The organism is Xanthomonas sp. NCPPB 1062 (genome assembly GCF_041481705.2).
GTDB classification, from domain to species: Bacteria; Pseudomonadota; Gammaproteobacteria; order Xanthomonadales; family Xanthomonadaceae; genus Xanthomonas; species Xanthomonas euvesicatoria.
Window position 1 is genome coordinate 2220969 of sequence record NZ_CM192987.1, and the last position, 115343, is coordinate 2336311.

At 64.7% G+C, this 115343-nt stretch carries 98 protein-coding genes, 1 pseudogene and 1 riboswitch (2 of these 100 cut by a window edge); of the genes and pseudogenes, 23 read left to right on the plus strand and 76 right to left on the minus strand.

The genetic code is table 11. The features are described 5' to 3' along the window. Both ACCQ16_RS09790 and ACCQ16_RS09795 read left to right on the plus strand, forming a co-directional pair. Positions 1 to 335, plus strand: partial view of a hypothetical protein gene (locus ACCQ16_RS09790; RefSeq protein ID WP_277573117.1) — the 3' portion only. The gene continues 625 nt to the left of window position 1, outside the view; the window shows 335 of its 960 coding nt (coding positions 626-960); its start codon lies off the left edge, out of view; the stop codon is at positions 333 to 335. Between the two features lie 71 nt (positions 336 to 406). Continuing rightward, positions 407 to 1509 (plus strand): IS3 family transposase gene (locus ACCQ16_RS09795; protein WP_506175352.1). Its coding sequence is split into 2 segments (ribosomal slippage): positions 407 to 665 and positions 665 to 1509, totalling 1104 coding nucleotides; the frame shifts between segments, so codons are not numbered across the junction. A 1179-nt stretch (positions 1510 to 2688) separates the two neighbouring features. Here the strand turns inward: ACCQ16_RS09795 and ACCQ16_RS09800 are convergent. Further along, positions 2689 to 2955, minus strand: a complete 267-nt coding sequence (locus ACCQ16_RS09800) for a transposase (RefSeq protein WP_008577942.1) — start codon at positions 2953 to 2955, stop codon at positions 2689 to 2691. 212 nt (positions 2956 to 3167) lie between these two features. Between ACCQ16_RS09800 and ACCQ16_RS09805 the strand changes: the two genes are divergently transcribed. Genes ACCQ16_RS09805 through ACCQ16_RS09815 form a run of 3 tightly spaced genes read left to right on the plus strand, consistent with a single transcriptional unit; the run spans position 3168 to position 5790 of the window. Further along, positions 3168 to 4196 carry a radical SAM/SPASM domain-containing protein gene (locus tag ACCQ16_RS09805; RefSeq protein WP_033479457.1) on the plus strand — a complete coding sequence of 343 codons (1029 nt, stop codon included), beginning with the start codon at positions 3168 to 3170 and terminating at the stop codon, positions 4194 to 4196. Then, entirely contained in the window at positions 4193 to 5257 is a 1065-nt protein-coding gene (locus tag ACCQ16_RS09810) for a hypothetical protein (protein ID WP_277573116.1), read from the plus strand. The genes ACCQ16_RS09805 and ACCQ16_RS09810 overlap by 4 nt, the downstream gene beginning before the upstream one ends. Positions 5258 to 5271: 14 nt before the next feature. Further along, the gene (locus ACCQ16_RS09815; RefSeq protein WP_127167191.1) at positions 5272 to 5790 is read left to right on the plus strand and encodes a hypothetical protein; all 519 of its coding nucleotides are present in this window, start codon (positions 5272 to 5274) and stop codon (positions 5788 to 5790) included. 597 nt (positions 5791 to 6387) lie between these two features. Here the strand turns inward: ACCQ16_RS09815 and ACCQ16_RS09820 are convergent. The 13 genes from ACCQ16_RS09820 to ACCQ16_RS09880 form a co-directional block, all read right to left on the minus strand. After that, positions 6388 to 8046: a chemotaxis protein CheA gene (locus tag ACCQ16_RS09820; protein WP_014090101.1), complete on the minus strand. Its 1659-nt coding sequence runs from the start codon at positions 8044 to 8046 to the stop codon at positions 6388 to 6390. Between the two features lie 2 nt (positions 8047 to 8048). Beyond that, the gene (locus ACCQ16_RS09825; RefSeq protein WP_005918195.1) at positions 8049 to 8675 is read right to left on the minus strand and encodes a protein phosphatase CheZ; all 627 of its coding nucleotides are present in this window, start codon (positions 8673 to 8675) and stop codon (positions 8049 to 8051) included. After that, entirely contained in the window at positions 8675 to 9067 is a 393-nt protein-coding gene (gene cheY / locus ACCQ16_RS09830; RefSeq protein WP_002813536.1) for a chemotaxis response regulator CheY, read from the minus strand. Before cheY ends, ACCQ16_RS09825 begins: the two co-directional genes overlap by 1 nt. 35 nt (positions 9068 to 9102) lie before the next feature. Further along, positions 9103 to 9870, minus strand: coding sequence for an RNA polymerase sigma factor FliA (locus tag ACCQ16_RS09835; protein WP_008576048.1), 768 nt, complete (start codon positions 9868 to 9870; stop codon positions 9103 to 9105). Beyond that, on the minus strand, positions 9867 to 10751 hold the full coding sequence (locus ACCQ16_RS09840; protein WP_005918202.1) for a MinD/ParA family protein: 885 nt from the start codon (positions 10749 to 10751) through the stop codon (positions 9867 to 9869). The genes ACCQ16_RS09835 and ACCQ16_RS09840 overlap by 4 nt, the downstream gene beginning before the upstream one ends. Beyond that, positions 10738 to 12438 (minus strand): flagellar biosynthesis GTPase FlhF, encoded by a 1701-nt coding sequence (flhF, locus tag ACCQ16_RS09845; RefSeq protein ID WP_277573114.1) that lies wholly within the window; start codon positions 12436 to 12438, stop codon positions 10738 to 10740. Before flhF ends, ACCQ16_RS09840 begins: the two co-directional genes overlap by 14 nt. A 673-nt stretch (positions 12439 to 13111) precedes the next feature. After that, entirely contained in the window at positions 13112 to 15184 is a 2073-nt protein-coding gene (gene flhA / locus ACCQ16_RS09850) for a flagellar biosynthesis protein FlhA (protein ID WP_029828960.1), read from the minus strand. A 17-nt stretch (positions 15185 to 15201) separates the two neighbouring features. After that, complete coding sequence (gene flhB / locus ACCQ16_RS09855; RefSeq protein ID WP_005917698.1) at positions 15202 to 16332, minus strand: flagellar biosynthesis protein FlhB; 1131 nt, start codon at positions 16330 to 16332, stop codon at positions 15202 to 15204. Between the two features lie 195 nt (positions 16333 to 16527). Next, positions 16528 to 18615: a putative bifunctional diguanylate cyclase/phosphodiesterase gene (locus tag ACCQ16_RS09860; RefSeq protein ID WP_209262017.1), complete on the minus strand. Its 2088-nt coding sequence runs from the start codon at positions 18613 to 18615 to the stop codon at positions 16528 to 16530. Positions 18616 to 18885: 270 nt separating this feature from the next. Next, positions 18886 to 21807, minus strand: coding sequence for a diguanylate cyclase (locus tag ACCQ16_RS09865; protein WP_277573113.1), 2922 nt, complete (start codon positions 21805 to 21807; stop codon positions 18886 to 18888). Positions 21808 to 22186: 379 nt separating this feature from the next. Beyond that, a complete protein-coding gene (locus tag ACCQ16_RS09870) occupies positions 22187 to 25138 on the minus strand; it encodes a diguanylate cyclase domain-containing protein (RefSeq protein ID WP_008572482.1) in 2952 nt (983 codons plus the stop codon). A gap of 201 nt (positions 25139 to 25339) precedes the next feature. Continuing rightward, positions 25340 to 26131, minus strand: coding sequence for a flagellar biosynthetic protein FliR (fliR, locus tag ACCQ16_RS09875; protein WP_008572484.1), 792 nt, complete (start codon positions 26129 to 26131; stop codon positions 25340 to 25342). A 13-nt stretch (positions 26132 to 26144) separates the two neighbouring features. After that, complete coding sequence (locus ACCQ16_RS09880; RefSeq protein WP_005917968.1) at positions 26145 to 26414, minus strand: flagellar biosynthetic protein FliQ; 270 nt, start codon at positions 26412 to 26414, stop codon at positions 26145 to 26147. 92 nt (positions 26415 to 26506) lie between these two features. Here ACCQ16_RS09880 and ACCQ16_RS09885 point away from each other — a divergent pair, with 92 nt between their 5' ends. Further along, on the plus strand, positions 26507 to 26668 hold the full coding sequence (locus ACCQ16_RS09885; protein WP_277573112.1) for a hypothetical protein: 162 nt from the start codon (positions 26507 to 26509) through the stop codon (positions 26666 to 26668). Positions 26669 to 27287: 619 nt separating this feature from the next. On the opposite strand, the gene fliP is transcribed toward ACCQ16_RS09885, so the two are convergent. The 45 genes and pseudogenes from fliP to ACCQ16_RS10110 form a co-directional block, all read right to left on the minus strand. Continuing rightward, complete coding sequence (fliP, locus tag ACCQ16_RS09890) at positions 27288 to 28133, minus strand: flagellar type III secretion system pore protein FliP (RefSeq protein WP_277573111.1); 846 nt, start codon at positions 28131 to 28133, stop codon at positions 27288 to 27290. Between the two features lies 1 nt (position 28134). Further along, positions 28135 to 28542, minus strand: coding sequence for a flagellar biosynthetic protein FliO (gene fliO / locus ACCQ16_RS09895; RefSeq protein ID WP_011347264.1), 408 nt, complete (start codon positions 28540 to 28542; stop codon positions 28135 to 28137). Further along, positions 28539 to 28877, minus strand: coding sequence for a flagellar motor switch protein FliN (gene fliN, locus ACCQ16_RS09900; protein WP_007969679.1), 339 nt, complete (start codon positions 28875 to 28877; stop codon positions 28539 to 28541). Before fliN ends, fliO begins: the two co-directional genes overlap by 4 nt. Then, positions 28874 to 29887 (minus strand): flagellar motor switch protein FliM, encoded by a 1014-nt coding sequence (gene fliM / locus ACCQ16_RS09905; protein ID WP_008577203.1) that lies wholly within the window; start codon positions 29885 to 29887, stop codon positions 28874 to 28876. The genes fliN and fliM overlap by 4 nt, the downstream gene beginning before the upstream one ends. A 10-nt stretch (positions 29888 to 29897) precedes the next feature. Continuing rightward, positions 29898 to 30449 carry a flagellar basal body-associated FliL family protein gene (locus ACCQ16_RS09910; RefSeq protein ID WP_008577202.1) on the minus strand — a complete coding sequence of 184 codons (552 nt, stop codon included), beginning with the start codon at positions 30447 to 30449 and terminating at the stop codon, positions 29898 to 29900. 165 nt (positions 30450 to 30614) lie between these two features. Continuing rightward, on the minus strand, positions 30615 to 31907 hold the full coding sequence (locus ACCQ16_RS09915) for a flagellar hook-length control protein FliK (RefSeq protein ID WP_277573110.1): 1293 nt from the start codon (positions 31905 to 31907) through the stop codon (positions 30615 to 30617). Then, positions 31904 to 32359, minus strand: coding sequence for a flagellar export protein FliJ (gene fliJ, locus ACCQ16_RS09920; RefSeq protein ID WP_005918178.1), 456 nt, complete (start codon positions 32357 to 32359; stop codon positions 31904 to 31906). The genes ACCQ16_RS09915 and fliJ overlap by 4 nt, the downstream gene beginning before the upstream one ends. Before the next feature lie 3 nt (positions 32360 to 32362). After that, entirely contained in the window at positions 32363 to 33739 is a 1377-nt protein-coding gene (locus ACCQ16_RS09925; RefSeq protein ID WP_005918170.1) for a FliI/YscN family ATPase, read from the minus strand. Further along, positions 33736 to 34356, minus strand: coding sequence for a FliH/SctL family protein (locus ACCQ16_RS09930; protein ID WP_011347268.1), 621 nt, complete (start codon positions 34354 to 34356; stop codon positions 33736 to 33738). Before ACCQ16_RS09930 ends, ACCQ16_RS09925 begins: the two co-directional genes overlap by 4 nt. Continuing rightward, positions 34353 to 35342 (minus strand): flagellar motor switch protein FliG, encoded by a 990-nt coding sequence (fliG, locus tag ACCQ16_RS09935; RefSeq protein WP_005918162.1) that lies wholly within the window; start codon positions 35340 to 35342, stop codon positions 34353 to 34355. Before fliG ends, ACCQ16_RS09930 begins: the two co-directional genes overlap by 4 nt. A 10-nt stretch (positions 35343 to 35352) precedes the next feature. Beyond that, positions 35353 to 37077 (minus strand): flagellar basal-body MS-ring/collar protein FliF, encoded by a 1725-nt coding sequence (gene fliF / locus ACCQ16_RS09940; RefSeq protein ID WP_011347269.1) that lies wholly within the window; start codon positions 37075 to 37077, stop codon positions 35353 to 35355. 13 nt (positions 37078 to 37090) lie between these two features. After that, on the minus strand, positions 37091 to 37462 hold the full coding sequence (gene fliE, locus ACCQ16_RS09945; RefSeq protein WP_372380331.1) for a flagellar hook-basal body complex protein FliE: 372 nt from the start codon (positions 37460 to 37462) through the stop codon (positions 37091 to 37093). A gap of 428 nt (positions 37463 to 37890) precedes the next feature. After that, complete coding sequence (locus tag ACCQ16_RS09950; RefSeq protein ID WP_372380351.1) at positions 37891 to 41388, minus strand: glycosyltransferase; 3498 nt, start codon at positions 41386 to 41388, stop codon at positions 37891 to 37893. A gap of 340 nt (positions 41389 to 41728) precedes the next feature. Further along, complete coding sequence (locus ACCQ16_RS09955) at positions 41729 to 43243, minus strand: FkbM family methyltransferase (protein WP_029819355.1); 1515 nt, start codon at positions 43241 to 43243, stop codon at positions 41729 to 41731. A gap of 200 nt (positions 43244 to 43443) precedes the next feature. Further along, on the minus strand, positions 43444 to 44385 hold the full coding sequence (locus tag ACCQ16_RS09960; protein WP_230201298.1) for a hypothetical protein: 942 nt from the start codon (positions 44383 to 44385) through the stop codon (positions 43444 to 43446). A 31-nt stretch (positions 44386 to 44416) separates the two neighbouring features. Beyond that, positions 44417 to 45040, minus strand: coding sequence for an LbetaH domain-containing protein (locus ACCQ16_RS09965; protein ID WP_109291538.1), 624 nt, complete (start codon positions 45038 to 45040; stop codon positions 44417 to 44419). After that, the gene (locus ACCQ16_RS09970) at positions 45030 to 46175 is read right to left on the minus strand and encodes an aromatic ring-hydroxylating oxygenase subunit alpha (protein WP_031422545.1); all 1146 of its coding nucleotides are present in this window, start codon (positions 46173 to 46175) and stop codon (positions 45030 to 45032) included. The genes ACCQ16_RS09965 and ACCQ16_RS09970 overlap by 11 nt, the downstream gene beginning before the upstream one ends. A 14-nt stretch (positions 46176 to 46189) precedes the next feature. Beyond that, a pseudogene (locus tag ACCQ16_RS09975) lies at positions 46190 to 46306 on the minus strand (acetyltransferase); the annotation flags it as partial. A gap of 142 nt (positions 46307 to 46448) precedes the next feature. Continuing rightward, positions 46449 to 47096 carry a NeuD/PglB/VioB family sugar acetyltransferase gene (locus ACCQ16_RS09980; protein ID WP_277573109.1) on the minus strand — a complete coding sequence of 216 codons (648 nt, stop codon included), beginning with the start codon at positions 47094 to 47096 and terminating at the stop codon, positions 46449 to 46451. Then, on the minus strand, positions 47093 to 47872 hold the full coding sequence (locus ACCQ16_RS09985) for an SDR family NAD(P)-dependent oxidoreductase (RefSeq protein WP_173644714.1): 780 nt from the start codon (positions 47870 to 47872) through the stop codon (positions 47093 to 47095). Before ACCQ16_RS09985 ends, ACCQ16_RS09980 begins: the two co-directional genes overlap by 4 nt. Next, positions 47869 to 48627, minus strand: a complete 759-nt coding sequence (locus ACCQ16_RS09990) for an SDR family NAD(P)-dependent oxidoreductase (RefSeq protein WP_109291532.1) — start codon at positions 48625 to 48627, stop codon at positions 47869 to 47871. Before ACCQ16_RS09990 ends, ACCQ16_RS09985 begins: the two co-directional genes overlap by 4 nt. 2 nt (positions 48628 to 48629) lie before the next feature. Beyond that, on the minus strand, positions 48630 to 49670 hold the full coding sequence (locus tag ACCQ16_RS09995) for a ketoacyl-ACP synthase III (RefSeq protein ID WP_031422552.1): 1041 nt from the start codon (positions 49668 to 49670) through the stop codon (positions 48630 to 48632). 5 nt (positions 49671 to 49675) lie between these two features. After that, positions 49676 to 49900: an acyl carrier protein gene (locus ACCQ16_RS10000; protein WP_011347283.1), complete on the minus strand. Its 225-nt coding sequence runs from the start codon at positions 49898 to 49900 to the stop codon at positions 49676 to 49678. Between the two features lie 64 nt (positions 49901 to 49964). Next, on the minus strand, positions 49965 to 51074 hold the full coding sequence (locus ACCQ16_RS10005; RefSeq protein WP_014090118.1) for a DegT/DnrJ/EryC1/StrS family aminotransferase: 1110 nt from the start codon (positions 51072 to 51074) through the stop codon (positions 49965 to 49967). A 117-nt stretch (positions 51075 to 51191) separates the two neighbouring features. Then, positions 51192 to 52676, minus strand: coding sequence for a sigma-54 dependent transcriptional regulator (locus tag ACCQ16_RS10010; RefSeq protein ID WP_136733658.1), 1485 nt, complete (start codon positions 52674 to 52676; stop codon positions 51192 to 51194). Continuing rightward, complete coding sequence (locus tag ACCQ16_RS10015) at positions 52669 to 53052, minus strand: response regulator (protein WP_003482992.1); 384 nt, start codon at positions 53050 to 53052, stop codon at positions 52669 to 52671. Before ACCQ16_RS10015 ends, ACCQ16_RS10010 begins: the two co-directional genes overlap by 8 nt. An 8-nt stretch (positions 53053 to 53060) precedes the next feature. Continuing rightward, positions 53061 to 54464, minus strand: coding sequence for an RNA polymerase factor sigma-54 (gene rpoN / locus ACCQ16_RS10020; protein ID WP_218560631.1), 1404 nt, complete (start codon positions 54462 to 54464; stop codon positions 53061 to 53063). Positions 54465 to 54680: 216 nt separating this feature from the next. Continuing rightward, positions 54681 to 55313 carry a response regulator transcription factor gene (locus ACCQ16_RS10025; protein ID WP_003482986.1) on the minus strand — a complete coding sequence of 211 codons (633 nt, stop codon included), beginning with the start codon at positions 55311 to 55313 and terminating at the stop codon, positions 54681 to 54683. Positions 55314 to 55381: 68 nt separating this feature from the next. Beyond that, positions 55382 to 55948 (minus strand): PilZ domain-containing protein, encoded by a 567-nt coding sequence (locus ACCQ16_RS10030; RefSeq protein WP_046935353.1) that lies wholly within the window; start codon positions 55946 to 55948, stop codon positions 55382 to 55384. Continuing rightward, positions 55948 to 56241, minus strand: a complete 294-nt coding sequence (locus ACCQ16_RS10035; RefSeq protein WP_008575949.1) for a hypothetical protein — start codon at positions 56239 to 56241, stop codon at positions 55948 to 55950. Before ACCQ16_RS10035 ends, ACCQ16_RS10030 begins: the two co-directional genes overlap by 1 nt. Positions 56242 to 56249: 8 nt before the next feature. After that, a complete protein-coding gene (gene fliS / locus ACCQ16_RS10040) occupies positions 56250 to 56663 on the minus strand; it encodes a flagellar export chaperone FliS (RefSeq protein WP_014090121.1) in 414 nt (137 codons plus the stop codon). 150 nt (positions 56664 to 56813) lie between these two features. Then, a complete protein-coding gene (fliD, locus tag ACCQ16_RS10045; protein ID WP_031422562.1) occupies positions 56814 to 58139 on the minus strand; it encodes a flagellar filament capping protein FliD in 1326 nt (441 codons plus the stop codon). 272 nt (positions 58140 to 58411) lie between these two features. Further along, the gene (locus tag ACCQ16_RS10050; RefSeq protein WP_016848727.1) at positions 58412 to 59611 is read right to left on the minus strand and encodes a flagellin; all 1200 of its coding nucleotides are present in this window, start codon (positions 59609 to 59611) and stop codon (positions 58412 to 58414) included. A gap of 318 nt (positions 59612 to 59929) precedes the next feature. Then, positions 59930 to 61135 (minus strand): flagellar hook-associated protein FlgL, encoded by a 1206-nt coding sequence (gene flgL / locus ACCQ16_RS10055; RefSeq protein ID WP_277573108.1) that lies wholly within the window; start codon positions 61133 to 61135, stop codon positions 59930 to 59932. Continuing rightward, positions 61135 to 63009, minus strand: coding sequence for a flagellar hook-associated protein FlgK (flgK, locus tag ACCQ16_RS10060; protein WP_029819367.1), 1875 nt, complete (start codon positions 63007 to 63009; stop codon positions 61135 to 61137). The genes flgL and flgK overlap by 1 nt, the downstream gene beginning before the upstream one ends. 11 nt (positions 63010 to 63020) lie before the next feature. Continuing rightward, positions 63021 to 64199, minus strand: coding sequence for a flagellar assembly peptidoglycan hydrolase FlgJ (locus ACCQ16_RS10065; RefSeq protein WP_014090126.1), 1179 nt, complete (start codon positions 64197 to 64199; stop codon positions 63021 to 63023). 1 nt (position 64200) lies between these two features. After that, the gene (locus ACCQ16_RS10070; protein ID WP_007971976.1) at positions 64201 to 65319 is read right to left on the minus strand and encodes a flagellar basal body P-ring protein FlgI; all 1119 of its coding nucleotides are present in this window, start codon (positions 65317 to 65319) and stop codon (positions 64201 to 64203) included. Between the two features lie 10 nt (positions 65320 to 65329). Continuing rightward, entirely contained in the window at positions 65330 to 66022 is a 693-nt protein-coding gene (gene flgH / locus ACCQ16_RS10075) for a flagellar basal body L-ring protein FlgH (protein WP_005914445.1), read from the minus strand. Positions 66023 to 66060: 38 nt separating this feature from the next. After that, the gene (gene flgG, locus ACCQ16_RS10080) at positions 66061 to 66846 is read right to left on the minus strand and encodes a flagellar basal-body rod protein FlgG (protein WP_003482961.1); all 786 of its coding nucleotides are present in this window, start codon (positions 66844 to 66846) and stop codon (positions 66061 to 66063) included. Positions 66847 to 67619: 773 nt separating this feature from the next. Continuing rightward, positions 67620 to 68375 carry a flagellar basal-body rod protein FlgF gene (flgF, locus tag ACCQ16_RS10085; RefSeq protein ID WP_005914448.1) on the minus strand — a complete coding sequence of 252 codons (756 nt, stop codon included), beginning with the start codon at positions 68373 to 68375 and terminating at the stop codon, positions 67620 to 67622. Between the two features lie 144 nt (positions 68376 to 68519). Beyond that, a complete protein-coding gene (gene flgE, locus ACCQ16_RS10090; RefSeq protein WP_003482957.1) occupies positions 68520 to 69743 on the minus strand; it encodes a flagellar hook protein FlgE in 1224 nt (407 codons plus the stop codon). Positions 69744 to 69774: 31 nt separating this feature from the next. After that, positions 69775 to 70440, minus strand: a complete 666-nt coding sequence (locus ACCQ16_RS10095; RefSeq protein WP_005914450.1) for a flagellar hook assembly protein FlgD — start codon at positions 70438 to 70440, stop codon at positions 69775 to 69777. A 37-nt stretch (positions 70441 to 70477) separates the two neighbouring features. After that, positions 70478 to 70885: a flagellar basal body rod protein FlgC gene (gene flgC / locus ACCQ16_RS10100; RefSeq protein ID WP_005914451.1), complete on the minus strand. Its 408-nt coding sequence runs from the start codon at positions 70883 to 70885 to the stop codon at positions 70478 to 70480. A 3-nt stretch (positions 70886 to 70888) separates the two neighbouring features. Then, positions 70889 to 71290, minus strand: a complete 402-nt coding sequence (gene flgB, locus ACCQ16_RS10105) for a flagellar basal body rod protein FlgB (protein ID WP_003482950.1) — start codon at positions 71288 to 71290, stop codon at positions 70889 to 70891. 335 nt (positions 71291 to 71625) lie between these two features. Continuing rightward, entirely contained in the window at positions 71626 to 72570 is a 945-nt protein-coding gene (locus ACCQ16_RS10110; protein WP_003482947.1) for a chemotaxis protein CheV, read from the minus strand. A gap of 350 nt (positions 72571 to 72920) precedes the next feature. On the opposite strand from ACCQ16_RS10110, the gene flgA reads away from it, so the two are divergent. The 4 genes from flgA (at position 72921) to ACCQ16_RS10130 (ending at position 75684) form a co-directional block, all read left to right on the plus strand. Beyond that, entirely contained in the window at positions 72921 to 73565 is a 645-nt protein-coding gene (flgA, locus tag ACCQ16_RS10115; protein WP_008575794.1) for a flagellar basal body P-ring formation chaperone FlgA, read from the plus strand. A gap of 66 nt (positions 73566 to 73631) precedes the next feature. Continuing rightward, positions 73632 to 73943, plus strand: coding sequence for a flagellar biosynthesis anti-sigma factor FlgM (gene flgM, locus ACCQ16_RS10120; protein ID WP_003482943.1), 312 nt, complete (start codon positions 73632 to 73634; stop codon positions 73941 to 73943). A gap of 15 nt (positions 73944 to 73958) precedes the next feature. Next, positions 73959 to 74291 carry a flagella protein gene (locus ACCQ16_RS10125; protein WP_003482942.1) on the plus strand — a complete coding sequence of 111 codons (333 nt, stop codon included), beginning with the start codon at positions 73959 to 73961 and terminating at the stop codon, positions 74289 to 74291. Between the two features lie 166 nt (positions 74292 to 74457). Beyond that, positions 74458 to 75684 carry an ATP-binding protein gene (locus tag ACCQ16_RS10130; protein ID WP_008575791.1) on the plus strand — a complete coding sequence of 409 codons (1227 nt, stop codon included), beginning with the start codon at positions 74458 to 74460 and terminating at the stop codon, positions 75682 to 75684. A gap of 127 nt (positions 75685 to 75811) precedes the next feature. Here ACCQ16_RS10130 and ACCQ16_RS10135 read toward each other — a convergent pair whose 3' ends face one another. Both ACCQ16_RS10135 and ACCQ16_RS10140 read right to left on the minus strand, forming a co-directional pair. Beyond that, the gene (locus ACCQ16_RS10135; RefSeq protein WP_008575790.1) at positions 75812 to 77533 is read right to left on the minus strand and encodes an EAL domain-containing protein; all 1722 of its coding nucleotides are present in this window, start codon (positions 77531 to 77533) and stop codon (positions 75812 to 75814) included. Between the two features lie 3 nt (positions 77534 to 77536). After that, the gene (locus tag ACCQ16_RS10140; protein ID WP_277573107.1) at positions 77537 to 79669 is read right to left on the minus strand and encodes a sensor histidine kinase; all 2133 of its coding nucleotides are present in this window, start codon (positions 79667 to 79669) and stop codon (positions 77537 to 77539) included. Between the two features lie 120 nt (positions 79670 to 79789). On the opposite strand from ACCQ16_RS10140, the gene ACCQ16_RS10145 reads away from it, so the two are divergent. Next, positions 79790 to 82576, plus strand: coding sequence for a sensor domain-containing protein (locus ACCQ16_RS10145; RefSeq protein ID WP_014090130.1), 2787 nt, complete (start codon positions 79790 to 79792; stop codon positions 82574 to 82576). A 472-nt stretch (positions 82577 to 83048) separates the two neighbouring features. Here ACCQ16_RS10145 and ACCQ16_RS10150 read toward each other — a convergent pair whose 3' ends face one another. The 6 genes from ACCQ16_RS10150 to ACCQ16_RS10175 form a co-directional block, all read right to left on the minus strand. Further along, a complete protein-coding gene (locus ACCQ16_RS10150) occupies positions 83049 to 83732 on the minus strand; it encodes a hypothetical protein (RefSeq protein WP_277573106.1) in 684 nt (227 codons plus the stop codon). 280 nt (positions 83733 to 84012) lie between these two features. Further along, on the minus strand, positions 84013 to 84297 hold the full coding sequence (locus ACCQ16_RS10155) for a hypothetical protein (protein WP_011347295.1): 285 nt from the start codon (positions 84295 to 84297) through the stop codon (positions 84013 to 84015). 86 nt (positions 84298 to 84383) lie between these two features. Further along, positions 84384 to 85661, minus strand: coding sequence for a methyl-accepting chemotaxis protein (locus ACCQ16_RS10160; protein ID WP_014090132.1), 1278 nt, complete (start codon positions 85659 to 85661; stop codon positions 84384 to 84386). A gap of 61 nt (positions 85662 to 85722) precedes the next feature. After that, positions 85723 to 86337: a high frequency lysogenization protein HflD gene (gene hflD / locus ACCQ16_RS10165; protein WP_029819372.1), complete on the minus strand. Its 615-nt coding sequence runs from the start codon at positions 86335 to 86337 to the stop codon at positions 85723 to 85725. Further along, complete coding sequence (gene mnmA, locus ACCQ16_RS10170) at positions 86337 to 87473, minus strand: tRNA 2-thiouridine(34) synthase MnmA (RefSeq protein WP_277573105.1); 1137 nt, start codon at positions 87471 to 87473, stop codon at positions 86337 to 86339. Before mnmA ends, hflD begins: the two co-directional genes overlap by 1 nt. Next, on the minus strand, positions 87470 to 87928 hold the full coding sequence (locus ACCQ16_RS10175) for an NUDIX hydrolase (RefSeq protein WP_277573104.1): 459 nt from the start codon (positions 87926 to 87928) through the stop codon (positions 87470 to 87472). The genes mnmA and ACCQ16_RS10175 overlap by 4 nt, the downstream gene beginning before the upstream one ends. Before the next feature lie 250 nt (positions 87929 to 88178). Between ACCQ16_RS10175 and clpS the strand changes: the two genes are divergently transcribed. Both clpS and clpA read left to right on the plus strand, forming a co-directional pair. After that, complete coding sequence (gene clpS, locus ACCQ16_RS10180; protein ID WP_005914463.1) at positions 88179 to 88499, plus strand: ATP-dependent Clp protease adapter ClpS; 321 nt, start codon at positions 88179 to 88181, stop codon at positions 88497 to 88499. A 142-nt stretch (positions 88500 to 88641) separates the two neighbouring features. Continuing rightward, positions 88642 to 90924 (plus strand): ATP-dependent Clp protease ATP-binding subunit ClpA, encoded by a 2283-nt coding sequence (gene clpA, locus ACCQ16_RS10185; RefSeq protein WP_008575777.1) that lies wholly within the window; start codon positions 88642 to 88644, stop codon positions 90922 to 90924. A gap of 272 nt (positions 90925 to 91196) precedes the next feature. Here the strand turns inward: clpA and infA are convergent, their stop codons facing one another. The 5 genes from infA to trxB form a co-directional block, all read right to left on the minus strand. Next, a complete protein-coding gene (infA, locus tag ACCQ16_RS10190; RefSeq protein ID WP_002813418.1) occupies positions 91197 to 91415 on the minus strand; it encodes a translation initiation factor IF-1 in 219 nt (72 codons plus the stop codon). 80 nt (positions 91416 to 91495) lie between these two features. Then, positions 91496 to 92248 carry a leucyl/phenylalanyl-tRNA--protein transferase gene (gene aat, locus ACCQ16_RS10195; protein WP_277573146.1) on the minus strand — a complete coding sequence of 251 codons (753 nt, stop codon included), beginning with the start codon at positions 92246 to 92248 and terminating at the stop codon, positions 91496 to 91498. Positions 92249 to 92378: 130 nt separating this feature from the next. After that, positions 92379 to 93422, minus strand: coding sequence for an NAD-dependent epimerase/dehydratase family protein (locus ACCQ16_RS10200; RefSeq protein ID WP_277573103.1), 1044 nt, complete (start codon positions 93420 to 93422; stop codon positions 92379 to 92381). A 253-nt stretch (positions 93423 to 93675) separates the two neighbouring features. After that, on the minus strand, positions 93676 to 94797 hold the full coding sequence (locus tag ACCQ16_RS10205) for a GNAT family N-acetyltransferase (RefSeq protein ID WP_277573102.1): 1122 nt from the start codon (positions 94795 to 94797) through the stop codon (positions 93676 to 93678). A gap of 57 nt (positions 94798 to 94854) precedes the next feature. Continuing rightward, positions 94855 to 95823, minus strand: a complete 969-nt coding sequence (gene trxB, locus ACCQ16_RS10210; RefSeq protein ID WP_014090139.1) for a thioredoxin-disulfide reductase — start codon at positions 95821 to 95823, stop codon at positions 94855 to 94857. Between the two features lie 283 nt (positions 95824 to 96106). Here trxB and ACCQ16_RS10215 point away from each other — a divergent pair, with 283 nt between their 5' ends. The 3 genes from ACCQ16_RS10215 (at position 96107) to lolA (ending at position 101279) form a co-directional block, all read left to right on the plus strand. Beyond that, a complete protein-coding gene (locus ACCQ16_RS10215; RefSeq protein WP_031422589.1) occupies positions 96107 to 98464 on the plus strand; it encodes a DNA translocase FtsK in 2358 nt (785 codons plus the stop codon). A gap of 150 nt (positions 98465 to 98614) precedes the next feature. Next, positions 98615 to 100543, plus strand: coding sequence for a DUF3857 domain-containing transglutaminase family protein (locus ACCQ16_RS10220; protein ID WP_277573101.1), 1929 nt, complete (start codon positions 98615 to 98617; stop codon positions 100541 to 100543). 64 nt (positions 100544 to 100607) lie between these two features. Beyond that, positions 100608 to 101279 (plus strand): outer membrane lipoprotein periplasmic chaperone LolA, encoded by a 672-nt coding sequence (gene lolA, locus ACCQ16_RS10225; RefSeq protein WP_008575326.1) that lies wholly within the window; start codon positions 100608 to 100610, stop codon positions 101277 to 101279. 115 nt (positions 101280 to 101394) lie between these two features. Here lolA and xopZ read toward each other — a convergent pair whose 3' ends face one another. Next, positions 101395 to 105561, minus strand: a complete 4167-nt coding sequence (gene xopZ, locus ACCQ16_RS10230; RefSeq protein ID WP_277573100.1) for a XopZ family type III secretion system effector — start codon at positions 105559 to 105561, stop codon at positions 101395 to 101397. Between xopZ and ACCQ16_RS10235 the strand changes: the two genes are divergently transcribed. From ACCQ16_RS10235 to crcB, 3 genes are all read left to right on the plus strand, one after another. Continuing rightward, positions 105490 to 105795 carry a hypothetical protein gene (locus ACCQ16_RS10235; protein ID WP_223648267.1) on the plus strand — a complete coding sequence of 102 codons (306 nt, stop codon included), beginning with the start codon at positions 105490 to 105492 and terminating at the stop codon, positions 105793 to 105795. The genes xopZ and ACCQ16_RS10235 overlap by 72 nt on opposite strands. Further along, positions 105792 to 107165 (plus strand): replication-associated recombination protein A, encoded by a 1374-nt coding sequence (locus ACCQ16_RS10240; protein WP_031422595.1) that lies wholly within the window; start codon positions 105792 to 105794, stop codon positions 107163 to 107165. The genes ACCQ16_RS10235 and ACCQ16_RS10240 overlap by 4 nt, the downstream gene beginning before the upstream one ends. Positions 107166 to 107167: 2 nt before the next feature. Then, positions 107168 to 107236, plus strand: a riboswitch (Fluoride riboswitch). Between the two features lie 108 nt (positions 107237 to 107344). Next, entirely contained in the window at positions 107345 to 107746 is a 402-nt protein-coding gene (gene crcB / locus ACCQ16_RS10245) for a fluoride efflux transporter CrcB (protein ID WP_008575332.1), read from the plus strand. 312 nt (positions 107747 to 108058) lie between these two features. Here the strand turns inward: crcB and ACCQ16_RS10250 are convergent, their stop codons facing one another. The 3 genes from ACCQ16_RS10250 to ACCQ16_RS10260 all read right to left on the minus strand — a co-directional run bounded on the left by ACCQ16_RS10250 (position 108059) and on the right by ACCQ16_RS10260 (position 112455). Continuing rightward, positions 108059 to 109264 (minus strand): acetyl-CoA C-acyltransferase, encoded by a 1206-nt coding sequence (locus ACCQ16_RS10250; RefSeq protein WP_011347309.1) that lies wholly within the window; start codon positions 109262 to 109264, stop codon positions 108059 to 108061. A 161-nt stretch (positions 109265 to 109425) separates the two neighbouring features. Beyond that, on the minus strand, positions 109426 to 111798 hold the full coding sequence (locus tag ACCQ16_RS10255) for a 3-hydroxyacyl-CoA dehydrogenase/enoyl-CoA hydratase family protein (protein WP_014090146.1): 2373 nt from the start codon (positions 111796 to 111798) through the stop codon (positions 109426 to 109428). Positions 111799 to 111822: 24 nt separating this feature from the next. After that, on the minus strand, positions 111823 to 112455 hold the full coding sequence (locus ACCQ16_RS10260; RefSeq protein WP_277573099.1) for a TetR/AcrR family transcriptional regulator: 633 nt from the start codon (positions 112453 to 112455) through the stop codon (positions 111823 to 111825). Between the two features lie 218 nt (positions 112456 to 112673). Between ACCQ16_RS10260 and ndk the strand changes: the two genes are divergently transcribed. The 4 genes in view from ndk to ACCQ16_RS10280 are tightly spaced (at most 18 nt apart) and all read left to right on the plus strand, a layout consistent with a single transcriptional unit that may run on beyond the window. Continuing rightward, the gene (gene ndk, locus ACCQ16_RS10265) at positions 112674 to 113099 is read left to right on the plus strand and encodes a nucleoside-diphosphate kinase (RefSeq protein WP_002812972.1); all 426 of its coding nucleotides are present in this window, start codon (positions 112674 to 112676) and stop codon (positions 113097 to 113099) included. An 18-nt stretch (positions 113100 to 113117) separates the two neighbouring features. Beyond that, complete coding sequence (gene rlmN / locus ACCQ16_RS10270) at positions 113118 to 114323, plus strand: dual-specificity RNA methyltransferase RlmN (RefSeq protein ID WP_029819384.1); 1206 nt, start codon at positions 113118 to 113120, stop codon at positions 114321 to 114323. 10 nt (positions 114324 to 114333) lie between these two features. Then, the gene (gene pilW / locus ACCQ16_RS10275) at positions 114334 to 115122 is read left to right on the plus strand and encodes a type IV pilus biogenesis/stability protein PilW (RefSeq protein WP_011347312.1); all 789 of its coding nucleotides are present in this window, start codon (positions 114334 to 114336) and stop codon (positions 115120 to 115122) included. Beyond that, positions 115119 to 115343 carry the 5' end (the start) of a RodZ domain-containing protein gene (locus tag ACCQ16_RS10280; RefSeq protein WP_014090149.1) on the plus strand. The gene runs 636 nt beyond the window's last position, so 225 of the gene's 861 nt are visible here — the first part of the coding sequence; the start codon lies at positions 115119 to 115121; its stop codon lies off the right edge, out of view. The genes pilW and ACCQ16_RS10280 overlap by 4 nt, the downstream gene beginning before the upstream one ends.

The following is a 115343-nucleotide window of genomic DNA, read 5'->3' on the forward strand; positions in this document are numbered from 1 at the left end:
ATGAGAAGGACAAGGCACTTGAAGCAGGCGCTCAGATATTCGGCGTCGAGTTCGACGCGAATCTTCAGTCGATCGTGTCTCATTTGTACCTAGCGCGTCACCGCTTCTTTGGCCACGCGCATCCCAAGTACCTTAAGGGGCTTCTGGACACCGACACTGCATTTGATATTGCGAAGCAGACTCTTGTGGCTCGATGGTGCGCGAGGCGCCTAATGGAGCTTGAGCTAAAACGATCATTGGTCAAGCGAGAAATGAGGCTGTACGCCGGGCCTCAACAGTCAGTAGCGTTCTATGGAGATGCCACCTATCTCAAGTCTGACTTCACTCTGCCGTGATTGCGACGCCCCCCCGATTTTGAGTAGCACCTCAGTTTGGAGTCCAATTCCCTAACTCGAGGAGATTGGACGTGAAGAAGCGTTTTTCTGAAGAACAGATCATCGGCTTCCTGCGCGAAGCTGATGCCGGTGTGGCGATCAAGGACCTGTGGCGGCGGCATGGCTTCAGCGAGGCTTCCTATTATCTGTGGCGCAGCAAGTTCGGCGGGATGAGCGTGCCCGATGCCAAGCGGCTCAAGGACCTTGAGTCCGAGAACGCGCGGCTGAAGAAGTTGCTGGCCGAGCAGCTGTTCGAGAACGACCTGATCAAGGATGCACTGCGAAAAAAGTGGTGAGCGCACCGGCGCGTCGCATGCTGGTGCGCGAGTGGATCGGGCGTGGTGCCAGCGAGCGTCGTGCGTTGGCAGTGATCGGCATGAGCGCCAGTGCGCTGCGATATTGCCCGCGCGAAGATCGCAACGTCGAACTGCGCGAACGCATCTGTGCGTTGGCGCATCGCCATCGCCGTTATGGTGTGGGGATGATCTATCTCAAATTACGACAGGAAGGACGCATCGTGAACTACAAGCGTGTGGAGCGGTTGTACCGCGAGCAGCAGCTGCAGGTCCGGCGCCGCAAGCGCAAAAAGGTGCTGATAGGAGAGCGTCAGCCGCTGCTGCGGCCATCGCAGGCCAATCAGGTGTGGTCGATGGATTTCGTGTTCGACCGCAGCGCCGAAGGCCGAGTGATCAAGTGTCTGGTGATCGTGGACGATGCAACCCACGAAGCGATCGCCATCGAGGTGGAGCGCGCAATCTCGGGCCATGGCGTGACACGCGTGCTGGATCGGCTGGCGCACAGTCGCGGCTTGCCACAGGTGATCCGCACAGATAACGGCAAGGAGTTTTGCGGCAAAGCGATGGTGGCCTGGGCACATGCGCGTGGCGTGCAGTTACGGCTGATCCAGCCTGGCAAGCCAAACCAGAACGCCTACGTCGAATCGTTCAATGGCCGGCTGCGCGACGAATGCCTCAACGAGCACTGGTTCCCAACCCTGCTGCATGCGCGTACCGAGATCGAACGCTGGCGACGCGAATACAACGAGGAGCGACCCAAGAAGGCCATTGGCGGCATGACGCCATCTGCGTATGCCCAACAGCTGGCCAACACCGATATCATCAACCCCGGACTCTAAACCCGGCCGCTACTCAGAGCGGGGGGACGTCGATTGCGAGCAATCCGCGCGCCCGCGAGGACGGATGCATGTTCGGCAGAGAGATTAGAAATAACGGTTCCAAGAAATAACGGTTCCAGGTTCAGTTCCACGGCAGCCTGACCGTCGCCAAACCATCGCGCCGATGCCTGCGCGCATAGCGTCATAGGTCGGCAGCGATGCTGGTAGTGAAACGACAACGGCCGCGCGAGGCGGCCGTTGTCATCAAATTCAGCATAACGGTTCCAGGTTCACTTCTTTCAGCGAGTCCGACTGAGCACCGCATCGCTGGCGACGGATTCAACTCTGGATCGCAACACCAAAGGGTGTGAAGTGGTCCAGAAGACCTGACCTGAGCGACTTCACAGCCGAGTGGAGTTGCCCATGTCATCCAGCCGCCTGGACCTTTCAGCGTGCGGCAGCTGGCATCAAAGAAGAACCCAAATCCCTGCCATCTGAAATAACAGTTCCAGGTTCACTCCCAATGTAGCATGGCCGTCGCCAAACCATCGCGCCCATGCCTGCGCGCGTAGCGACATAGATCGACAGCGATGCTGTTAGTGAAACGACAACGGCCGCAGTACGCGGCCGTTGTCGTTAGATCAGGCAGCCGGGATCGTCTGATGATTCTCGATTCCCGAAATAACAGTTCCAGGTTCACTTCCACTGCAGCCTGGCCGTCGCCAGGTCATGCGCCCGACCATGATTGGGTCAGGTGCACTTATCAGGCGACGGCGCTCGGCTTGCGTGGCCCTTATGGAAGCGCCAGCGGCGCACACAGCCGCGCGAGAACCACCAGCATGTATCGACACGCCAGACCGCGTACTTGCAATCTAGGCCCAAGTAATGTCGAAACTCTTCACGTAGCGGTACCCACCTCCGTCAAGCCGGTGGGTCTTTTGTGCCTGCATCCTGCAGGTAAAGGCCGACGCAATGCTTGCATCGGGAGGCTGCGCACCAGGACGAAAATCCGCCAGAAACCATAGCGGACCCGGACGGCTGCAATCTCTTCGATCCGTCGAATCAGTGGCGCGTCATCATTATCCCGAGGCTGGTAATACCAAGTCGATCGACTCTGCTTGACGACCGCGCAGGCTCCACGAATGCCAACGCGATGCCGGTCAATCAGATGGACCACGTGCGTTTTGCGCTGCGCGGGCCTCAAAGCTTTTCTGACATCACGTCCTGCAACATCACGTTGTCCAGGCTCAGATCGGCCTCGAGCTGCTTGAGCTTGCGGTTCTCTTCCTCAAGCTGGCCTAGCCGGCGCAGTTTGGCGACGCCGAGCCCGCCGAACTTCTTGCGCCACGCATAGAACGTGGGCTTGGCTGATGCCCATCTTGCGGTAGATCTCATCGAACGTGGTGCGATCTCGGCCTGCTTCAGGGCGAACGCGATCTGCGCTTCGGTGAACTTCGACTTCTTCATGGCGACGGGCCTCCTTGGGCCTGAGTGTCGCCGAATTTTCTGGTTCGGGCCGGCCCAAATTATATGGATTAGGTCAGTCGACGTATTACCGCAACTTGCAGAAGGAAGCCGACGCGAACCTTAAAACCCTTTGACCGCTTGAGTCTGCACTGATAGTGTCGGCAAGCCACGGTTAAGCTCGCTTTTTAAGAAGCAAAACTTAAGGAGATCACATGGATTTGTGCTCAACGCTGCTACCAAAGACACTTACCTTCATCACAACGTACCGTTGCACAGCAGCCTGCACACAGTGCTGCTTCGAATCCAGCCCCAATGTTAAAGGGCGTCTCAGTCGCGACGAAATGATGCAAGCCCTTCACGATGTGAAGGACAGCTTCCCATCACTGCGCGTGGTGGTATTCACCGGGGGCGAAGCCACGCTGTTAAAGGACGACTTAATAGCCGTGATTGCAGAAGCTGCCTCGCTCGATTTGGTTACGCGAATTGTTTCCAATGGTTCTTGGGGCAAGACCAAGGCCTCTGCCACACGGATGGCCGGAAAACTGGCCGGCGCTGGGCTACGCGAACTGAACATTAGTACCGGTAAGGACCATCAAGAGTGGGTGCCGCACGAATCGGTTGTCAATGCCGCGGAAGCAGCCTTCAATGCGGGCGTGCTGACCTTATTGACGGTTGAGGCGGACACAGCAGAAAGCGATAAGTTGTCTGCTCTTGCGCGCGATCCAACTGTAAAGAGTCTCCGTGACAGGGGCCTACTGTTGCAATCGAACAGCTGGATGTCGTTCATTGCCAAGGGGGAGGAGCGCGAGCACGTTCTGCATACCGGACGCCGCGCAACGCCTTGCGAGCAAATCCACAACAATATCGCCATCACACCCTATGGAGAGGTGTCCGCCTGCTGTGGCTTGACCTTGGAGCACATCCCCGAAATGAAGTTGGGAACGATGGCCGAAGGTGTGTCCAACATCTACCTCCGTCAATATGACGACTTTATGAAGTACTGGCTGCGCATGGATGGGCCTGCGGAGATCGTGCGTAAGGTCATGGGAATAGAGCGCGCTGATCAATTGCTAGCCGGGTCGGTGCACATATGCCATGACTGTGCGGTATTGCATAAGAACCCGGAGATCCGCGAAAAGATCTCCGCCACCTATGAGCAGTTCGTACCGGAAGTGATGAGTCGCTATGCCTTGGCATCAGCGGTCGATCAAATCGTGGAAAAGCAGGGAGCGCAACGATGAAGCGACGCAAGTTCATTGAATCAAGCTTGGCAGCAGGTGCAGTCGCATCGTCCTCTGGTGGTGTCGTGGCTGCTGATCAAGCTATGCGTGTATTTGGTCAGCCTGCTAGCCTAACCGGCGGCACCGCTAACAGCGCTGCCACGAAGATGCTGCTTCCGCTCTCCCGTGGCGGTATGCCGACCGAAGGTTGGGACAGGTGGTCGAAGTTGACGGCCGCAGTAGTCGAAATGTTCTCTGATCCTTCGCAGCGAAGAGCCTTCAACAACAACCCGCATAAATTCTTGGCCAACCTTGGTTACGACAGCAGCGCGATGGAGGCACCAACCCTAGCATTGCTTGTTGCGTTGTCTGATCCGCTGGTGCAGAGCGCAGCGCTCGAAAAGGATTATATTTCGCTGCTCAATTACCTGCATGTGGCCGGCGCACTCGAAAAGCCCAAGTCGGACGTCCTGACCCAGCAAATGTCCAAGGTGCTGTCCAGCAACCTTGCGATAATCAGAGATACGTTAGGTTTAGCACCCGACGCGCCGCTTGATGCCGAGACTGTTAAGCGTTTCGTGGGTGCGTCAGCTTCAGTGCCGACCGCTGCGGATCTCGCTGCCATTGGCAATATTGCCCAGTTGGTCCGCGTGGCGCCCGGGCAGGCGGTTGCGGGCGCGATTGCTGCAGTTGTGGCTGCCGTGGAGGCGGCGGTGGGCGTGCAAGTGGTGGCTGTGCTATTCAATTACGTCACGTTCGTTACGCATACTTCAGTGACGGGAGCAACGCCATCGCCGGGACAGCCACAAACATCGCAGTCAATGTCAACTGGAATATTCACGGGGCAGATGAGTAGGCTCGACCCGGATATTTGCGACAGTTGTACCGTGGCGCAGCGTGCCGCTGCAATGCTTGGCGCGCCTGAGTTGTACTCAGAGCATGCCAAGCTGGTCATTCACAACGAGGTGGCGTCTTTTCTGCGCGCCATGCAGCAGGTTGGATTGATTGGCTTCGAGGAATCGTCATTCGAGACGATAGTGGATGCCGTGCATCAATACGGCATGCGTACCATTACAGCTTAAATAGGAAGTCAGCTATGAACTGTGACATCCCGCTGCACTTGGCCAATGGGAAAACATACTTAAGTATTTTTGGCCCATTCGTGTTCGCTCTGGCTTTCGTTGCGTTTCTCTACTTTGCTGGCAAGGCCCCGACACCGCTGAAGAAGGGGGCTCTTGTGATCGTTGTCTTGGCCAATGTAGCGATAGCCGGTTTCTTGGTCTGGCAAGCTAGGAGCGCACGCGTGAGCATCAGTGGGAATGCCCTCATGCTGCGGGCCGGGACGGATAGTGTCGTTGTGCCATTGGGCGCCTTGCGTTGGGACGAAGCAGCAGACGCTAGCGCTATGCGCTTTCCCTTCCGTAAGGCGGGGACCGGCCTTCCCGGGATGCACGTCGGTTGGTTCCGTCGAGAGGGAGGCGGCGATGCCTTCCTGCTGCGCTCTTCGGAGCCCGCTACGCTTATCCCAACCACTAAGCAATTCGATGTGGTCATTCCTACCACCGCTTACGAACAAGCGCGCAAATGCGTTTATGACCATAAAACGGCTGAATAGTTGACTCTGTTCGCCGGTGGAACGGCTCATCCCTTTGAAAAGTAGCTGGTTAGGGACGATGTGTGCCTACAGGCAAATGGTTGCGGATATAGCCAGTGATGTAGGTCATGACGACTTGCACTCCAGCTGTCGTGGTCAAGTTTTGGTGGACAGCGCGATAGGTGATTTCAGGTAGTGGCTTTCTAGTAGTCGGCGGGTGATCGGTTGCCGAGCGCGGAGTGCAGCCGGAAGGTGTTATAGGAAATAGCAGTTCCAGGTTCACTTCCACGCAGCATTGGCGTCACCAAACCATCGCGCCCATGCCTGCCACACGGCGGTATGGGCGCACGATCCGGCTCTCGGATCATCTGCATTACCTTCAGGTTGAAGGCGTTATCGACGTCTGGAGTTTTTACCCGGTGCGGGGCTCGTCGAGGAGGATCACCCCATCGAGGTGTCTACGAGCATTAGACCAGCACACCAACTTACCGGCGCGCGCAGCAATGCTGCTAGTGAAACGACAACGGCCGCAGTACGCGGCCGTTGTCGTTGGATCAGGCAGCCAGGATCGTCTTGACGATTCCCGATTCCCGATTCCCGATTCCCGAATCCCGAACCTCAATGATCGCTGGAGCGCAATCCATCCACATCCAGGATCAGCGCCATGCGGCCGTCGCCGATCAGGGTGGCGCCGGCGTAGCCGGGCAGGCCGCGCAGGGCGCGGGGGAGTGGTTTGATCACCACTTCCTCGCGGCCGCGGACCTGGTCCACCACCAGGCCGAAGCGGGTTTCGCCGGCCTGCAGCAACACCACGGTCAGCAGCGGCGGTTGTTCGGCCGGTACGCCCAGCCAGCGGCGCAGGTCGATCAGGGGCAGGGTGTGCGAGCGGCGGTCCAGCACGGCGCGGCCGTCGAACCAGCCCAGCGAGGTTTGCGGTGCATGCAGCACTTCCACCACGCGCGCCAGCGGCAATGCGTAGACCGCTTCGCCGGCCTGCACCAGCAGGGTCGGCAGAATCGCCAGCGTCAACGGCACGCGGATCATGAAGCGGCTGCCGCGGCCCAGTTCAGACTGGATCTGGATCTGCCCGCTGAGTTCGCGGATACGCGACTGCACCACGTCCATGCCCACGCCACGGCCGGAGATGTCGGTGACTTCCACCTTGGTCGAGAAGCCCGGCATGAAGATCAGATGCAAGCACTCGTCGGTGCTCAGGCGCGCGGCGGCTTCGGCGTCGATCAGGCCCTTGTTGCGGGCGATTTCGCGCAGGCGCTCCGGGTCGATGCCGGCGCCGTCGTCCTGGATTTCGATGCTGACGTAGTCGCCTTCCTGCTGCGCCGACAGGCGCACATGGCCGCTGCGCGGTTTGCCGGTGGCTTCGCGCAGGGCAGGCGATTCGATGCCGTGGTCGATTGCGTTGCGCACCAGGTGCACTAACGGGTCGGCCAGGGCTTCGACCAGATTACGATCGAGCTCGGTTTCGGCGCCGATCAGTTCCAGCTCCACTTCCTTGGACAGGGTGCGCGCGACGTCGCGGGCCACCTTGGGGAAGCGCGCGAACACCTTGCTGACCGGCTGCATGCGGGTGCGCATGACCGCGGTCTGCAGGCGTGCGGTGGCGATGTCCAGGGTGCTGACCGCGCGGTCCAGTTCTTCGTCGCGCAGGCGGGTGCGCAAGGTCTTCAGCCGGTTGCGCGAGAGCACCAGTTCGCCGATCAGGTTGACGATGGCGTCCAGGCGCTTGGTGTCCACGCGCACGGTCTGTTCGGCTTCGGCGCCGCTCTTGGCCGCGCCCTTGCCGGCCGCCTTGGGGGCGGGCGCATGCGCATCGTCGCCGTGTGCGGCGGCAACCGGCTTGGCCGCGGCCGCCTGCGGCGCGGCCTTGACCGCCGGCGGGGCGCTCTTGGCGTCGAACTGCGCGATCAACGTGGCCGGTGCGTGCGGCACGGCTTCGCCCGAGCCCATGGCATCCAGCATGGCCTGCAGATAATCCAGCGATTGTTGCGCGGCATCGAAGTGATGCGCCTGCAGCACCGCCTGGCCCGAGCGCGCCATGCCCAGGGTTTCTTCAGCGGCGTGGCACAGCTCCACCATGGGCTTGATCGCCAGAAAGCCGGCGCCGCCCTTGAGCGTGTGGAAGCCGCGGAACACCGCGTTGAGCTGGTCGGCTTCTTCTGGCGCCTGTTCCAGCGAGACCAACTGTTCGCCGAGGCGATCCAGGATTTCCTGGGCCTCGACGATGAAATCGGCAGCAATATCGTCTGGAACAGCACTCATGGTTACAGCCCCAATCCGGACAGCAGGTCGTCGGCATCGTCCTGCGACACCGCGTGACGGTCCAGGCCCTTGACTGCAGGACCGGCAAGACCGCCGTCGTCTTTCTTCGGTTCGATGTTCTTCGGCGGCAGGCCGAGCGCACCGAAGCCTTCATGCACGCGCCGCACGATACCGGCCACGCGCCGGATGATCTGGCCGCTCAGGTCCTGGTAGCTCTGCGCCAGCGACAGCTCGGTCAGGTTGTGGCGCATCTTTTCCAGCAGCGCGCCCTGGTCCTGATTGAGCCCGCCGTTGCGCAGCTGGTTGGCTAGCTCGCGGCATTCTTCGACCAGATCCAGCGTGCGATGGCTGGCCTTTTCGGTCATTTCCACCACGTGGTCCAGACGCGAACAGGCATCGTCCAGTTCGCCGGCTTCTTCGGGGATGGTGGGCAGCTCGCCCAGCGCCTGGCCGAGTTCGCGGGCGAGCCGGCTCAGGCTCTGCATCATCGGGCGCGTGCGCAGGGCGGCGAGATGATCCACCTCGCGACGCCAGGCGACCTGGTCACCGCTTTCCAGTGCATCGAGTGCGTTCTGCAGGCGCTCGATCAACGCGGCACGTTCGGCATCGGTTTCCATGGTCGCGTTCATCAGGCGGTCGCCGCCAGACGTTCGAACACCTTGCCCAACTTTTCTTCCAGCGTCTGGGCGGTAAACGGCTTGATGATGTAGCCGTTCACGCCGCACTGGGCCGCTTCGATGATCTGCTCGCGCTTGGCTTCGGCGGTCACCATCATCACCGGCAGGTGCTTGAGCTTGGCGTCGGCGCGGATGTTGCGCAGCAGGTCGATGCCGGTCATGCCGGGCATGTTCCAGTCGGTGACCACGAAATCGAACGGGCCGGCACGCAACGCCGCCAGGGCGCTGTTGCCGTCTTCGGCCTCTGCGGTGTTGGTGAAGCCGAGATCGCCCAACAGATTCTTGACGATACGTCGCATCGTCGAGAAGTCGTCCACGATCAGGATCCGCATGTTCTTGTTCACATCAAGCTCCTAACACGAAAAATTACGCGAAAAATTCAGTCGTCGACTTCGACGCCGGCATCGGCCAGTTCGAAGACTTTGAGGCGGCCACGCAAACGCACCACCGCCTGGCCATGGATCTGGCACACGCGCGATTCGCTGACGCCCAGCACGGCGCCGATTTCCTTCAGGTTCAATTCCTGTTCGTAGTACAGCGACAGCACCAGCTGCTCGCGCTCGGGCAATTGGCCGATGGCCTTGCCCAGCTCGCGGCCGAATTCGCCGCGCTCCATCATCTGCTGCGGGTTGGGGCCACCCTTGGCGGTGGTGTCCAGCTCGCCGTGATCTTCGATGCGCGATTCCAGGCTCAGCACCTGGCCACGTGCGGCATCTTCCATCAGACGCAGGTAATCGGGCAGCGGCATTTCCATCGCGGCGGCCACTTCGGTGGCGGCGGCGGCGCGGCCGGTGTTCTGTTCGATCTTGCGCACGGCGGCGGCAGCGTCGCGGGCGCGGCGGTGCACCGAACGCGGCACCCAGTCGCCCCTGCGAATCTCGTCGATCATCGAGCCGCGGATGCGGATCGAGGCATAGGTTTCGAACGAAGCGCCCTGTTCGGAGTCGTAGCTGCGCGAGGCTTCGATCAGGCCGATCATGCCGGCCTGGATCAGGTCGTCCACTTCCACGCTGGCCGGCAGGCGCGCCGCCAGATGGTGGGCGATGCGGCGGACCAGGTCGGCGTGCTGGGTCACCACGTCGTTGGCGTTGTTGCGCTGCACGGCGCGGTACTGCGCGCTGGCCGTGGTTGCGGTAGCGGTGCTCATGCGGCCACTCCCCGTTGGATGATGCGTTCGACAAAGAACTCGACGTTGCCGCGCGGCACGGTCGGGGCCTGCCAGCGCGAGGTACGGCGTGCGATTTCGGCGATGGCCTGCGCCGACGGACTGGCGGGGTAGGCCTTGATGACCGGTTGCTGGCGCTGCACCGACAGGCGCAGCCAGTCGTCCTGCGGCACATGGCCGAGATAGTTCAGCGACACATCGCCGAGGAACTTTTCGCACACGCGCGAGAGCTTGTCGTACAGCAAGCGACCTTCGTTGGGGTCGCGCACCATGTTGGCGATGATCTGCAGGCGGTCCACGCCGCGTTCGCGCGAGAGCACCTTGATCAGCGCGTAGGCGTCGGTGATCGAGGCCGGCTCGTCGCAGACCACCACCACGGTGTCCTGGGCGGCCTGGCAGAAGGTCAGCACGCTGTCGGTGATGCCGGCGGCGGTATCGATGACCATCACGTCCAGGTCGCGTTCCAGTTCGGAGAACACGTTGACCAGGCCGATGTGTTGGGCCGGGGCCAGTTCGGCCATGTGGCGGCGACCGGAGGCGGCCGGCACCACCAGCACGCCGCCGGGGCCTTCGATGATGACTTCATCGAGCGTGCAACGGCCGGCAATCAGGTCGGCCAGGGTGTACTTGGGCGCCAGGCCCAGCACCACGTCCAGGTTGGCCAGGCCGAGGTCGGCGTCCAGCAGCAGCGTGCGTTTGCCCATGTCGGCAAGCGCCACGGCCAGGTTGGCGGAGATGTTGGTTTTCCCCACGCCGCCCTTGCCACCGGTCACGGCAATGGTGCGCACCGGGCCCAAAGGCTCGGGACGGGTCGCCGACAGGGGGAAGGCGTTGGTCAGCTTGGCGTATTCACGCGACTGCATGGTTGTGCTCCGGAGTACAGGGCTTATCGGCAGCGCGCCGCAAATCTTCAAGGCGAAGAACGAGACTGGCGGCATTGGCGCGGTGCAGGTCGTCGGGGACCCGCTGTCCGTCAGTCACCCAGGTGATGGGCATCTGGTGGTCGACCACCACCGACAAGGCGCTGCCGAAGCGGCCGGTCTCGTCGAGTTTGGTCAGCACCACGCCTTGGGGCTTGGCGTGGGCGAAGCGACGTACGACCTCGTCGAGGTCGGAAAAATGGGCGTTGGCGGGCAGTACCAGCAGCGAGGTGACCTGCTGGGCGGCGCGCAGCCAGTTCAGCTGGGCGGCCAGGGCGCGGTCGCGCTGGCCCATGCCGGCGGTGTCGATCAGCACCAGCTTGTAGTCGCGCAGGCGCTCGAGCAGGTCCAGCAGGCTTTCGGCGCTGTCGGCCTCGTGCACCGCGATGCCGAGCTGGCGGCCGTAGCTGTGCAGCTGTTCGCGGCCGCCCACGCGCTGGGTGTCGGTGGTGACCAGGGCCACGTCGCGCGGGGCGTGCTGGGCGGCGAAGCGCTGGGCGAGCTTGGCGATGGTGGTGGTCTTGCCGGCGCCGGTCGGCCCGACCAGGGCGATGACGCCGCCACGTTCCAGCGGGTCGACCGGGGCCACCGGCAGCCGCTTGGACAGCAGGCCCAGCATCAGGCCGCGGCCACGGTGCAATTCGGTATCGGCCGGGATCTGCAGGGCGATATCGCGGGTCAGGCCGGCGTCGAAGCCGTAGTCGTCCATCAGTTCCAGCGCCTGGGCGCGCACCGGCGAGCCACGCAGGCGCTCGTCGGTGAGGCGGTTCATTTCGCGCTCGATCATCTGCCGCATCAGCGCCAGCTCACCGCGCAGTTGCTTGAGTTCTTCGTCGTTCTGCGGGATCGGCGCGGCCGCCACCGGCACTGCGGCCAGCGCAGCGGGGGCGGGCGGGGCGACCACGATCGGCGGCAGCGCGGCCGGCGGCAGGATCTGCGGAAGGGCGTCGTCCAGATCGAAGTCGGCTTCATCGGCGAAGGCGTCGTCGTCCTGGCCTGCGGCAGCAAACGCCGGGGCGGTGACCGTTGCCGCCGCGACCGGCGCGGACGCCTGCACCGCCGTGGCCGGGACGGCCGGGCGCTGCACCGGGGCCGTGGTCAAAAAGTCGGCGAACAACTGTTCCGGCACGGCCGACAGCGCGTGTTCCTGGCGCGGCGCGGCGGTGACGGCAACCGCGTGGGCGAGTGCCTGGGCAGCGGGCGAAGGGATGCTGGCGGTACGCACCGGCGCGGCGACCGGCGCCTGGCGCGGCACGCTGACCGGCTGGCGCAGCGCCATGGCGGCAATCATGTCGTCGGCGGCGCTGGCGACGCGCTGGCGCTGGCTTGCTTCGGTGTCGGCAGACGGCTTGAGCAGGGCGTGCACCGGTGCCGAGGGCTTGGCCGGGGCTTGCGGGGCAGGCGCCGGCTGAGCGGGAGCCTGCTGGTGCTGTGCGGGGGCCGGGGTGTCGGAGCGCGCGGTTTCCAGGGCGCGCTGCACGAGCTCTTCGTCGTAATTGCTGGCAGCGACGATCTCGATGCCTTCGGCGGTGCGACGGTTGGACAGGATCACCGCGTCCGGGCCGTGTTCTTCACGCACCATGCGGAATGCGGTGCGCATGTCCGGGGCGACAAAGCGTTTGATTTTCATACGAAGTGCCTCCAGGAACGGGACCCGCCGGACGCCGGACGGGTGTGCGATGAATGTGGGTGTGTTGCCAGCGTCATGAGTTGCCTGTCCCGTTCGTTCGTCCAGTTCCGCAGCGGTGGTGCTGGCTGTGGTCTCGGCAGAGCTAATGCATGCGGTGTGCCAAAACGCGGTGCCAGCGTTCCGGCGCGTGGCGCCGGAGCATCAGGGCGGGGTGGGTGCTGTGCGTCTGGCCCGGTTGGAAGGTGTCAAGTCACTGAATTGATTGATGTTTTTCCGGGGCGGTACGGCGCTGGCGTCTTTCTGCGGACCGCTGCACTCGCAGGCCGGACGTCCGGCCGGGCGCATCGGGAACGCCTCGCAGCAGCCAGCGCCATGCAATCGATTGGAGATCCGGGCCGGTGGCGGCTTTCCGACGCCGGGTGCGGTGGTCGGTTGCGGCAGGTATCCATCGCTGGCTGGCATGTCGGCCGGGCGCGGGAACGGCTTGGTAGGAGCGCACTTGGGCGCGACGGGCTGTCCGGTAAAGGCGGTCGCGCCCAGGTGTGCTCCTACGGCGGTGTTGGCGTGGGTGGCATGTTTCCGGATCGCCTTGGATGTCGTAGGAGCGCACCCGGGCGCGACGGGCCGTCCCGGCAAGCCCGGCGGGCGATGGGTGCGTTGTTGCTGGACGGTCTCAGCTGATCGTGCCGACCAGCTTCAAGCGCTTGTCTTCCGGCACTTCGCTGTAGGCCAGCACCGACAGGCTGGGCACGCTGTGGCGCACCAGGCGGGCCAGTGCGGCGCGCACCTGGCCGGGCACCAGCACCACCGCCGGTTCGTTGCGGGCTTCCTGCTTGCCCACGCAATCGGCCAGGCTCTGGTGCAGGCGTTCGGCCAGCCCGGGCTCTAGCGCCACGCCGTTGCCGTGGGTGGATTCCTGCAGGACGCGCTCCAGCTGCGGGGCCAGGGTGAACACCGGCAGCTCGGCCGACATGCCGGCGATTTCCTGCACGATGAAGCGGCCCAGCGAGGTACGCACCGCGGCGGTGAGGGTGGCCGGGTCCTGGCTATGCGGGGCGTGTTCGACCAGCGCTTCGACAATCTTGCGCAGTTGCCGTACCGGAATCTTCTCGATCAGCAGGTTCTGCAGCACGCGCACCACCACCGACAGCGGCAGTGCCTTCGGGGTGAGGTCTTCGACCATCTTCGGCGCGGTCTTGGCCAGCGTGGCCAGCAACTGCTGCACTTCTTCATGGCCGAGCAGTTCGGGCGCATGCTCGCGGATCAGGTGCGACAGGTGGGTGGCGACCACGGTCGCCGGGTCGACCACGGTGTAGCCCATCGATTCGGCATAGGCGCGCTGGTGCGGCTGGATCCAGGTGGCGTCCAGGCCGAATGCCGGGTCCTTGCCGGGGATGCCGTCGAGCTGGCCGAGCGCACCGCCCGGGTCCAGTGCCAGTTCGCGATCGGAATAGATTTCTGCGGTGGCCACCGGCACGCCATGCACCAGTAGCCGGTAGGCATTGGCCGACAGTTCCAGGTTGTCGCGGATATGCACCGGCGGCACCAGAAACCCGATGTCCTGGGTGAGCTTGCGGCGCACGCCCTTGATGCGCGCCATCAGTTCGCCGCCCTGGTTCTTGTCCACCAGCGGGATCAGCCGGTAGCCCACTTCCAGGCCCAGCGGGTCGATCGGGCGCAGCTCGTCCCAGCTCAGCTCGGCGCTGGCCTGGGCGGCGGTCGCCGCGGCCGCCGCCTGCGGATCGGCCGCCGGATCGCCGGACGCCGGCTTTGCGAGGCTGCGCTTGTACAGCTTCCAGGCGATCACGCCCAGGACCAGGCCCAGCGTCAAAAACGCGACGTTCGGCATGCCGGGCACCAGGCCGACCAGGCCGAGGATGGCCGCAGCCACCGCCAAGGCGCGGTGCTGGCCGAACACCTGGCTGACCATGGCCCCGCGCATGTCCTGCGCACGCGAGGCGCGGGTCACCAGCAAGGCGACCGAAGACGAAACCAGCAGGGCCGGCAGCTGCGCCACCAGGCCGTCGCCGATGGACAGCAACGTGTAGGTGGAGGCGGCATCCATGAAGCTCATGCCGTGCTGGAGCATGCCCACCGCCATGCCGCCGATGAGGTTGATGAACAGGATCAGGATGGCGGCGATGGCGTCGCCGCGGATGAACTTGTTGGCACCGTCCATCGCACCGTAGAAGTCGGCTTCCTCGCGCACTTCCTCGCGGCGGGCCTTGGCCTCCTCGCGCGTCAGCAAACCGGCGTTGAGGTCGGCGTCGATGGCCATCTGCTTGCCGGGCATGGCGTCCAGGATGAAGCGCGCGGTCACTTCCGACACGCGTCCGGCACCCTTGGTGATGACCACGAAGTTGATGATGGTCAGGATCGCGAACACCACGATACCCACGGCGTAATTGCCGCCGATCACGAACTGGCCGAAGGCCTCGATGACCTTGCCGGCGGCGGCGTGACCGTCCTGGCCGTTGATCAGGATCACGCGGCTGGAGGCGACGTTCAGCGCCAGCCGCAGCATCGTGGTCATCAACAGCACGATCGGGAAAATGGTGAATTCCAGCGGGCGCTGCACGTACACCACCGCCAGCAGCACCATCAGCGAGATGGCGATGTTGAAGGTGAACAGCGCATCCAGCACCGGCGCGGCCAGCGGCACCATCAGCATGGCCAGCATGGCCATCAACGCCAGCGGGGCGCCCAGGCCGTTGCGCAGCAGCTCCATCACGCGGCGGGCGTTCATGGGGGCGGGGCGGGCGCTCATGCGTTGGCTCCCTTGCCGAACTCATCCACCTCAAGCGACGGCAGTTCCGGCATCGGGCCGCCGTTCCAGCCACGCAGCTGGTAGACGTAGGAGAGCACCTGGGCCACGACCGAATAGAGTCTCACGGGAATTTCCTTGCCGATTTGCGCTTCCCTATACAAGGCGCGTGCCAAAGGCGGGGCGGTGACGATCGCCACCCGGTGCTGTTCGCCGGCTTCGCGGATGCGGAAGGCCATTTCGTCCACCCCCTTGGCCACCACGATCGGGGCGCGCATCTTGCCGCCTTCGTACTTGAGCGCCACCGCGTAGTGGGTTGGATTCATCAGCACCACGTCGGCCTTGGGCACCGCTTCCATCATCTGGCGCTGCGACATCTGCATCTGCATCTGGCGGATGCGGCCCTTCACTTCCGGGCTGCCCTCGCTTTCCTTCATCTCGCGCTTGATCTCTTCGCGCGTCATCTTCAGCTTCCGCAGCCAGTTCCACTTCTGGTACGGCGCGTCGATGGCGGCCAGCAGCACCAGCGCGCCAGCGGTGTAGAACAGCAGGCTCTTGGTGAAGTCCAGCCCGTTGCCGATGGCCTGTTCCAGCGGCTGGTTCACCAGCGAGCGCAGACCGTGCAGGCCCTTGGAAATGCAGAAGCTGGCGGCCAGCCCGACAAATAGCAGGCGCAGCACCGACTTGATCAGCTCGGCCAGGCTGTTGCTGCCCCACATACGCTTGATCCCGTTGGCGGGGTTGAGCTTGCTGAGATCGGGCATGATGGCTTTTCCGGAAAAGCGCAGGCCGCTCATCATCAGCGGGCCGGCCAGCCCGGCAGCCAGGCAGATGCCGATCAGCGGCAGCATCACCCACAGCAACTGCAGCAGCAGATCGCCGAAATGGCCGAACAGCGCCATCGGGGTCTCGCGCAGCTTCGGGTCCGGGCTGAGCGCGGTCTTCATCCACACCGCAGCGCCATCGCCGATGCCGCGGGCCAGCACCATCAGCGCGAATACGCCGGCACCGAACACCGCTGCGGTCGACAACTCGCGCGATTGCGGGATGTTGCCCTGCTCACGGGCCTCGCGTAGGCGTTTTTCGGTGGGAAGCTCTGTACGCTCGCCGCCGTCTTCGGACTCGGACATGGAGGTGCCGGTGGGGGATTAATCCAACCGATGCAAGCGGCGTTCCAGTTTGTGGAGCTGGGAATCGGGAATCGGGAATCGGGAATCGGGAATCGGGATTCGGGATTCGGGATTCGGGATTCGGGATTCGGGATTCGGAAAAGCGGTGGCTGCGGGTTGCACCGTAGGCCAGACGCCGGGGCTGCAGCGAGCGGCTCAGCTGGCCAGGCGGCGCGGGCCGTCGCGCTGGGCGACCACGGTGGCGATGAAGCGTTCGGCGTCCATCGGCCGGCCCAGCAGATAGCCTTGCAGCTGGTCGCAGCCCAGCCGTTCCAGGGTGTTGCGCTGGGCGAGGGTTTCCACGCCTTCGGCCACCACTTGCAGGCGCATGGTGTGCGCCAGCGCGACCACGGCCGCCACGATGGCGATGTCTTCGGCGCTGCCGTCCATGGCCTGGACGAAACTGCGGTCGATCTTGAGCTCGTGCGCCGGCAGCTTGCGCAGGTAGAGCAGGTTGGAATAGCCGGTGCCGAAGTCGTCGATGGCAATGCGCACGCCCAGCGCGTTGAGCTGGCCCAGGGTGCGCAGGCAGGCCTCGGCGTCGCGCATGGCCATGGTTTCGGTGATTTCCAGGGTGAGCTGGCCAGGGGCCAGCGCATATTCGCTCAGCGTGGTGGCCACTTCGTCCAGCAGGCTGGGCGAGGCCAGCTGGAGGGCCGACAGGTTGACCGCCACCCGCCAGTCGCCGTGCCCAGCCTGCCGCCAGTCGCGCATCTGGCGGCAGGCCTGCCGCAGCACCCAGCTGCCGAGCAGGCCGATCATGCCGCTGCGTTCGGCCAGCGGAATGAAGCTGTCCGGCGGCACCAGGCCGCGCTCGGGGTGCTGCCAGCGGATCAGCGCTTCGGCGCCGATCGGGCGGCCGTCCTCGGCGCAGTACTTGGGCTGGTAATGCAGCACGAACTGCCCCAGTTCCAGCGCGCGCGGCAGTTCCTGCAGCAGTTGCAGGCGGTCGCGGGTGGTGGCCGTCATCGAGCGTTCGAAAAAGCTGTAGCGGTTGCGGCCGGCATGTTTGGCATGGGTCATTGCCGCATCGGCATGCGTCAGCAGCTGGTGCTCGCTACCGGCGTCTTCCGGGTACAGCGCAATGCCAATGCTGCTGCTCAGGCGCAGCTCGTGGTTGGCCACCAGGAAAGGCACCGCCAGCGCCTGCACCAGGTGCGCGGCCAGCGCAGCGGCATCTTCCGGGTCGGCGATGTCGGCCACCAGCACGAATTCGTCTGCGCCCAGCCGCGCCAGGCTGCCATGCGCGCGCCGGTGCGCGTTCAAGCGCTCGGCCACCACCACCAGCAGGCGGTCGCCCAACGCATGACCATAGCCGTCGTTGATCACCTTGAACCCGTCCAGGTTGATCAGCATCACCGCAAAGCGCTGCCCCTGGCGCTGGGCGCGTTCGATGTTCTGCACGAGATGCTCGTGCAGCAGGATGCGGTTCGGCAGCCGGGTGAGTGGGTCGTGCAGCGTGGCCAGTGCCAGTTCGGCATTGGCCTTGGCCAGCGACTGCGCCAGCACATCGGTGCGCTGCTGAAAGCGGCGCGACAGCAACGAAATGACCAGCGCCAGCATCAGCAGGACCAAGGTCACCAGCACCACCACCGCCGTCAGCCACGACAACGGCAAATGCGTATCGGCCACCGCGCCACACACGCTACCGGGCGCGAACCGGGCGGCGGCCATGCCGGTGTAATGCATGCCCACGATCGCCACGCCCATGATCGAGGCGGCGATCAGGCGCAGGCTGGAGCGCTGCCCATCGTGTCGCAGCCGGAACGCGATCCACAACGCGGCGGCAGAGGCGCCGATGGCGATGGCGATCGACAGCCCGAACAGCAGCGGGTCGTAGCGAATGGCCGGCACCATGCGCAGCGCATCCATGCCCATGTAATGCATCAGCGCAATGCCCAGTCCCATCAACAGCGCGCCCAGGCCCAACCGAAGCGACGGCAGGTCCGCGCGTGAGGTCAGCCAGAGCGCCAGCGCCGAGGTCAGGATCGCCGCCAGCATCGAATAGCACGTCAGCGCCAGGTCGTAGCCGACCGGAATCGGCAGGCGAAACGCCAGCATGCCGACGAAGTGCATCGACCAGATGCCGATGCCCATGGCAATGGCGCCGCCCACCAGCCACGCGGCTGCGATGCCGCCACGACTGGCAGTGGTGCGTGCGGCCAGATACAGCGCGGTGTAGGAAGCCAGCACGGCCACTACCAGCGACAGCATCACCATGCCAGGGTTGTAGGTTCCGACCACCTATCCACTTCCCACGTCGAAAGACGCGTTGCCCAAGACCTAGCGACCCCTTGGCCGACTTCTTGAGCGCGGGGAAGCGGCCAAGGCCATCAACCCAGCGTTGCCGCCAGAGACGGCACGCTCGAAGGTCCTGCGGCCGCCCTGCGTGCGCTGTCGGCGTACCCAATCACGGCATGGTCGCGCATCGACTGCCGGCGCGCCGTGGCTTGCCGATGAGACGCGTGCGCTGCCTGCCTGCGCGTGCCCGCCGGGCCTGGCCGCCTGCGCGGCTCATGCCACCGAACTTTCCGGTTCCTCCGGCTCGATCCGGTTACGGCCGGAGCGCTTGGCCCGATACAGCGCCTCGTCCGCACGCGCCAGCAGCGAGGCGGCGGTGTCGCCGACACGGAACCAGGACACGCCCACCGAACAGGTCACCTGCAGCGGGCGTGCGGCGCCCACCTCGTAGGGCGCAATGCTGAGCGCTTCGTGGATGGCGCGCAGCCGGTGCTGGCTCTGTTGGCTCATGCCTGGCAGCAACAGCAGCAATTCTTCGCCGCCGTAGCGGCCCACCTTGTCCGAATCGCGCAGGCAGGCGGTCAGCCGCGCGCCCACCTTGGCCAGCACCGCATCGCCGACCAGGTGCCCATGTTCGTCGTTGACCTGTTTGAAGTGGTCCAGATCGATCAACACCACCGCCAGCGGATGCTCGCCGTGCGCGCAGCCCTGCAGTTCTTCGGCCATCGCTTCCAGGATGCCGGAGCGGTTGAGCAGGCCGGTCAGCGCGTCGTGGCTGGCCTTCAAGGCCAGCGCCGCACGTGCGTTTTCCAGTTCGCGTTTTTCGCGCTCCAGCTGGTATGTGCGCTCGGACACCAATTCGGCCAGCATGCGTTCGCGCGCCACCAGATGGCGGTGCCGCCAGCGCCACAGGCCGATCAGCAGGCCGCCGCCGATCAACACATACAGCGCGATCGCCGGCGGGCTGCGCCACCACAGTGGCGCGACCGCGAAGGGCAGGTCGGCGATCGGCGAGGCGGTGCGACGGTAGCGGTCCAGCACCTGTACCTGCAGGCGGAAGTGCCCGGAAGGCAGCGGTGGCTGGTCGATGGACAGGTTGTCGCTCTGGATCCATTGGTCATGCAGGCCGAGCAGGCGATAACGCACCGTCAGGCGGCTGGGGTCGTCGTAGACCTCCATCGTCGACAGCTCGATGTGCAACGGTTTGTCGCTCCAGCCCAGCAGCTGCCCGCGCTGCACCGGCATGCCGCCGCGGCTGACGCTGTCGATGCGCACGCTGGGTTGGCGTTCGTCGAACAGGCGCGCCGGGTCGCTCACGTGGCTCACCCCGCGTGCGGTGCCGATCCACACCGAACCGTCCGGATCTTCGGCAAACGCGGCCTCGGAAACGTCATCCCAGATCAGCCCCTGCGACTGCGACAGATGCGCCCAGCGCTCGCCGTCGTAGACCTCGACGCCGCGCGCATGACCCACCCAGACCCGGCCTAAGCTGTCGCTGCGCAGCAGGTACACGCCGACATCGCGCAGCGCCTCGTCGCTGATTTCCTGCAGGTCCAGGCCGTCGTGCAACAACATGCCGTGCCACAGGCCGGGGCGATAGAACGCCAGCCACACCTCACCGCTGTCGCTGATATGGAACTTGGCGATCCATGGCTCCGGCGCGCCGCCGTTGACCTTGACCCTGACCTTGGACCACCGCCCATCGCGCAGCTGGAACAAGCCGTTGGAGCTGGAAACCCACAGCGTGCCGTCGGCGGTTTGCTGGATGTCGGTGTAGGCGATGGCGGGCACATCGGCCACGGCCTGCATGCTGCCGCCGTCGAGCGGGTGTTCGATCACGAACAAGCCGCCGGCGCTGAGCATCCACAGCCGGCTCTGGCGGTCGATCAGCAGGCGACGCGCAGTGCGCGGCAACTTGGCGATCTGCGCGCTGCGCCCATCCGGCCAGGTGCGGCGCAGGAAACCGGCCGAATTGAGCGTCCACAAGCTGCCGTCTGCGCTGCGCTGCATGCCCACGACCTGGATCCCGGCGCTTTGCAGGGCCGGGACGAAGCGCTTGTCCGGCTCGGCCTGGCGGCCGATGCCGTGCTCGTTGCCGACCAGCAGTGCGCCTTGCGTGTCGCGGGCGATCGACCAGGTCGGCGCGGCCGGCATGCCTTGCGAGGCGTCCCAGTTTTCGATCCATTCGTAGCCGGCCCAGCGCACCAGACCTTCGCCGTCCACGGTCATCCAGATATCGCCATCGCGGTCCACCAGGATCGCGTCGCTGCTGCCGGGCGGTAGCCCATTGTCCGCGCCAAAAGTGCGCCAGTGGCCGTTTTCCCAACGCGCCAGGCCGTCGTTACGACGCACCAGCACGCGTCCTTCGCTGTCCATCACCAGTGCCGCCGGCCGCCCGACCGTGCTGCCATCCAGCAGCGGCAGCGAGCGAACACTGAAGGCACTCGCCCCGCGTGCGCGATAGAGCAGGGTGCCCGCACCGCGCACCCACAGCCCGCCGTCGTGGTCGCGCAACACGCTGTACCACCGGTCGTCCGGCACCCCGTGTTCGGGTCCGAATACCTGCACCTTGCGCTGCGCATCGATGGCGCACAGCTTGCGTGCGCAGCCCACCCACAGCGTGTCGCCGTCCACCGACAGGCTCAGCGACTTGGACAACTCGGGAACGCGTACGCGGGTTGCGGTGTCCAGCAACGGTTGGCTGTGCCAGCGATCGTTGGCGCGGCCCTGCAGGATTTCCAGCGTGCCGCCATTGGCCAGCACCGTGCCCCAGGGCAGGCTGGCGAGCTGCATCTGGTCCCCCAGGTGCTCGGCTTCATCGGGCTGCAGTTTGCGCAAGCCGTGCTCGTCGCCGACGAACAGGGCCTGGAAGCCGGCCACCCACAACCGCCCATCGGCGGTTTCGGCGATCGAGGTGGTGGGCTCGTTGCGCAGGCCATCCAGCGGCACCTGTTGGAAGATGCGCCCGTTGTAGCGATACAGCCCGCTCTCGGTGCACACCCACAGCAAGGTGGCGCGGGTCTGCAGCAGGCAGGTACCGGCAAGCCCGAGCAGGCCCTGGTCGTGGGCATAGCGGCGGATGCTGGCGCTTTGCGCACCGGCCAGGTCGGCCAACGACAGCAATGCCAACAGCACCACGACGGCAAACGGTGCACGCCGGTGCGACGACCTCCATTGGCGGTGCTCAAACCCCACGGACGTTGCAGTCTCCCACGCATCGGCAATGCGGTCCGCGCCCCTCGCGCGGTGTCTCAGGCTTGCCTTGGCAGCCCCCCGTTGCAGGCCGCATTGGAATCACTAGCGGCTGCCGACGCGTAATCCTTTAATGCTTCAGCGAGCACGACGGCGTGAGGAACTGGCATACGCGGCTGGTTGCTGGCGTGTTGTAGGACGCAGGTCACACGGGTGCGCAAGCGCGATTCACCTGTCGTCCCTGCCGGGCTTTGCACGGCGCGGTACTGGGCGGGCGCAGGCTTGCGCTTGACCAGGCGTTGCAATCGATTGTCGGCGCTTGTGCGTCTCCGGCGTGCGGGTCGAACGGGTGCAACGCGCGGCAAGCTCAGCTGCGCTGCCGTCACACCTGATCGAACGTATCCAGCGGCACGTGGTCGTAATCGACGCGATTGCGGCCACTGCGCTTGGCCCTGTACAGCGCCGCATCGGCGCGAGCCAGCAGTTGCTCGAGCGTTTCGCCACGCTGGAACCAGGCCACGCCAACCGAACAGGTGACATGCAGCCAGCCGCCATCGATGGGGTAGTCGCCGCAGATGCCGTGGTGCAGGGCGTCCAGCCGATGGGTGGCATCCAGGTTCAGGCCTGGCAGCAGCGCCAGCAATTCTTCGCCGCCGTAACGGCCGATGCGGTCGTCGCCGCGCATCAGCGTGTCCATGCGGCGGCCGACCCCGGCCAGGACGGCGTCGCCGGCCAGATGGCCATGCTGGTCGTTGACCAGTTTGAAGTGGTCCAGGTCGATCAACACCACCGCCAGCGGACGCCCGGTGTGTTCGGCGTGCAGCAGCATCTCGCGCAACGCGGCCAGGATGCCGGCGCGGTTGAGCAGGCCGGTGAGTTCGTCGTGGGTGGCCTTGAGCGAGAGTTCGGCGCGCGCCGCTTCCAGATCGCGCTTGTCCTGTTCCAGCTCGGCGGTGCGCTTGGCCACCAGTTGCTCCAGTTCGCGCTTGCGTCGCAGCAGTTTGGCGGTGCGCCAACGCAGCAGCGCGATCACCGCCGCGATGCTCAGCAGCACGTACCCGACAATCGCCGGAACGCCCCGCCACCACGGTGGCACCAGCTCGAACCCGAAGCGGGTGATCGGGCTGCTGCTGCGCTGGTAGGCATCCATTGCCTGCACTTCCAGCGTGTAACTGCCTGGCGGCAGCAGCGGGTAGGTCAGGTGGCTGAGCGAGGTGCTGGTCCAACTGGCCTGATGGCCTTCGACCCGGTACCGGAAGCTGATGCGGTCCGGGCCGCCTTCCGCCCCCGGGGTGCTGAGCTCCACATCCAGCGGCACCTGCGACCACTCCACCCGGGATTGCGGCAGCAGCGGTTGGCTGCCGCGGCGCACATGCAGGATGTCCACCCGCAGCGGCGGTGCGGCGAACAGGCGCATCGGATCCAGCAGGTGGGTCAGGCCACGGCTGCTGCCGAGCCAGACGCTGCCATCGGTGTCTTCGAAAAATGCATTGGCCGACATGTCGTCCCACAACAGCCCTTCCGTGCGCGTGGCCCGCGACCAACGACCGTTCTGGTACACATCCAGGCCCTGGCTGCTGCCCAGCCACAGCCGGCCCTTGCTGTCGTGGCGCAGGATGAAGGGCATCACCCGCGCCACCAGCGGGTCGTCCACGGCGGCAAGCGTCAGCACGCCGTCGGCCTGCAGCCGGCCATGCCACAGCCCGGTATCGCGCAGCGACAGCCAGACCTCGCCATCGGCGCTGAAATCGAGCAGGAAGAAATCCTGGCTGGGCAGGTCGCCGCGCACCTGCACGCGCTGCCAGTTGCCGTCTTTTGCCTGCAGGAACAGGCCTTCGCGCGTGCTGGCCCACAGCCGCCCCTGCGGATCCAGGTCGATATCGCCCACGAAGGCTGCCGGCAGGGCCGTTTCGCGCTCGGCCCGCAGCGGCGTGCCGCGCTGTACGCGGTACAGCCCACGCGGGGTGGTGATCCACAAGGTGCCGGCCGTATCGAACATCAGCCTGTTGATCGGCAGGTCGAGCTGCAGCACATCGGTGGTCTTGCCGCTGCGCGGGTCGCGCCGCGCCACGGCTCCGGACGAGCGCGCCACCCAGGCCGCACCATCGTCCGGCGACAGTGCAATGGAAATGGATTGCAGCAGGGGTTGGCCGTTCTCCAGCGTCCACGGCTGCATGCGCCCGCTACGCGGATCGAGCATATTGGAACCGGCATCGCCACCGACCAACAGCTCACCGCTGGGCAGTCGCTGGCTCACCCAGGTCGGCGCTTCGGCCAGCCCCTGGCTTTCGTCCCAGTGTTCGACGGTGCCGTAGCCCAGCCAGCGCTGCACACCCAGGCCGCGCGTGCCGATCCACAGGTGGCCGGTGCTCTGCATCATCAACGGGCCAACCATGGGGCTGATCTGCAGCCCCTGGCTTTGGCCGAAGTAGCGCCAGTGGTCGCCTTCCCAGCGCACCAGGCCGCGGTCCGAACGCGTCAGCAGGCGGCCCTGCGCGTCTTCCGACAGCGTCGTGGCACCGGAGAGGGTGTTGAACCGGGTGCCCGCCGGCGCCGGACGATTGCGGAACACGCGCTCGCCGGCAGCGCGTGAGAGCACCAGCCCGCCCCCACGCAACCACAAGGTGCCCAGGTGATCGCGAAAGATCGCGCGCCATTGCCGTTCGGGCACGCCATCGTCCTCGGACAGCAGGGTGATCCTGCCGCCGGCATCGATCCGGCAGACGTGCTGGCCGCAACTGGCCCATAACGCGGTTCCATCGGCCAGCAAGGCCCTGCCGGCCGGCAAGAGGCGTCCATCGTCCATCTGCAAGGGCAGGGGGTTGACCGACCAGCCGCCTGCGGCATTGGGCGACACCCGCAGCAGGCTGTTTTCGCTGACCACCACCACGCCATCGGCGTAGGCGGCAACGACATTGCCGCTGTCGGCACGGATCGGCTTGCCCTCGCGCAGCACCTGCACGAAGTCGTTGCCCTCGCGCACGAACAGGCCATTGGCGCTGGACACCCACAGACGTCCGGCCGCATCCAGCCCGAGCGCGCGGATATAGCGCGCATCCAGCCCGCTCTCCTTGCCGACCGGGGTGAAGTGTTCGCGTTCGAAACGGTGTAGCGCCAGCTCGGTGCCGACCCAGACCACGCCCTGGCGATCTTCGAGCAGGCTGTTGACGGTCATGCCCTGCAGGCCATCGGCCTGGGCGTAATCGCGGAAGCTGTAGGTTTGCGCCCAACTTGTGCCGCAGATCAGCACCGCCGCCAGCAACAGCCATGCCCTTGCACGCAGGCGAGCGCCTTGCAATCGCATCGGGGCCAACAGCGCAGGCACAGTAAGCATCGATTCCCGTGGGATGGGTAAGTGTTGGACGACGATACGCAGCGTCAATCGTGTAGGGGCTTTAACGGCTGCGCGGCCAGAAACTTGAGGCGTGTCACGGTTTGGAAGGGTGCAGGCGGGGCGGCCCCGTCGCAGTGGCGGCGGCGCCGGCAAGTTGGCGGCCTGCTGTGCTTGCAGTGGTCGGCCATTGTCTAGTGTGGGTCAGGCCGTCAGCTCTCTGGCGGCATCGAAGGCGGTATCGAACATGCGTTGCACTGGCGGGGCGAACTCGCTGGCGAAACTCGACAGCAGGAACAGCCCCAGCAACACCGTCAGCGGCAGGCCCAGTTGCATGGGATTCAATGCCGGCGCCGCCTTGGCCAGCGCGCCGAAGGCCAGGTTGACCGCCAGCATCGCCACCATCATCGGCAAGGCCAGGGTCAACCCGCCGCGCAGGATCTGCAGGAACAGGGTGGGCGCCACTTCGGCGAATGCGCCGGCATCGGGCAACGCGGTCCCGATCGGCAACGCCTTGTAGCTGTCCACCAGCAATGCGATCACGGCCAGATGCCCGTTGGCCGCGAAGAACAGCAGCCCGAAGCCGAGATAGAACCACTGCGCGATCACCCCCGACGTCACGCCGCGCATCGGGTCGGACATCTGCGCGAACGACAGGCCGGTGGACTGCGACACCAGTTCGCCGGCCAATGCGCCGGCTTCGAAAATCAGCTTCAGCATGAAGCCCATGCTGGCCCCGACCGCCAGCTCGCGCGCAATGCTCAGCACTGCCTGGGCGGTAAAGCCGTCCCACTCCGGCACCGGCGGCAGGATCGGCGCCAGCACCATCGCCAGCGTCCCGGCCAGCATCACCCGCACCCGTCCGGGCACCGCCCGCGTACCGATCAACGGCATGGCGGTGAGCAACGCACCGGTGCGCAACATGGTCCACATGATCGCCCCGACCATCGCGAACGCGCGCTGGCCATCGATCACCATCTGGGTTGCAGAATCCATCCGGTCTGGCCCGCTAGCCGATCAGGTGTGGAATGCGCTGGAACAGCGCGATGGTGAACTCCACCAGATGCCCCAGCAGCATGCTGCCGGTGGCAAACAGCGTGGCCGTCAGCGCGACCGCCTTGGCCACGAAGGCGATGGTCGGCTCGTTCAACTGGGTGGCGGCCTGCACCACGCCAATCACCACGCCGACCACCAGCACGGCCAGCAACATGGGCCCGGCGATCCACAGGACGGTGACCAGGCCACCACGTAATTCAGTCAGGGCGATTTCAGGGCTCATGGGAGGTGCTGATGCAAGTGGGGTGCCAAAGGGGCGGGGATTCGGGATTCGTGGTTCGGGATTGGTTGGCGAACGGGGATCTGAGTTGCCTCGTGTTGCACTCGCTGTCGCTGTCGCTGTCGCTGTCGCTGTCGCTGTCGCTGTCGCTCTTGCTTGGCTTTTGCAATTCGCTTTTCATCCCCCATACCGCAGCGGCGGGCCGCGTGGGTCAAACCCGAAGGGGCGGCGCGCATGGATGCGCGACGTTTTTCTAAGGGACATGGATGTCCCTTAGAAAAATTCCCACGTGGACTGCGTACCCGTAGCGCCTTGGCGCGTAGGGGCGCGAGGACGGGGTGTGTTTCTTTGGTTACTTGATCAGCCTTCGGCTGCTGTAAAGCGCTTCTTTGCACAAGCAAAGAAAGTGACTCGTTCCCCGAAGGGGAGCGAAAGCCCTGTACTTGAGTTTGCTCGGTTTGCAGTTTCGTTTTTGGTGTGAGACAGAGAAATCAACGGCTTTCAGGCCCTGCGGGCGCGAGTCACTTTTCTTTGCTTGTGCAAAGAAAAGTAACCAAAAGAAAGCACACCCCGTCCTCGCGCCCTCCGCGCCTACGGCGCTGCGGGTGCGCAAGTCCGGCAGAAATTTTTGTAAGGGACATCCATGTCCCTTACAAAAACGACGCGCATCCATGCGCGCCGCCCTGCGGGTTGTATCTGCCGGCCTTGCCGCTGCGGTATGGGGCCCTGGAGAAGCTAGAAGCCAAAGCGAAGCACAAAGGCAAAAAGCGGAAGGCAAAAAGCGGCAAGCGGAGCTGATGGTTGAGCAATGCAACCCCGCAATGCGCAAAAATCAGTCGATTGACAAGCGCTACCGCGCGCACCGCGCGTCCACACCTACGACGCATTAAAGCTCGCAGCCAGCGTCCCCACCACCAGCACCCACCCATCCACCAGAATGAACAGCAGGATCTTGAACGGCGCGGAGATCAGCATCGGCGACAGCATCATCATGCCCATCGACATCAGCACGCTGGCCACCACCAGGTCGATGATCACGAACGGAATGAAGATCAGAAAGCCGATTTCGAACGCGGTCTTCAGTTCGCTGGTCACGAACGAGGCCACCAGCACCGGGAACGGTACCGCGTCCGGGCCGGCGTACTTGCCGTCGCCGGCCATGCCGGCGAAGGTCATCAGATCGGTCTCGCGGATCTGCGCCAGCATGAAGGCGCGCAGCGGCTGCGTGGTGAGCGTCCAGGCAGTGGAAAAATCGATCTGGTTATTGAGATACGGCTGCAGTCCGGCGCCCCACATCTTCTGCCACACCGGCATCATCACCAGCGCGGTCAGGAACATCGCCAGGCCCAGCAGTACCTGGTTGGACGGGGTCTGGCCGGTGCCCAACGCCTGGCGCAGCAGGCCCAGCACGATGGTGATGCGGGTGAAGGCGGTCAGCACCAGCAGCATCGACGGCAGCAGGGTGATCGCCGTCATCAGCAGCAAGGTCTGCAACGGCAGGCTCACCGGCTGGTCGCCGATGCGGCCCACGCTCACGTTCGGCAGCGAGGGCAACTGATTGGAACCGGCCGGTACCGCGGCAGCGGTCGCCCCCGGTGCCGCGGCCTGCGCCATTGCCGGCAGCGCGGCCGGGCTGGCCGCGGCCAGCAGCGGGCAACTCATCACCAGCAGGATCAGCACCAGGCGCACACTGCGCCCCCAACGATTCCAACGGCTCAACATGTCACGGGTCCTTGCGCAGCTTCTGGGCGAGCAGCTGGGCGAAATTGGGAAGTTGCTTGAAAGTGGGCAGGGTGGGTGCGGGCGTGGGCGGCAGCGGTTCGGGCAAGGTGTGCAAGGTGCTGATGCCGCCGGCGGTGACGCCGAGCAACAACTGCTGGCCGTTCACCTCCACCACCACCACACGTTCCTTGGCACCGACTGCCAGGCTGGTCACCACGCGCAGGCCCTCGGTGCTGCGGAATCCGCTGCCGGGCATGCGCTTGAGCAACCAGCCCAGGCCGACGATCAGCGCGAGCACCAACAGCAATGCAAAGACTGCGCCAAACAGGCTGGGCGAGGACGGTGCCTGCGCGCCGACCCCGGTCGCCTTGGCCGCGACCGGCGCGGCAGTGGCCAGCAGGCCGATCACCGCAGCCTCCGGATCCGTTCGCTGGGGCTGACCACGTCGGTCAGGCGGATGCCGAAGCGGTCGTTGATGACGACCACCTCGCCGTGCGCAATCAGGGTGCCGTTGACGTAGACATCGAGCGGTTCGCCGGCGCCGCGTTCCAGTTCCACCACCGAGCCCTGGTTGAGCTGCAGCAGGTTGCGGATCGGGATGCGTGCGCGGCCCACTTCCAGCGACAGGGTCACCGGTACGTCCAGGATCACGTCCAGGTTGAGGTCGGCGGCGTTCTGGTCCTGCTCGGCCTGCAGGCTGTCGAAGGTGGCAGGCGAGGCGTCGAGGATGTCGGAGTTGATCATTTGCTGGGGTCCTGGGAGGGAACGGCGCGTGGGGCTTGCACGCCGGGCGGGCGTACGGCGGTGATCTTGACGGCGTTGTTGCCATTGGAAACGCCGAATTCGCCGGTGAATAACGGGATGTCTTCCACGCACAGCGGCACCTGGGCGGGCAGGTCGATCGGCAGGATGTCGCCGACCTTCAACCCGGTGAGCTGGCGCAGGCTCATGCGCTTGCTGGCCAGCACGCTGGAGAGCGTGACCTCGGCGGTGTCCAGCTGCTCGCGCAGCATCACGTTCCAGGAGTCGTCGCGGTCGTTGCGGTCGCTCTGGATGCCGGCATCGAGCAGTTCGCGGATCGGCTCCAGCATCGAATACGGCAGGGTGATGTGGATCTCGCCGCCGCCGCCTTCCAGCTCCACATGGAACCGGCACACCACCACGTACTCGCGCGGGGTGACGATGTTGGCGAAGTGCGGGTTGATCTCGGAGTTGATGTACTCGAAGTCCACGTCCATCACCGGTGCCCAGGCTTCCTTCAGGTCGGCGAAGGTCTGCTTGAGCATCAGCTGGATCACACGCATCTCGGTGGCGGTGAATTCGCGGCCTTCGATGCGGGTGTGGAAGCGGCCGTCGCCACCGAAGAAGTTGTCCACCACGGTGAACACCAGGGTGGGTTCGAACACGATCAGCCCGGTACCACGCAGCGGCTTGAACCGGATCAGGTTGAGGTTGGTCGGCACGTACAGCGAGTGCATGTACTCGTTGAACTTGACCAGGTCGATGCCGCGCACCGACAGGTCGGCCGAGCGCCGGATCAGGTTGAACAGGCCGATCCGCCACAACCGCGCGAAGCGCTCGTTGACCATCTCCAGGGTCGGCATGCGCCCACGGATGATGCGGTCCTGGCTGGACAGATCGTATTGGCGCGCCTCGCCGGGCAGCGGCTCCGGCTCAGTGTTGACCGCGCCCGAATCCACGCCATGCAGCAGGGCATCGATCTCGTCTTGGGAAAGCAGATCACTGACGCTCATCGGGCAGGCCTTACTGGGTCACGAAACTGGTGAACAGCAATTCTTCGACGCACTTCTTGCCGGTCTCGCTGGTCATGACCTTCTGCGCTTCGGCCAGGGCGGACTTCTGCAGCTTCTGCTTGCCGGCCAGGTCGGCCACGTCGGTGGCCTTGACCTGCGACAGCAGCATCAGCAGGTGCGCACGAATGGCCGGCGCGTTCTCGGTGATGAGCTTGAGCTCTTCGGGGTCGCGGGTGACCAGCTGCACTTCGACCTGCAGGTACTGCGGGCCATCGCCGGGGTCGGCCAGGTTGACCACGATCGCCGGGTCCATCGGGAAGTACTGCGCCGGCTTGGGCACTTCGGCCACCTTGGGGGCGTCGTGCTTGCCGCCTTTTTCCTCGCCCTTGTGGCCCAGGAAGAACCAGGCGCCGCCGCCAGCGGCTGCCAGCACCACCACGCCGATGGCGATGAGCAGGATGGGCTTCTTGCCGCCCTTCTTCTTCTCGCCCTTGTCGTCTTTGTCGTCGGTCTTCTTGGTTTTTTCGGCCGCTGCCACAGTCTGCTCCAGGGGAATGCTCACCCTGTCAATGCAACTGGCATGCCAAAACCGCGTCGGTTTCCTGGCGCGGGCTGCGTGGAAACCAGAATACCCCCGCAGGCCTTGCGCCGCGGGGGTGGGAGGGCGTCATCGGCCAGCGGCCGAGCGCGAGGATCGGCGGCGTCGGGGTGTGCCCGGCACGTCGTCTCAGGCGTAGGCGTCCAGCAATCCACGCTGGCGTAACACCACCGACGGAATTCCGACGGGCGGGGCGTCGTCCAGGGTCAGGCCGTTGCCGCTGTCGTTGCCGCCATTGCGATTGCCCGCCGACTGCTGCTGTTGCTGGCCGACGTCGGCCTGGCCAAGCTGGAAGCCATTCTGGCCGAGCATTTCGCGCAGCCGCGGCAGGCTCTGTTCCAGCGCCTGGCGGGTGTCGGCGTTGGCGGCGGTGAAGCTGGCATTGACCTTGTCGCCCTCCAGATGCAGGCGCACCTCGACCGGACCCATCTCGTTTGGAGTCACCTTGATGTGGGCATGGCCGATTTTCTGGTCTGCCAGCCAGCTCATGCGCGCGCCGATGGCATCGTCGAAAGTGTCGCTGCCCAGGTCCGGGGTAGGCGTGGGCGAGGCGCTGAAGATCGGTGCGGCGTCCTGCAGGCGGGTGAGTGCCGGCGCGGTGGTGGTCGGCAACACGAACGCCGGGGCGTCCGGCGCTGCGGCAGCGGCACTGTCGTCGGCGGCCGGCTCCAGCGCCTTGGCGGCCATGCTCATCAACGCGGCCGTCTGTGCATCGCCGCTTACGGCGGTGGTCGAGGTCGGCTTGGCGCCTGCAGCAGCGGCCGGCACCGGCGCTCCCAATGCGGGCAGGGCGGCGCCGGCGTTTGCAGTGGCGGCGGCTGCGGCTGCATCGGTGGGCAGGGCGGTGGCGGTCGCCGCAGCGCCGTTGGCGCCGGCCATGCTGGCCGTCAGTGCGGCGGCTGCGGCCGCCAGCACGTCGCCACCCGGCAGCGCCTGCGCCAGCAGGCCCATGCCGAAGCCACCCAGGCCAGCCGGCGGCCAGCCGGCATCGGTCGCGGTGGCCGCTTCTGCGGGCGCGTCTTCGCCGGTCGCGGCCGCCTTGGCCGGTTTGCCGGTCTTGCTGGCAGTGGCGGCTGTGCTCTTGTCGGTGGTTGCCGCGTCCTTGGCGGCACCTGGCTTGGCCTGCTTGGCATCGCCGTCCTGCGCCCGCGGCCGGGCAGTGGCATCGCCGGCTGCATCGTCGTGGCTGTCCTCGTCGCCGCGGTTCTTGTCGGGCTGGTTGGGCTTGGGCGCGGCCTGCTTGGCAGGCACGCGCTCGGGTGCCTGCGGCGGGGCCTGGTTCGGCGTGTTGGCCGGATTGAGCATGCGCGCAAACTGGTCCTGGCCCGCGTCCGGTTCGGACGACGGATCGCTGTAGCTGGATTTCTTGCCGGTGCCGGCAAGCGCACCAAGGCCGGCGGCGAAGGCGGACAAGGGGTTCATGCGGATTCTCCGTGGGTGTCTTGGCTGCGGGCCAGGCGCGAACGACGCGCGCCGAGGTCGTCCATCTCACGCTGGTCGCGGCGTTCGATCACTTTGTTTTCCTGGGCACGGTAGCTGGCGGCCAATTGCTCCAGCACCTGCTTCTCGCGGCTGGCCAGCAGCAGGCGGGTACGCTCGGCTTCCACCTTGGCGATGTTGCTTTGCACGGTCTGTGCCTGTTGCAGCACGGCGCTGTCCAGGCGGTCCAGGAAGGCGCGGCGGTTGCTCAGCGCCACCGCGCTGGTGCCGGCCATCTGGCTGTTGGCGTATTCCTCGGCGTAGCGGCGCAATTCTTCCAGGCGCGACTGGTGGGTTTCCAGGACGCGCTGGCGCTCGGCCAGATCGCGGGCGACCTTGTCTTCCTGTTCCTGCGCGCGGCGCAGCAGTGGGTCGATCCGTTTGGACTGCATCATGGATTAGTTCTCGGGTTCGACCAGTTGTTGCAGGGCGGACAGGCTGTCGCTCAGGAGCGAGGCCTTGTGCACGTCCTGGCCGAGGAATTCGACGATTTCCGGCCAGCGCGCCAGCGCTTCGTCGGTGGCCGGGTCGCTGCCACGCTGGTAGGCGCCGATGGCGATCAGGTCGCGGTTGGCGGTGTAGGCCGAGAGCAGCCGCTTGAGCTTGCGGATGCGCAGGCGCCAGGTGTCGTCGGCGATGTCCTGCACCACGCGGCTGACCGAGGATTCCAGGTCGATGGCCGGATACAGGCCGCTGTCGGCCACCCGACGCGAGAGCAGGATGTGGCCGTCCAGGATGGCGCGGGCAGCATCGGCGATCGGGTCCTGCGGGTCGTCGCCTTCGGTCAGCACGGTGTAGAAGGCGGTGATCGAACCGCGCCCCTTGGCGCCGTTGCCGGCACGTTCCACCAGCGCCGGCAATTTGGCGAACACCGACGGCGGGTAACCGCGGGTGGTCGGCGGCTCGCCCACCGACAGGCCGATCTCGCGCTGCGCCTGGGCGAAGCGGGTCAGCGAATCCATCAGCAGCAGCACGTTCAAGCCCTGGTCGCGGAACCATTCGGCGATGGCGGTGGCGCGGTAGGCGCCATGCAGGCGCGCCAACGGCGGGCGGTCGGCCGGTGCGGCCACGACCACGGCGCGGCGCAGGCCTTCTTCGCCCAGGGTGGTTTCGACGAAATCGCGCACTTCGCGGCCACGTTCGCCGATCAGCCCGACCACGATCACGTCGGCCGAGGTGAAGCGGGTCATCATGCCGAGCAGCGTCGATTTACCGACGCCGGAGCCGGCGAACAGGCCTACGCGCTGGCCACGGCCGATCGGCAGCATGGCGTTGATGGCGCGCACGCCGACGTCCAGCGAGGTGGTGATGGGCTCGCGCGCCAGCGGGTTGATCGACACGCCGGCCATGCCGATGCTGCCTTCGGCGCGGATCGGGCCCTTGCCGTCCAGCGGGGTGCCGTCGCTGTCGATGACGCGGCCGAGCAGGCCTTCGCCCACTTCCACGCCGCCGCGGCGCCGCGAGGGCACCACCCGGGCATTGGGCAGCAGGCCATGCAGTTCGGCGCTGGGCATCAGGTAAGTGCGTTCGCCGGCGAAGCCGACCACTTCGGCGTCGACCCAGCCGCCATCGACCTCGACCTTGCAGGTCGCGCCCATCGGCGCTTCGCAGCCGGTCGCTTCCAGGGTCAGGCCGACCGCGCGGCGCAGGATGCCTTCGCGGATCAGGGTGCGACCGGCGGTGGGCTCCAGGCCAAGGGTGCCCAGGCGCGTGGCCAGGCGCAGATTGCGTGCATCCAGCCAATCGGCCGGGGTGGCACCGAACAGGGCGCTCACAGGCCCGCTCCGGATTTGCGCATGACCGTCTCCAGCGCAGCCCGCAGGCGCGCGTCCAGGGTGCCGTCGATGCGCACGCTTTCGGCGTGCACACGCAGATCGCCGCGGCTCAGGCTCATGTCCGGGGCCACGCGGGTGGTGCTGCTGGGCGCCAGATGCGGCAGCAGCGCGGTGATGTCGTCCGGGTGCAGGCGCACTTCGACCTCGCGGCCGGCGCCGCCAACCGCATCGACCGCCTCGCCGACCAGGTCGGCCAGCAGTTGCGGGTCGGCCTGGTAGGCACGGCCGACCAGCTGGCCGGCAATGCGCACGGCCAACTCGCCGAGCGCGCCGACCACTTCGTTTTCCAGCCGCGCCAGCGGGCGGGTGAAGTTGTCCAGGATGCCGTCGATCTGCGCGGTGAGGCGGCGCACTTCCGACTGGCCCTGGGCGAAGCCTTCGGCATGCCCACGCGCGAACCCTTCGTGCTGGGCGGCATCTTCGATGGCCTGGATCTCTTCCAGGGTCGGCGGGCGCAGCACCGGCTCGAGCATGGCCGGTTCTTCGTAGTCCGGTTCCGGCAGGGCCGGGACAAGCTGCAGGTCCGGGGCCAGCCAGCGGGTGACCACCTCGTTCATACCATGGCCTCCGCACCGGCGCCGCCCAGGCTGATGGCGCCTTCGTCAGCCAGGCGGCGGACGATGGTGAGGATTTCCTTCTGCGCCGCTTCCACGTCTGCAAGGCGCACCGGGCCGCGCGCTTCCATGTCCTCGAGCAGGATTTCGGCCGCGCGCTGGGACATGTTGCGGGTGATCTTTTCGCGCACCTTGACGTCGGCGCCGCGCAAGGCCAGCCCCAGGCGCTCGCCGGAGACTTCGCGCAGCAGCGTCTGCAGGCCGCGGTCGTCCAGGTCCACCAGGTTGTCGAACACGAACATCAGGTCCTGGATCTTGCCGGCCAGGTCGGCGTCGATCTTGCCGATCTCGCCCAGCACGCCCTGGTCGGCGCCGGTGTCCAGGAAGTTGAGGATGTTGGCCGCCACCTTGATGCCGCCCACGTTGGACGACTTCAGGTTCTGGTTGCCGGCGAATTGACGCTCCATGATGTCGTTGAGCTCGCTCAGCGCATTCGGCGGAATGCCGTCCAGGGTGGCGATGCGCAGCAGCACGTCGGCGCGGGTGCGCTCGGGCAGCAGCTTCAGCGCCTCGGCGGCCTGGTCGCTGTCCAGGTGCGCCATGACGATGGCGATGATCTGCGGGTGCTCGTTGCGCACCAGGTCGGCGACCGCGCGCGGGTCCATCCACTTCAAGGTGTCCAGGCCGGTGGTGTTGCGGCCCAGCAGGATGCGGTCGATCAGCCCGCCGGCCTTGTCGGCGCCCAGCGCCTGGATCAGCACGTTGCGGATGTAGTCGTCGGCGCCCACGCCCAGCGAGGTCTTGCCGGCCAGTTCGCCGTTGAACTCGTCCATCACCTTCTCGACCTGGTCGCGCGAGATGCCGGTCATGGTGGCCATGGCGATGCCGATCTTCTGCACCTCCTTGGGGTCCATGTGCTTGAGCACTTCGGCCGCGTCGCTCTCACCCAGCGACAGCAACAGCACCGCGGCGCGCTGCACTCCAGTCATCGGTTGTGTATCAGGCTTCACTGGCGACCCATCCCTTCACGACTTGTGCGACACGTTTTGAATCGGCTTTGACGGCCTCGCGCGCCAGGCGCATGCGCTCTTCGTAGGCGTCTGGCAGAGCGATCGGGGTCTTCTTGTCCTGACCGATCTGCGCGGTGTCTTCTTCCAGGCGGGGCATCAGGTCGTCGTCTTCGTCGACCATCCGCACGTCGGCGCTCTGTGGAGTGCCATCCTTGCCAGCCTTGCCTTGCTTGTCCTTGACCGCGGTCACGCCGGTGAGCTGACGCAGGGTGGGGCGCACCACACCGAACAACAGCGCCAGCACCACCACCGCACCGACCAGCAGGCGCAGACCGTTCTGCACGCGCGGGTCTTCCCACCACTTCGGGCCTTCCTCGCCCGCCACCGCTTCGCGCACGAACGGGGCATTCATCACCGACACCGTGTCGCCGCGTGCCGCATCGAACCCCACTGCCTGCTTGACCAGGCCTTCGATACGGGTGAGCTCGGCAGCGGTGAGCGGCTGTTCGACCATCTTGCCCTTGGCGCCGGGGCGCGGGACGTTGTCCAGCAGCACCGCCACCGAGACGCGCTTGATGCGACCGGCCGGCTGGCGGGTGTGTTGCAAGGTTCGGTCCAATTCGTAGTTACGCGTGGCGCTCTTGGAACTTTCGGTCGGCGTGGCCGGGGCCGCGGCCTGGCCATTGGCGGCCGCCGGGGTGCCCGGCGCGCCGGCCACGGCCGGTGCCGGCGGCTGGCCGGGGCTATTGCTGGTGGCGCCCGGAGGGCCCTGCGGGCCGGTGGCGCTGGTGCTGGTGTCGCTGACCTGCTCGCTGCGCAGCTTGGCCGGCTCGCCGTTGTAGAGCTCGCGGGCTTCTTCGACCACCGAGAAGTCCATGTCCACGCTGGTTTCCGGATTGACCCGGCCCGGGCCGGTCATCGGCTCCAGCAGCTCGCGGATGCGCTGGTTGTAGGAGCTTTCCTGGCGGCGCACCTGTTCGAACTGGGCGGCGTGCTGGGCCGCGTCGCTGTTCGGGTCGGCAATGGAGAGCATGCGGCCGCTCTGGTCGACCACGGTCACGCGTTCGGGGGTCATGTCCGGGATGCTGGACGCCACCAGATTGACGATGGCATCGACCTGGTTGCGCTCCAGGCCCTGGCCGCCGCGCAATTCCAGCACCACCGAGGCGCTGGCTACATCGCGCTGGCGGGTGAAGGCGCTGGGCTTGGGAATGGCCAGGTGCACACGGGCCTCGCGGACCGGGCGCAGGGTGCCGATGGTGCGCGAGAGTTCGGTTTCCAGCGCGTGCTGGTAGCGGGCGTTTTCCACGAACTGGCTGACGCCGAAGCCCGGGTCCTTTTCCATCAGTTCGAAACCGCCGCCGGTTTCCTTGCCGGTCAGGCCGGAGCCGGCCAGTTTGAGGCGGGCGTCGTACAGACGGTCCTGCGGCACCGAAATGGCGCCGGTGGCCTGGTCGATCTTGTAGGGAATCTGCGCGGTGCGCAGCAGGTCGGCCGCTTCGGCATTGCCCTTCTCATCCAGGCCGGTGTACAGCGACTGATAGCCAGGCTTCTGCGACCAGAAGAACACCGCCAGACCGGCCGCGACCGCCAGGGCGATCATCGCCATCATGGTCAGCTTGCGGGTGATCTGCAGGCTGCGGACACGGTCGAACCATTGCCCCGCCTTTTCGGCGTTCTGGTTCATGTTTTCTTTGCTGATCGCGAGTGCCATGTGTCGTCAACCTTTACAGCGGCATGTTCATGACGTCCTGATAAGCCTGGACGAGACGGTTGCGGACTTCCACGGTGGCGCGGAAGGCCACCTGGGACTGCTGGGAGGCGACCATGACCCGTGCCAGATCGGCATTGGGGTCGCCCATTTCGAATGCTTTGGACAGCGCGCCGGCCTTCTGCTGGGCCTCGTTGACGCCGCCGATGGCGCCGCGCAAGGTCTCGCTGAAGCTCGGTGCCTGCGTCGCCGGTGTTCCCTGTGCGCCGGCCAGGCCCTGGATCTGGTTGCCATGCGCCGCATCGCCCACCGCGCCCATCGGGCCTTGGCCCATCTGCGTCTGGTAGCTGCGGATCTGCGAGAGGATGGAGGTGACGGAATCGCTCATGGGTGCGGTCAGCCAGGGAGGCATCCACACCAATGCAAGCGGCGTGCCGAAATGGCGCCGGGATTCCGGCGCGGGGGCGTTCCGGTCGCGGCCGCGTCGCAGCGATTGGCTTGTTTTCTCCCGCAGCCAGGTGTTCCTTCTCCCGCCTGCGGGAGAAGGTGGCGCGCAGCGCCGGATGAGGGCACTACCCTCGGTGCCACGCGCTGCAGGCATGGCAACCGCGGGCGCCGGAGTGTCGCGCGCCCCCCCATCCGCCCTTCGGGCACCTTGCCCCGCAAGCGGGAGAAGGGAACAGAAGGCCGCCAGTTGCAGTGCGACCGCCAGATCAAAGTACCCAGGCTGTCCTTCTCCCGCCTGCGGGAGAAGGTGGCGCGCAGCGCCGGATGAGGGCAACCCGGTGGGTGGTCAGCTGAAGCAGCGCATCCGCATTAGTCCGGCAACCAGGCGGCCCGCCAGGTGTCCAGATTGCTGCCGCTGAGCATCCAGTCGCGCCGCACCACCTCGCGCAAGGCCGCACCCCTGGCGCGTGCTGCGTCCAGGTCGGCCAAGTGCTCGCGGATGGCGCCGATCCAGTCGCGGTAGCGGTTCTTCACCAGCGTCACCGGCAGGCTGCCCTGGTAGCAGCGCACGTCGCTGGCGATGACCGGGTAACCGCAGGCGCCGTACTCCAGGAGCCGCAGATTGCTCTTGCATTCGTTGAACAGGTTCTGCTCCACCGGCGCCAGCGCCAGATCCAGGTCCAGCGCCGCCAGCGCGGCGGGGTACTCATCGATCGGCACACCCGGCTGGAACTGGTGAATATGCTGGCGCAGCGCAAATGGGTACATCCCCATGAACACCCATTCCACTTCGCCGGCGAGCTCCTTCACCACGTCGGCAATCAGCTCCAGGTCGCCGGTATGGCTGGCGCCGCCAGCCCAGCCGATCCGCGGCTTGCCACCCTGGCGTTCGGCCCGCACGGGCAGCTGTTCCCACCAATGCGGCGGCAGGCGGTTTTCGGCCACGCGGATATCGCCATGCAACCCGGCGAACGCCTCGGCCAGGGCGGGGGTGGACACCACGAAGCGGTCCACCATGCCCAGCCCTCGCCGCACCGTCTTCAGAATGTCCTTGGGCATGTGCTCGCGGTGCGCATTCTTCAGCGGCAAATTGGGCAGGTAATCGTCCAGCTCGTACACCTTGAATGCGCGCGACAACGCCTTCATCCGCCGCATCGCCTCCAGCCGCGGCTCGCCGACCTGGCGTTGCAGGATCACCACGTCGGGATCCTGGCGCGCCAGCTCGCTGATCTCCAGATAGCCGTTGAACAACACCCCTTCGGCCATCCCGGCCTCGCGCAAGGCGCGCAGTGGCTGGATCACCCGGTAATGCCCGCAGCCTTCGATATCGGCCGGCAGCGCCATCACGCTCGGCAGCGGACGCCACGACTGCAGCGGCCGCCAGCTGGCGCGCGGGTCGGCCAGCTGGAAGCCGGCGCCCGGGTCCAGCGAAAATCCCGGGCTGTAGGCCGGGTCGTTGGCCATCAGCGGCAGCCAACGCGCATACATTGCCTCTTCGTCCAGCGCCGTGGCGGCGGGCGCGTCCAGCGGGTCGATCAGCAGCTGCGCACGTGCGGCAAAGACATTGAGGTAGCCGGCCTGCTGCAGGCGCAGGCACAGGTCGACATCGCTCCACTGCGCCAGCGCCGGCTCCAGGTCGAAACCACCGGCGTCCAAAAACAGCTGGCGCGGCAGCATCAGGCATTCGCCACTCAACGCGCTGTAGTTCTGGTCCAATTGCAGGCGCTGCAGATAGCCCGATTCATCGAACGCCGCACCTTCGAACGCACGCGCTGCAGGTGCCCCCAGGCCGAGCAGCAGTCCGGCGTGATGCACGGTTCCGTCGCCGCGCAGCAGCTTGCCCGCAACCGCACCGACCTCCGGGCGCAGTGCGTGGTTGAGCAATTGCTCCAGCCAATCGGCTTTCATCACCGCCGCGCCCGCTGCCAGCCACAACAACACCTCTCCATGCGCGTGCTCGACCGCGGCATTGCACACCGCCTCACGCGGCGGTTCGGCGGCAAAGCGCAGCACGCGGATTTGCTGCATGCCCAGATTCTCGATGCCGCTCAGCCAGCCATGCAGATCCGGCTCGGTGGTGCCGCGATCCAGCAGCAACACCTCGTAATGCGGGTAGCTGGTATTGGCAAGAATGCTTTCCAGGCAGCGCTGCACCTGCGGCAGACGGCCATCGACCGGTACCAGAATGCTCACCAGCGGTTGTTGCGCATGGCGGTAGTCCAGCGCGTGCCGGCTGGGACCGGCACTGTGCACCACGGCGTCCACGTAACCGCGTGCGGCAAGATGGCGCGCAATCGCCTGGCGTTCGTCTTCGTCGTCGTGCTGCGGCGTGGCCGATGCGATCAGGATGGGTTCTGCAATATGACGGATGCAGGCCAACCCGTAACGCTCGATCAGGCCGAGTTGGTAATCCAGCTCGAATGCCGCGCTGGGCCCGGTGGGGAAGCCGCCATCGGCCAACAGCGTGCGGTGCCGGAACGCCCAGTGCCGCGAAAGCGTCGCCGGTGCGCTCAACAGCATGTCCAGATACAGCGCTGGCCGCAGCGCCAGCCCCAACTGGCCATTGTCCAGCGCCATCACTTCATCTGCGTAGACGGCCTGGCAGTCGTCGGGTAACGCGAGCATTTCCAGCGCCAGCATCATCAAGCCGCTGGCAGTGAACAGGCTGCCGGCATCAACCAGCAACACCCAATCGGTCGCATCCTGTGCGGCGATCACCCGGTTGAGCGTCGCTGCCAGGCCGTGCGCCTCGATCAGCACCCCACGCTCGCCGTGCGCGGCAACCTGCTGCGGCGAGCTGCTGATGACCCAGGTTCGATGCTGTTGATAGCAAGCGACCGCGTCCAGGCTGTCGCGCGTTGCAGCGACCGCTGCGGCATCGCCGTGACGGTCGATCAGCAGCACCGCGATGCGCGGCCCGCCGGCATGCGCATGCAGGCGCGCCTGGATCAATGCACGTTGCACCATGCTCGGATGGCGCACGCCCAACCAAGTCGTCGGCGACACGCGCTCGGCCATGCCGGCGCTTTGCATCAACGCATTGACCAGATCCACCGGCTTGAAGACGCGCGCCTTGTGCGGGCTGAGCGGGGCCACGCGCACCTGTCGATTGTCGCCAGTCTCGCGTCGCCAGCCGAGCTGGCGGATGCCCTGGCGCAGGTCGTCGTGTCCCTGGTCGCCGACCCCGACCTGATCGCGGCCGCCCTGGCTGAACTGCGCGCTGGAAACGCGGAACTGCGTCAGCGGGCTGGCCAGGAACGCCAGGTTGCCGTGGCGCAGCAGCTTGACGTAGATCGCCAGATCGCCCACCCAATCGATGGCCTTGCCGTTCAACGCCATCAACCCGTTGCCCAACGCCAACAGATCGGCGCGCCGCGCAAGTACGCAACTCGGCTCACCGATGAAATTGATGGTGTGGTCGGCCAGGAACGACACCAGTTCCGGCCCGTCGATCAGCACGTCGTCGGCAAACGGAAAGCAGGTGGCCAGGATGTCCGGCAGTGGCTGGCCATCGCCGTCGATACGCTGCCGGCGCGAGGAGGCCATCGCCGTACCCGGGTTGCGCTCGATTGCTTCCACCAGCTGCGCAATGCAATCGGGCGCCAGCACATCGTCGTCGTGCAGAAACTTGACGTACTCGCCCTGTGCCAGGCCAATCCCCTTGATCGTGCTGACCAGCTCGCCAAGCCGTGGCGTGTTGCGGTGGTAGCGAATGGGGAAGGGCGCATCCGCCAACCTTGGCGCCAGCAGCGCTTCGATGGCGCCATCGGCATTGTCGTCGCAAATCACCAGCTCCAACGCCGGATAGGTCTGCGCCAGCGCGCTCTCCAGCGCCTGCGCAAAGTAGCGCGACTTGTAGGTCGGCATGACGATGCTGACGAGGGCAGGAGAGCTCACGGGTGGTGGTTCGAGTTGATCATTCAAGAGTTATCCGATGTAGACGCTATGCCGGCGCGAATAGGCCCGATCGCCGCGGAAGCAGCGATCATCGAACTGGCCGAACGCCAATGCAATATGCGTGCCGCTCGAAGTATGGCGCGTCAAGAATGTGGTGTCGCTGGCGTTGTGTCGGCGCCTGCCTAAGACCAGCCCATGCTCGATACCGCCTTTGTCTCTCCCGATCAGATCCGCAGCTGGTTCGCCATCGGGAGCGATGGCTGCGATGGCACTGTGCGCAGCCCCTAACAAGTCGTGAATTTTCCTCTGCTTACTCCGCCCAGGGCGGCGGTGCGGAACCGGCGACAGGCGATGCATATAAAACGAGGTCGTAGTAGTGGCCGGGAGAGTGCTGGCGTAGACGGAAGTGATAGCCCTCCACCAATTTGTCCAGTTGTTCGACGATATCCAGTAAATCCTGGGCGTAGTGGTAGACACAAATGGCCATACGGGGGCGCTGGGTTCGGATGAGGTGAGATGCGCCCTCTAATGCCCTTGCTTCAAATCCTTCGATGTCCAACTTCAGTAGCGTCAGCTTCTCCAATTCGTCGTCCAGGCGTGTGGTCGCCACGGAGATTCCGCCATGGGACGATACATGGCTGGAGACGGTGCCGGTCTCCTCGAAGCGCAGCGTCGCATGTTCGTTGGAGATAGCTTTTCTGATGGCCTTGAAATTATGCGGGGGAAGGGGGGAGGCGCTCGCGATGCCCTCCAGTTTCTGAAAGTTGATGCCATCGGGTTCGAAGGCGGTGATGCTTTCGTAGCGATAGCGGGATGCTTCTAGAAACTTGCGGACGATAGGGCCCTGGAAGGCGCCGCCATCGCAGAAATGTTCACGCTGGCCTAGCTGGAATGTGCTGCTGTCGGCGTATTCCGAAAAGTACTCGTTGATCGGCGTCGCCCAGCAGTCCAACAAAAGGCTGGAATCGTAGGTTAGGCGGAACAACAGGTTGCTGTAGAGCGTAAAGACACTGAAATCGTCGTCCAGTCGATCCGCAAAACGCAGAAATTCGTCCAGGCGCAGAAGCGTCCGCTGGCGGTAGACTTGCGCAGGCTCGTACACGGCGAACAGCCCGCAATGCGCAACTGCGAGGCAGGCATCGACCCTTTCAATGCCTGCTTGCTCGCAGAGCTTGCGGGTCAAGCCCGACTCTCCTGGGCTGTAAGAAAAATCGATGGCCAATGCCTGGGGATGCTGAGCCGCCTGTTCGATGAACTGGCGCGAACTCCACCGCGGCGCTCCATGAATGGAGTCGCCGTCGCTCGGTTGGTCATCAACGGCTGCAATGACATGGCTGGGGCGTTGGACGATCTGTGGGCCATAGATGTTGCCAATACCCGAGCGCGGTTGGAGCAGAAACAGGGGGCGCTGCTCGAAACGTGGAATCAGCGGATCAACGGAAGGCGCAACGCTCAGTTGCTCAATGCCCGCGCTGGTGCAGAGGTCATGTGCAAATGCGCGTCCGCGTGGGCTGCAAGAGAAGTCGATAGCGATCGCTTCGGCATACTGCCCCGCCTTGGCAAGAAACTCCTGACTGCTCCAGCGCGGCGCGCCGTGGATGCGGTCCAGGTGGATGCTTTGGTCATCAATTGCGGCAACGACATGGTGCAGGCCGGCAACGACACTGGGACCATGCACCATGCCTGCATAGGACTCGGGGGCGACGAGGAATACAGGGCGGTTTGCAATCGCGGATAGGCTTGAAACGACACCGTCAAGTACAGGGCGCTCCTGCTCGGCAATACTTAGAATCCGCTGGCGAAGCTGCTCATTTCTGGAGTTCATGAACGTCTGTCCCGTAAGTATGAATGGGGGTGTCGTAGCGGGCGTCGAAATAGATCTTGGCAGGGACGTTCTCGCAGTGGACATGCGGCCAGCCAAGTTCAGAGCTTCGTCCTGCCGTGACGCCCCGCGTACGACGGCGCCGGTCCGCTGGAAGGGGAGTGTCATCTTCTCGGATCGGTACCGGCAATGGCAGCGCATGCTTAGCGCAAGTGCCGGCGTAGATCGTCCCAGTCCAGCAGGTCCGTGGCCACACCGCGCGCGGCCAGTAGGTCTGAGTACTGCTGTAAATCGTAGGACAACGCTGACCGCAGTGAGTCGAACTTCGGTGCATCGAAGTCGGGTTTCTGCTCATCGAAGGACAGGTCGCGGCTGGTGAAGCCAAACTTCACGTCATCCGTCTCAGGTACTTCACCGATCAGCCTCGATAGGAACTTCACACGGTTCGCTTCTTCTTTAAGCTTGTCGAGTGAGACCAGAATCAAGTCTTCCGGGCGGTACCGATCGAGAAAGCTCCTAATGCCGGCGTAGTAGAAGCTCGCCACCAGGACAGACATGAAAGGGAAGTTCCGGCGAGTCATCAGGAACGCTGTTTCGTAATCCAGCCGGCCTGCGAAGTCTCCCTTTCGGAGTCTATCGATCTCCGCATCGAAATGACGCTCGACGTAACCAGAGGAAACCCGAGGAAACATGCGTAGCTGAAGGTCCTTCTCTTCCTGGTAGGGAGTGGACGCGGTGATCTTTGGCATTGGCGTCCCATTCCGGGCCGTGGTGGTTCCAGAGGCTTTCAGGTAACTGTTGGAAAGCGCCAGCGCCTCGCCGTCCTGGAGGGCGTTGATCTTGTTCATGCGATAGGAACTCCAGGTTCGCTCGAAGGGATTGCGTAGGCACAGCACGATCCGGGTGCCATGTTCGGGCAACCTCGAGATCGCATAAGGGCTGAGAGCGTAGCCGGAGCTGGCATCCAGCCACGGCAGTTTCGCTGGTGCTGGAAGTTGCGGCTGCGTACCGGGAAACAGGTAGCCATGCGGTTCCTTGATGTCCTCGACCAGATACTTTGCGATCCCGTTTTTGGTCAGCCAGCCGGCCAGGGGCGTGGTCCCGCATTTCGCCATGCCGGCGAGGAATATGTAGTTCGTTTTCATCGTGCGACAGGCATGCGGCCTGGATCCTCCGTTACTGTCCGTAGACCAGGATGGGTTCGTCATAGCGGGTGTCGTACACCGTGCGGCTGGGCACGTCACGGTCATACAGGCGTGGCCAGCCCAGCTCGCAGTGGCGGCCGATCTTGACGCCAGGGCCGACCACCGTTCCCATGCGCAGGATGGCGTGCGCGCCGATCTCGGTGCCGTGGCCGATGCTGACGCCGATGTCGCACCAGCATGACGGGCGCAGATGCACGCCAGCACCGATCTTGACCCCGCTATGCAGCACGGTGTTGTAGTCGATACGGCTGCCCGCGCCAACCACCACGCCGTCGCCGATGAAACAGTTGCGGCCAATCACCGTGGCGGCAGCGATCACGGCTGAAGTGCTGACGAAAGGCTCCAGGCTGAAGCCGCGCGCCATCACCAGCTGCATCAGCTCCATGCGTTTGAAATTGCCGAAGCGTTCGTCGAAAGCCACGAACATGGCCCCGTCGGCCGGACTCAGTCCATCCAGCACGCCAAGATCGAACTCGTGTTCGGAATCTTGTGTTACCTCGATCCTGATGACGTTTTCTTCCTGGTACGCCTGCTTCCAGGCGTAAAAGGCCAGGTCGAGGTAGTCGCTGCTGCCGATGATCCACCTAGATTTCATGTTCGGTTTCCATCAGCTGCGTGTACCAGCGTTCGACCAGGCGATTCATGGATTCATATGCACCCTGGGTGGGTAGCGGAGCGTCCGTGTGCAATGCCGCCTGCACACGCTCCATGATGTCCACGTCTTCGCCCACCACCACCTTGCTGCCGTGCATCTGTGCCAGTAGAACTTGGCTGGAAGAGCCGTAAGGCTGTTTCTTGCGGGCGCTAAACCAATAGATTTCCAGGTCGGTGCGGTCCGGTGCGACGGGAATGTGGTGTTCCAGCGTGAAGGAATACCCGCCATTGGAACTGGCGATGTGCATGTTCGGGAAGGCCAACCAATTGAAGTAGGCATCCTGCGTGCCCCAGCGTTCCACTTTCTCGTGCCAGCCGAAGTGTTGAAGGTTGGGTATGGGGGCGTCCGGGCCGCCGAAACTAAAGCGGCGCATCTCGCGTCTCAAGGCAGCGGGCGAGCTGTCTTGCAACGCTTCCATGGACTGCTTGGCTTGTTCTTCGTTTACCTCGGCAACGAAGCTGACGCTCTTGGCTAAGGTCTTGGGGTGGACGAAGCGCGGATGATTAGCATCCCGAAGATTTTCGTAAGCGAGTTTCCAGTTGTACCGGCCACGCCATGTGGTCACCATGACCTCGGTGTCATAGGCGCTGGAACTACTTTCCAGCAAGGCGATAAAGTCAGGCGAAAACTGCTCCTCGATTGGCATTGGATTGGGATCGAGGTTGACAAACAGCAGGTTGCCGATGGCGCGCAATGAGAATTCGCGCAGCTTCAGCTCGTCCTTTTCACTATCGTCCAAGCGGTAAATCGCCTCGCAGTCCGGGATATTCTTTACCCGGCCTTGGTCGTCGTAACTCCAGGCGTGGTAGGGACACACAAGAGGCCGGCAACCGATAGCACCGGTTTGAATCAATGCACTGCGGTGGAGGCAGACGTTCTCGAACGCACGGATTTTGCCGTGGAAGTTCTGGATCACCAGGGGAATGCCCGCTATCTTGCGAGTTATGAAGTTGTTGTTCTCAGTCAGTAGAGTCTTCAGGCCAGTGAAGAGCCAGACCTTGCGAAAAATCTTTGCCTGCTCACGGGCAAAAATCTCTGGTGACAGGTAGTACCTGGTGTGCATTCGCGAGCGCATGAGTCACTGCCTTGTTAAATGTCTTTCTGGAACACGATGCGGGCAGGGTTGCCGAACACGCTGGTGCCGGAGGGCACGTCCTTCACCAGGGCCGAACCGGCGCCGACCACTTCGCCGTCGTCGATGTGGATGTAATGCACGAATACTCGCAGCGACGCGCTTACCAGTACCGGGACGAATGCGACTGAAACGCCGCGTGCACTCCAGCTCGAAAGTTTTCGTGCTCGTGCAATACGTGGAGTCGAGTGCGTTACGTGTCATAACTAGTCAGCCCTATCGGGTGAAGATGACACGCGCCGGATTGCCCGCTACGGTGCTGTTGGGAGGCACGTCCCTCACCACTACACTGCCTGCGCCGATGATCGCTCCATCGCCGACCTTGACGCCAGGAGCTAGCGTGGAGTGAGGATGGATGATCACGTCGTCACCGATGCTCACACCACCGCCGATGAAGACAAAGTTGCCAATCTGCACGAAATTCCCGATTACCACATCATGACCGATGATAGTTGTCGACAGCACGATGACGAACTCACCGATGCGGCTGTCGGCGCCGATGGACACGCCGACCTCGAACAGGCTGCCGCGTCCGATCGGTGTGGGTGATGCTTCACGCAGGCGCGGCCGCAATACCATGAAGTGAGCGCCACGCTCGATCAACGGGCGGGTGTAGCGACGGCGTGCGGCAGGATCGCCCAGCGCGCAGATGAAGTGATCGTTCTCGACGACCTGGTAGCTGTCTGGATCTCCAAGAATCGGCCATCGCGTCGTAGTGCCGAGCTCGCTACGGCTATCCAGAAATCCTTTGATCTCCCAATCGGTTCCGTACTCGGGATCGTCGTTGTAGGCCATGGCTGCCACACCCCTGCCAAAGCCGCCCGCGCCGATGATCAACACCTGATAGCGTGGTCGACTGCTCACGCGAACTCCACGCCGCCATCCATACTGAACGCCTGGCCGGTCACTTTGCTACTGGCGTCGGAGAGAAAATACAGACAGGCCAGTGCCACGTCGTTCGGGTCGCCGATGCCCAGCGGATAACGCTTGCGGCTTTCCTCGAACCAGGCCTTGTCCTCATTTATCAAGGATGTTTCCACCAGGCCAGGGCACAGCGCATTGGCGCGAATCTTTCGCCGTGCCAGTTCCAGCGCCAACGGGCGTAAGGTACCGATCAGAGCGGCTTTCGAGCCTGCGTAGGGGCCGACGCCGACTGTGCCGGTGAGCGCGGCGATGGATGAAATGAACAGCACCGAGCCGCTGGGGCGTAGCGACTGCCGCGCCAGCAGATGCCGTGTCAGCATCACCGGTGCCATGTAGTTGATGTCCATCACCTCGCGCAGAAATTTGTCGCTGACCAGCTTCATCGGCGAAAGCCCGCGAATGCCGGCGCTGTGCACCACGCCGTCGACGGGCCCGCAGTCTGCAGCGAGCTGTTGCACGGCAGTCGCATCGCTCAGGTCGCCAGCGAACAGGCGGTGCCCATCGCCCGGCAACGCGGCCAGGGTGGTCTGCAGGCGCTCTTCGTCGCGCCCGGCAATCAGCAGCTGCGCGCCCGCGTTGGCGCAGGCCAGCGCCACTGCTTCACCGATGCCTTTGGACGCACCGGTGACCAGCACGGTCTTGCCTTGCAATCCATACAGATCGCGCAGCAGGGCGGAGACGGTGTCCGAAGCGGGCATGGATGTGTCAAGGCTCATAAGCGGATCGGCAGGGAGATGCCGCCATCGATGGTCAAGGTGCTGCGCGTGATCCAGCGGCTGGCAGCCGAGAGCAGATAGGTCACGCCTTTTGCGACGTCATCCGGATCGATGCGGCCCAGCGGGGTCAGCCCGATCTTGTCGTCCATGTCCGCGGCAGTGCCCAATTTTTTCAGCATGGGCGTGTCCACATACCCGGGCGCGACGCAATTGGCGCGGATGCCGTGCTTGGCCTGCTCCAGCGCTAGCGTGCGCACCGCCGCCTCGAGCGCAGCCTTGGAGGCGGCATAGCCTGCTGCCGCCTGCGGAGCGGCGCGTGCCGACAGTGCAGTCACATAGACCAGCGACGCGGAGCCGAGCAGACGCTTCTTTGCCAGCAACTGCTGAGTCAGGCTGACTGGCGCCAGATAATTCACCGACAGCATCTGCTGCAAGTGTTTTTCGGCAGCCATCCGAAACGGCACCAAGGCGGCAATACCTGCGCACGACGCCAGCCCGTGATAGCCCGGCGTCGCGTCTACCAGCCGCTTGCGGGTCGCTTCGTCGGTGAGGTCGCCTGCCAGCACCTTGTGACCGGTGCCGTGCAATGCGTAGGCCACGGTAGTCAAGCGGGCTTCGTCGCGTCCGGTCAGTACCAAGGTAGCGCCAAGCCGGGCGCACATTGCCGCGACCGCCGCTCCGATGCCGGAGGAGGCACCGGTCACCAAAATGGTTTTGTCTTGCAGCCCGAATGTGTCAGTGCTCGCAGCCGTCATGCTCACGACTCGATCAAATCAGGAAACACCGCGCCGTCGATATCCACCAGGCACGTGCCCCACGACAAGCCGATGCCGAAGCCGCACAGCAGCACGCGCTTGGGTCCTGACTCGAGTTCCTTGTTTATCCGCGCAGTCATCGTGACCGGCAACGAGGCACCGCTAGTGTTGCCGAAGTCGCGCAGTGTCGAAGGCACCTTTTCCACCGGCAGGCCGAGCTTTTTGCGAATTGTCTCGTTGATCATGCGGTTGGCCTGGTGAAACACGAAGTAATCGATGTCTTCCTTGGCCACGCCGGTGTACTCAAGCAGTTTCTGCACGGCAGGTGGAATGCGCTGGGTAGAGAAGCTCAGCACTGCCACGCCGTCCAGGATCAGGTCCACGCCACGCTTCCAGGCGCCATCCGCCTCGTCGCGATACGGCACCAAGTGCTGGATGCCGACCGGTTCGCGGTGACCACCCACCGGCAGGATGATGGCCTTGTAGCCACTGCCATCGCTGTTGAGGTCGAAATACATCGGCGGCGCGTCGGCGCTGAACTCCAGCGCCGTGGCGGTGCCGGAGTCGGAGAAGATCGGGTCTTCAAGGTTGGCGCTGCGGTCGCCGACCAGCAGCAGGCCCTTCTTGACGCCACCGGCAGCGATCATCGAGCCGAGCAGGTTGATGCCAAACGGGTAGGCCGAGCAGCCCAGGTTGACGTCGAAGGCGACCGTGGCATGCGACAGCCCCAGCCTGTCCTGAAGGATGATGGCGGTGGCCGGAATCGGGTAATCCGGCGACTGGGTCACCACGATCAATGCATCGATCTCCTCGCGCTTCCACTGCAGCTTTTCCAGCAGCACCTCGGTCGCATCGAAGGCCAGGTCGGAAAAACACTGCCATTCCGATGCCATCCGCCGGGTCTCGATGCCGATGTTGCGCACCAGCCGCTCGCGCTCGGAGCGAATCTGCGGACGGCAATCGGTGAGATTGGACACTACACGCTTTGGCACGCATGTCGCCATGCCGGCAAAGCGGACGTTATGCAGCGTGGAGGTCGGCATGGTGCTTACGCCTCGGTCAGTTTGTAAAGATCGCCGACGGTGATGGCAACGGCGAGATCTTCGCCGGTGATGGTCTTGCCGTATTCCATGTCGAACATCACGATCACGCCCAGCGCCGCCAGCGAATCCCATTCCGGGAGCTCGAGCAGCACGGTGTCCATCGTCACTTCCACCGGCTCCTGGAAGTCGGTGGCGGAGAGGAAGTTCTCGATAAATGTTGCCTGGGTCATGCGAGCTCGCCTGGTTGCCTGTTGTAGAGATGTGAGGTTGAAATGCAGCTGCAGCGTTATACGGTCACGTCGCCTGTTGGCCGGCGATGAGATCGGCGATGGTATCCACCTGATCGCTGCTCAAGCCCGGAAAGATTGGCAGGCACAGCACCTGCGCGGCCACTGAGCGCGCCACCGGCAACCATGCCGGCGCCGACGAGGGTAGGGCACGATACATCGGGAAGTCGCTGATCAACGGATAAAAGTAGCGCCGCACCAGGATGCCGTGCTCGCGCATCAATTGGTATAGCGCATCGCGCGCCAGTGGGTAGTCGTCCTGCACAAGAATCGGAAAGTACGCGTAGTTGGGCGTGGAGTGATCGAGCCGCGCAACGCAATGGATGCCGCGCACATCGCTCAACCGTTGCCGGTACTGCGCATCGATGGTACTGCGTTGCGCAATGGCCTCATCGATGTGCTTGAGCTGCAGCAGACCGAAGGCTGCGCTGATCTCGTTCATCTTGCCGTTGATGCCCGGTGCCACCACGGTTGTCTCGTCGACGAAGCCGAAGTTCTTCAGATGCCCGATGCGCTGATAGGTCCTTTCGTCGGGACAGACAATCGCGCCGCCCTCGAAGGTGTTGAAGACCTTGGTCGCATGGAAGCTCAATACGCTCAGGTCGCCGTGGCGCAGGATCGAGCCGCCGTCATCGCGCACCCCGAAGGCATGCGCCGCGTCGTAGATCACCTTGAGGTTGTAGATATCGGCGATGCGGGTGATTGCGCTGGTATCGCAGGCGGTGCCATAGCAGTGCACCGGCATGATCGCGGTGGTCTGCGGGGTGATGGCCGCTTCGATCTTCGAAGGGTCCATGTTGAGCGTCACCGGATCGATGTCCACGAACACCGGGGTGATGCTTTTCCACAGCAGCGAATGCGCGGTAGCCACGAACGAGTAGGGCGTAGTGATCACTTCGCCGGTGATGCGCAGCGCCTGCAGGGCGGTGATCAACGCGGTGGTGCCATTGGTCAGCAGTGCAAGGTGCGGAACGCCCAGGTAATCGCACAACGCCTGCTCCAACGCCCGGTGCATCTCGCCACCGTTGCTGACGATGCGGCTGGTCCAGATCCGTTCCAGATAGGGCAGGAACTCTTCCAGCGGCGGCAGCAGCGGACTGGTGACGGGAATGGGCATCAATGCCTCGCTGGTGCGGGTGGATGTCGGGATTCCGCCGCAGCCGGCAGCTGCGAACGGAGTGATCCTGCTGAAGCAAGCGCTATGCCAGCGAGCGGAACCCGAGCGTGTGCTGGCTCAGTTGGCCAGCTCGGTCTGCTCGCGATCGATGCCGTACTTGCGCAGCTTCTCCACCAACGTGGTGCGGCGCAGGCCCAGCAGCTGAGCGGCATGCGCCACCACGCCCTGCGTGCGTTCCAATGCTTCGTTGATCAACGCCAACTCGATATTGGCCATATGCCCGCGCAAATCGATGCCATCGTCCGGCAGGCTGGACGTGGCGGCCGGTTCGGCATCGGCGGTCTTCGGTTGCAGCGTCACCACATTGCTCGGCAGGGCGCTGACTTCGACCGGTGCGGCCACCAACGCCGGCTCCGGCGGCAACTCGACCGGACTGGACGAGGCGAAATCGCCGCGATAACGCGCCGGCAGATCCTGCACCCGCACCAGCCCGCCGGGATGCAGCACCGCCAGGCGCTCGACCAGATTGGTCAGTTCGCGCACATTGCCCGGCCAATCGTAACTGCGCAGCGCCTGCAGGGCCTCGTCGGCAAAGCGCACTTCGCCGCGACCGGTGCGTGCCAGCTGGCCCGCAATGGTCTGTACCAGCATGGCCAGATCGTCCACGCGCTCGCGCAGTGCCGGCATTTCGATCGGAAACACATTCAGGCGATAGAACAGGTCCTCGCGGAACTGGCCATCGCTGATGCGCGATTCCAGATTGCGGTGGGTCGCGGCGATCACGCGCACGTTGCAGCGGATGGTCTGCCCGCCGCCAACGCGCTCGAAGCTGCGCTCCTGCAGCACGCGCAGCAGCTTGACCTGCATCGGCAGGCTCATGTCGCCAATCTCGTCCAGCAGCAGCGTGCCGCCCTCGGCCATCTCGAAGCGACCCTTGCGGGTGGTCAGCGCGCCGGTGAAGGCGCCTTTTTCGTGCCCGAACAGTTCGCTTTCCAGCAGATCCGGCGGGATCGCGCCGCAATTGATTGCGACGAACGGCCCGTCGCGCCGCGGCGAATGCTGGTGGATGGCGCGCGCCACGACTTCCTTGCCGGTGCCGGATTCGCCCAGCACCAGCACGGTGGTGTCGAACGCGGCCACCTGGTCGATCAGCCGGCGCAGGCGGGTCACTGCCTCGCTGTTGCCGGTCGGGCCGGAGTCCTGCTGCACACCGGCCTGGTGCTCGGCGTCCAGCCGCTTGAGGCTGGCACGGCGCAGCAACGCTTCCAGCTGCGCATGCCGCAGGGGAGTGTCCAACGCCCACACATTGGCTTCGTGCAGGCCGTGGGATTGCGCAAACGCGCTCGGGCTGCCCTCCATCAGCAGTACCGGTGGCGGCAGCTTGGCATCGGCCAGCCAGTCGAAGAATTTGTCGGCCTGTGCGGCGTCCTGCGCCGAGCCCACCATCACCGCCATCCACTCATCGTGGCGGTGACGGCCAGGATTGATGTCGGCGCCGTCGGTGACCCAGCGGGGATTGAAGTCCATGAACTCGAGCAGCGACACGGTGCGCTCGGCGCGCACGGCGTCACTGTCGATCAACAGAATGCGGGACTCACTCATTCCTGGCTCCTTCCGTCAGGCCCTCCAGGATTGGCATGACTTCCTGGATATAGGACAGCTTGCTGACAAAATTGTCAGCACCCGCGCGAAGAGCGTGTTCACGATGCTCGGCATCATCGAAGTGGCTCGCGATGACAATATACGGCGGATCGTCCTGCGTCTTGATCAGACGCGTGGCCTGCAGCCCGCCCATCTCCGGCATGGCCAGGTCCATCAGCACGACATTGGGGCGCAGCGACTCAGAGCGCTCGATCGCTTCCAGCCCATTGGCGGCACTGCCCACGATATTGAGCCAATCGACCTTGCGAAAATGACGCATCGCAGCGTTGATGAAGCCCTCGTGGTCGTCGACCAGCAGCACGGTGAGTTTGCTCATAGTAGTCCTTATCCTGCCCGGGCAAGCAGCGGTTTAGTGGTGCGGCGGCGCTCGCGTGCCGGTGCGATATCAAGTTGTTCGCGGTACTTGGCCACGGTGCGGCGCGCAATGTTAACGCCTTGCCGCGACAGCAATCCGGCAATCGCCTCGTCGGCCAGCGGCCGGCCGGCCGGCTCGCTTTCGATCAAGCGGCGCACCATCGCCTTGACGGCCTGGCCGGAGACGCTGGCGCCTTCCAGCCGCACGGCGAAGAAGTGCTTGAGCTCGAAGGTGCCGCGTGGAGTCTGGATGTATTTGCCGGTGGTGATGCGCGAAATGGTCGATTCGTGCATGCCGATCTCGTCGGCGATTTCCTTCAGCGTCAGCGGTGCCATCGCTTCTTCGCCACGCGCCAGGAAGGCGGCCTGGCGTTCGACGATGGCACGCGTGGCGCGCAGCAGGGTCTCATAGCGCATCGACAGCCCGCGGGTCAGCCAGCGCGCTTCCTGCAGCATGTCGCGCAACGGCTGCGCGGTCTCGCCGGCGTCGGCCAGCGCGCGTTCGTGCACCGGATTGATGCTGACGCGATGAGTGGTGGCCGGGTTGAGTGCGACGCGCCAGCTGTCGTCGGCGTGCCAGGCGAGCACATCCGGAATCACGCTGGCATTGCTTTCCTGCAGCAGGTCGTCGCCGGGGCGAGGTTGCAGCGACAGGATCAGCCGCACCGCTTCGCGGGCATCGTCCACTTCGGCATCGTGTGCGCGTGCCAGCACCGTGTAGTCGTGCGCGGCCAGCAGCTCCAGATCGCCGTCGAGGATGCGCGCAGCCAGGTGGCGTGCCGGCACGCGGCCGGGCAGGGCGCTCAACTGGGCCTGCAGACACTCGCGCAGGTCGCAGGCGGCCAGACCGGCCGGGTCGCCGTGCAGCAACCGCTGCCGGATCGCTTCCACCGCCTGCACGGTCATGCCCAGACGGGTGGCGCCCAGCTTTTGCAGCGTCGACAGCGCTTCGGTCAGATAACCGGCGTCGTCGGTCTGCTCCAGCCAGAACGCAGCGGCCCCCAATGCCGCCTCGTCCAGGTCCAGCGCCAGCTCGCGCAGGATGCGCACATGCGGGTCGGTCGACTCGCCGGCGGCCACGCGCTGCATGCGATCGTCGTCCCCATCGTTCCAACTGCCGCCCTGCACGTCCCACATCGTGCTTTCCGGCAGTTCGTCGAACGCGGCGATATCGCTGGCGCCATCGTTGTCGGTGGCGGCCTGATCCCCGTTATCGGCCAGCTCTTCCAACTCCAGCAACGGATTGGTTTCCAGGGCACGACGGATTTCCAGTTCCAATTGCATGCCGTCCAATTGCAACAGACGGATCGACTGCAGCAACTGCGGGGTGAGGTGCAGTTGCTGGCCAAGCTGGGCGGAAATGGTCGTCTTCATGGAAGCGCTTCCGATGGGCGCTGCACGCAGCAGCGATGGAATGCATCTTGCAGGACAACGCGACGGGTTTCTAATCAGGGAGTCAGGTGAGGTGACTCATGATTTTCCCGACAGTTTGTCAGGAACTTCCTGACGTTGCAGGCGGGCTCAAGCGTGCCCGCCGGAATCCCGTCACTGTTTTCAGCGTCGCTGGCCCACGCGTGCCCGGATAGCGCGTCAGACCAACTCGTTGTGATGTTTGGCGGCCAGCAGCACCAGATCGTTGGCGCGACGGCATCCGAGCGATTCCATCATGCGGGCGCGGTGGGTTTCCACGGTCTTGACGCTGATGCCCAAATCGGCGGCGATTTCCTTGTTGCTCTGGCCGCGGCCGATTTCGCGCAGGATCTCGCGCTGACGCGGCGACAGCGCGGCAATGCCGACCGGCTTTTCGCGGCCCAGCATCGGCGCAATCATCTTGGACGAGATCTGCGGGCTCAGGAACACCTGCCCGGCGGCGGCGGCGCGCAACGCCAATTCCAGTTCCAGTGGTGCGGCGTCCTTGACCACGAAGCCGACCGCGCCGCGATCGAGCGCATCGCGCACATGCACCGGGTCGTCGTGCATCGACATCATCACCACGTGCGTGCGCGGCGCGGCGCGCAGCACGTCGGTCATGGCATCCAGGCCGCTGCGGCCGGGCAAAGACAGGTCCATCAGCACCAGGTCGGGCCGGTGCAGGGACGTCATGTCCAGGGCTTGTTGCGCATTGCTGGCTTCGCCCACGACATCGATGCCGGCGAAGGTTTGCAGCAGCCTGGACAGGCCGGCACGGACAAGGGTGTGATCGTCGACGATGATGACTCGCACGGCGCAGAAGAGACCTTTTTCAGTAAAGGGCACCTTAGCTGACCCTGCGCCCGGCGCCAACTATCGGATCAACGCTGGCGGCGGGCGTCGGCGATCTGACGGCGGTGCAAGCGAAACAGGTGGCGTTCCAGCGCATCCTGCAGGCCGGGCGCGAGCGGGGCAAACTGCAGCCACAGCCAGACATCGTGGCCATCGCTCGCGTTCGCCAGCACGGTGGCAGGAAGCTGTACAAGTTCAGGAAGCCAGTCGGACGGCTGCAGGCAAACAGCGCCGGTTGTGCCGGGCGGGTGACTGGTTGCGCAACTCAGGCGGATCCCGCGCACCGACCAGTGCACCATTCCCTGGCTCAGGCCGCTGTCGCCCTGGCGCACCAGGCGGCCGATCAGCGCCAGCATCAAATCCAGTTTGGCGTCCATGCGCTGCACCAGCAGCGGCAGTTCGCCGCGGTCCTCGCTGGTTTCTTCGCTACGCAGGTCTTCGACCTGGCCAAGACTGCGCAACAGGGTTTCAGCGGCGCTGTGCGCGCCCGCATCGCTCCCGGCGCGGAAGCCGGCCGGCAACTGCAATTGGCAACTGAGCGTGTCGGCAAACAGCTCGGCATCGGCCGATGGCGCGAGTGTGCCGAGCGCGCTCATCAGATCCGTCCGACCCGCGCGTAGGCGCGGCTGGCCGACGATGAGGTGCGCTGTGCGCGGATCAGTTCCAGCAGCTTGCGCTGCCGCTCGCGCATCATCCGCATCAAGTCCTGATGCATGGTGAGCAAGGCCTGCAGCGCGTCGCGGTCCTGCTGGATGTCCACCTGCTGCGCGTATTCGCGCAGGTGCAGGTCGTGGTTGTCCAGCATCTGCGGCATCGCCTCGAACTCCTCTTGCGCCATGGCCAGGCGGAGGTCGGCGATTTCTGCTTGAAGGCTTTGCACGCTATGCATGGCAGGACTCACGAAACGGCGGAAAGGCCGCGTTGTTCGAGGGGGATGGAGTTCCACGCCGAGTCGATTTCGCTGAGCAACCCCAGCGCTTCGGTCAACGCGGTCTCGTCGTTGTGCAGGTTGGCTGCGGTCAGCCGCTGCATCACGTAGTCGTACAGGGCCGAGAGGTTACCAGCGATCTCGCCACCGGCTTCGTGATCGAGCGAGCCGTTCAAGTGACCGACGATCGCGCAAGCCTCGCCGATGGCCTTGCCCTTGCGCGCCTGGTCGCCCTGCGCCAGGCAGGCCTGGGCCAGACGGATGCGTTGGCAAGCACCGGCAAACAGCAGCGAGACCAGCTTGTGCGGATCGGCTTCGGTCACGCTGGTGGACACGCCGACCTTGCGATATTGCTCGGCATACTGACGATTGGAACCGTACATGGATGACTCCTCAATGGGCTGACCTTCGCTGGTCCCGGAGCGCTGCGCTCCTGCGACGACGCTCCTGCCGGAAGGCAAGGCCGAAATCACGATAGGCCCTACTTGTATCGGCAATACCCTGACAGGACTTGAGGATCGTCATCACGGAAATCAGCTTGTCAGCAGGCTGCTGAGCGAGCTGGTGCTGCTCTGCAACTGGCTGATCATGGTTTCCATTGCGGTGAATTGGGCGGTGTAGCGGTCGCTGAGTTTTTCCATGCGCGCATCGAGATCGTCCAGCTCCGACTCATAGCCCTTGATGGTCTTGTTCAAGCTGTCCGAGCGCAGGGTCAGCGTGCCGTTGGTGACATTGACGTTGCTGTCCAGCACTTTGCTCAGCGTGCCGCTGAACTTGCTGTCCTTGCCGAACACCTCGGCCGCGGCGCCACCGTCCGAGGCGATGGCGGTGTCGAACTTGGCGCCGTCGAAACTCATCACGCCATCCTTGTCGATGGTCAGGCCCAGGGCCTTGAGTTCGTTGACGTTGCCGCTGACCTGGCCGCGCAGCTGCTGCTGCAGATTGCGCACCAGCGAATCGCCGGTCAGCGCCGAGGCGGTCTTGGTGGTGGCGTCATAACTGCTGCTCTTGGCCAGCAGCGTGTTGGCCGTGTTGTAGGCCGCGGCGAACGCGGTGAGGTTGCCCTTGAGGCCGCTGGTGTCGGCGGCCACGCCCAGATTGAACTTGGTGCCTTCAGCGGCCTTGGTCAGGGTGAGCACCACGCCGGGCACGATGTCGCTGACGGTGTTGGAGCTGGACGTGCGCTCGAAACCGTCCACGCGTACCAGCGCGTCGGCGGCAGCGACGGTCTGGTTCAGCCCGCCGGTGACGCCGGGGCCGTAGGTCAGGCTGCTCAGGCTGGGGTCGCTGGCGCTGATGGTCAGGGCGCCCTTGGTACCGGAGTCGACCGCATTGAAGACCAGGTGCTGGCCATCGTTGGCGGTGACCACGCTGGCGGTCACGCCCTTGCCGCCGGCGGCCTTGTTGATGGCTGCAGCGATGTCGGTGAGCTTGTCGGTGCCGCTGATGTCCACGGTGACGCTCTGATCGCCATAGCCGATCGTCAGCGTGCCGCTACCCACGGTGGCATCGGCAGCGAATGCACCGGAGGCCAGTTTCTGCGAGGTCGCCAGCGAGACCACTTCCACCGAATAGTTGCCCGGCGCCGCCGAACTGGTGGTGGTAGCGGTGAAGCCGGCATCGGTCGGCACCGTGGCCTTGTAGGCGTTGGTGTCGGCGCTGCTGATCACCTTGTCCAGCGCAGACTTGAGCGTGGTCATGCTGCTCTTGATCTGGCTGATCGCCGACAACTGCGTGGTCGCGGCGGTGCCGGCCTTGTTGATGCGTGCCTGCTCGGGGTCTTTCTGCCGGGACACCAGGGTGGACACCACGGTAGGGATGTCCAATCCGGAGCCAGAAGTGCTGATCACCGATGCCATGTTGCATTCCTCGTCTGGGCGCCCGAAACAGACGGACGCATGGGATTACGTGACGGGTATCGGCCGCATCCGCGAGGACTTTAGCGGCGGCGAGGGGTCACGCGCACGACGGCTATCGATGCAAGTTCCATGCCCGTGGTGGCCGGCGGCGCCCGTCAACAAACCGTCCATGGCGGGCGTGGACGGGCTGCGGCCACAAAAAAGCCCCTCCGAAGAGGGGCTTTGGACGTGCTGCGGAGCACTGCCGCGTTGCGGCGGCAGGTAACTACCAGTTACTGCAGCAGGCTCAGCACGTTCTGCGGAACCGACTTGGCCTGGGCCAGCATCGCGGTACCGGCCTGCTGCAGGATCTGCGTGCGGGTCAGTTCGGCGGTTTCCTTGGCGTAGTCGGTGTCGCGGATACGGCTACGCGAGGCCGACAGGTTTTCCGAGGTTGCGCTCAGGTTGGCGATGGTGGAGGTGAAGCGGTTCTGCACCGCACCCATGTCGGCGCGCGAGGAGTTGACCGCGGTCAGTGCCTTGTCGACGATTTCCAGGGCCTTCTGCGAGCCGGAGAACGTGGAGATATCCAGGCTGCTCAGGGTCGAAGCGGTGGAGCCGGAAGCGGCCGAAGCGGTGGTGATGCCGGCGCCGACGGTGATGCCAGCGGCGCTGGAGGTGCCAGCCGACAGCGAGGTGAAGTCCTGGCCAGCCTTCAGCGATTCGATCTGCAGCGAACCGTCGCTCTTGATCGAGGCGTACATTCCGGTCTGGTCGAGCTTGTCGTTGATCGCCGAGGCGACCTTCTTGTTGACGTCGGCAGCGGTGTCGCCGGCGCCGATCTTGACGTCGGCAATGGTGACGCTCTTGGCCGAGCCGCTGGCGTCCTTGAACGACAGGCTGATGCCGCTGACCGAACCAGAAGCGGTGGCGGTGCCGGTGACGCCGGCGCCGGAGACGGCGGCAGCGAAGTTGGCCTTGCCCAGCGAATCGACGTTGGCGTCGACGATGCTGTTGATGCCGATGGTCTGGCCGGCGTCGGCGCCGACCTGGAACAGCGCGCCGGAGAACGAGCCGTCCAGCAGCTTGGTGCCGTTGAAGTTGGTCTGATTGGCAACGCGGTCGATTTCCGCGGTCAGCTGCTTGACTTCCGAGTTCAGCGCGTCACGGTCGGTGGACGAGTTGGTGGCGTTGGACGACTGCACCGACAGCTCGCGGATACGCTGCAGGTTGCTGCCGATTTCCACCATCGCGCCTTCGGCGGTCTGGGCCAGCGAGATACCGTCGTTGGCGTTGCGCGAGGCAACGTCCAGGCCGCGGATCTGCGTGGTGAAACGCTCGGAGATCGCCAGACCTGCGGCGTCGTCCTTGGCGCTGTTGATGCGCAGACCAGACGACAGACGCTGGATGCTCGTCGACATGCTGGCGCTGCTGGTGTTGAGGTTCCGCTGAGCGTTCAGCGACATTACGTTGGTGTTGATTACCTGTGCCATTTTGATTTCTCCTAAGCGATTTTTCCGGCAAGGGGGACTTGCCTGGAGCCTCCGCAGGGGGGCCATCAAGTTGGCCGTTGCCGCTGCTGAGATGAATAACGGCGTTGCGTCGGGAACCTTTAGCGAAATTCAGTATTTTTTACTGTCTTTCTGCGTCGGGACGAAATACGTAAGCGTTGTGTATCAAGGGGTTTGGTTTATTCGGCAGCACCCCGCCAATCTTTAGCGTTGGTATAACTCTTCGAAAAATAAACTCCGTCCGCCTGCGCAAGCGCTCACGCGCAGGAGCGAAGAAAACCCAGGTTTTCTGCGGCAAAATCAGCGGATGATGTTGAACAACGACGAGGACTGCATCTGCTGAAAAATCGTTTGAGCGGCCTGCAACGAGGCCTTCTCGAGTTGGTACTGCCCAATCGCCGAGGCGTAATCCAGGTCGCGGATCGACGACAGGCTGGTCTTGAGCGTGACTTCGTTGGATTCAAGCAATGAGTTGGCATTGTCGATGGCCGACAACTGCGCGCCGCCGGAGGCGCGCGCATCGATCATCTTCGAAGATGCCTGGGTGATGTCGCGCATGGACGACTGCAGCGTGTTGATCATCGCAGCCTTCTGCGGCGCGGTCAGCGTATCGGAGTTGAGCGCGCCGACCAGGTCGTCGATGGTGGAGAACACATCCTTGGTGCCGGAGGCGCCAATCTGGAAACTGTCGCCCACCGCCGGGGCGCCGCTGATGCGAATGCGCACGCCGGCGGCGTTGATGTCTTCGCCCTCCTTGTAGGTGCCGGTGCCGACCACCGTATTGGTGCTGTCGCGCACTTCATAGGTGTCGGCGGCGGTGAACTGCACGCTGTAACTTCCACCGTTCCAGCTGCCGGTGCTCGCATCGCGGCTGAAATCCAGCAGCAAGCCGGTCCCCGTGTTGGCGGCGTTGGCGTGCGCATCCACGGTGCCGTCGCCGGTGCGGATGCGCATGAAGATTTCGCTGCCGGGCAGGGTGTCGCTGACGAAGGTGTCCGGCGCCACTTCGACCTGCTTCTGGGTCTGGTCGCCGTTGTAGGTGACGCTGCCATTGCTCTTGATGAAAGGCGCACTGCCATCGGCGGTGCCGCCGAACAGGTAGCGCCCGGTGCCGTCGGTGCTGTTGGCCAGGCTCACCATGCTCTCGCGCAGCGCGGTCAGTTCCGAGGCGATCGCCTTGCGGTCATCGGGGCTGAGCGAAGAATTGCTGGCCTGCACCGCCAATTCGGTGACGCGCGCCATTTTGTCGCCGGCTTGCGACAGCGCGTTTTCCTGCAGCCCGAGCCGGTTCTGCACGTTGTTGGCGTTTTCGCCGAAGCGCGTGATCGCCGCCAGGGCACGGTCCAGGCCGACCGCCGTGCCCGCAGCCACCGGGTCGTCCTTGGCGGTGACCAGGCGCTGCCCACTGGAGAGCTGCGATTCGAGCTGGTTCAGCCGCGACTGCTTGGCGCCCATCGAGGCGACCGACTGGCTGTACATCATGCTGGTGGAGATACGGTCGGTCATCAGCGTACGGCACCCAGGATGGCTTGGAAGACGGTGTCGGCGGTAGAGATCATCTGTGCGGCGGCCTGGTAGGCCTGCTGCAGCTTCAGCATGTTGGCGGCTTCCTCATCGAGGTTGACGCCGGAAATCGAGTCGCGGCTGGCCTGCGCCTGGTCGTTGATGACCTTCTGCGCATCGGCCGAATAGCTGGCCGCACGCGCGGCCGAACCGACCGAGGTGGTCAGGCCGGAGAGCGCGCCATTGAGGGTGACCGTGCCGCCGCTGAGCGCCTTGGCATCGTCGATGTTGGCCAGCAATTTGGCATTGCCGTTGTCGCTGGAGCCTGCGCCCATTGGGCCGACGCCGAAGGTGTCGCCGGCCTTGGGCGCGCCGTCCAGCGCGAAGCTCCAGCCGTTGGCGCTGATGGTCTGGCCGGCGGTGTAGGCGAACGGGCCGGCGCCATCGATGGTGTACTGGTTGGCGTCGATGAACTCGATCGACGAGGGGGTCAGCAGCGCGGGGTTCTGCGCATTGGTGACCTTGACGTCGCTGATCTTGCCGGTGCCCAGGTTGGCGACCGTGGCGGTGGCCTTGACCGGGGTGGCGGCGGCAATCCGCGAGGGATCGGTAATGGCCACCGACAGGCTGCCGGCCAGCCCGGCGGTGGGCTGCAGCAGGAACTTGTCGCCGCTGGCCGGCGTGCCGCCCACCACCATGCTGACGCCATTGAGCACCAGCGGGTCGGCGGCGGTGCCGGTACCGGTCATCGGCACGGCAGAGCCGGTACTGGCGTTGATGGCTTTCCAGGTGGTGCCGTCGAAGCTGAGCGTGACGTTCTGGCCGTCAACGGCGCTCACGTTGCTGAAACTGGCGCTCAGCGATGCGCTGCCGGTATTGCTCGGATTGGCGGCAACGGTAGGCGAACCGATATTGAAGAAGTTGCCGCCCATCGCGCCATACAAGTCCATCCCCTGGCTGTGGCCGGCATTGAAGGTGCTGGCCATGCCCACGGCCAGGCGGCCGAGTTCGGCCTGGGTCGGCTCGAGCACGCTGCTGCGAAATTCCAGCAGACCGCCGATCTGGCCGCCCAGCGAACTGGCGCTGAGGCTGACGTTCTGGCCTTGGGTCTGCATCGCCACCTGCAGCTTGGTCGGCTGATACGGGTCGGCAACGGTGACGAGTTTGGAAGAGGTGGTACCGACCACCAGCGGCTGACCGCCGGCGGTGAAAACGTTCATGAAGCCGCCGTCCTGGATCACCGCGGTGCCGCCGGTAAAACCGACCAGCTTGCTCACCAGCGCGTCGCGCTGATCCAGCATGTCCGGCGCTGCCGCCTGGGCACTGCTGCCGATGGTGCCGTTGAGCTTGGCGATCTGCTGCGTCAAGCGGTTGACTTCGTCCACCGAGGAGGTCAACCCGCTGTTGACTTCGTTGCTCAGGCTGTCCATCTGCCCGTTGAGCTGCTTGAAGCGCGTCGCCAGCGAATTGCCGCTGTCGAGCATGCTCTGGCGCTCGGCGGTGGAGGAGGCGTTGGACGACACCGCGCTGGTGGAATCGAAGAAATTCGACCACAGCCCGGCCACGTTGGTGGCGGTGTTGGAGTACAGCGCGTCGACGCGGTTGGACAGCGAGGACAGCTGCTGCAGGCGCGAGAGTTCGCCGCCGCTGTCGAGCAGGCGCGAGATGGCCAGCTGGTCGGCGACCCGGCCCACATCGGTGATCTTGGCGCCATTGCCCACGAACGCGTAGCCCATGTCGGTGGGCGTGCGCGTTGCAAATTCCACACGTTGGCGGCTATAGCCTTCGGTATTGATGTTGGCGACGTTATGGCTAACGGTCGACAACGCCCGTTGGAAGGCGATGAGCGCGCTGGTCCCGGTGGACATGATGGACATGAGCGTTTACCTCAGCGACGGATGGTGCCGAGCCCGACCGGCTCGGCGGTACTGGCATAGCGGTTGGACAGATCGGCCGCCGCGTTGCCGATGGCGGCCACCGCACGGTCGATGGTCGGGCCGTTGGCGATCGCCGCGATCTTGGCCGCATAGCCCGGATCGGTGGCGTATCCGGCTTGTTGCAAGCCGCGTGCAAAACCCTTGATATCGGTGCCGGCCTGCAGCGCGGGCTGGTAACGGCTGTTGTTCTTCAGCAGCCGCACGTAGTCGGCAAAGCTCTCCTCGGCCGAGCCATAGGCGCGGAAATCGGCGGTTTCGGTGGTTTTGACGCCGTTGACGTATTCGTGGGTGCCGGTGGTGACCTTGTCGCCGCTCCAGCCGGTAGCCTTGATGCCGAACAGGTTGTTAGAGTCGCCACCGTTGCCGATGCCGCGACGGCCCCAACCGGTTTCCAATGCGGCCTGGGCCACCAGCGCGCGCGGGTCCACACCCAGTTCGCGCGCAGCCTTTTGCGCATGCGTCCAGATCTTGGCGACAAAGCCTTCCGGGGTGCGCTCGCCCAGGCTGGCAGCGGCGCTGCTGGCGGCACTCGCATTGACCGCGGCATTGGCATCGGCTGCATCGCTGGCGGCCACATCGGCCCAGCGATCGTTGGCCGACGGCCAGCTCAGTGCTGCAGCATCGTCGCTGCCGGCTTCGCCAGCGCCGGTACGCCCGGCAATCAGATCCAGCACCTGGCTCATGCCGATGCCGCTCAAGTTGCCTGCGCCCAGGGCCGCCTTCGCCACGCTGCTGGTCGTGATGCCGGTGGCCGCGCCGTCGCGGGCGGGCAGCGGCAACGAGGCGTCGCGCTTGCCGGCAACCAGGGCGTACGCCTTGGCCGCTTCGGCAGTGTTCAACGAGGTGTTCAAGGCCGGGCCGCCAGTGTCGCCACTGAGCTGCTTGGAGATCATCGCCGACAGTCCCAGCCCCTTGCCGTCGGTCAACGCCTTGGCCATCTGCTGGTCGTACATTTCGCGGAACATCTGGTTTTGGCCCGGAAACATCGGGTCGCCGGAGCTCGCATCGCGCATGCTCTTGACCAGCATCTGCGCGAACTGACCTTCGAGCTGACGGGAGACCTTGTCGATCTTTGCCGGATCGGCCTTGGTGCTCGGGTTGAGATCAATGGGCGAGGCTGCGATACGCATGTCAGATCACCTCTAGCTCCGCCGTCAGCGCACCGGCTTGCTTGAGCGCTTCCAGGATGGCCACCAGGTCGCCGGGCGCGGCGCCCACTTCGTTGACTGCGCGTACGATCTGATCGAGCGTGGTGCCGCCTTCGAACTTGAACATGCGGCTGCCTTCGGAGGTGGCCGTGATCGTCGATTGCTGGGTCACCGCAGTGCGGCCGCCACTGAAGGCGCCCGGCTGGCTGACGTTGGTGTTTTCGCTGATGGTGACGGTGAGCGAGCCATGCGCGATGGCGGCCGGCATCACCCGCACCAGCTGGCCGATGACCACGGTGCCGGTACGCGCATTGACCACCACCTTGGCCGGTGCATCGCCCGGGGAGAGCTCGACGTTTTCCAGCCGCGACAACAGGCCGATCCGCGCACCCGGGTCGGTCGGCGAGCGCACCGCCACGGTCACGCCGTCGACCGCACGCGCGGTGCCGGCGCCGAAGCTGCTGTCGATCGCCGCGACCATGCGCGAGACGGTGGTGAAGTCGTTCTGGTGCAGGTTGAGGGTGATCTCGCCGGTGCCGGCGAACACGTCCGGCAATGCACGTTCGACGGTGGCGCCGTTGGGAATGCGCCCGACGCTGGGCACATTGACCGAAACGCGCGAGCCGTCCTTGCCTTGCGCACCGAAGCCGCCAACGACCAGGTTGCCCTGCGCCATCGCATAGACCTGGCCATCGGCGCCTTTCAGCGGTGCCATCAGCAGCGAGCCGCCACGCAGCGACACCGCGTTGGCGATCGAGGAAACGGTGATGTCGATGGGCTGGCCGGGCTTGGCGAACGGCGGCAATTCGGCATGGATGGCCACGGCCGCGACGTTTTTCAGCTGCGGGTTGACGTTCGCCGGAACATTGACGCCCAGCTCGCCGAGCAGGTTCTTCAGGCTCTGCACGGTGAAGGGTGCCTGGCTGGTACGGTCGCCGCTGCCGTCCAGGCCAACCACCAGGCCGTAGCCGACCAGCGCGTTGCCGCGCACGCCGCCGACCTGGGCAAGATCCTTGATGCGCTCGGCGCTGGCCGGCGCGGCAATCGCGCACAGCGCGACGGCGGCAGCCAGCAGACGGAAGGGCAGGGAAGACAGGTTCATGGTCGCAGGCTCAGTAGGGCGACAGACGGGAATTGAAGAAGCGGCTCAGCCAGCCCATTGCATTGGACTGCGCGATCGCGCCGCGGCCGCCGTAAGCGATGCGGGCGTCGGCGACCTTGCTGGAGGGCACGGTGTTGTCCGGGGCGATGTCGGCGGCGCGCACGATGCCTTGCACCTGCACCAGTTCGTCGCCCTGGGTCAGGCGCAGGTTCTTCTGCCCCTGGATCACCAGGTTGCCGTTGGGCAGGCGTTGCATCACGGTGACGGTGACGCTGCCCTGCATGCGGTTGCTCTGTGCGGTGTTGCCCTTGCCGGCAAAGCTGCGGTCGCCGCTGGTGCTGTTTTCCAGCACATTCAAGCCACCCACGGTGAGCGGTGCGCCCAGCAGCGTCGGCGCGCCCATGGTAGTGGCGTCCTTCTTGCTGATGCTGGTGTTGGCGGTGGACGAGGCGGTGGTGCTTTCGACCAGGTTCACCGTCAGCAGATCGCCGACATCGCGGGCACGGCGATCGCCATACAGGTTCAGGCTGGGGCCGGCGGCGTAGATCGCACCGGCCGTCGGCTGCGCCACCGGTGCCACCACCGGCACGATCGGCGCCAGTTCGGCGAACGGACGTACATCGCCGGCGGCCACGCAGCCACCCAGCAGCGCGCTGCAGGCAATGGCGAGGCACAGGCGGGAGAGAGAAGGCAGGCGTGACATGGCGTTGATTCCTGAGAGGGCGAGGAGCGGCGAGCCGATCAGACGTTGTTGTTCAAGTAACCGAGCATCGAGTCGGTGGTGGAGATGGCCTTGGCATTCATTTCGTAGGCGCGCTGCGTCTCGATCATGCTCACCAGCTCTTCCACCGTATTGACGTTGCTGCCTTCCAGCGCGCCCTGCACGGTGGTGCCCAGGCCGTTGAGGCCGGGGGTGCCGTTCTGCGCGGGGCCCGAGGCGGTGGTTTCGACGAACAGGTTTTCGCCCTTGGCCTGCAGGCCCGAGGGATTGATGAAGTCGGTCAGCGTCAATGCGCCAATTTCCTGCGCGGCGGCCTGGCCGGCCAGCGTCACGCTGATGGTGCCGTCGTTGCCGATGGTCAGCGACTGCGCGCCTTCCGGCACCTGGATGCCCGGCTGCAGCGGGTAGCCGCTGTTGGTGACCAGTTCGCCCTGCGCGTTGATCTGGAAGGTGCCGTCGCGGGTGTAGGCCGAGGTGCCATCGGGCATCTGCACTTCGAAGAAACCGCGACCGTTGACCATCACGTCCAGCGCGCGGCCGGTCTGCTGCTGGCTGCCCTGGTCGAACCCCTTGAAGGTGGACACCACGCGCACGCCGGTACCCAGTTGCAGGCCGGTCGGCAGCTGCGTCTGCGCGGAGGTCGAGCCGCCGGGCGCACGCACCTGTTGGTACAACAGGTCTTCGAACGCGGCACGGTCGCGCTTGAAGCCGGTGGTATTGGTATTGGCCAGGTTGTTGGAAATGACCGACATGCGCGTCTGCTGCGCATCCAGTCCGGTTTTGGCGACCCACAAAGCCTGATTCATGACCCGATTCCTCGTTAGACCCGGGGATGTGTTCCGGGTACGGGTGGGTATATGCACGTGCCGTGCCAAACCCGCGTCGGATTTCTGCCGGGTGTGCAGTGGGTCACGTGGGGTGGGGGGGGGGCGAGCTGCGTGGGGCAGGGGCGGCAGCTAGCGGCAGCGGTGGGGCTGCGTGATAGATCCGCTTGGAGGTCTGTTGCAGGTTGCCGGTTGTAGCGTCTTGCTCGCTTGGCGGAGAGCGGTGGAGTTTGTTAGCCGCTTCTTGTTAGCGTGGTCCTGGATCAGGGCAAACTCTGAGTCGGTCGAGTGTGCGGTGCCCTCACCGCTCGCGGGACACGCCGTGAACCCATCCCTGGGGGCTCGATGGCGGCATCCATGCCGCCAACGGTCCCGCAAGCGGCGAGGACACCGCACCAGAGAGTTTGTCGGTTCCTCCCTTAAAACTTGTCCATTGCCAGGCCTGAGGCCTGCATGGAGAAGATGACTGGATGGGCCGTGATCCCAGCAGCCACGTCAGGCATTGTGTGCACCATGCGCACCGACCATCTCGACAGGTCCTTGCCCGCCCACTGTCGCGGGACCTTACGCGGCATGGATGCCGCGTAAGAGCCTACAAGGACGTACTTGCGGCGTGTCCCGCGATGGTGGGCGGGCAAGGACCCTGCAGCCAAGTCACAAACCAGCCGCTCTGCAGCGAACCCGGGCGGCGGCCATCAAGGTGCTCGGCAGAGCGGCGAGCCAACCGACGGTGCGGCCGTGGGCGCCAGTGGCGCTTAGCCGCTCACCCGCAACAGCGAATTGGCCGATTGCGCATTGTCGTCGCCGTTCTTGATGATCTTGACCTGCATTTCGAACTGCCGCTGCAACTGGATCATTTCCACCAGCGCGCCGGCCGCGTCCACGTTGCTGCCTTCCAACATCCCGCTGTTGACGGTCTTGCCGGTGGCCACCGCAAACGCCTGTGCCGGGTCGGTGCTGGTGTTGCGCATCAGCCCGTCGGGGCGCCGCGTCAAACGGTCGGCGGGCGCATCCACCACCTTCATCTTGCCGACGATGGCCATGGTCTGCGGGCCTTCGCCCTGCGGAATGATGGAGATGCTTCCGTCGCTGCCGATCTCCATCGCCTGGTGCGGTGGGATGGTCATCGGGTTGCCGCCTTCGTCCAGCACCGCGTGTCCGTTGGCGGTGACCAGTTGGCCATTGGCGGTGAGCGCCAATTCGCCGTTGCGGGTGTAGGCCTCGCTGCCGTCGGGCGACTGCACCGCCAACCAGCGGTCCTGCTGCAGCGATACGTCCAGCGGGTTGCCGGTGACCTTCTGATGGCCCTGGCTACGATCGAACCCTTGGTCCACATGCAGCGCATCGATCCGCGACGGATAGCCCTTGCCCTGGATCTTGAACGCCTCGGTGTTGGCCAACGCGGCCTTGAATCCCACCGTATCGACATTGGCGAGATTGTGCGAGACGGTGCTTTGCGCCTGCAATGAGGCGCGGGCACCGGTCATCGCGACGTAGAGGGCTTTATCCATGGGACACCGGGATTTGAGATTCGGGATTTGGGATTCGTAAAAGCGGGCTGTGACTGGCGGTGAGGTTGGGGCCGCGGGCTGGCATCCGATGGACGTGATACCAGCGTTTGCGAATCCCTAATCCCGAATCACCAATCCCGGCTTTTAACGAATATTGATGATCGTCTGGGTGACCTGATCCTGGGTCGAGATCATCTGCGAGTTGGCCTGGAAGTTGCGCTGGGCCACGATCATGTTCACCAGCTGCTCGGTCAGGTCCACCGTGGAGGCTTCCAGCGAGCCGGATTCGATCTGGCCCAGGTCCGAGGTGTCCGGCGCGCCGGTGCGGGCGGCACCGGAGGTGTAGCTCTCGGCCCACATGTTGTTGCCCTGCGACTGCAGGCCCTGCGGGTTGACGAAGCTGCTCAGCGCCACCTGGCCCAGCGGCTTGTCGGCACCGTTGGAATAGCGCGCGAACACCACGCCGCTGGTGTCGATGCTGATTTCGTTGAGCTTGCCGCTGGCGTAGCCATCCTGGCGCGTATCGCGCAGGGCGAAGGCTTCGCCGTACTGGGTGGAGCCAGTGACGTTGAGCTGCATGTTCAGCACGCCCGCGCCGGTGCTCGGGGTGAACGGGTCCATCGCGATGATGCCGTTGGCCGGGGTGGTCAGCGCGCCGGTATCGGAGAACTGCAGGGTGGTCGGGGCACCGACCGCAGCGCCGTCCACGTAGTTGTAGACCTGCCACTCGTTGGGGTTGGCGGTCTTGACGAAGTAGGAGGTCTGCACATGGCTGACGCCCAGCGAATCGTAGACATTGATGCCGCCGGTGGAATGGCTATAAGTCTTGTCGTCGGCCGGGTTGAACGGGGTCACCGTCGGCGCGGTGGCATTGCCGGGCAGGGTGAAGGCCAGGTTGACCGTGGAGGTGGATTTCGGCGGGCTGTCGGTGGTCAGCAACTGCAGGTCCGACAGGCGGCCTACGTCAAACCCGTTGCCGCTGGGATTGGGCGCGAACACCTGCAGGCGTGCGCCCTGCGGGTTGACCACATAGCCGTTGGCATCGGTCTGGAAATTGCCGGCGCGTGTGTACATCTTGGCGCCGTTGGACGAGACGGTGAAGAAGCCTTCGCCGGAGACCGCCAGGTCCAGGCTGCGCCCGGTCGGGTCGATATTGCCCTGCGAGAACTGCTGCGCCACGTTGCTGACGCGCACGCCCGAACCGACCGCATTGCGCGACAGGCCATAGCTGGTGCTCTGGAACATGTCGGCAAATTCGGCGCGTGATTCCTTGAACCCGGTCGTGTTGACGTTGGCGATGTTGTTGGAGGTGACGTTCAGATCGGCATTGGCTGCGTTGATGCCGGACAACGAGGTATTGAAGCCCATGGATGAGTTCCTTTAGGTGTTGGTTGCCGGCTCAGCTGACGCGGAGCACGTTGGCGAGCGGGGAAGTGCCTAGCCCGGTCAGGTTGAGATACAACCCGTCCGAGCCGATCGTGACGCTGTCCACCGGTGCCTGGACATAGGTAGACAACTTGCTTTTGGAGCCGGCGGTGTCGGTCTGGGTGGCAGTCACGCCGTATTTGCCGGCCGCCATGCGATTGCCGTTTGCGTCGGTGCCATCCCAGTCGAAGGACACCTCACCGGCGGCGCTGGCCGGCACGCTGATCTGTTTGACGAAGGTGCCGTTGGCGTCGGTGATTTCGAAATTGACGAAACCGGCCGAAGTCGCGGCCACCACGCCCTTGGCCGAGCCGGTGGCATCGATCGCTACCTGCGCCGAGGGCACCAGCACGTTGTGGCCAACCAGCGCCGCGCCCTTGAGCACCTGGTCGCTGTTCATCGAATCGGAAAAGTTGCTGACCTTGGTATTGAGGTCGCCAATGCCCTGCACGGTGGAAAACTGCGCCAATTGCCCGAGAAACGCGCTGTTTTCCATCGGCTTGAGCGGGTCTTGATGCTGCAGCTGTTCGGTCATCAGTTTGAGGAAGTCGGCCTGGCCGAGTGCCTCCTCCTTCTTGGCGACGGTGCTGCTGGTACTCAGGCCAAGGCTTTTGTAGAGATCGCTGCCGATCGTGCTCATGTGGAGTATTCCGTTGGTAAGGGTCAGCTAGGAAGGGTCAGCGACCCATGGTGAGGGTCGCGAGCGCCAGTTCCTTGGCGGTATTGAGCATTTCCACGCCTGCCTGGTAATTGCGCGAGGCGGAAATCATGTTGACCATCTGCGAGACCGGATCCACGTCGGGCGAGAACACGTAGCCGTCGGCGTCAGCCAGCGGGTGGCCGGGTTCGTAGCGGCGGATCGGCGGCGCATTGGTGGTGGTGATCTCCTTGACGTTCACCGAGGTCAGGCTGGGGTCCTGGCGGCTTTGCTGGGCCTGGAAGATCGGCTCGATCGGCTTGTAGGTCGCCTCGGCCGAGCCTGCGACCGAATCGGCGTTGGCCAGGTTGGAGGCAATGGTGCTCAGGCGCACCGACTGCGCGTGCAGCGCCGAGCCGGCCACATCGAAGATGGGAAGATTGCTCATGACTTATTGGCCCGTGATCGCGGTGAGCATCGAGCGCACCTTGGATTCGAGGAAGCTCAGCGACGCGCGGTATTCCAGCGCGGCGCGGCCGTAGGCGGCGCGTTCGGCATCGGGATCGACGGTATTGCCGTCAAGGCTGGGCTGATCGGCTTCGCGGGTGAACTGGAAGGGGTTGAGCCCGGCGCCGCCGCCCACTTCGTAATGCTTGGCGTCGGTGGTCTGCAGCAGACCGCCATCCTGCTCGCCCTGCGCCGACTTCAGCGCCGCCTCGAAGTTCAGGTCCTTGGCCTTGTATCCGGGCGTGTCCACATTGCTCAGATTGCTGGCAATGAGCTTCATGCGCTGCTCGCGCAGCGTCAACGCGTCGCCATGGACGCCGAGGAACGAAGAGAAGGGGCTGGACACGGTGCTCTCCCGCGAAGTGTTGCCAGGGAGGAAGCAATGTTTGTGCCAATCGAGGTGGTACGGGCTATGGAACGCGGAGAATGATCGACGCTGCCGGCGCACGGCAGCTTGCTGTCCGGAAACGCGATGGCCACGCCATCCGTCGCGGAATTGGCGCGGTCAAACTCGACAGGCCGGAAGGTTCGACAGTCCCGAGGCGCAGTCTGGCATCAGCAGATGTGAAGTCGGAATCGCGTGGACGCGCTTGCCTCACCTTTCTGCGCTGCAGTGCTTCTGCAGCTGGGCAGCACCTTGTGGCTGCCATCGGCTCCGACCCGGCAGCCGCTTGGTCTTGCTCAGGCCGCTTCTGCGACCACTTTCAGGCGGGCCAGCACATAGTCGGCCAGTTCATGGGCGCTGTACTTGGCCACGAAGGCGTTGGCGCCCACCTGCTCGACCATCGCGTTGTTGAACACGCCCGACAGGGAGGTGTGCAACAGCACATACAGGCCTTGCAGGCCCGGCGTGCGCCGGATTTCCGTCGTCAGCGTATAGCCGTCCATTGCCGGCATTTCGATGTCGGAGATCACCATGGCGTAGCGGTCGGCCGGGTTTTCGCCCGAGGCGGCCACCTGCAGCAGGTGATCCAGCGCCTGGCGGCCATCGGACAGCAGGGTGGCCGAAACACCCAACTGGTCGAGCACGCTGCGGATCTGCTGCCGCGCCACGCGCGAATCGTCCACCACCAGTACCTGGAACTGGCGGTCGTAGGCCACCAGCTGCAGCGAGGGATCCAGCTGCACGTCCTTGCTCACCTTGGCGATATCGGCCAGCACGCTCTCCACGTCGATGACCTGGATCAGCTCGCCCTGGAAACGCGTCACCGCCGTCAAATAAGTGGCTTCGGCACCCAGTTCCGGCGGCGGGTGGATATCCTCCACCGCGATATTGACGATGCGTTCCACTCCGCTGACCAGGAAACCCTGGACCGAGCGGTTAAACTCGGCAACGACCAAATAGCCGGGGCCGTTTTCCGAATGCGAATCGCGTTCCGGGTGGCCGATGGCCAGGCCCAGATCCAGCACCGGCACCGAGCGCCCGCGCACGTCGGCCACGCCGGCGAACTCGGTCGGCAAGCCAGGCACCTGGAACAGTTCCGGCCGGCGCAGCACTTCCTGCACCTTGAAGACGTTGACGCCAAAAAGCTGGCGTCCGCCCAGCCGGAACAGCAGCAGGGCCAGTCGGTTGTGGCCAGCCAGTCGCGTGCGCTGGTCGATGCGGTTGAGCAGATCGTGGGTCATGGGGCAGATATCGACAGCGCCCTCGGGAAACTTGAGGGCTTTATGGTTGGTCGGGGGCGCTGTTGGGATTGGGGATTGGGGATTCGCTCAAGCGCCGGGATGAGGTGATTTGGGATTAGGGATTCGCTTAAAGCGTGCATTAGCGAGTTTGTCTGCCGCTGCTGCTTCTGCATCCTTGAGAGCTCGGTATGGTTGTCGAAGAGATCCGGTCGGTGAAGGGGCTTCGGCAGTGGATAAATGAATCACCCGCAAGGCCGCTTTTACGAATCCCCAATCCCGATTCCCCAATCCCGGCAAAAACAGGCACGCCGCTTGCAACGCCTGTCCCGTCTTCCTCCGGATCTGGTCCCATGCGCCTGCTCCTGCTTGTCATCTTGTTGGCTGCCGCTCCGGCCTGGGCCCAGAGCTATCAGTCCGTCGATTCCATTCGTGCTGCGGCGCTGGCCACCGTCGGCCCGGACGCCGAGGCCGAGGCCACGCTCGATCCGGGCCTGCGCATGCCGGCTTGCCCGATCGCGCTGCAGGCGCAGCCCACCGGCACCAATACGGTGGAAGTGGCGTGCCCGCAGCCGGCCGGCTGGCGCCTGTTCGTGCCGTTGAAGGTGCGTCGCAACCAGGACGTGCTGGTCTTGCGCCGCGGCATCAGCGCTGGAGAAACCATCTCGCTGGCCGATATCAGTATCGAGAAGCGTGACGCCGCCCGCATCGTCGGCGCGGTGCTGGCCGACCCGGTCGCTGCGGTGGGCAAGACCGCCCGCCGCGTCCTGCCGGCCGGCTCGCTGCTCTCGGCCAACGATCTGGTGACGCAGCGGCTGGTCCGGCGCGGCGACACCGTGCCGCTGGTCTCGCGCAATGGCGGGCTGGAGGTGCGCATGAGTGGTCGCGCCCTGTCGGACGCCGGCGAAAACGAGCGCGTATCGGTGGAAAATTCGTCCTCGCGCCGGGTGGTGCAGGGCATCGTTGAAGCGAGCGGAACCGTTGTGGTCTCCAGGTAAAAAATTTCTATAAAGTTTTTTTTCTGGGTGCCGTTATCCCCTACGACCTGTAGAGGAGTTCCTGACATGACCCAGAAAATCGAAGGCAATCTACCGACCGCTGCCACTCTTCGCACCACGGCCACCAGCAGCAAGATCGCTTCGGCCGGCGAAGACCGCGCGTCTCCGGTTGCCGCAACCCCGCCGACCGACAGCGTCAAGTTGACCGGCGAAGCCACCAACCTGCAGAACCTGCAGCGCGAGCTTTCGCAGTCCTCGGCGATCGACACCGGTCGCGTCCAGGCGGTGAAGGATGCATTGCAGAACGGCAGCTATTCCATCAACCCGGACGCCATCGCCAGCCGCATGATGGATCTGAATCAGCAACTGGCGGGTTGATCCCCGACGGAAAGGATGAACGTGAACGAGTTCCTGCAACGTCTCAGCGATGCGCTGGCCGGCGAACGCCAGGCATTACTCGAGAACGACATCGATGGGCTGATGCGACACACGCAGGACAAGCTGTCGGCGCTGCAAGCGCTGGAAGCGGCGATGCCTGCAGGCGAAGAAGAGCGGCTGCGTGAGCTGGCCGAAGCCAACCGCGCCAATGGCGCGCTGCTGGCACGCCGGCGCCGCGAAGTGAACTGGGCGCTGCGTCACCTGGGCCGCACCGAAAGTGCGCCGTCCTACGATGCCAAGGGGCAATCGAGCGTGTTGCGCGGCGGGCGTTCGTTGGCAGTGGCCTGAGGTGCACGCTGTTCTGCAGCACGCCGGGTTGCAGATGGTGCGGCAAGCGTGGGCGAGCAGGCAGGTGCCGTTGGCTCTGCGTCCCATCGCCGGGTAATGCAAGACGACAATACGGAGCGTCAATGGTTCGGCGTATATTGAGGCATCCTCTACGCCGCCTGCTCCCGTGACCGCCAAGTTTTTTCTCAATCAAGCCTTACTGCCTTCCCCGGATATCCTGCGCGCCTTCGGCGACCAGATGATGGAGGGGCTGCTGCTGTTCCGCGCAGACGGCAAGCTGATTCTGGCCAATGCCATCGCACGCCAGAGCCTGTGCAAGGAAGACCCCACCGACGACCGCAATCTGGGCGAGCGCATTTCGCAGGTATTGCCATCGGACGCACTCAATCAGGCGCGTAGCAAGGGCAGCTGGACCGGTAGCCTGCCGGTCGCCGACCGGGTGGTCATCGCGCATCTGTATTACAACGAAGAGTCCGGGCCCGGGCATTTTCTGGCGCTGTTCCACAACATCGAAGGCCAGCAGGATTACGAGCGCGAGCTGCAACAGCGCCATGCCGAATTACGCCAGGCCTATCTGCGCCTGAACGGTGCGCAGGACAAATTGCTGCAATCGGAAAAGATGGCCTCCATCGGCCAGCTGGCCGCAGGCGTGGCGCACGAAATCAACAATCCGATCGGTTATGTGCACTCCAATCTGGGCAGCCTGCAGGAATATCTGCGCAGCTTGTTCACCCTGATCGAAGCCTACGAGCGCGCGCTGCAGGCGCCGGATCCCAAGGCGCTGATTCCGGAAATCGACGAAATCCGCAACCGCGCCGACATCGACTTCATCAGCCGCGATCTGCCGCAATTGATGGCCGAATCGCGCGAAGGCATCGAGCGGGTGACCCGCATCGTGCGCGACCTCAAGGACTTCTCGTACTCGGACCGGTCCGAGTCGTGGAAGATGGTCGACCTGCATGCGGGTCTGGAATCCACCATCAACATCATCTGGAACGAGCTCAAGTACAAGGTCACGCTGGAGCGCAACTACGCCGAGTTGCCGCTGGTGGAGTGCCTGCCATCCGAGCTCAACCAGGTCTACATGAACATGCTGCTCAACGCCGGCCAGGCTATCGTCGAGCGCGGCACGATCACCGTGACCACCGGTCGCGACGAAGCAGAAAACGTCTGGATCCAGTTCCAGGACAGCGGTGCCGGCATCGCCCCGGATCTGTTGCAGCGCATCTTCGACCCATTCTTCACCACCAAGCCGGTCGGCAGCGGCACCGGCCTGGGCCTGTCGATTTCCTACGGCATCATCAACAAGCACCACGGCCGCATCGACGTGGAAAGCACGCCAGGGCAGGGTGCCAGTTTCAGGATCACGCTACCGATCCGGCAGCCGCGGTAGCGCTGACGCGCTGGGAGTGGGGAATCGGGAATCGGTAAGGCAGCTTTTCGCTCGCTTGATCTGGTTGCGTGTCTGAGCAGCAACAAGACGCAGAGGTCTGCTCTACCGATTCCCCAATCCCGATTCCCTATTCCCGGCCATTACGCAACTCATCATGCGTGCGGAATGCCTGGCGAATGTGCTCGCGCAGCTCGTCGTCGTTCCAGGGCTTGGTCAGGAAACGGTAGATCGCGCCGCGGTTGATGGCCTCGGTGACGGTGGCCAGGTCGGTGTAGCCGGAGAGCACCAGACGCACCGTGTCCGGGTAGAGCATCTTGACCCGGCCCAGGAACTCGGTGCCGCTCATGTCGCTCATGCGCTGGTCCGACAGGATCACCTGCACATCGTTGGTGGCGAGCAGGTCGAAGGCGTCGCGCACGTTGCCGGCTGCCAGGATGCGGTAACCGTCGCGGCGGAACAGCCGCACAAGCGAACGCAGCACGTTTTCTTCGTCGTCCAGCAGCAAGAGCGTGCGGTCGGGGCGGCTTTCGGCAAATGATTCCGGGCGCAGGTAGCGGCGACGCAGTGCCATGCCGGCCGACTCGGCCGACATCGGCTCGCCGAACAGGTAGCCCTGGAAGATGTCGCAATCGTTGCGGCGCAAAAAGCCCAGCTGCGCCTGCGATTCGACGCCGTTGGCAATCACCGTCATGCCGAGCTGGTGGCCCATGGCGATGATGGCACGCGCAATCGCCGCCTCGCGGCTGCCGGCCGGTGCGCTCTTGATGAAGCTGCGGTCGATCTTGAGCCGGTCCACCGGGTAGCGCACCAACGCGCTCAGGCTGGAATCGCCGGTGCCGAAGTTGTCCAGGCTCAGGCTGATGCCTTCGTTGCGCAGATTGGCCATCGTCTCGTGGACGAAATTGACGTTGTTGGTCAGCGCGCTTTCGTTGATCTCCAGCGTGACGAACTGCGCCGGCACACCGGCGGTCTGCAGCATCGCCATCACTTCGTTGAAGAAGCCCGGGCGCAGCAGCTGCAGCGTGGAAACATTCACTGCAATGCTGAAATCGTCGAAACCCTGGTCTCGCCACAGCCGCGCCTGGCGCACTGCGTTCTGCAATACCCATTCGCCGATCTGCACGATCACGCCCAGGCGCTCGGCGGTACGCATGAAGCGTTCCGGCACCAGCATGCCCAGGGTGGGGGATTGCCAGCGCAGCAGCGCTTCCATGCCCACGATGCGGCCGTCGCGCGCACTCACCAGCGGCTGGTAGCGCAGACGCAATTCGCCGTGCGGAATCGCATCGACGATCTGCCGCGCAATGATGCTTTCGCTGTGCGCGTTGGTGGCCGAGTTGCGCGTGTACAGCCGCACCGTGTTGCCGCCTTCGCGCGCGGCCTGGTAGCTGGCTTCTTCGGCGTAATCCAGCAGCGTGGACAATGAGGTGGAGTGTTCCGGACACAGGCTGATGCCGACCTTGCCGGTCATGAACAAGGTATACGGCAGCACCGACAGCGGCAGTTCCAGTTGCTGGCGGATTTCCTCGGCAAAATCTTCCGGCAGGGGCGTGTCGTCGCGGCGCACCGCCACAACCACCATTTCATCGCTGCCGTGGCGCCACAGCTTGCCGCGCGTGCCGAGAAATTCCTGCAGCCTGCGCGCTGCCAGCGTCAGCGCCTGGTCGCCGACCTCGCCACTCATGTTCTCGTTGATCGAGGCGAAGTGATCGATATCGACGTGGAAGATCATCAGCGGCGGGCCGCCGGACGCGGCCGCATCCACCAGGTGCAGCAATTCGGGGTTGCCCGCGCCAAGCCGGGTGGGCTTGACGATTTCCAGTCCGGGCGGGATTACGGGACTCCACATGACTCAACGTCCACCATCGTCGTGGACGGACTCGCCGACCGGGTGATAGGGCAGGCGCAACGTCACGCGCGTGCCTGCTCCGGGGGCTGATTCTATCGCGAGCGTGCCGCCGACGGTTTGCGCACGCTCACGCATCACGATCAGTCCCAGCCCACGCGGACCCTCCGGCTCGAACCCATCGCCGTCGTCGCTGACTTCCAGGCGGAAACTGTCGCCATCGATCGAATGCAGACGCAGGTGCACTTCGCCGGCGCAGGCGTGCCGCAACGCATTGGTCAGGCTTTCCTGCGCGATCCGGAAGCAGGCCTGTTCGATCTCGTTGCCCGGCCGTTCCTCGAGTGCCTGAATATCGAGCTCCAGCCGAACCTGCGAGGCGCGGAACAGCATCGATGCCTGCCAACGCAGCGCTGCCTCCAGGCCCAGGGCATCGAGTTGTGGCGGGCGCAACAGCATCGACAGATTGCGCAGCTTGGTCACCGTGGTGTCGGCCAGCGACACGACTTCCAGCAAGTCCTCGCGGCGCGCGTCCGCGTCCGGCTCATCCAGGGCTGCGTGCGCAGACAACTTCATCGCAGTGATCGCTTGCCCGATGTCGTCATGCAGGTCGCGCGAGATGGCACGCCGCTCATCTTCCTGCAACGAAAACAGACGTTTGGCCATCGCCTGCAGTTCGGCATTGCTCTCGGCCAGGGCATCGCGCATGCGCTCGGGTTCGCTCAGATCGCGCACCACCAGCAACTTGCAGCTGCGTCCGCCGTAGCGGATGTCGCCGGCCGACAGACCTGCGTAGAAGGTGCTGCCGTCGCGACGACGCATGGCGCGTGCGCTGGAGACCGGCTCATTGCGATCGCTGCCTGCGCGCAGGTATTCGCGCACCACCGGCAGGTCGTTGTCGCCCACCAGGGTCTGCAGTGGTTCGCCCAGGATGGTTTCGCCATGGAAGCCGAACTGGGCCGAGCCGGCCGCGTTGGCGTACATCACATGCTCGTCGGCGAGAATCAGCACACCGTCGGGCAGCACGCGCACCAGTTCGCGAAACTGCTCCTCGCGTTCGCGCAGCAGCCGGCGCGATTGCTCGCGTTCGCTCACGTCCTGCAAGGTGCCGTGCACATGGCGCACGCCGCTGGGACTGGTCACGCTTTCGGCGCGCAGATGCACCGTGCGCGGTTGCGAATCGCCACCGGTCAGCGGCAGCAGCACATCGATCTGCACCTCGCCACCGGTACACATGTCTTCGATCATGCGTTCGATGCGCACCTGGGTCGCGCTGTCGGAGGCGGTCAGCAATTCTTCCAGCCGATGCTCACGACGGTGCATCGGCACGCTGCGCCCCAGAAGGCGGTAGACCGCCGGCGAATAGCGCCCCAGGCCGGTGGTGCGATCCAGTTGCCAGGAGCCCAGCCGCGCGATGCTCTGCGCCTCTTCCAGGCGTTCGAGCGCCTCGTCGCGCAGATCCTGCGCCCGGCGCTCTTCGCTGCGGTCCACGGTGACGACCAGGCGGGCAGGGCCGCTGGCCAGATGCAGCTGGTTGCTGCGCACCTCGACATGCCGCGGGCCGCTGCGCGTCATCAGGTCTTCGTTCAACACGCAGGTGGCATCCCCCTTGCCACGGATCTGCGCAATGATCTCTTCCAGCCGCTCGCCATCGGCATTGGGCCAGATCGCCTGCAGCGTCTGCTGCAGGAACTCGTCGCGCTCCCAGCCGAAGAATTCCAGCGCCGCCGGATTGGCGTCGAGGATGCGCATGGTGGCCAGGTCGTAAATGAAGGCCGGGCTGGGCAATGCCAGGAATTTGGCTTGCAGCAACGCCTCGGACTGCGCCAGCTGGGCGTACTCGTCCACGATCAAGCCGGTAAAGCGGCGCAGCACCAGGTGGATGACGATGCTGGACAGCACCAGAAAGCTCGCGTCCGACCAGCGCTCCGGCATGGCGGCGCCGGCCAGGTTGAGCAGCCGGTTGCCCAGCAGCAGCCAGATCACGCCAACCAACAGGTACAGGCCGGTCAGTGTCCACAAGCCTTGCTGCAGGCGCTCGGCCAGACGGAGGCGGGAGACGGGGGCAGACGAAAATGCGGGCGCGGCGACGGGCTGTTGCATGGATCCGCGGACGACCTTGAGTGCTGGCGATGCGGCCATCTTAGCCGTAACTCGGGCCGGTTCGGTCCAGCTCGCAACAGGTGGCTCAACTATTGGCCGGCACGGCCGTTATCCATTGCGACTCCGAAGGCCGGGGTCGATTCTTCGGAGTGTTCCAGAGTGGACTCAGGCGTCATTGCAAGCATGCTGCAGCACCCGCTGACCTCGGCGGTGGTGTTGTTGGATGCGCATGGCCAGCCCCTGGCGGCCAACCGCGTTGCGCAATCCCTCGGGTTGCCGGCAACCCTCGGCGCATACGCCGATGTGTTGGAAAGCAGCCGTGCCCAACTGGCCGAAAGCGGGGGCATGGCGCCCTGCGTATTGCCAGGCACCGGCGGCGGGCGGCTGGAGGGCTGGCTGCGTGCGGTCTGCGACGAGCACGGCCAGATCATGGCATTCACCCTGAGCATTCCCGAGCCCAAGGGTGCCGATGGCACCAGTCGCTGGGAGATAGGCCTGGACAGCGCCGATCATGGCTTGTGGGATTGGGATATTCCGGCCGATGTGGTGTATCGCTCCGAGCGCTGGACGCGCATGCTCGGTTATTCCGAGCAGCCGCTGCCGAACAATCTCACTGCCTTGTCCGGGCTGATTCATCCGGAAGACCATGCGCATGTCAGCGCGGCGGTGCAGGCGCATCTGGAAGGCCGCACCGATACCTATGTGGCCGAATTTCGGCTACGCCAGCACGACGGCCAGTGGCGCTGGATCCTGGATCGCGGCCGCGTGGTATCGCGCACTGCCGACGGACGTCCGTTGCGCATGGTCGGCACGCATACCGACGTGCACCATCACAAATTGCTCGAGCAGCAGCTGCGCGATCAGCAGGCGCAGCTCGAAGAAGCCCAGCGCATTGCCAGCATGGGAAGCTGGAGCTGGGATTCGCATCACGATGCGCTGTGGGTGTCGCAGGATTTCCTGCAACAACTCGGCATGACCCAGGTTCGTCTGCAAGGCATCCGCGACATCCTGCGCCTGCTGGCTGGGCCTTCGGTTGCGCAACTGCGCAGCGCCTGGCGCAAGATCAAACACGAAGGCATGCCGGTGCACTTCGAGATGGAAATCAACGGCCTGCTCGGTGCCAACCCGCATCATCTGCGCGTGTGGGCACAGCCGGTGTTCGATGGCGACGGCAGCATGGTGCGCGTGCTTGGCCAGCTGCAGAACGTCACCGAACAACGCCAGACCGACGCGCTGATCCGTTGGCGCACCGAGCTGCTCAATCGCGTGTCCGCGTTGGGCAAGATCGGCGGCTGCGAGATCGAGGTCGACACCCGGCGCATGCAATGGACCGAGGAGTGCTATCGCATTCACGGCCTGCGCAAGGAAAACATCACCCTGGAGCAGGCGCTGTCGCTGTATACGCAGGATTCGCGCGACGCTTTCGAGGCGGCGCTGCTGCGTATCTCCGATGGCGGCCTGCCCGAGCAGCTGGAGCTGTGTTTCTATCGCAACTCCGGCCAGCGTGTCTGGGTGCAGGTGCTGATCGAACTGGATCGTCGTGAGGGCTTGCCGCCGCGGTTTGTTGCCTTGTTCCGCGATATCACCCGCGAGCGCGAAGCCAACGAGCGCATCGAGCTGCTTGCCCACTACGACCGTCTGACCGGTTTGCCGAACCGCTTCTTGTTGCGCGAGCAGGCAGAAAACGCCATTCGCGAAGCGAGCGAGCGCGGCCAGACGTTGGCAATGCTGCTGATCGATCTGGATGGCTTCAAGAGCATCAACGATTCGTTCGGCCACGCCACCGGCGACAACCTGCTCAAGCTGGCCTCGTCGCGCCTGCATCAACATCTGCGTAATAGCGACCTGTTCGGCCGCTTCAGCGACGACGAATTCATCGTGCTGCTGCGCGATATGTCCGAGCCCGAAGATGCCGGCCACGTGGCGCGCAAATTGATTGCTGCGCTCGGCGAGCCGCTGCGCAAGGAGCACGTCACCCTCAAGCTCGGCGCCAGCATCGGCATCGCGCTGCAGGGCGAAGGGCTGTCGGATTTCGACAGCCTGTTGCGTGCCGCCGACGCGGCGATGTACGCAGCCAAGGAGTCCGGGCGCAATACCTACCATTACTACAGCCAGGACGTGCTGCTGCGCGCGCAGCGCCGCCTGGAGCTGGAGCATGCGCTGCAAGGCGCGCTCGAGCGCGAAGAATTCACGCTGGTCTACCAGCCGCTGGTCAACACCGTGGACGATGCATCGCCGGCGATCGAAGCGCTGATGCGCTGGAATCGCCCTGGCCATGGACCCTGCAGCCCGGTCGAATTCATCCCGATTGCCGAAGAATGTGGCGAAATCGTGCGTCTGGGCGAGTGGGTCATCGGCGAAGCGTGTCGTCAGGCCGTGGTCTGGGATCGGGCCGGGCTGCATTTCAGCCGCGTTGCGGTGAATGTGTCTGCGGTGCAATTGCGCGAACGCGGCTTTGCCGAGCGCGTGCTGGAAATCTGCCGCGACAATGGCTGGTCGCCTTCGCGCCTGGAGCTGGAGCTGACCGAATCTGCCTTGATTCGCGACTCCGATTCGCTACGCCGCTGCTTCGAATTGTTCGAACAGAACGGCGTGCTGCTGGCGGTGGACGACTTCGGCACCGGCTTCTCGAACCTGCATTACCTCAACCGGTTCCCGGTACAGCGTCTGAAGATCGACCGAAGCTTCGTGCAAGGCATGCTCGACGACGCCAACACGGCCGAAGTCACCCAGGCCATCGTCCATCTGGGGCATGCCCTGGGCATGCAGGTGGTCGCAGAAGGCGTGGAAACCGTGCAGGAAGATGCACTGCTGCGCCAGCAGGGCTGCGACGAAATCCAGGGTTACTTCTACTCACGCCCACTGTCGCCGCGCGACATGGCGCAGTGGTTGCGCGAAGCCGACGCCGGCATGCGGTTGGGCGCACGGCTGGTGATTGCCAACTAAGCCGCTGACCTGCTTGCTGCGCATATGTGGCGTCGCGCACGATCACCCAGTGATGTGATCGGCTCTGTGCCGCTCCGCTGCGGTACGAGGACAGGCGACAGCTTTGCTGCTTGCCTGTTGCTGGCGATCTGAGCCAAATCCCTACGTGATGTCCAGCACGTGCATCGCAAGCGGCGCGGATCGCGCCTGCTCATCCAGGGGGCATTGGCACTTTCTGCTGCAGACACCTCGATGGGGTCGTTGCTGGACAGGGGCACAGTCCGGTCCAGACGCATCGCCTAATGAATCAATGCGGGATGTTATCGATCTCCCCGGAAGCGATTGGAGCATCCTCCGAACGGATCCAGAATGGCTCGATGGCGCGACGAAGAACCAGGGCTGTTGTCCCGTACGTGCATGCATGACTGCCGGCGTAGCCGTTTCACCCGGTAAGCATCGACTGATGCAGTGTGATCAATCGACATCGTACCGGTCATTCCGGTTCGAACAACAGCTCGCGCCTCCAGAGCAGCGGTGTGCGCGCTCGCCGTTGATCAGGGAAGAAAAGCGACAGATAGCCGGCCGCGATCGCACGGCTGCGAAGTTTCAAGCCAACGCCTTCCGCTGTCACCACGGTGACCCCGGTCACCGTGCCTTGCGGATTGACCTGCATTTCCCAGATAAGGCGGCCATGCCACCCGGCCGGCGGGATCGCTGCGTCATAGTTCGGGCGGCCGACGACATACGGTGTTCCTGGATCATTCGACAGGGGTGAGTCTGCCGGCCTGGCATGGACCTGCAGCGTCTCTTCCCCCGTGCGCCCATCTCCTGTGCTAGCGCGAAACGTCCATAGGCCAGGCTTGCCTCCCTGGCCCAGATCGGCATCGTAACAGTGCTTGACGCCACGGTAGTCGGGGTACTGGTGGCTCGACACTTCCTGCCCGGAGGCATCGAAGGCCTTCACTACCAACCCACCTACATCGGTCTCGGCGAGATTGGTCGCGACACACACCTGGTGAGTGTGCTGACCATCGGTCAAAAACTGGATGGTTTGCTGGCGGGCAATCGAATGAGGTGGGCGGGCATCCCAGAGAAATTCGAGATACACCTTGTCATCTGCCGCAGTGGCCGAGTGAGAAAAGGCTGCCGCACACAACGCCAGGCAACGGATTTTCATGACATCCAGCGCTCAGTCCGAAGAAGGCAGCATGCTGATCGCCCGGGTTGGTGACGGGCTCAGGAGGAGAGGTGGATGGTAGAGGCCTTGGCCAGACCTGACAAACCACCGCCGGTGTGAGCGCGTCTCGGCCGGGCAGGGGGACAAGGAGCGCGTGCGCACGGCATCAGCGCTCCCGGGAGCAGCGAAAGCAGTGGACGGCTCAGAAAGCTGAGATCGGGCAGTTCAAACAACACGGCGGAGCGCCTGCCGAGGCATGCCCCGCTGTGCGGCGCTGGGCTTACCGCGCCGATCCGCTGACCGCGGCACCATCCAGACCGAGATCCCAGGCCACGGTTGCAAACAGCAGTTCTTCTTCGCTGCATGCACGGCGCGGGTTGATCAGGGCCAGCAGCTCCGCGCGTGCGCTGTGTTCCAGCCGTTCCAGCGCGGCCGGCATGCGGACGCGCCGCAATGCAGGCCTGGCTGCATCGCTTTGCGCGATGCGCTCGGCTTGTGCGGCTGCCAATGCAGCGGCCTGCAGTGCGGCGGTAGGGGCATCGATGGTCGGGGCAACAAGCGTCATGGGCGGAACACCAGGTCGTAACGGAACGACAAATCCCCGGAAGGCCGGGGAATGTCGGAATCAGCAGCTGCGTGGCGGCATCGGTCTTAGAACAACTCGACCGTGCCGGCACCCATGCCTTGCTGCGCCACCGGCTTGTGCGGCGGGCGCTCCCACTCCACGCGCATGTCGCGAAGGCGGTTGGACACCTTGGCCAGCGCGGCGACCAGGTCGCTGTCGTACACGCCGCCATTGCGATGCAGCAGTTCCTGCAGCGCGACCGCTTCGCGGTTGATCGCGGTCAGGCGATCCAGGTGGGTGTGGATACCGCTCAGCGTCTGCGTGGCGATGTCCTCGAACTGCAGGGCACGCACCGCTTCGGCCACGCTGCCATCGATCGAGCGTGCGCATTCGGAGATCTCGCGCATGCCATCGCCCAACGAGGCGTTGATCTGGGCGACGTTCTCCAGCATGGCGGCCGATTCATGGCGCGCCTCGCGGGAGCGGTCCATGTGGCGCGAGGCCAGCTGCGAGACCGTTTCACGCACCTTGGCGATCGATTCCTTGGAGCTGTGTGCCAGCTTGCGGATCTGCTCGTTGAAGGTGGTGGAACGCTCGGACAGGTTGCGCACCTCGTCGGCAACCACGGCGAAGCCGCGACCGGCTTCACCGGCACGCGCTGCCTCGATGGCGGCGTTCAAGGCCAGCAGGTTGGTCTGGTCGGCAATCGACTTGACGTCTTCCAGCAGCGCGAAGATGCCATCCAGATGCTGCGCCATCTCGTCGATGTGATGGACGGTATTGGTGCTTTGGCCGCTCACCTGTTCCAGCGCTTCCACCAACTGCTCCATGCGGGAGCTGGCGTGCTGGGCGAAGCGGGCGACGTCGACGCCGGCGCTGCCATCGTCACCGGCACGGTCGACGATGCGGGCCAGTGCCTGGCTTTGCTGACGCGATTTGCGATTCATCGCTTCGAAGCTGCCACCCAGGCCGGACACGGCCTGGCGGATCAGTTCGCGGGCACGCTCGACTTCCGAGCGCGAACCGTCGACTTCGTTGCTGACGAACGTGCGCAGTTCGTTGAGCAGTTGGTCCTGCTCGCGCAGGATGCGGGCCTGGTCCGGATTAGGCCGGAACTGGGAATACGTCACCCAGGCAGCGAAACCCAACCAACTGAGGGTCATGGTCGCCAGGATCGCCCAGCGCACCGAAGCGGGCCAGTCGAATCCGACAGCGAAGGGGAACAGCAAGGTCAGAGCCAAAGGAGCGGCTAGACGGATGAGTGGACGTGAATACATGGGCGTTCTCGGCAGAGTCACGGTTGCTGTATCGGCACTGCCCCCGTTGTCTTTAGCGACGATCGCCACATCGCCTGGCCCATTCAACCGCCGTTGGCGCGCGTCAGCGGCCGCTAGCGTGCAGATGCAGGCGGCTTTTTCGCGCCATTTAGCGCAACGCGCGGTCCACCGCTTCGATCATCGCGCGCTTGGCGAACAGGAAATCCCACAGGCTGCCGCCCATCTGCCGCCACAGCACCGCCGAGCGCACTGCTGCCAGCAACAGCGCGCGGATCTCCGCGACCACGCCGGCCTGGCCCAGGTAGTGCGGGTTGCCTTGGACCATGACCTTGGGCCGCAAGTGGCTGATGGTCTGTGCGTACAGCCCGCCGAGCGAGCTCAACACATCGGGGTGGCTGCTGTCGCCCAGCTGCTGGGCCTGGCGCGCTGCCGCGTCGATTCCGCTGGCGACAGTGGCGACGGTGCTGGCATCGCGCACGAACCGGCGCTCCAGCTGCAGCACGGCCAGCGCCAGGCGCGGCAGCACTTCGTCCTGGCCTTGGTTGCGGAAGTAGTTGTGCAGCAGGCGCAGGCCAGGCGCCAGCGCCGCTGCCGAGCCGTACACGGCCTCTGGCGAGGCGGCGTCCACCCGGAACACGCTGTCCATGGCGGTACGCACCGTCGCCGCTTCCGAATGCCCGGTCTCGGCGATCCGCCGCACCTGTTGCAGGGCCTGAGCGACGCCGGCAAGCGCCAGCACACGGTGATCCATGGAAACACTCATCAAGCCACTACCTCAGAGGAAAAAGAAGATCCCGCCAACTGGCGTTCCAGCGGTGCGTCGGTGGCGGCGATGACCGCGCCGCCCAGGCACTCCTGCCCGTCGTACAGCACCAGCGACTGCCCCGGCGTCACCGCCCGTTGCGGCCGTTCGAAGCGCACCTGCACGCTGCCATCGTCCTGCACCTCCACCGTGCAGGGCTCGTCGGGCTGACGGTAGCGCGTCTGCGCAGTGCAGGTGAACCGGCGTGCCGGCGGCGCCCCGGTCACCCAGTGGGCTTGTTCGGACTGCAGCCAGCGCGATTGCAGCAGCGGGCTGTCGCGGTCCTGGTCCACATACAGCACATTGTTCGCCACATCCTTGCCGACCACATACCACGGCGCCGCCGCCCGCCCGCGCACGCCGCCGATGTTCAGCCCTTCGCGCTGGCCCAGGGTGAAATAGAACACCCCCGGATGCTCGGTGATGCGCTGCCCCTGCGGGTCGCGGATCTCGCCGGCGCGCGCGGGCAGGTAGCGGCCCAGAAACTCGCGGAAATCGCGTTCGCCGATGAAGCAGATGCCGGTGGAATCCTTCTTGGCATGGGTCGGCAAGCCGGCATCCTGGGCAATCCGGCGCAACGTGCTTTTTTCCAGGTCGCCGATCGGGAACAGGGTGGCGGCCAACTGCGCCTGCCCCAGCTGATGCAGGAAATAACTCTGGTCCTTGCCGCGGTCGGCGCCACGCAGCAGCCGCCACCGCCCGCCGCGATGCGCCACCTGCGCGTAATGGCCGGTGGCGATGCGCTCGGCACCCAGCGCCTGTGCTGCATCCAGAAAATGCTTGAACTTCACTTCGCGGTTGCACAACACGTCTGGGTTGGGCGTGCGTCCGGCCGCATATTCGGCCAGGAAATGCGCGAACACGCCGCTCCAGTATTCGCCGGAGAAATCGCGAAAATGAAACGGGATGCCCAGCACGCCGCACACCGCCACGGCATCGCGGCGGTCGTCTTCGGCGCGGCAATCGCCGCTGCCGTCGTCGGCCCAGTTCTGCATGAACAGTCCCGCGATCGGCTCGCCTTGCTGCGCCAGCTTCCACGCCGCCACCGACGAATCCACGCCGCCGGACACACCCACCACAATCCGTGGCGTACTCATGCGACGTGCCGCACCAGGGAGAGCGGATAGCGCTGCCCTGCCAGGTAGTCGGCAACCACCTCCCACACCAGTGGGCTGCGCAGGCGCTCGGTGGAGGCGCGCAGTTCCTCCGGGGTCATCCACAGCGCGCGCACCACGCCGGTGTCGAGGCTGCGTTCGGAGTGATGGGCTAGCGCATCGGCAACGAATGCAAAGCGCAAAAAGCACTGTCCGTTGGGGGCAACCCATTGGTAGGTACCGATGAACTGGGTCAGGCGCACGTCCCAGCCAGTCTCCTCGAGGGTTTCGCGCACGGCCGCATCCAGCAGGCTTTCGTTCGGCTCCAGATGCCCGGCAGGCTGGTTCAACAGCAGGCGGCCGCCGATGGCTTCTTCCACCTGCAAAAAGCGTCCATCGCGCGCCACGACGGTGGCCACGGTCACATCGGGATGCCAGCGTTGCTCTGGCGTACTCATCGAATCTGCTCCAACGCGGTCGACCACCTGTGCGCCGCTTGCGCGGCGGGGCCGGCATCGCGGTGCCACCCCGGCATGGTTGCGCCATCGTGTGCGGTGCGCATCGGGGCATCTGCGGTCGACGACGGCGCCAGCAGCTGCGCGGTCATGGGATCGGTCATCAAGGGCCAGCCAGGGAATTGGAGACAAATTGTGCGGGGCGCAGCGTAAATCGTCCAATGCGTGCAAGGTTGAACCGTATAATGGCCGGATGCCTCGGAATACCTCACACGAACACGACCACGGCCTGATGGTCGAAGCCAGCAAGCCCGAAGTGGCGCCACCGCCGCGCTACCAGGTGCTGTTGCTGAACGACGACTACACCCCGATGGACTTCGTGGTGACCGTCCTGGAGCAGTTTTTCAACCTGAATCTGGAGCAGGCCACCCAGATCATGTTGCACGTCCACACCCGCGGACGCGGCGTGTGCGGGGTCTACAGCCGAGAGGTTGCAGAGTCGAAAGTGGCCCAGGTCAACGAGTTTTCGCGCATGAACCAGCACCCGCTGCTGTGCACGATGGAACAGGCCTGAGGCGCCCGGCAGGTCATTCCAGCAGCGCAACAGTGTGGCTGCGATCACGTGCTAACGCTGTCTGAACATGCCTATCCGATAGGGTTGTGGAAAATCCCAACAAAAGCCGCATATTGTTGGCAACAGCCGTTCGGAGTTACCAATGTTCAGCAAAGACCTAGAGCAAACCATCGGCCAGTGCTACAAGCGAGCACGCGAGGCGCGTCATGAGTTCATGACCGTCGAGCACCTGCTGCTCTCGCTGCTGGACAACCCTTCCGCCCAGGCCGTGCTCAAGGCCTGTGGGGCAGACCAGGTGCGCCTGCACAATGACCTGGAACAGGCGATCGAGGCCTCGGTCTCGCGCCTGGCCGAGGACGACGGGCGCGACACGCAGCCCACCCTGGGATTCCAGCGGGTGTTGCAGCGCGCGGTCTACCACGTACAGTCCTCGGGCAAGAAGGAAGTTACCGGCGCCAACGTGCTGGTCGCGATCTTCGGCGAGAAGGACTCGCATGCGGTGTACTTCCTGAACCAACAGGACATCACCCGCCTCGATATCGTCAATTATCTCTCGCACGGCATCGCCAAGCTGGGTGAGGACGGCGAGCAGCCGTCCGCGCCGGACGGCGAGTCCAAGAGCGAAGGCGGCGAGGGCGAAGCCAAGGGCGACGCCCTGGCCGAGTTCGCCACCAATCTCAACGATCAGGCACGCAACGGCAAGATCGACCCGCTGGTCGGCCGTAGCGATGAGATCGAGCGCACAATCCAGGTCCTGTGCCGTCGGCGCAAGAACAACCCGCTGTACGTGGGCGAGGCCGGCGTTGGCAAGACCGCGATCGCCGAGGGCTTGGCCAAGCGCATCGTCGACAACGACGTGCCGGAAGTGCTCGCCGATGCGGTGATCTACTCGCTGGATCTGGGCGCCCTGGTGGCCGGCACCAAGTACCGCGGCGATTTCGAAAAGCGTCTCAAGGGCGTGCTGGCTGCGTTGAAGAAGGTGCCGAATGCGGTGCTGTTCATCGACGAGATCCACACGATCATCGGTGCCGGATCGGCGTCGGGCGGCACCATGGATGCCTCCAATCTGATCAAGCCGGCGCTGTCGTCGGGCGAGCTGCGCTGCATCGGCTCGACCACGTTCCAGGAATATCGCGGCATTTTCGAGAAGGACCGTGCGCTGGCGCGTCGGTTCCAGAAGATCGATATCGTCGAGCCGACCGTGGGCGAGACCTTCGAAATCCTGCAGGGCCTCAAGCCCAAGTACGAGGCGCATCACGGCGTGACCTACGCCGATGACGCGCTACAGGCCGCCGTCGACCTGTCGGTGAAGCATATCGGCGACCGTTTGCTGCCGGACAAGGCGATCGACGTGATCGACGAGGCTGGTGCGCGTCAGCGTCTGCTGCCGGAAGGCAAGCGCAAGGAACTGATCGATATCGAAGAGATCGAGACCATCGTCGCCAAGATGGCGCGCATTCCGGCCAAGCAGGTCAGCGCGACCGACAAGGACGTGCTGCAGCACCTGGAGCGCAACCTGAAGATGGTGATCTTCGGGCAGAACCCGGCGATCGAGACGCTGGCCGGTTCGATCAAGCTGGCGCGCTCGGGCCTGGCCAATCCGGAAAAGCCGATCGGCAACTTCCTGTTCGCCGGCCCTACCGGTGTCGGCAAGACCGAGGTCACCAAGCAGCTCGCGCTGCAGCTGGGGATCGAGCTGGTGCGTTTCGACATGTCCGAGTACATGGAAGCGCACTCGATCAGCCGTCTCATCGGCGCGCCCCCGGGCTACGTCGGTTTCGATCAGGGTGGCTTGTTGACCGAAAAGATCGTCAAGACACCGCACTGCGTGCTGCTGCTGGACGAAGTGGAGAAGGCGCATCCGGACATCTTCAACATCCTGTTGCAGGTCATGGACCGCGGCATTCTGACCGACACCAACGGGCGCGAGGCCAACTTCAAGAACGTGATTTTGGTGATGACGACCAATGCCGGCGCCACGCAGGCATCGCGTCGGTCGATCGGTTTTACCAAGCAGGATCATTCCACCGATGCGATGGAGTCGATCCGTCGCGGTTTCACGCCCGAATTCCGCAACCGTCTGGATGCGATCGTGCAGTTCCAGCCCCTGGCGTTCGACCACATCCTGCGGGTGGTGGACAAGTTCATCATCGAACTGGAAATGCTGTTGCAGGAAAAGCACGTCTCCCTGTCGGCCACCCCGACCGCGCGCGACTGGCTGGCCCAGCATGGCTTCGATCCGCTGATGGGTGCGCGGCCGATGTCGCGGGTGATCCAGGAGAAGATCAAGCGCCCGCTCGCCGACGAACTGCTGTTCGGCAAGCTGGTGGACGGTGGCCGGGTCAGCATCGATGTCAAGGATGGCGAACTGGTGGTCGAGGCGCATCCGGAACCCGAACGCCTGCTGCCCGCGACGGTGGATTGATCGTTGTAAGGTTGTTTGGCAGTCAAGGAAAAGCCGCTCGAAAGAGCGGCTTTTTTACGTCTTCAGCGCGCATCGCGATCACGCACCCTGACGACGGCACGCTTGGCGGGGATGGCTGCTGGGTGATGCGTTTCTACGCTGCCGGCAAGTCGCCCAGCCGCCGGTGCGGAGCAGGGCAGTGCGTTTCGGTGACTGCCTTGCACTGCGCGCTCGAATTGCGGGCACGACAAAAAGCGGCCAATGGCCGCCTCGCGTCTCGGTACCAAAACCGCTTACTTCATGCGGTAGGTAATACGACCCTTGGTCAGGTCGTAGGGAGTCATCTCAACTTTGACCCGGTCGCCGGTCAGGATGCGGATGTAGTTCTTGCGCATACGTCCGGAGATGTGGGCGATGATTTCATGCCCGTTCTCCAGCTTGACCCGGAACGTGGTGTTGGGAAGCGTCTCGCTGACGCTGCCTTCGAATTCAATGGAGTCGTCTTTCGACATGTAATCCTGTGCAGTCACGGCTGGCCCGGCAGGGCCGTAAGGGACGGCATTTTACGCGCCATCTCCCCGCGGTGCAAATTTTATGTTAAGCGGGTCTCACGCAGCTCGCTGGCGGCGTGTTCGCCGTAACGCGCAGACCAACTACCCGGCGGTTCCGTCAGGGCAACCTGGCGTTGCACCTGGTGCAAAAAGTCAGCGCGCGGCAAGCGTTCGGCGCCCAGGCTCAGCAGGTGCGGATTTTCCACCTGCGCATCGATCAGTGGCCACCCTCGGCCATGCAGATTGGCGGCCAAGGCGGCTAGTGCCACCTTGGAGCCGCCGCTTTCCCCGCTGAACATGCTTTCGCCAAAAAACATCCGGCCGATCGCGACGCCGTAGATCCCGCCAACCAGGCGCGCGCCGTCGAACACCTCGATCGAATGCGCGTGGCCGAGACGGTGCAAGGCGATATAGGCCTGCTGCATTTCCGCGGTGATCCAGGTGCCGTCCTGGCCAGGGCGCGGACTCGCAGCACAGGCGTCGATCACCTGTTCGAAGGCGGTATCGGCGCGAACCGTCCAGGTGCTTGCGCGAAGCTGGCGCTTGAAGCGAGAGGACAGGCGCACGCCGTCAGTGCGAAAGACCATGCGCGGATCCGGGCTCCACCACAGGATCGGTTGGCCCTCCGAATACCACGGGAAAATGCCGTGCGCGTACGCGTTGAGCAGGCGCTGGGGCGACAGATCTCCGCCAACGGCAAGCAGTCCGTCGGGATCGGTCAGGGCGGCCTCGGCAGGCGGGAATGGGGCCGAGGCGGAAGTGCCCAACACGGTGGGACGACGAAAGGGCGTCATCACGCCGGCCACCGGCCGGATCGCCACGGCGCGCCACGCATGCATGGAAATGGAGCGGCAAAGGGCATGGGCAGGTGCCTGGTTCGGTTCCGGCGATGGTACAGGTGCGCTTGCGGAGCACCCAGCCGGCTCAGGCCCGTCGCTGCCGTTCCCAGCTGGCGTAGTGCGCGTGCAAGGTCTGCTCGACCGGACGGTAGTCCACGCCCAACTCCTGGCGCGAGCGCCGGTTGTCCAGGCCGAAGCGGATGCCGAGATGGTTGCGAATGTACTTCGGGCTCAGCCCGAAGAAGGGGCCGAGCAGCCGCAACGCCAAACCGGGAATCTGCAGACGCGGCAACAGGTAAGGGCGGCGGTGGACCTTGCGCAGGAACCGCGCGATTTCCAGGAACGAGATCATCTGTGCCGAGGCGACGATGTAGCGGCCGTGCGCGCTGGGTCGCTTGGCCGCGGCGATGTGTGCGTTGGCAACTTCACGCACGTCCACCGTGGCAAAGCTCAGGTCCGGCACGCCATAGAAGAACAGGCCGCGCATCAGTTCGTCGAGCAGGAACAGGCTGCCCGAATCCGAGCCTGCGGCCGGGGACGGACCGAGCACCAGGCCGGGGTTGATGCAGACCAGGTCCCAGCGCTGCTGCGCACGGGACATGGCCCACGCCTCCTGCTCGGCGACCACCTTGGAGTAGTGGTAGGGATTGTGATCGAGGCTGCTGGTGGTGTTGAAGAAGGCTTCCGACAGCGTTTGCCCGGGCATGTCCAGCACGTCGCGGTAGTCGCCGAAGATCGCGCCGATGGTGGACGTGAGCACCACCCGCTCGACGCTGGAAGTCGCGTTCACCTTGGTCAGCACGTTCCTGACGCCTTGCAGCGCGGGTTCCAGCAGTTGGGTGCGGCCGTTCTTGATCTTTTCCGGCATCAGGAACGGCGAGGCGACGTGATGCACCACAGAGCAGCCCTGCATCGCGTCGGCGAAGGAGCCGGGTACCAGCAGGTCTGCTTCGAACAACCGCAATCGGTCCGGGTGGTCCGCCTGCAGCTGCCGTAAAGGCCGCAGCTTGGGCGAATCGTGCAGGCTGCGCACGGTGGCGTGCACGGTGTCGCCCGCTTCCAGCAACTGCTTCACCAGCCGGCAGGCGACATAGCCACTACCGCCGGTGACCAACACCGTTTGCTTCATGGGCCGATTCCGGTGCGGGCGACATGCCCGAATCAATAGTCAACGCTAGCATATTCTGCGGTAGCGTCCGCAAGTGCGGAATGATCGGGTACCAGGCACGGCAAATGCGCGGCCTGCGAGGGCTACGATGAGGACTGATGAACGGGTCTCGCGCAACGGCGCAGAGGCCTGCCACGTCAGGCGGTGCCTGGATTTGTGCGGCGGCGGTGCGATGTATCGGCCCGGGATGGGTGGAGAAGCCGCCGCAGGGCGATCACCCTTGGCGGAACGGCGAATGGCGCAGCAGGGCGGCGGCGTGCTGCTCGACCTCGGCCCGCTCTTGCGCGCACCAGTCCGCCAGCGGCTCGCGAAAGCCCGGATCGGCAATCCAGTGGCGGCTGCGCACCAGCGTCGGCAGAAAGCCGCGCGCGATCTTGTGCTGGCCTTGTGCGCCAGGTTCGAAGCAGACCAGGCCTTCGCGCAGGCAATATTCGATGCCCTGGTAATAACAGGTCTCGAAATGCAGGCCGGGCAGGGCTTCACCGCCCCAGTAGCGGCCGTACAAAGTGTGCTGCCCGCGCAGGCAGAGTGCACCGGCGATGGGTTGCCCATCGAGGTCGGCCAGGAACATCACCAGTTGGCGCGGCATGGCCGTGGCCAGGTGCTGCAGGAACTGCGGCGTCAGCGCGGGCGAGTTGCCGTACTCGTTGAAGGTCTTGAGATAAAAGCCGTACATCGCGGCCAGCTCCGCATCGCTGGCCTCATCACCGTGCACCACGCGCAGTTGCACGCCGGCGCGCTGCACCTTGGCGCGTTCCTGGCGAATGTTCTTGCGGTGCTTGTGATCCATCGCCGACAGGAACGTCTCGAAGTCGCCCCAGCCGCTGGCGTTGTGCCAGTGGTACTGCAGGTCGTTGCGTTCCAGCCAGTCGGCATCGAAGGCGGCGTCTTCACCAGCGGGGTAAAAGTTCACATGCGCCGACGACAGTCCGCTGCGCTCCACCAGCTCGCGCATCGCCTTCAGCAGGTGGCCGCGCCACGTGGGCGCACCGAGCAGGCGCGGGCCGGTGACGGGCGAGTAGGGCACCCCACACAGCCATTTGGGGAAGTAGTCCTGGCCATAGCGCGCGTACGCATGCGCCCAGGCATGGTCGAAGACGAACTCGCCGTGCGAGTTGTTCTTGAGGTAGCCGGGAGCCGCGGCGACCAGAGTGTCACCCTCCCACAAGGTCAGGTGCAGCGGGTTCCATCCCCAATCCGGGCGCAGGCAACCCTCACGTTCAAGGCCTTGCAGAAATGCGTAGCTGATAAAGGGATGCGTGCCATCGTGCAGCGCATCCCAGGCGCCGGCCGGCAACTCGTCCAGCTGGCGACACCAGCGTGCGGTTATGCCCATGCGGGCAGCCCCTTGGCGATGCTGGCCGCGTGGCGCGGCCGGCAATCAGGCGCCATCTCAGGCGCTCTTGTCGAGATAACGCTCGGCATCCAGCGCGGCCATGCAGCCGAAGCCGGCCGAGGTGATGGCCTGGCGGTAATGCTGGTCGGCCACGTCGCCGGCGGCGAACACGCCGGCCACCGAGGTCTCGGTCGCGGCGCCGTTCAGGCCGGAGCGGATTTCCAGGTAGCCGTTGTTCATTGCCAACTGGCCATCGAACAACTGCGTGTTCGGGTGATGGCCGATCGCCACGAAGAAACCATGCGCATCGATGTCGCGGGTGCTTCCGTCGATGGTGGACTTCACTCGGACGCCGGTAACCCCGGCATCGTTGCCCAGTACCTCGTCGATGGCATGGTGCCAGACGGTCTCGATCTTGCCGGCGGCCACTTTGGCGAACAGCTTGTCCTGCATGATTTTCTCTGCGCGCAGCGTATCGCGGCGATGCACCAGGTAGACCTTGCGGGCAATGTTGGACAGGTACAGCGCCTCTTCGACCGCGGTGTTGCCGCCGCCGACCACCACCACGTCCTGGTCCTTGTAGAAGAAGCCGTCGCAGGTGGCGCAGGCGGAGACGCCACGCCCCTTGAAGGCTTCTTCGGTGGGGATGCCCAGGTACTTGGCGGTAGCGCCGGTGGCGATGATGAGTGCGTCGCAGGTGTACTCGGCCCCGTCGCCGATCAGCCGGAACGGACGCTGCGACAGATCTGCCGTGTGGATATGGTCGAAGATGACCTCGGTCTCGAAGCGCTCGGCATGCGCCTGCATGCGGCTCATCAGGTCCGGACCCATCAGGCCGTGGGGGTCGCCCGGCCAGTTGTCCACCTCGGTGGTGGTCATCAGTTGGCCGCCTTGCTGCAGCCCGGTGATGACCACCGGCTTGAGATTGGCGCGGGCGGCGTAGACCGCGGCGGTCCAGCCGGCCGGGCCGGAGCCCAGGATCAACAGGCGGGAATGCTTGGCGGGGCTGGCAGAAGAGGCGCTCATGTATACTCGCGATCTAGGAATTGGTGGGGCAGGCGAAGTAATTCGCGCCCCCGTGGCGGCATAGAGTGGCGGTCCCCACCCGGTGAATCAAGGCGGCGCGATGGAACTGCTTGAACCGCAGATGGCATGCTCCGCTCCAACCACGTGCTCGACGCCGCCTTGTGCGGCGTTTTTCGTTGAGCGGCGCCTGGCTGGATGGCCAGGGCGCATGCAACTGCTGAAACCGTGGCTTCAGTCGTTTATTATCAAACACTAACAGCATTTTTCTAAGGTCTGGCTACAGGTGGCAAAGCAGGTTCCCGAACGCAGCAGCAAGCCCGCAGAGGGCAAACCGTCGTCGCGCAAGACGGCGGTGGCGGACAATCCGCGGCGGCAGAAGCTCTGGCGCGATCTGGCCTTGATCGCGGTGGCGCCGTTGCTGCTGTATCTGCTGGCCAGCCTGTTCACTTACTCGGCGACCGATCCGGGTTGGTCGCGCACCGGCAATCTGGTTGCGCCGATCCATAACATGGGCGGCCGATTCGGCGCCCTGGCGGCCGACGTGCTGCTGCAGCTGTTCGGGTATGTGGCCTTCCTGCTGCCGGTGCTGTTGGGAGCGGTCGCCTGGATCGCCTTGATCGGCGAGCGCGAGGAGCAGAGCCAAAGCGACCTGGGGCCGGCGCTGCGCCTGGTTGGGATGGTGGGGTTCCTGATTTCCTCGACCGGCTTCCTGCACCTGCGCCTGTTCCAGGGCGAGGTGGCCGAGGCCGGCGGCATCCTGGGCAAGTTGGTCGCCGGCTCGCTCAGTTCCGGCTTCGGTGCCTTGGGCGCGAACTTGTTCGTGTTGGTGCTGCTGCTGGTGTCGATCACCCTGGCGACCGGCTTGTCGTGGTTTGCGGTGATGGAGCGCATCGGCAAGTGGGTGCTGGCGCTGGGGCCGCTGATGCAGCGCAAGACCCATCAGGCCACCGAGTGGCAGCAGACCCGGGTGATGCGCGAAGAACGCGAGGAAGTGCGCAAGGTCGATGCGGTCAAGCAGGCCAAGCGCGAGCCGGTCAAGATCGAGCCGCCGCCGGCGCCGGTGGTGGAAAAGAGCGAGCGCGCCAAGCGCGACACCCAGATTCCGATGTTCCAGGGCGTCAGCACCGACGGCTCGGACCTGCCGCCGCTGGCGCTGCTGGACGACCCCAAGCCGCAGACCAAGGGCTATTCGGAAGAGACGCTGGAAACGCTGTCGCGCCAGATCGAGTTCAAGCTCAAGGACTTCCGCATCGAGGCGCAGGTGGTCGGGGCCTATCCGGGCCCGGTGATCACCCGCTTCGAGATCGAGCCGGCGCCGGGCGTCAAGGTCAGCCAGATCAGCTCGCTGGACAAGGACATCGCGCGCGGGTTGTCGGTGAAATCGGTGCGCGTGGTGGACGTGATTCCGGGCAAATCGGTGATCGGCCTGGAAATTCCCAATGTCAGCCGGGAGATGATCTTCCTCTCCGAATTGCTGCGCTCCAAGGAATACGACAAGTCGGCCAGCCCGCTGACGCTGGCCCTTGGCAAGGATATTGCCGGGCGCCCGACCGTGGCCGACCTGGCGCGCATGCCGCATTTGCTGGTCGCCGGTACGACCGGCTCGGGCAAGTCGGTGGCGGTCAATGCGATGGTGCTCAGCCTGCTGTTCAAGGCCTCGCACAAGGAACTGCGGATGCTGATGATCGATCCGAAGATGCTCGAATTGAGCGTCTACCAAGGCATCCCGCACCTGCTGGCGCCGGTGGTCACCGACATGAAGGAGGCCGCCAACGGCCTGCGCTGGTGCGTGGCCGAGATGGAGCGCCGCTACAAGCTGATGAGCGCGGTGGGCGTGCGCAACCTGGCCGGCTTCAACAAGAAGGTCAAGGACGCCATCGACGCCGGCCAGCCGATGATGGACCCGCTGTTCAAGCCGAACCCGGAGCTGGGCGAAGCGCCGCGGCCGCTGGAGACGCTGCCGTTCATCGTGATCTTCATCGACGAATTCGCCGACATGATGATGATCGTCGGCAAGAAGGTCGAAGAGCTCATCGCGCGCCTGGCGCAGAAGGCGCGTGCGGCCGGCATCCACTTGATCCTGGCCACGCAGCGGCCATCGGTGGACGTGATCACCGGCCTGATCAAGGCCAATATCCCCACCCGCGTGGCGTTTCAGGTCAGCTCCAAGATCGACTCGCGCACCATCCTGGACCAGTCCGGCGCCGAGGCGCTGCTGGGCAACGGCGACATGCTGTACCTGCCGCCCGGCACCGCGCTGCCGGATCGCGTGCACGGGGCTTTCGTCAGCGACGAGGAAGTGCATCGCGTGGTCGAGCATCTCAAGGCCAGCGGGCCGGTGTCCTACGTCGAGGGCGTGCTGGACGAAGTGCAGACCATGGGCGATGGCACCGTGGTCGGTGCCACCGGCTTGCCGGAAAGCAGCGGCGGTGGCGGCGACGAATCGGATCCCTTGTACGACGAAGCCTTGCGCATCGTCACCGAGACCCGGCGTGCGTCGATTTCCGGCGTGCAGCGGCGTTTGAAGATCGGCTACAACCGTGCCGCGCGTCTGATCGAAGCGATGGAGGCGGCCGGCGTCGTCAGCCCGCCCGAGCACAATGGCGACCGTACCGTGCTGGCACCGCCGCCGCCGAAGTAGGCGCCGGCGATGTCGTGGCGCGTTTTATGTGCAGCTTCCGATCGGGCGCCTGCAGCAATGCCGCATTGTTGGAAGCCCGTGCCTGTCATTGCCCGGCACAACGGCTACCCTGTGGGTGAGGGCCGCTCCGGCCCGCCGTGATCGAGACCCATGTTGCATCGTCCCTCGTTAGTGTTCGTGCTGCTCCTCTATCTCCCGCTGCTTGCCCAGGCACAGCAACGGCCCGCGCCCACTGCCAGTGCTGCAACGCGCACGCAGGCCGACACCAATTACAGTTTCGTGCGCTACCGCGCCGACTACGAGGTGCGCGCCGACGCCAGCAGCGTCGAAACCGACGAATACGAGATCCTGCTCAAGACCAAGTCGGCCGTGGAGCAGTTCAGCCAGGTCCGGCTGAGCTATAGCGAGAAGATGGAAACGCTCGATGTGCTGCAGGCGTATACCGTCACGGCCGAAGGGCTGCGCCAGGACGTGGCGGCCGACAAGATCTATACCCAGGAAAGCTATTCCAGCGCCTCGGCAGCGATGTATGCCGACCGCAAGGTGAAAGTGGTGGTGTTCCCGAATCTGGCGCCGGGCGCGCGCATTGTGTACCGCGTGCGGCGGGCACAGAACACGCCGTATTTCCCCGGTTACTTCAGCCTGTGGGAGACCTTCAGCGTCTTCGCGCAGTACGACGATGCGGTGATTACGTTGGTCGCGCCGAAGGGGCTGCCGATGCATCTTTCTGCACGCGGGCTGCAGGGCAGCACCAAGCCGGTGGTGCGCGGCGACCAGGCACGCTGGGAGTGGCGCTACCAGCGCACCGCGCCGATGAAGAACCAGAACTGGAGCGCTGCGACCTGGGAGTTCAGCCCCACCTTGATGGCCAGCACCTTCGACAGCTGGTCGCAGATGGGCCTGGCGTACCACGTCAAAGGCGGGCGCGCTGCGGCGGTGACGCCGGCGATCCAGGCGCTGGCCGATGAGGTCACCCGCGGTATCGATGCCCCGCGCGCGCAGGCTGCCGCGCTGTATGCGTGGGTGGCGCGCAACATCCGCTATGTGGCGGTGTATCTGGGCAATGGCGGGCTGGAACCCAACAGCGCCGAGAGCATCCTGGCCAACCATTACGGCGATTGCAAAGACCACACCGTGATTCTGGAGGCCCTGCTTGCCGCCAAGGGGATTGCCAGCACACCGGTGCTGATTGGGGCAGAGGGCGGCCCGATCTTGCCGCAGATCCCGGTGCTGGGCCGCTTCAACCACGCCATCACCTACATTCCCGCATTCGATCTGTACGTGGACTCGACCAACCCCTACGCACGCTTCGGCCAGTTGCCGGCCGGCGATCTCGGCGCGCCGGTGGTGCATACGCGCGATGGCAAGGTCACGCAGACGCCGCCGAACGACCGCAAGGTCAATCGCTATGTCGCCCGCACCGAATACCGGTTCACGCCGCAAGGCGATCTGCAGGGCACCACCACGCTCGACAGCGGGCAGACCGGCGAAGTGGGCTTGCGCGCGATGTTCGTGCAGCTCAATGCGCAGAATCGCAACCGGATCGAAGAGTCGATCCTTGCCCAGTCCGGTTTCGACGGCACCGGCGATCTGCTGATTCAGGGCGACCCGCTGGATCTGGATGCACCGTTCAACTACCGCTACACCTTCCAGGCCAAGGACGCGGTGGATTTCTCGGTGGTCGGCGGCATGACCTTGCCGGATATGCCAGGTGCCGAGTCAACGCGCGCCATCTACACCACCACCTCGGCCGAAAACAATCTGACCCCGTTTTACTGCAACGACAGCGTGCGCGAAGAAACCTACGTGGTGAGCTTTCCCGAGACGGTGCCGATCATCGCCATTCCGCGCAGCAGCACCTTTCGCAATGCCGCCGGCGAATACGTGGTTGAGTGGACACGGCAGGGGCAGACGGTCACCGCCGTGCATCGCCTGCAGCGTGCCGCCGTGCGCGGGCCACAGGCGTTGTGCCAGCCGCAGGATTACCGTGCGTTTCGCGAGCTCTACCAACAGGTGCGGCGCGGGTTTCGCGGGCAGATTGTCTATGGCGATCTGTCCAGGGTGCAGACGGCACGATGAGGCGGATTGCCGCGCACACGCCGCCATCTGAACATGCCGTGCGATAGCGCTCGCCCATTCATCTATGAAGTATCAGAATCTACGCATGTCCTTCTGGAAGACCGCGATGCATCGCCAGCTCCGTTATGCCGTCCTTGCCACTGCTCTGTTCGCCAGTACCGCGTTTGCCGGTGCGCGCCAGGAGCTGGACACCTTCACGCGAGGGTTGAAGGGACTGGATGGGCAGTTCAGTCAGCGGGTGACCGACGCGAACGGCCGGGTCAAGGAAACTTCGAGCGGGCGGGTCGCACTGGCGACACCGCGTCAGTTCCGTTGGGAATACGCCAAGCCCTATAAGCAGCTGATCGTGGCCGACGGCAAGAAGGTCTGGGTATTGGATCCGGATCTGGAGCAGGTCACCGTGCGCGCACAGGGCAGCGAAGAACAGAACAGCCCGCTGGTTGCATTGATCGACCCGGCGCTTCTGGACAAGAAGTACGATGTCAGCGAAGAAGCCGCGCCACGCGACGGCCTGCAATGGTTGTCGCTGACGCCCAAGGTGGACACCGACGCCAGCTTCCAGATCGCCTCGCTGGGGTTCGGCAAGGAGGGCCTGGCCAGGATGGAAGTGGTGGACGCAGTCGGCCAACGCACCGCGATCAGCTTTAGCGGCTGGAAGCGCAACCCGGCGTTTGCTGCAGACACCTTCCGCTATACGCCGGCCAAGGGCGTGGATGTGGTGGGCGACGCGCAGTAAAGCGTCTGCGGGGCTCTCGGGATGAACGCATGGCGCAGCGAGCGGCTGTGCCTGCGAGCGCGCAGCAGTTGTCGTGACCTGACAGATGCACCCGCACAGGAGCGATGCCACCACGCTACGGGACTGGCTCGTACGGGATCCACTGACCAACCGTCCGACTCGCCTCCGCTGCCTGGTTGGTCTGGCGTTTGATGAAGAAATCGAGGCCACGTTCGCGCTGGCGTTTGCCCTTTTCGCGCAGGATCAAAATGGTCGGTTCCCAAATGCTTGGGTGGCTGATGAGCTCATCGAACGCGCGATCGGCTTCTGCCGCTTGCGCTTCGCATCCGGCGACCCGCAATAGCTGGGCCTGCGCGCGCAGCGCGTCCAGGCGTGGTGCAGCCTCTGCCTGCAACACCCAGTCCACGATCAGCGAGGCGAACTTGTTGTCTTGCATGTGGAGGCGGACCCGGTCGATGAAGTCCTGCAATTGGCGCTCGGCCACCATATAGAGCCGCTGGTCATCGACCTTGCCCTGCAGTTTGGAGATTCCGTAGTGGGTCCATAACTGCCAGTTGCGCTTCACTTCGCGTTCGAATGAGGCGAAGTTGAAAAATTCGAAGCCACGATCGGTGCGCACGGGATCGATTTCGTTGTTGAACATCCACAAGGTGGAGAACGTCGTGCTGCCGGCCGAGCGCAGTTCCCTGCTGTAGCCGAGATCAAGCGTGGCCATGGACAGCCGCGCCACTGCTGTGGGCGGCGCATTGCCGGTGCCGGGGTGCGTCCACTGCCGGGCGACGACACTGGCCGATGCGCGCCCTGCGATCTCTACCCTGGATTGCGCGCTCGAATCCTTCAGCACCATGGTCATGTAGCCTTCGATCGGCGTCTGCGACCGGGAGGTTTCGCGCCGGGCTTTCACGCCGAGCGACGCGCCGAGGGTGGCGCGACGCGGTTGGCCATCCATGTTTCCCACGCGCACGCCGGCAGCGACGCTGAGGCTGGATTCGGTGGCCGAAGTATTGCGTTCGGCATGGCCGATCAAGCCAACGGTGATGCTGGGGTGGTGCGCCAGCAGCTCCCCCAGGAAGTCGCGCTCGCTCAACTGGCCTGCATCGTCGCCGGATTGCTCGGCCAGTTGCAGCAAGTGTTCGAACATGGCCAGGAATTGCGCGCGCTGCTCCAGCTCCTGGCCCTTGCCCCGTCGTGGTACGCGGATTTGCACGCCATGCTCGATGCCCGATTCCTTTTTCATGCGCCATTCGGCTGCGCCCGTGATACCCACCGGTGCGTGTTCGGTGCCCGGCAGCAGCACGCCCGCGCTAATGCCGGTACTGGCGTTGAACTGCCGCGCCTTCTGCCGCCCGATCTGCAGCGACAACCCGGTCCGCCCCATGTAAATCTCCACCGAGCGATCGGAACTGGTCTGGCCGCCCGCGGAGAGTTTCAGTCCCAGGCCGCTGGGGATGATCGCAAGTGCGGCCGACAGCGGCGTCGTATTGAGTCCGATCACCCGTTGCTCGGTAAGACGCAGCTTGTCGCGCCATTCCAGCCGTTCCATCAGGTTGCGCAGGCATTCGAACAGCGCACGTGGCGATCTGACGCGGGAGGTGTCGCCCTCGTGCAGAAGGCGACTTGCATGACCGATGGCCTGATGAAAGTGGGTGCGCGCGTCCGACGCCAGTTCTTCATCCAGGGTCGCTGCACCGACCGGCAGGTCGCTCGGCTGTCCGGCGTGGTCGAGCAGGCCACGCTGGATCAGACGCAGCGTTTCGGGCAGACGCATGCGGCCGGCGCGTAATGCACCCCATGCGGATGCGATGGCCGGATGGCACGCCGCCGGCTGCAGGTCGTCGGTCTCGTTCACGGAGGCAGCCACCGAGCGCTGAAGCTCCTGGGCACGCCGTTCGATCGTGCCCAGCACCTTGGCGGTGAAGGTCAGGTCGGTTGCGTTCTGCTCGTGTGGGAGCCATTGCACGTATTCCAACAGCGCCTGCATTGCCAGCTCGTCCTGCGACGGCATTCGCCCGCCAGCCAGCTGGATCTGGCGGCGCGCGACGAGCCAGCTGGTCAGGTGGCCGGCCGCTTCGCGAAAAGCGTCGTTGGCACGCCGCACGGCGGTGGGAAGCGCTTCGGAGGCGCCGACCTTCATTCCCAGCTCAAGTGCGTTGAAGGGATTGAGGGCGCGCCTGCCGCGCCGTCCACTGCCTGCGACCGCCCATTGCGCAAACATCTGCAGGCATGCGTTGACGCGCGCATAGGGTGAACCTGCCCTGGTGGTTTCGTAGCCATTGCGGAATGCGTGAAATGCGCTGCGCTGGGCATCGGTTGCAGACTGCAGGCCCTGCAGCGGCGAGTCTCCATGCACGGCATGGCGCGCTCCCATCTGCGCATCGCCCAGCCAGCTGCGTTCAGCCTGTTCTGCGTCCGGCATCAGTGCAAGCCGGTGGCTGGCACGCAGGTGGACCTGCGCCGCCTCCAACCATTCCCTGGAGGGGGGCGTGGCTTCTTCGCGCAGCATGTGCGAAAGAACCTGCATGCCCCGCGGAACGCTGGCCAACAGGCCGACGCAGGCGGTGACGGTCTCCATTGGCTGGGCCGCCTCGGCAGCGATGGAGACCTGTGGCCGCGGAATCAGCTCACGCAATCGCACCACGCCCAGGCGTCGCAGCACGTCGGCCGCTGCGGCGGCATCGCCTTCGCTGGCGATCGCCAATGCCTGCAGGGCGATGCGCAACGCGTCGACCGGCTGCAAGGCGTCGCTCCCGAACGCAGCGCTGCGGCCATGCAGAGCGTCAGCCCAGGCGCGCAGAACCTGTCGACTCACGGGGTCGATGGTTTCCTCGCGAAAGCCGGGCAGGACCTCGAGCAGTGCGTCCATGGTGTCGGCGACGATCTCGGCAGCGACGGGCCGGGCCTCATCGGCCGGCGGCTGCGCGGCTGCATGTTCCGCCACGCGCTGCATGTCGCCGTTCGCAGCTTCCAGCGCGTTGACCGTCTGTTCGTGCTGCCACACCTCCTCGGTGTTGATCCGCGACGAATGCCGCGCCTGCTGCAGTTTTGCCTCGACCTGGTCGAGGCGCTGCTGTAGGCGCCGCGCATGCCGCCGACAGCGCTCGGCATGCGTGCGTTGCAGGGTCAGCATGTTCTCGTTGCGTCCCAGTCGTGTGCGCAGTGCCTCGACTTCTCGGTTTCGCTCTGCAGCAAGGTGCGAGCCGAGCGTGCGCGACGCCGGCCTGTTGGCAGAGTTGCCTGCTTGATCCGACTGCAACGCATCGCGTGCTTGCGCATACGCGCTTCGCAATCGATCGATTTCCGCGTTAGCTTCCGCAAGTGCTTGCTCTGCTTGTGCTGCCTGTGCCGAGCCGCGGCCGAAAAAGACCGCTTTGGCCAACGCATCGCCGCGTGCGCGCGCCTGCCGCACTGCGTGCTCGAGCCGAGTGCAGGCGCGCTGCAGCTGTAAGCGATCAACGCCCTGCTGCGCGTCGGCCGAGGATGGGCCCGCGTGCGCTGCGAAACCTCGCGACGGCTGATCGTGCGGTAGCGCGTTCAATGCGGCGCGTGCGGAGAGGATGTCCGACTCGAGATCGTGGATCGCGGCCGCCACTGCATCAGTCTGCGCATTGCATCCATGCAGCTGTTGCAGCAGTTCGGCACGTTCGCGCGTCAGCGCGTTGATGCTGTCGCTCAGGTTGGCGGCGCGCCGGGCTCTCAGGGCCAACTGCTCGCGTGCAGCCTGTAGCGTTTGTGCATGCGCGTAGCTCAGCTCGTCCTGGCGACGCCGCCAGATGCGTGCGGCCAGATCGTTGTTGGATTGTTCCAGGCGGGCGATCAGGGCCTCATTGAGATGCTGGGTGGCATTGGACAGCAGCGGGGCTGCTCGCAGATCACGGGGGGCATCGGCGTTGCGATCCGATGGGCCGGCTGGTGTGTCCCGCGCGTACTGCACCGAGGAATAGCGCAGCAGGCTCGTATGTGGTTCTGGCGAACCGCTACTGAGCCCCAAGCGTTCTGCGGCCTTCCTGCAGGGACGCGGGAGGGCGTGTTTGCGTTTGGGAGCGGCCTTCAGTCCGGGATCGACGACGCTTGGCTGTCTTGCTTGCTCAAGTAGCGTCGCGGACCAACCCAGCGGATCTTCCTGTGCCTGGATCAGTTCCGCCTCGAACGCGCATGGGTCCGGAGTCGCCAATTTGTTGTGCGTCTGCCGCCGCGCAGAAGGCTTGGATGGATGCGCGATGGTCTCGGCCATGCCTGGAAGGCAAGCGGCGATGACGGAGGGGCGAAGCGGAATGCGAGGCATGGTGGAATCCGTGCGCTGAACCTGCCGCTTGCGCTTGCGCAGCTCGTGGCCGATGCGGAATGCCGGCAGGCGATTGCGGTCACTCGTTACTCAGTAACAGTATTGCGCTACGCAGTCGATGCGTTGCACCTGCGCGAAGTGGTCGCTTGGAAAGAGAACGTCGGCGTGCCAGCGATGGCCGAACACTGCGTTGTGGAACGTCCATCAGGCGCAGGCGGTAGAATGAAGGGGTGAGCAAAGCCAAACGTCCCGACTCGATCACACCCGATCTGCTGCACGTCGATCGCAGCGCCATGGGGCCCTTGGCAGAGCGGATGCGGCCGCGCACGCTTGACGAGATGGTGGGCCAGAAGCGATTGCTGGCTCCCGACAGCGCCCTGCGGCGCGCGGTGGAATCCGGCCGCGTGCACTCCATGATCCTGTGGGGCCCGCCGGGATGCGGCAAGACCACATTGGCCTTGTTGCTCGCGCATTACGCAGACGCCGAATTCAAGGCGATCTCGGCCGTACTCTCCGGCTTGCCGGAAGTGCGGCAGGTGCTGGCAGAGGCGGCGCAGCGTTTTGCCGGTGGCCGCCGCACCGTGTTGTTCGTCGATGAGGTGCATCGCTTCAACAAGGCCCAGCAGGATGCGTTCTTGCCGCATATCGAACGCGGCACGATTCTGTTCGTCGGTGCGACCACTGAAAACCCGTCCTTCGAGTTGAATTCAGCGCTGTTGTCGCGCTGCCGCGTGCATGTGCTGGAAGGCGTGTCGCCGCAGGATATTGTCGAAGCCTTGCAGCGTGCCTTGCGCGATGCCGAGCGCGGCTTGGGGGCAGAGACGATCCAGGTCAGCGAAGCGTCGCTGCTGGAAATCGCCAGCGCCGCCGACGGCGATGTGCGTCGGGCGCTGACGCTGTTGGAAATTGCCGCAGAACTGGCGACAGGCGAGGGTGGCGAGATTACGCCGCAGACGTTGCTGCAGGTGCTGGCCGACCGTACGCGCCGCTTCGACAAGAACGGCGAGCAGTTCTACGACCAGATTTCGGCGTTGCATAAGTCCGTACGCAGTTCCAACCCGGATGCAGCGCTGTACTGGCTGACGCGCATGCTCGATGGCGGGTGCGACCCTGCGTATCTGGCGCGTCGGTTGACCCGCATGGCGATCGAGGATATTGGCCTGGCCGATCCGCGCGCGCAGAGCATGGCGCTGGAAGCCTGGGACATCTACGAGCGCCTCGGCAGCCCGGAAGGCGAGTTGGCATTCGCACAGCTGGTGCTGTACCTGGCCAGCACTGCCAAATCCAACGCCGGCTACGCGGCCTTCAACCAGGCCAAGGCCGACGTGCGCGCCACCGGCACGCAGGAGGTGCCGCTGCATCTGCGCAACGCGCCGACCAAGCTGATGAAGACGCTGGGCTATGGCCAGGATTACCAGTACGACCATGATGCCGAGGGCGGCATCGCGCTGGATCAGACCGGGTTCCCGGATGCGATGGGCGAGCGCGTGTACTACAACCCGGTGCCGCGCGGGATGGAGATCAAGCTGAAGGAAAAGCTCGATCGGCTGCGCGAGGCGCGCGCGCTGGCACGGGCTGACAAGGCCGGCAAGCCCACGGCATAATCGGCCGCACAGGAGATGGCATTCCTCCTCGAACCGCACGCACCCTGCGCGCTGATGATGCCTGCCCACCCCGCCGGGGCGGCAGGCCTGTGCCCCGGCATCGCTTTTGACTCACAAAGGATGACGCCGATGTCGCACACTTTTTTTTCGAACACACGCTCTGGTCGCGGGGTGCGCGTATGAACGCACCGGTGTGGTGGCAACAGCTGTTGTTGGCAATGACCGGTGGTGCACTGGGATCGGGCTTGCGTTTTGCGATCGGTGCCTCGTTGATCCAGCGCTTCGGTACCGGCTTCCCTTGGGGAACGCTGACGGTGAACCTGCTCGGGTCGTTCGTGGCCGGCGTGTTGCTGGTCTGGCTGGATGCACGCGGGCCCTCGAGCTGGCCGCTGCGGGCCCTGTTGATCGTCGGCGTGATCGGTGGGCTGACCACGTTTTCGTCGCTGATGATGGAGTGCCTGGTGTTTGCGCGCACCGACCGCTCGACGATGATTGGCATCTATCTGGCGGTGACCTTGCTGGCTGGACTGGCGCTGGTCGTTGCAGGGGCGCGGACCGGTCAATGGTTGGTGGCGCGCTGAGCGTCGCCGTTTGCTAGCGGTATCTGCGGCGTACCTATTGCGACAGCTGGATCGACGGCTTCAGGCCGCAGCGACATGACCGATGCATCAGAACGCAACGCTCAGCGTTTCACTGGGCACGCGGGGGATGTGCGTTGGAGCGCCGCGACTTTGGCAAGACCGCATTGACCGAGAAAGGAAAGGGCGTGCTTGCGCACGCCCTTTTGGGCACAGCATGGCGATGTGATCCTTAACACCTGATCTCCGCGGATGGATGACACAGATGGAAACACCAGATCGACCCGGAAGGCCGACCCGGCGCTCCAACGCGCTTCACAGCGCTTCGATGATGCCCGCAGCGCCCATGCCGGTACCGATGCACATGGTGACCATGCCGTACTTCTGCTGACGACGGCGCAGGCCATGCACCAGCGTGGCGGCACGGATCGCGCCGGTGGCGCCCAGCGGGTGGCCAAGGGCGATTGCGCCACCCAGCGGATTGACCTTGGATGGATCCAGTTCGCTGTCGCGGATCACGGCCAACGCCTGTGCGGCGAAGGCTTCGTTGAGCTCGATCCAGTCGAGTTGATCTTTGGTCAGCCCGGCCTGCTTGAGCGCCTTGGGAATGGCGGCGATCGGTCCAATGCCCATGACTTCCGGGCGCACGCCGGCTACCGAGAAGCTGACAAAACGCGCAAGCGGTGTGAGGCCGTAATCCTTGATCGCCTGCTCGGAGGCCAGCAGCACGGCACCGGCGCCATCGCTCATCTGCGAAGAATTACCGGCGGTGACGCTGCCGCCGAACTGGCCGTTGCGGAACACCGGGCGCAACTTGGCCAGGCCCTCGAGCGAGCTATCCGGACGCGGGCCTTCGTCGGTGTCGACCAGGCGCTTGCGCAGCGCGATGACGTTGCCTGCCAGATCGGGCTGGTGCGAATGGATTTCGTACGGAGTGATTTCGTCGCGGAACTCGCCGGCGGCAATTGCGGCGATCGCCTTTTGATGGGAGGCCAGCGCAAAAGCGTCCTGGTCTTCGCGCGACACCTTCCACTCTTCTGCGACCTTCTCGGCAGTGATGCCCATGCCATAGGCAATGGCCACATGGTCGTCGGCGAACACGCTTGGCGACATCGCCACCTTGTTGCCCATCATCGGCACCATCGACATCGACTCGGTACCGCCGGCCAGCATCAGGTCGGCATTGCCCAGCCGGATCTGGTCGGCGGCCATGGCGATGGCCTGGATACCGGACGAACAGAAGCGGTTGATGGTCTGACCGGCCACCGAATTGGGCAGGCCCGCCAGCAGCACGCCGATGCGCGCCACGTTCATGCCTTGCTCGCCTTCGGGCATGGCGCAGCCGATGATGGCGTCGTCGATGCGCGAGGTATCGATGCCCGGCGCCTGCGCGACCACGGCGCGCAGCACATGCGCCAGCATGTCGTCGGGTCGGGTATTGCGGAACACGCCCTTCGGCGCCTTGCCCACCGGCGTACGCGTGGCGGCAACGATGTAGGCTTCTTGAATCTGCTTGCTCATGGCTATCTCCGATAGCCGGGATTCGGGATTCGGGATTTGGGATTCGTCAAAGCGAATCCGCGTGCCCGAATGTTCCTGCCCGGCGGATGAATTTGGTGGAAGCGAGAAAGTTGGAGGGCGGGGACCCGCTGTTGCGAATCCCCAATCCCCAATCCCGACTCTCAGTTCCTGAGTGGCTTACCCGTCTTGAGCATGTGCCCAATCCGCGCCTGGGTCTTTTCCTGCTGGGCCAGTTCGACGAAGTGCTTGCGCTCCAGCTTGAGCAGCCATTCCTCGTCGACCAGTGCGCCGCGATCGACTTCGCCGCCGCACATCACCGTGGCGATGCGGCTGGCGATTTCGTAGTCGTATTCGCTGATGAAGCGGCCTTCCAGCATGTTGACCAGCAGCATCTTGAAGGTGGCGATGCCGACGTCGCCGGCGACCTGGATGCGGCGTGCCGGCAGCGGGGCGCGGTAGCCGCCCTCGGCCAGCGCGCGCGCTTCGGCCTTGGCGATGTGCAGACTCTCGTAGCTGTTGAACACCACCTTGTCGGTGGCACGCAGCAGGCCCAGTTCCTTGGCATTGACGGCCGAGTTGGAGACCTTGGCCATTGCCACGGTCTCGAAGGTCTTCTTCAGCTCGGCGAACACGTCGCCGCCCGGACCTGCGGCGATCGAGGCACGCACCGCAATTTCCTTCAGGCCACCACCGGCCGGCAGCAGGCCGACGCCGGCTTCGACCAGGCCGATGTAGCTCTCCAGCGAGGCCACTGTCTTGGCGCTGTGCATCTGGAATTCGCAGCCGCCGCCCAGCGCCAGGCCACGCACGGCCGAGATCACCGGCACCTGCGCGTACTTGATGCGCTGGCTGGTGGCCTGGAAATTGGCGACCAATGCTTCGAACGCATCGACCTTGCCGGCCTGCAGCAGGCCAAGCGCGCCGGCCAGATCGGCACCGGCGGAGAAGGGCTCCTTCTGCTGCCAGATCACCAGACCGGCGAAGTCTTTCTCGGCGCGGCCAACCACTTCCTGCAGGCCATTGAGCACGTGGTCGGAGACGGTGTTCATCTTGGTCTTGAAACTGACCACGGCGATGTCGTCGCCGTCGTGCCACATGCGCACACCGTCATTTTCGAACACGGTTTCGCCCGGCGAGAACTGCTCGCCCAGCAACGGATCGGGGAAGCGCTGGCGCTTGTACACCGGCAGCGACGAGCGTGGCAGCTTGGCGTCGCGCGCCGGGCTGTACGAGCCTTCGGCGCCATGCACGCCATCGCGACCGTCGAACACCCAGTTCGGTAGTGGCGCGCTGCTCATGCTCTTGCCGTTGGAGATGTCTTCGGCAATCCACTGCGCCACCTGCTTCCAGCCAGCGGCCTGCCAGGTCTCGAACGGACCCAGCGACCAGCCGTAGCCCCAGCGGATCGCCAGATCCACGTCGCGTGCGGTCTCGGCGATATCGGCCAGGTGGTAGGCGCTGTAGTGGAACAGGTCGCGGAAGCTGGCCCACAGGAACTGCGCCTGCGGGTGCTGGCTTTCGCGCAGCTTGGCGAATTTTTCGGCCGGGTTCTTGATCTTGAGGATCTCGACCACTTCCGGCGCGGCGCTACGATCGGCCGGGCGATAGTCCTGCTTCTCCAGGTCGACCACCACGATGTCCTTGCCGACCTTGCGGAAGATGCCGGCACCGACCTTCTGGCCCAGCGCGCCCTTGCCGATCAGCGCATCCAGCCACTTCGGCGACTTGAAATACTGATGCCACGGGTCGTCGGGCAGGGTGTCGCCCATGGTCTTGATGACGTGCGCCATGGTGTCCAGGCCGACCACATCGGAGGTGCGATAGGTGGCCGACTTTGGGCGACCCACCAGCGGGCCGGTCAGCGCATCGACTTCGTCGAAGCCCAGGCCGAATTCCTGCGTGTGGTGGATGGTGGACAGAATCGAGAACACGCCGATGCGGTTGCCGATGAAGTTCGGGGTGTCCTTCGCATACACCACGCCCTTGCCGAGCGTGGTCACCAGGAAGGCTTCCAGGCCTTCCAGTACCGCCTTGTCGGTGCCCTTGGCCGGGATCAGCTCGGCCAGGTGCATGTAGCGCGGCGGATTGAAGAAATGCACGCCGCAAAAGCGGTGGCGCAACTGCTCGGGCAGCACGTCGGAGAGCTTGTTGATGCCCAGGCCGGAGGTGTTGGAGGCCAGCACGGCATGATCGGCCACGAACGGGGCGATCTTCTTGTACAGGTCCTGCTTCCAGTCCATGCGCTCGGCGATCGCTTCGATGATCAGATCGCAATCGCGCAGTTGTTCCAGGCCGCTCTCGTAATTGGCGGGCGTGATCGCCTCGGCCAGCGCCTTGCTGGCGAGCGGGGCGGGGCTCAGCTTGCCGAGATTGGCGATCGCCTTGAGTACGATGCCGTCTGCCGGGCCTTCCTTGGCGGGCAGGTCGAACAACACGGTGTCGACACCGGCATTGGTGAGGTGCGCGGCGATCTGCGCACCCATGACGCCGGCACCGAGCACGGCGGCACGACGGACTAGCAACGGGTTGGACATAGCGATAGGCCTCTTGTGGAACGTTTACGGTGTGGAATGAGCGCGGAACCCGGGTTCCGCGAAACGGATGAGTTCGCGCGCCGCGCGCGCACGATGGTCGGCCTCGCTGACGCCCGCAGGCCGCTTGATGAGCCCGAAATCGGCCATGGCATAGGTCAGTGCGCCGGCCAGGAAGTCCAGCCGCCAATACAGCTCTTCCTTGCTCAGGCCCGGCACGCAGCCGGCGATGGCCTTGCCGAATTCGCGCAGCACATGTCCGTAGTGGTCGGACAGGAACTTGCGCAGGTTGTCGTTCTTTTCCGCGTAAGCGCGCGCAATCACGCGTACGAACGCGCCGCCGTTCTGGCGGTCCTGCGCCATGGCCAACGCCGGCTCGACGAAGGCAGCGAGCACGGCCGTGAGCTCGCCGGGCTGGGACTTCTTCGCCATTTCCAGCTGCTGCAGGCGCGCGGCGGTCATCTCGTCCATGCGCCGGCGGAACACCTCGTTGACCAGGTTTTCCTTGGAGCCGAAGTGATAGTTGACCGCGGCGATATTGACGTCGGCCTGCGTGGTGAGCTGGCGCAGCGACGTGCCGGCGAACCCGTGCTGGGCGAACAGCTCCTCGGCCGCACCGAGAATGCGGTCCTTGGTGGAGAAGTGGGCGGGCTTGGGCATGCGTGAAGACAGGACTCAATCAAACGATTGTTTGAGTCTACGGGCTCGCCTGCGGGCAGGTCATGTCGCAACGCAGCACGATTCAGGGGGCGGTGTGCAAACGTAGCGTTGACGAGATAGAATTGACCATCGCAAAGAAGCCTAAGCCCGCGTTTTGTCGCGGGTTTTTTTCATGATAACCTCGGGCCTTCAGTGGCCCGCCCAACGGAGAACTTCCCATGGCGCTGGAGCGCACCCTGTCCATCATCAAGCCCGACGCCGTTGCCAAGAACGTCATCGGCGAAATCTACAGCCGCTTCGAAAAGGCTGGCCTGAAGGTCGTGGCCGCCAAGTACAAGCAGCTGTCGCGCCGTGAAGCCGAAGGCTTTTACGCTGTTCACCGCGAGCGTCCGTTCTTCAACGCGCTGGTCGAGTTCATGATCTCCGGCCCGGTGATGATCCAGGCGCTGGAAGGCGAGAACGCCGTTGCCGCACACCGTGACCTGCTGGGCGCGACCAATCCCAAGGACGCTGCGCCGGGCACCATCCGCGCCGACTTCGCCGATTCGATCGATGCCAATGCCGCCCACGGCTCGGATTCGGTCGAGAACGCTGCCAACGAAGTCGCGTATTTCTTTGCTGCCACCGAAGTGGTCTCGCGCTGAGGCCGAGTGAGTCGAATTGTGAATGAGGTCGTGATCCCTTCCGTGCTGCAGGACGGCTCCGTCCGTCCCCCGGAGTCGCGCAAGCAGAACCTGCTCGATCTCGATCGCGAGGGTCTGGAGCGCTTCTTCGCCGACACGCTCGGCGAGGCGCGTTACCGTGCCCATCAGGTGATGAAGTGGATCCACCATCGCTACGTCACCGATTTCGACCAGATGACGGACCTCGGCAAGGCGCTGCGTGCGAAGTTGCACCAGCATGCCGAGGTCCTCGTCCCGAACGTGGTGTTCGACAAGCCTTCGGCCGATGGCACCCACAAATGGCTGTTGGCCATGGGCGCCGACGGCAAGAACGCCATCGAAACCGTGTATATCCCCGACAAGGGCCGCGGCACGCTGTGCGTGTCCTCCCAGGTCGGCTGCGGCTTGAACTGCACCTTTTGTTCGACCGCGACCCAGGGCTTCAACCGCAACCTCACCACCGCCGAAATCATCGGCCAGGTGTGGGTGGCGGCGCGCCATCTGGGCAATGTGCCGCACCAGCAGCGCCGTCTCACCAATGTGGTGATGATGGGCATGGGCGAGCCGCTGATGAATTTCGATAACGTCGTGCGCGCGATGAGCGTGATGCGCGACGATCTTGGCTACGGGCTGGCCAGCAAGCGGGTCACGCTGTCGACCTCCGGCCTGGTGCCGATGATCGACCGGCTCTCCACCGAAAGCGACGTGTCGCTGGCGGTCTCGCTGCATGCCGCCAACGACACGCTGCGCGAGAGCCTGGTGCCGTTGAACAAGAAATACCCGATCGCCGAGCTGATGGAGTCGTGCGCGCGTTACCTGCGCGGCAGCAAGAAACGCGATTCGGTGACCTTCGAATACACCTTGATGAAAGGCATCAACGACCAGCCGGAGCATGCGCGCCAGTTGGCCAGGTTGATGCGGCAGTTCGACAACGCCGTGCAGTCCAAGGACGCCGGCAAGGTCAATCTGATTCCGTTCAATCCATTTCCTGGAACGCGCTATGAGCGCTCGGGCGAGACCGAGATTCGCGCGTTCCAGAAGATCCTGCTCGATGCGCAGGTGTTGACGATGGTTCGCCGCACCCGTGGCGACGACATCGACGCCGCATGCGGGCAGCTCAAGGGGCAGGTCATGGACCGTACCCGTCGCCAGGCGGAGTTCCGCCGCACATTGGAAGGGCAGGCCGATCGAGATGCGGCAGCGTGAACTCGCGTTAATGGCGGCCGTGGCGATCGCGCTGAGCGCGGTTGGCTGCGGTGGTCGCAATGCCAAGGCCGGCTCGGCCAAGAGTGTGGAGGAAGTCGCGCCGGTGTACTCGTTCCGCGACGACAAAGCCACCAAGAATCGCTTGGCTGTCCAGGAAAAATTAGGCCTGGCACGCAATCGGCTGCAGACCGGCGATTACGCCAGTGCCGAAGAGCAAGTGCGCGCCGCCTTGAAAAAAGACGCGCAGTCGGTGGATGCCATCGGCCTGCTGGCGCTGATTCAGGGCGCCAGGGGCGATACGGCGGCGGCCGGGGCGTCGTACCGGCAGGCCGCAGAACTCGCACCGCAACGCGGCGACGTGCTGAATAACTATGGCGCCTGGTTGTGCGCGAATGGCTCGCCCGCCGAAGCGTTGACATGGTTCGATCGTGCGCTGGCCGACCGGACGTATGCCTCGCCTGCGTCTGCCTTGGGCAATGCCGGCGGTTGCGCGCTCAAGGCAGGACAGCCTGAGCGAGCAGCGGGCGATCTGCGCAAAGCGCTCGATCTCGACCCGAATAATCCGTATGCGCTCGAATCGATGGCACGTCTGGAAGCCGGGCGCCGCAATTATTTCGAAGCCCGCGCTTTTATCGAACGCCGCCTTGCGGCTGCACCGGCAACTGCTTCCGTGTTACAACTCGCCATTCAGATTGAGCAAGGGCTAGGCGACAAGGTAGCTGCCGGCCGTTACCAACAGCGGTTGGTCAAGGAATTCCCTGACGCAGCGACCGCTACTCCCGGGGCCAATGCATTGTGATCAGTGATTCCAATCCGAACCTTTTCGAGCAGGAAAAGGGCTGCGGACAGCATTTGCGCGAAGCGCGCGAGGCAGCAGGTCTGAGCGTGGACGAGGTGGCCGGCAAGCTGCGCATGCCGGCCCATGTGGTGCACGCGTTGGAGCAGGAGGACTGGCAGCGGCTGGGCGCGCCGGTGTTCGTACGCGGGCAGCTGCGCAGCTATGCGCGCTTGTTGCAGGTC

Excerpts from the sequence above, each read along its gene's own strand:
- ACCQ16_RS09950 (WP_372380351.1), bottom strand. The coding sequence starts at position 41,388 with ATGCCGACCTACAAGTCGCGCTACTTTGCGCAGGCGCTGGAGAGCGCG.
- flhA (WP_029828960.1), bottom strand. The coding sequence starts at position 15,184 with ATGAACGCCCGCCGCGTGATGGAGCTGCTGCGCAACGGCCTGGGCGCC.
- ACCQ16_RS10255 (WP_014090146.1), bottom strand. The coding sequence starts at position 111,798 with ATGTCCAACCCGTTGCTAGTCCGTCGTGCCGCCGTGCTCGGTGCCGGC.
- flgE (WP_003482957.1), bottom strand. The coding sequence starts at position 69,743 with ATGGGCTTCAATACCTCGTTGTCCGGCATCAACGCAGCCAATGCCGAT.
- ACCQ16_RS09985 (WP_173644714.1), bottom strand. The coding sequence starts at position 47,872 with ATGAGCCTTGACACATCCATGCCCGCTTCGGACACCGTCTCCGCCCTG.
- ACCQ16_RS09810 (WP_277573116.1), top strand. The coding sequence starts at position 4,193 with ATGAAGCGACGCAAGTTCATTGAATCAAGCTTGGCAGCAGGTGCAGTC.
- ACCQ16_RS10135 (WP_008575790.1), bottom strand. The coding sequence starts at position 77,533 with ATGTGGAGTCCCGTAATCCCGCCCGGACTGGAAATCGTCAAGCCCACC.
- rpoN (WP_218560631.1), bottom strand. The coding sequence starts at position 54,464 with ATGAAGACGACCATTTCCGCCCAGCTTGGCCAGCAACTGCACCTCACC.
- ACCQ16_RS10260 (WP_277573099.1), bottom strand. The coding sequence starts at position 112,455 with ATGCCCAAGCCCGCCCACTTCTCCACCAAGGACCGCATTCTCGGTGCG.
- ACCQ16_RS10000 (WP_011347283.1), bottom strand. The coding sequence starts at position 49,900 with ATGACCCAGGCAACATTTATCGAGAACTTCCTCTCCGCCACCGACTTC.
- ACCQ16_RS09955 (WP_029819355.1), bottom strand. The coding sequence starts at position 43,243 with ATGAACTCCAGAAATGAGCAGCTTCGCCAGCGGATTCTAAGTATTGCC.
- fliF (WP_011347269.1), bottom strand. The coding sequence starts at position 37,077 with ATGGCACTCGCGATCAGCAAAGAAAACATGAACCAGAACGCCGAAAAG.
- lolA (WP_008575326.1), top strand. The coding sequence starts at position 100,608 with ATGAAGTATCAGAATCTACGCATGTCCTTCTGGAAGACCGCGATGCAT.
- ACCQ16_RS10110 (WP_003482947.1), bottom strand. The coding sequence starts at position 72,570 with ATGACCCACGATCTGCTCAACCGCATCGACCAGCGCACGCGACTGGCT.
- ACCQ16_RS09915 (WP_277573110.1), bottom strand. The coding sequence starts at position 31,907 with ATGAACCCCTTGTCCGCCTTCGCCGCCGGCCTTGGTGCGCTTGCCGGC.
- ACCQ16_RS10015 (WP_003482992.1), bottom strand. The coding sequence starts at position 53,052 with ATGAGCAAACTCACCGTGCTGCTGGTCGACGACCACGAGGGCTTCATC.
- aat (WP_277573146.1), bottom strand. The coding sequence starts at position 92,248 with ATGACGCCCTTTCGTCGTCCCACCGTGTTGGGCACTTCCGCCTCGGCC.
- flgG (WP_003482961.1), bottom strand. The coding sequence starts at position 66,846 with ATGAATCAGGCTTTGTGGGTCGCCAAAACCGGACTGGATGCGCAGCAG.
- ACCQ16_RS09990 (WP_109291532.1), bottom strand. The coding sequence starts at position 48,627 with ATGACGGCTGCGAGCACTGACACATTCGGGCTGCAAGACAAAACCATT.
- fliN (WP_007969679.1), bottom strand. The coding sequence starts at position 28,877 with ATGATCAACTCCGACATCCTCGACGCCTCGCCTGCCACCTTCGACAGC.
- flgA (WP_008575794.1), top strand. The coding sequence starts at position 72,921 with ATGCGCCTGCTCCTGCTTGTCATCTTGTTGGCTGCCGCTCCGGCCTGG.
- ACCQ16_RS09965 (WP_109291538.1), bottom strand. The coding sequence starts at position 45,040 with ATGAAATCTAGGTGGATCATCGGCAGCAGCGACTACCTCGACCTGGCC.
- ACCQ16_RS10205 (WP_277573102.1), bottom strand. The coding sequence starts at position 94,797 with ATGGGCATAACCGCACGCTGGTGTCGCCAGCTGGACGAGTTGCCGGCC.
- ACCQ16_RS09820 (WP_014090101.1), bottom strand. The coding sequence starts at position 8,046 with ATGAGTGCTGTTCCAGACGATATTGCTGCCGATTTCATCGTCGAGGCC.
- ACCQ16_RS10070 (WP_007971976.1), bottom strand. The coding sequence starts at position 65,319 with ATGAACCTGTCTTCCCTGCCCTTCCGTCTGCTGGCTGCCGCCGTCGCG.
- ACCQ16_RS10155 (WP_011347295.1), bottom strand. The coding sequence starts at position 84,297 with ATGACGCTTGTTGCCCCGACCATCGATGCCCCTACCGCCGCACTGCAG.
- ACCQ16_RS09995 (WP_031422552.1), bottom strand. The coding sequence starts at position 49,670 with ATGCCGACCTCCACGCTGCATAACGTCCGCTTTGCCGGCATGGCGACA.
- ACCQ16_RS09825 (WP_005918195.1), bottom strand. The coding sequence starts at position 8,675 with ATGAACGCGACCATGGAAACCGATGCCGAACGTGCCGCGTTGATCGAG.
- fliJ (WP_005918178.1), bottom strand. The coding sequence starts at position 32,359 with ATGATGCAGTCCAAACGGATCGACCCACTGCTGCGCCGCGCGCAGGAA.
- hflD (WP_029819372.1), bottom strand. The coding sequence starts at position 86,337 with ATGAGTGTTTCCATGGATCACCGTGTGCTGGCGCTTGCCGGCGTCGCT.
- xopZ (WP_277573100.1), bottom strand. The coding sequence starts at position 105,561 with ATGCCTCGCATTCCGCTTCGCCCCTCCGTCATCGCCGCTTGCCTTCCA.
- ACCQ16_RS10140 (WP_277573107.1), bottom strand. The coding sequence starts at position 79,669 with ATGGCCGCATCGCCAGCACTCAAGGTCGTCCGCGGATCCATGCAACAG.
- ndk (WP_002812972.1), top strand. The coding sequence starts at position 112,674 with ATGGCGCTGGAGCGCACCCTGTCCATCATCAAGCCCGACGCCGTTGCC.
- ACCQ16_RS10005 (WP_014090118.1), bottom strand. The coding sequence starts at position 51,074 with ATGCCCATTCCCGTCACCAGTCCGCTGCTGCCGCCGCTGGAAGAGTTC.
- ACCQ16_RS09805 (WP_033479457.1), top strand. The coding sequence starts at position 3,168 with ATGGATTTGTGCTCAACGCTGCTACCAAAGACACTTACCTTCATCACA.
- ACCQ16_RS10095 (WP_005914450.1), bottom strand. The coding sequence starts at position 70,440 with ATGAGCACGATCGGCAGCGATCTCTACAAAAGCCTTGGCCTGAGTACC.
- ACCQ16_RS10235 (WP_223648267.1), top strand. The coding sequence starts at position 105,490 with ATGCGCGATGGTCTCGGCCATGCCTGGAAGGCAAGCGGCGATGACGGA.
- flgF (WP_005914448.1), bottom strand. The coding sequence starts at position 68,375 with ATGGATAAAGCCCTCTACGTCGCGATGACCGGTGCCCGCGCCTCATTG.
- flgC (WP_005914451.1), bottom strand. The coding sequence starts at position 70,885 with ATGAGCAATCTTCCCATCTTCGATGTGGCCGGCTCGGCGCTGCACGCG.
- ACCQ16_RS10200 (WP_277573103.1), bottom strand. The coding sequence starts at position 93,422 with ATGAAGCAAACGGTGTTGGTCACCGGCGGTAGTGGCTATGTCGCCTGC.
- flgM (WP_003482943.1), top strand. The coding sequence starts at position 73,632 with ATGACCCAGAAAATCGAAGGCAATCTACCGACCGCTGCCACTCTTCGC.
- fliM (WP_008577203.1), bottom strand. The coding sequence starts at position 29,887 with ATGAGCGTCAGTGATCTGCTTTCCCAAGACGAGATCGATGCCCTGCTG.
- ACCQ16_RS09815 (WP_127167191.1), top strand. The coding sequence starts at position 5,272 with ATGAACTGTGACATCCCGCTGCACTTGGCCAATGGGAAAACATACTTA.
- ACCQ16_RS10250 (WP_011347309.1), bottom strand. The coding sequence starts at position 109,264 with ATGAGCAAGCAGATTCAAGAAGCCTACATCGTTGCCGCCACGCGTACG.
- ACCQ16_RS10220 (WP_277573101.1), top strand. The coding sequence starts at position 98,615 with ATGTTGCATCGTCCCTCGTTAGTGTTCGTGCTGCTCCTCTATCTCCCG.
- fliE (WP_372380331.1), bottom strand. The coding sequence starts at position 37,462 with ATGAGCGATTCCGTCACCTCCATCCTCTCGCAGATCCGCAGCTACCAG.
- mnmA (WP_277573105.1), bottom strand. The coding sequence starts at position 87,473 with ATGAGTACGCCACGGATTGTGGTGGGTGTGTCCGGCGGCGTGGATTCG.
- infA (WP_002813418.1), bottom strand. The coding sequence starts at position 91,415 with ATGTCGAAAGACGACTCCATTGAATTCGAAGGCAGCGTCAGCGAGACG.
- fliS (WP_014090121.1), bottom strand. The coding sequence starts at position 56,663 with ATGTACGGTTCCAATCGTCAGTATGCCGAGCAATATCGCAAGGTCGGC.
- flgL (WP_277573108.1), bottom strand. The coding sequence starts at position 61,135 with ATGACCGACCGTATCTCCACCAGCATGATGTACAGCCAGTCGGTCGCC.
- flgK (WP_029819367.1), bottom strand. The coding sequence starts at position 63,009 with ATGTCCATCATGTCCACCGGGACCAGCGCGCTCATCGCCTTCCAACGG.
- fliG (WP_005918162.1), bottom strand. The coding sequence starts at position 35,342 with ATGACTGGAGTGCAGCGCGCCGCGGTGCTGTTGCTGTCGCTGGGTGAG.
- ACCQ16_RS10150 (WP_277573106.1), bottom strand. The coding sequence starts at position 83,732 with ATGAAAATCCGTTGCCTGGCGTTGTGTGCGGCAGCCTTTTCTCACTCG.
- fliP (WP_277573111.1), bottom strand. The coding sequence starts at position 28,133 with ATGTTGAGCCGTTGGAATCGTTGGGGGCGCAGTGTGCGCCTGGTGCTG.
- flhF (WP_277573114.1), bottom strand. The coding sequence starts at position 12,438 with ATGAAAATCAAACGCTTTGTCGCCCCGGACATGCGCACCGCATTCCGC.
- clpA (WP_008575777.1), top strand. The coding sequence starts at position 88,642 with ATGTTCAGCAAAGACCTAGAGCAAACCATCGGCCAGTGCTACAAGCGA.
- fliD (WP_031422562.1), bottom strand. The coding sequence starts at position 58,139 with ATGGCATCGGTGATCAGCACTTCTGGCTCCGGATTGGACATCCCTACC.
- ACCQ16_RS10125 (WP_003482942.1), top strand. The coding sequence starts at position 73,959 with ATGAACGTGAACGAGTTCCTGCAACGTCTCAGCGATGCGCTGGCCGGC.
- ACCQ16_RS10175 (WP_277573104.1), bottom strand. The coding sequence starts at position 87,928 with ATGAGTACGCCAGAGCAACGCTGGCATCCCGATGTGACCGTGGCCACC.
- ACCQ16_RS10050 (WP_016848727.1), bottom strand. The coding sequence starts at position 59,611 with ATGGCACAGGTAATCAACACCAACGTAATGTCGCTGAACGCTCAGCGG.
- ACCQ16_RS09840 (WP_005918202.1), bottom strand. The coding sequence starts at position 10,751 with ATGCAGTCGCGTGAATACGCCAAGCTGACCAACGCCTTCCCCCTGTCG.
- ACCQ16_RS10035 (WP_008575949.1), bottom strand. The coding sequence starts at position 56,241 with ATGCATAGCGTGCAAAGCCTTCAAGCAGAAATCGCCGACCTCCGCCTG.
- pilW (WP_011347312.1), top strand. The coding sequence starts at position 114,334 with ATGGCGGCCGTGGCGATCGCGCTGAGCGCGGTTGGCTGCGGTGGTCGC.
- ACCQ16_RS09880 (WP_005917968.1), bottom strand. The coding sequence starts at position 26,414 with ATGAGCCCTGAAATCGCCCTGACTGAATTACGTGGTGGCCTGGTCACC.
- ACCQ16_RS09835 (WP_008576048.1), bottom strand. The coding sequence starts at position 9,870 with ATGAGCACCGCTACCGCAACCACGGCCAGCGCGCAGTACCGCGCCGTG.
- ACCQ16_RS10030 (WP_046935353.1), bottom strand. The coding sequence starts at position 55,948 with ATGAGCGCGCTCGGCACACTCGCGCCATCGGCCGATGCCGAGCTGTTT.
- ACCQ16_RS10010 (WP_136733658.1), bottom strand. The coding sequence starts at position 52,676 with ATGAGTGAGTCCCGCATTCTGTTGATCGACAGTGACGCCGTGCGCGCC.
- clpS (WP_005914463.1), top strand. The coding sequence starts at position 88,179 with ATGCCTCGGAATACCTCACACGAACACGACCACGGCCTGATGGTCGAA.
- trxB (WP_014090139.1), bottom strand. The coding sequence starts at position 95,823 with ATGAGCGCCTCTTCTGCCAGCCCCGCCAAGCATTCCCGCCTGTTGATC.
- flgH (WP_005914445.1), bottom strand. The coding sequence starts at position 66,022 with ATGTCACGCCTGCCTTCTCTCTCCCGCCTGTGCCTCGCCATTGCCTGC.
- ACCQ16_RS09930 (WP_011347268.1), bottom strand. The coding sequence starts at position 34,356 with ATGAACGAGGTGGTCACCCGCTGGCTGGCCCCGGACCTGCAGCTTGTC.
- ACCQ16_RS09800 (WP_008577942.1), bottom strand. The coding sequence starts at position 2,955 with ATGAAGAAGTCGAAGTTCACCGAAGCGCAGATCGCGTTCGCCCTGAAG.
- ACCQ16_RS09960 (WP_230201298.1), bottom strand. The coding sequence starts at position 44,385 with ATGAAAACGAACTACATATTCCTCGCCGGCATGGCGAAATGCGGGACC.
- ACCQ16_RS09970 (WP_031422545.1), bottom strand. The coding sequence starts at position 46,175 with ATGCGCTCGCGAATGCACACCAGGTACTACCTGTCACCAGAGATTTTT.
- flhB (WP_005917698.1), bottom strand. The coding sequence starts at position 16,332 with ATGTCCGAGTCCGAAGACGGCGGCGAGCGTACAGAGCTTCCCACCGAA.
- crcB (WP_008575332.1), top strand. The coding sequence starts at position 107,345 with ATGAACGCACCGGTGTGGTGGCAACAGCTGTTGTTGGCAATGACCGGT.
- ACCQ16_RS09870 (WP_008572482.1), bottom strand. The coding sequence starts at position 25,138 with ATGCTTACTGTGCCTGCGCTGTTGGCCCCGATGCGATTGCAAGGCGCT.
- fliR (WP_008572484.1), bottom strand. The coding sequence starts at position 26,131 with ATGGATTCTGCAACCCAGATGGTGATCGATGGCCAGCGCGCGTTCGCG.
- ACCQ16_RS10065 (WP_014090126.1), bottom strand. The coding sequence starts at position 64,199 with ATGCGTATCGCAGCCTCGCCCATTGATCTCAACCCGAGCACCAAGGCC.